Annotated in this window: 61 protein-coding genes, 2 tRNA genes and 1 pseudogene (1 of these 64 cut by a window edge); 35 read left to right on the top strand and 29 right to left on the bottom strand. The window is 39.2% G+C overall.

Annotated elements, in window-relative coordinates; all coding sequences use genetic code 11:
• The 4 genes from ACFO6W_RS24025 to ACFO6W_RS24040 all read right to left on the bottom strand — a co-directional run.
• Nucleotides 1-840, bottom strand: partial view of a GH92 family glycosyl hydrolase gene (locus ACFO6W_RS24025; protein ID WP_380001301.1) — the start only. 1,488 nt of this gene lie to the left of the window's left edge; the window shows 840 of its 2,328 coding nt (coding positions 1-840); it begins with the start codon at nt 838-840; its stop codon lies off the left edge, out of view.
• A 30-nt stretch (nt 841-870) separates the two neighbouring features.
• Nucleotides 871-3,405, bottom strand: a complete 2,535-nt coding sequence (locus tag ACFO6W_RS24030) for a glycoside hydrolase family 38 C-terminal domain-containing protein (RefSeq protein ID WP_380001303.1) — start codon at nt 3,403-3,405, stop codon at nt 871-873.
• A 201-nt stretch (nt 3,406-3,606) separates the two neighbouring features.
• Entirely contained in the window at nt 3,607-5,001 is a 1,395-nt protein-coding gene (locus ACFO6W_RS24035; protein ID WP_380001305.1) for an SGNH/GDSL hydrolase family protein, read from the bottom strand.
• A gap of 209 nt (nt 5,002-5,210) precedes the next feature.
• The gene (locus ACFO6W_RS24040; RefSeq protein WP_380001307.1) at nt 5,211-6,836 is read right to left on the bottom strand and encodes a DUF6377 domain-containing protein; all 1,626 of its coding nucleotides are present in this window, start codon (nt 6,834-6,836) and stop codon (nt 5,211-5,213) included.
• Between the two features lie 889 nt (nt 6,837-7,725).
• Here ACFO6W_RS24040 and ACFO6W_RS24045 point away from each other — a divergent pair.
• From ACFO6W_RS24045 to ACFO6W_RS24105, 13 genes are all read left to right on the top strand, one after another.
• On the top strand, nt 7,726-8,301 hold the full coding sequence (locus ACFO6W_RS24045) for an RNA polymerase sigma factor (RefSeq protein WP_380001309.1): 576 nt from the start codon (nt 7,726-7,728) through the stop codon (nt 8,299-8,301).
• 40 nt (nt 8,302-8,341) lie between these two features.
• The gene (locus tag ACFO6W_RS24050; protein WP_380001311.1) at nt 8,342-9,550 is read left to right on the top strand and encodes a FecR family protein; all 1,209 of its coding nucleotides are present in this window, start codon (nt 8,342-8,344) and stop codon (nt 9,548-9,550) included.
• Nucleotides 9,551-9,708: 158 nt separating this feature from the next.
• Nucleotides 9,709-13,104 (top strand): TonB-dependent receptor, encoded by a 3,396-nt coding sequence (locus tag ACFO6W_RS24055; RefSeq protein WP_380001313.1) that lies wholly within the window; start codon nt 9,709-9,711, stop codon nt 13,102-13,104.
• Nucleotides 13,105-13,123: 19 nt separating this feature from the next.
• Complete coding sequence (locus ACFO6W_RS24060) at nt 13,124-15,058, top strand: RagB/SusD family nutrient uptake outer membrane protein (protein WP_380001315.1); 1,935 nt, start codon at nt 13,124-13,126, stop codon at nt 15,056-15,058.
• A gap of 26 nt (nt 15,059-15,084) precedes the next feature.
• A complete protein-coding gene (locus ACFO6W_RS24065; protein ID WP_380001317.1) occupies nt 15,085-16,191 on the top strand; it encodes a SusE domain-containing protein in 1,107 nt (368 codons plus the stop codon).
• Between the two features lie 413 nt (nt 16,192-16,604).
• Nucleotides 16,605-16,883, top strand: coding sequence for a helix-turn-helix domain-containing protein (locus tag ACFO6W_RS24070; RefSeq protein ID WP_380001319.1), 279 nt, complete (start codon nt 16,605-16,607; stop codon nt 16,881-16,883).
• Nucleotides 16,884-17,198: 315 nt separating this feature from the next.
• On the top strand, nt 17,199-18,371 hold the full coding sequence (locus ACFO6W_RS24075; RefSeq protein WP_380001321.1) for a hypothetical protein: 1,173 nt from the start codon (nt 17,199-17,201) through the stop codon (nt 18,369-18,371).
• Between the two features lie 77 nt (nt 18,372-18,448).
• Nucleotides 18,449-20,860: a TonB-dependent receptor gene (locus ACFO6W_RS24080; RefSeq protein ID WP_380001323.1), complete on the top strand. Its 2,412-nt coding sequence runs from the start codon at nt 18,449-18,451 to the stop codon at nt 20,858-20,860.
• Nucleotides 20,861-20,868: 8 nt separating this feature from the next.
• The gene (locus tag ACFO6W_RS24085; protein WP_380001325.1) at nt 20,869-22,185 is read left to right on the top strand and encodes a hypothetical protein; all 1,317 of its coding nucleotides are present in this window, start codon (nt 20,869-20,871) and stop codon (nt 22,183-22,185) included.
• 67 nt (nt 22,186-22,252) lie between these two features.
• The gene (locus tag ACFO6W_RS24090) at nt 22,253-26,533 is read left to right on the top strand and encodes a cobaltochelatase subunit CobN (protein ID WP_380001327.1); all 4,281 of its coding nucleotides are present in this window, start codon (nt 22,253-22,255) and stop codon (nt 26,531-26,533) included.
• 51 nt (nt 26,534-26,584) lie between these two features.
• A complete protein-coding gene (locus tag ACFO6W_RS24095) occupies nt 26,585-27,280 on the top strand; it encodes a hypothetical protein (RefSeq protein ID WP_380001329.1) in 696 nt (231 codons plus the stop codon).
• 22 nt (nt 27,281-27,302) lie between these two features.
• A complete protein-coding gene (locus tag ACFO6W_RS24100; RefSeq protein ID WP_380001331.1) occupies nt 27,303-27,899 on the top strand; it encodes a MotA/TolQ/ExbB proton channel family protein in 597 nt (198 codons plus the stop codon).
• A gap of 1 nt (nt 27,900) precedes the next feature.
• On the top strand, nt 27,901-28,233 hold the full coding sequence (locus tag ACFO6W_RS24105; RefSeq protein ID WP_380001333.1) for a DUF2149 domain-containing protein: 333 nt from the start codon (nt 27,901-27,903) through the stop codon (nt 28,231-28,233).
• Nucleotides 28,234-28,902: 669 nt separating this feature from the next.
• Here the strand turns inward: ACFO6W_RS24105 and ACFO6W_RS24110 are convergent.
• Together ACFO6W_RS24110 and ACFO6W_RS24115 are read right to left on the bottom strand one after the other, a co-directional pair.
• Nucleotides 28,903-29,580 (bottom strand): response regulator transcription factor, encoded by a 678-nt coding sequence (locus ACFO6W_RS24110; RefSeq protein WP_380001335.1) that lies wholly within the window; start codon nt 29,578-29,580, stop codon nt 28,903-28,905.
• A gap of 4 nt (nt 29,581-29,584) precedes the next feature.
• Nucleotides 29,585-31,039, bottom strand: a complete 1,455-nt coding sequence (locus ACFO6W_RS24115) for a sensor histidine kinase (RefSeq protein WP_380001337.1) — start codon at nt 31,037-31,039, stop codon at nt 29,585-29,587.
• Between the two features lie 119 nt (nt 31,040-31,158).
• Here ACFO6W_RS24115 and ACFO6W_RS24120 point away from each other — a divergent pair, with 119 nt between their 5' ends.
• From ACFO6W_RS24120 to ACFO6W_RS24140, 5 genes are all read left to right on the top strand, one after another.
• Complete coding sequence (locus ACFO6W_RS24120; RefSeq protein WP_380001339.1) at nt 31,159-32,478, top strand: hypothetical protein; 1,320 nt, start codon at nt 31,159-31,161, stop codon at nt 32,476-32,478.
• A gap of 384 nt (nt 32,479-32,862) precedes the next feature.
• The gene (locus ACFO6W_RS24125) at nt 32,863-33,735 is read left to right on the top strand and encodes a helix-turn-helix domain-containing protein (RefSeq protein WP_380001341.1); all 873 of its coding nucleotides are present in this window, start codon (nt 32,863-32,865) and stop codon (nt 33,733-33,735) included.
• A 77-nt stretch (nt 33,736-33,812) separates the two neighbouring features.
• Entirely contained in the window at nt 33,813-34,373 is a 561-nt protein-coding gene (locus ACFO6W_RS24130) for a sugar O-acetyltransferase (protein WP_380001343.1), read from the top strand.
• An 11-nt stretch (nt 34,374-34,384) separates the two neighbouring features.
• Nucleotides 34,385-34,879: a cyclophilin-like fold protein gene (locus ACFO6W_RS24135; RefSeq protein ID WP_380001345.1), complete on the top strand. Its 495-nt coding sequence runs from the start codon at nt 34,385-34,387 to the stop codon at nt 34,877-34,879.
• Between the two features lie 146 nt (nt 34,880-35,025).
• Nucleotides 35,026-35,994, top strand: coding sequence for an alpha/beta hydrolase (locus ACFO6W_RS24140; protein ID WP_380001421.1), 969 nt, complete (start codon nt 35,026-35,028; stop codon nt 35,992-35,994).
• 58 nt (nt 35,995-36,052) lie between these two features.
• On the opposite strand, the gene ACFO6W_RS24145 is transcribed toward ACFO6W_RS24140, so the two are convergent.
• The 17 genes from ACFO6W_RS24145 to ACFO6W_RS24225 form a co-directional block, all read right to left on the bottom strand.
• Nucleotides 36,053-36,952: a helix-turn-helix domain-containing protein gene (locus tag ACFO6W_RS24145; protein WP_380001347.1), complete on the bottom strand. Its 900-nt coding sequence runs from the start codon at nt 36,950-36,952 to the stop codon at nt 36,053-36,055.
• A 189-nt stretch (nt 36,953-37,141) separates the two neighbouring features.
• Nucleotides 37,142-37,468 (bottom strand): helix-turn-helix domain-containing protein, encoded by a 327-nt coding sequence (locus ACFO6W_RS24150; RefSeq protein ID WP_380001349.1) that lies wholly within the window; start codon nt 37,466-37,468, stop codon nt 37,142-37,144.
• 260 nt (nt 37,469-37,728) lie between these two features.
• Nucleotides 37,729-38,559 (bottom strand): RteC domain-containing protein, encoded by an 831-nt coding sequence (locus ACFO6W_RS24155; protein WP_380001351.1) that lies wholly within the window; start codon nt 38,557-38,559, stop codon nt 37,729-37,731.
• 33 nt (nt 38,560-38,592) lie between these two features.
• Entirely contained in the window at nt 38,593-38,910 is a 318-nt protein-coding gene (locus ACFO6W_RS24160) for a helix-turn-helix domain-containing protein (RefSeq protein ID WP_380001353.1), read from the bottom strand.
• A 109-nt stretch (nt 38,911-39,019) separates the two neighbouring features.
• The gene (locus ACFO6W_RS24165; protein ID WP_380001355.1) at nt 39,020-39,388 is read right to left on the bottom strand and encodes a hypothetical protein; all 369 of its coding nucleotides are present in this window, start codon (nt 39,386-39,388) and stop codon (nt 39,020-39,022) included.
• A gap of 2 nt (nt 39,389-39,390) precedes the next feature.
• Nucleotides 39,391-40,320 carry a hypothetical protein gene (locus tag ACFO6W_RS24170; RefSeq protein WP_380001357.1) on the bottom strand — a complete coding sequence of 310 codons (930 nt, stop codon included), beginning with the start codon at nt 40,318-40,320 and terminating at the stop codon, nt 39,391-39,393.
• Nucleotides 40,317-40,814 (bottom strand): GNAT family N-acetyltransferase, encoded by a 498-nt coding sequence (locus tag ACFO6W_RS24175; RefSeq protein WP_380001359.1) that lies wholly within the window; start codon nt 40,812-40,814, stop codon nt 40,317-40,319. The genes ACFO6W_RS24170 and ACFO6W_RS24175 overlap by 4 nt, the downstream gene beginning before the upstream one ends.
• Before the next feature lie 76 nt (nt 40,815-40,890).
• On the bottom strand, nt 40,891-41,427 hold the full coding sequence (locus ACFO6W_RS24180; RefSeq protein WP_380001361.1) for a dihydrofolate reductase family protein: 537 nt from the start codon (nt 41,425-41,427) through the stop codon (nt 40,891-40,893).
• 468 nt (nt 41,428-41,895) lie between these two features.
• Nucleotides 41,896-42,987, bottom strand: coding sequence for a site-specific integrase (locus tag ACFO6W_RS24185; protein WP_380001363.1), 1,092 nt, complete (start codon nt 42,985-42,987; stop codon nt 41,896-41,898).
• A 269-nt stretch (nt 42,988-43,256) separates the two neighbouring features.
• Nucleotides 43,257-43,341: transfer RNA gene (locus tag ACFO6W_RS24190), tRNA-Ser, on the bottom strand.
• Nucleotides 43,342-43,447: 106 nt separating this feature from the next.
• Entirely contained in the window at nt 43,448-44,167 is a 720-nt protein-coding gene (locus tag ACFO6W_RS24195; protein WP_380001365.1) for a LytR/AlgR family response regulator transcription factor, read from the bottom strand.
• Entirely contained in the window at nt 44,164-45,270 is a 1,107-nt protein-coding gene (locus ACFO6W_RS24200; RefSeq protein WP_380001367.1) for a sensor histidine kinase, read from the bottom strand. Before ACFO6W_RS24200 ends, ACFO6W_RS24195 begins: the two co-directional genes overlap by 4 nt.
• Nucleotides 45,271-45,583: 313 nt before the next feature.
• Nucleotides 45,584-46,804: an ABC transporter permease gene (locus ACFO6W_RS24205; RefSeq protein WP_380001369.1), complete on the bottom strand. Its 1,221-nt coding sequence runs from the start codon at nt 46,802-46,804 to the stop codon at nt 45,584-45,586.
• Nucleotides 46,805-46,930: 126 nt separating this feature from the next.
• Nucleotides 46,931-47,683, bottom strand: coding sequence for an ABC transporter ATP-binding protein (locus tag ACFO6W_RS24210; protein ID WP_380001371.1), 753 nt, complete (start codon nt 47,681-47,683; stop codon nt 46,931-46,933).
• Between the two features lie 4 nt (nt 47,684-47,687).
• Nucleotides 47,688-48,905 carry an efflux RND transporter periplasmic adaptor subunit gene (locus tag ACFO6W_RS24215; RefSeq protein WP_380001373.1) on the bottom strand — a complete coding sequence of 406 codons (1,218 nt, stop codon included), beginning with the start codon at nt 48,903-48,905 and terminating at the stop codon, nt 47,688-47,690.
• Nucleotides 48,906-48,986: 81 nt separating this feature from the next.
• Nucleotides 48,987-50,315 (bottom strand): TolC family protein, encoded by a 1,329-nt coding sequence (locus ACFO6W_RS24220; RefSeq protein ID WP_380001375.1) that lies wholly within the window; start codon nt 50,313-50,315, stop codon nt 48,987-48,989.
• A gap of 23 nt (nt 50,316-50,338) precedes the next feature.
• Entirely contained in the window at nt 50,339-50,893 is a 555-nt protein-coding gene (locus ACFO6W_RS24225; RefSeq protein WP_380001377.1) for a hypothetical protein, read from the bottom strand.
• Between the two features lie 267 nt (nt 50,894-51,160).
• Between ACFO6W_RS24225 and ACFO6W_RS24230 the strand changes: the two genes are divergently transcribed.
• The 13 genes from ACFO6W_RS24230 to rodA all read left to right on the top strand — a co-directional run bounded on the left by ACFO6W_RS24230 (nt 51,161) and on the right by rodA (nt 70,493).
• Entirely contained in the window at nt 51,161-53,995 is a 2,835-nt protein-coding gene (locus tag ACFO6W_RS24230; protein ID WP_380001379.1) for a TonB-dependent receptor, read from the top strand.
• Nucleotides 53,996-54,044: 49 nt separating this feature from the next.
• Nucleotides 54,045-55,568 carry a hypothetical protein gene (locus tag ACFO6W_RS24235; RefSeq protein WP_380001381.1) on the top strand — a complete coding sequence of 508 codons (1,524 nt, stop codon included), beginning with the start codon at nt 54,045-54,047 and terminating at the stop codon, nt 55,566-55,568.
• A 271-nt stretch (nt 55,569-55,839) separates the two neighbouring features.
• Nucleotides 55,840-58,797 carry a PEP/pyruvate-binding domain-containing protein gene (locus tag ACFO6W_RS24240; RefSeq protein ID WP_380001383.1) on the top strand — a complete coding sequence of 986 codons (2,958 nt, stop codon included), beginning with the start codon at nt 55,840-55,842 and terminating at the stop codon, nt 58,795-58,797.
• Between the two features lie 19 nt (nt 58,798-58,816).
• Nucleotides 58,817-59,218 carry a septal ring lytic transglycosylase RlpA family protein gene (locus tag ACFO6W_RS24245; RefSeq protein WP_380001385.1) on the top strand — a complete coding sequence of 134 codons (402 nt, stop codon included), beginning with the start codon at nt 58,817-58,819 and terminating at the stop codon, nt 59,216-59,218.
• Nucleotides 59,219-59,461: 243 nt separating this feature from the next.
• Nucleotides 59,462-59,535, top strand: a tRNA-Cys gene (locus ACFO6W_RS24250).
• Nucleotides 59,536-59,700: 165 nt separating this feature from the next.
• On the top strand, nt 59,701-61,611 hold the full coding sequence (gene rho, locus ACFO6W_RS24255; protein ID WP_380001387.1) for a transcription termination factor Rho: 1,911 nt from the start codon (nt 59,701-59,703) through the stop codon (nt 61,609-61,611).
• Between the two features lie 207 nt (nt 61,612-61,818).
• On the top strand, nt 61,819-62,757 hold the full coding sequence (locus ACFO6W_RS24260) for a cation diffusion facilitator family transporter (RefSeq protein ID WP_380001389.1): 939 nt from the start codon (nt 61,819-61,821) through the stop codon (nt 62,755-62,757).
• A 278-nt stretch (nt 62,758-63,035) separates the two neighbouring features.
• Nucleotides 63,036-64,559: a bifunctional phosphoribosylaminoimidazolecarboxamide formyltransferase/IMP cyclohydrolase gene (purH, locus tag ACFO6W_RS24265; RefSeq protein ID WP_380001391.1), complete on the top strand. Its 1,524-nt coding sequence runs from the start codon at nt 63,036-63,038 to the stop codon at nt 64,557-64,559.
• Nucleotides 64,560-64,599: 40 nt separating this feature from the next.
• Entirely contained in the window at nt 64,600-65,625 is a 1,026-nt protein-coding gene (locus ACFO6W_RS24270) for a rod shape-determining protein (protein WP_006798177.1), read from the top strand.
• A 56-nt stretch (nt 65,626-65,681) separates the two neighbouring features.
• Nucleotides 65,682-66,545, top strand: coding sequence for a rod shape-determining protein MreC (gene mreC / locus ACFO6W_RS24275; protein WP_380001393.1), 864 nt, complete (start codon nt 65,682-65,684; stop codon nt 66,543-66,545).
• Nucleotides 66,532-67,059, top strand: coding sequence for a rod shape-determining protein MreD (gene mreD, locus ACFO6W_RS24280; protein ID WP_380001395.1), 528 nt, complete (start codon nt 66,532-66,534; stop codon nt 67,057-67,059). Before mreC ends, mreD begins: the two co-directional genes overlap by 14 nt.
• Entirely contained in the window at nt 67,041-69,008 is a 1,968-nt protein-coding gene (gene mrdA / locus ACFO6W_RS24285) for a penicillin-binding protein 2 (protein WP_380001397.1), read from the top strand. The genes mreD and mrdA overlap by 19 nt, the downstream gene beginning before the upstream one ends.
• A gap of 27 nt (nt 69,009-69,035) precedes the next feature.
• A complete protein-coding gene (rodA, locus tag ACFO6W_RS24290) occupies nt 69,036-70,493 on the top strand; it encodes a rod shape-determining protein RodA (protein ID WP_380001399.1) in 1,458 nt (485 codons plus the stop codon).
• An 8-nt stretch (nt 70,494-70,501) separates the two neighbouring features.
• Here the strand turns inward: rodA and ACFO6W_RS24295 are convergent, their stop codons facing one another.
• From ACFO6W_RS24295 to ACFO6W_RS24305, 3 genes are all read right to left on the bottom strand, one after another.
• Entirely contained in the window at nt 70,502-71,515 is a 1,014-nt protein-coding gene (locus tag ACFO6W_RS24295) for an ABC transporter ATP-binding protein (RefSeq protein WP_380001401.1), read from the bottom strand.
• A 372-nt stretch (nt 71,516-71,887) separates the two neighbouring features.
• The gene (locus tag ACFO6W_RS24300) at nt 71,888-72,919 is read right to left on the bottom strand and encodes an iron chelate uptake ABC transporter family permease subunit (protein ID WP_380001403.1); all 1,032 of its coding nucleotides are present in this window, start codon (nt 72,917-72,919) and stop codon (nt 71,888-71,890) included.
• A gap of 137 nt (nt 72,920-73,056) precedes the next feature.
• Nucleotides 73,057-74,691 carry a C69 family dipeptidase gene (locus ACFO6W_RS24305; RefSeq protein ID WP_380001405.1) on the bottom strand — a complete coding sequence of 545 codons (1,635 nt, stop codon included), beginning with the start codon at nt 74,689-74,691 and terminating at the stop codon, nt 73,057-73,059.
• Nucleotides 74,692-75,256: 565 nt separating this feature from the next.
• Here ACFO6W_RS24305 and ACFO6W_RS24310 point away from each other — a divergent pair.
• Complete coding sequence (locus tag ACFO6W_RS24310) at nt 75,257-75,763, top strand: helix-turn-helix domain-containing protein (protein WP_380001407.1); 507 nt, start codon at nt 75,257-75,259, stop codon at nt 75,761-75,763.
• Nucleotides 75,764-75,996: 233 nt separating this feature from the next.
• Here the strand turns inward: ACFO6W_RS24310 and ACFO6W_RS24315 are convergent, their stop codons facing one another.
• Nucleotides 75,997-76,512: an OsmC family protein gene (locus ACFO6W_RS24315; protein WP_380001409.1), complete on the bottom strand. Its 516-nt coding sequence runs from the start codon at nt 76,510-76,512 to the stop codon at nt 75,997-75,999.
• An 11-nt stretch (nt 76,513-76,523) separates the two neighbouring features.
• A complete protein-coding gene (locus ACFO6W_RS24320) occupies nt 76,524-77,900 on the bottom strand; it encodes a tryptophanase (protein WP_380001411.1) in 1,377 nt (458 codons plus the stop codon).
• A 353-nt stretch (nt 77,901-78,253) separates the two neighbouring features.
• Here ACFO6W_RS24320 and ACFO6W_RS24325 point away from each other — a divergent pair, with 353 nt between their 5' ends.
• The 3 genes from ACFO6W_RS24325 to ACFO6W_RS24335 are packed head-to-tail and all read left to right on the top strand — an operon-like array spanning nt 78,254 to nt 80,282.
• Entirely contained in the window at nt 78,254-79,036 is a 783-nt protein-coding gene (locus ACFO6W_RS24325) for a dihydroorotate dehydrogenase electron transfer subunit (protein ID WP_380001413.1), read from the top strand.
• Nucleotides 79,024-79,935: a dihydroorotate dehydrogenase gene (locus ACFO6W_RS24330; RefSeq protein WP_380001415.1), complete on the top strand. Its 912-nt coding sequence runs from the start codon at nt 79,024-79,026 to the stop codon at nt 79,933-79,935. Before ACFO6W_RS24325 ends, ACFO6W_RS24330 begins: the two co-directional genes overlap by 13 nt.
• Complete coding sequence (locus ACFO6W_RS24335; protein ID WP_380001417.1) at nt 79,932-80,282, top strand: DinB family protein; 351 nt, start codon at nt 79,932-79,934, stop codon at nt 80,280-80,282. The genes ACFO6W_RS24330 and ACFO6W_RS24335 overlap by 4 nt, the downstream gene beginning before the upstream one ends.
• An 87-nt stretch (nt 80,283-80,369) precedes the next feature.
• Here the strand turns inward: ACFO6W_RS24335 and ACFO6W_RS24340 are convergent.
• Nucleotides 80,370-81,434 (bottom strand): annotated as a pseudogene (locus ACFO6W_RS24340) (hypothetical protein); the annotation flags it as partial.

Below are 81,434 nucleotides of genomic sequence, written 5' to 3' on the forward strand. Positions count from 1 at the left end.
ATCTTTGATAATTTTAGCTTCCGATACCCTTTTCAGATAAGGGATGCTTGTAACATCTTTGAGTTTACGTTTCCAATTATCAGGTATATCGGCGCTCCAGAAGCCGTAATTGTTCAACGGACGACTGAATTGCGCATAGAAAAACACAGTATAATCGGTATTGCCTTCTCCATCACCCCATCCGCCGCCATCCGGCGTACACTTCATCCACCCTTGTATAGTGCTGTCATTAACTACTTTTACATATTGGTATGTCGATGTCCCGCCAACTCTTCGAGCCAAGTCTATCTGTATGCGTGATTGTTTATGCTCGGGGAATGTAAATCGTAAGATTCCGCTATGCGGTGCTGCCGTGGCTTCTACCCGGATATTATAGTCGGTCAGGTTTACTGAATAATACCCTGCTTTGGCAATTTCCGTCTTTTTATCGTACAGCGAACGGTATCCGCTTATGCTCCCGTCTTCTTTACCCGCAATTGTCTTCAGGTCTCCTGTAGCAGGCATTACAAGGAAATTACCAAGATCGCCGAACCAGCCCACACCACTCATTTGTGTAAATGCAAAACCTTCGATAGTTTTATGTTCGTAACTGTAGCCCGGCGAATTGTCACCTCCTGTTATTGTATTGGGGTTAACCTGAACCATCCCGTATGGTGTGGCCGCTCCGGGGAAAGTTTTTCCCAGTCCATGGTAGACTCCGGCAGCACCTACGCTGGTACTGGCTCCGATAAACGGATTGACATAATCGGAAGGTGCAGAACTTTTTGTTTCTACTTCCGTGGTGCATCCCGTTATAGTCAGGCAAAGAACCGTTATAAGAGCTGTTGTCATCTTTAGCATAGTATCAATCATTTCAATTATTTTCCTATCTTATCTTTTTATTAATAATGTTTTAATCCCGAAACGGGGTATCGACAGCGATATACTGTTTTTGTGAATTGTATTTTTTGTGATTATATTCCCTCTTAAATCAACTTCTTCCACTGATGATACGGGAAACCCGAACTTCAGTTTCTGTACGGAAGTATTTCCTTCGGCATTGAACAGCCTGATGAGCAGATCGTCGCCATGAGTCTTAAATGCAGTTACCTCATAGCCTGAGTTGCCGGTATCGAAATAGGATTTGTCTTCTGTTGAAGTTTTAGCGAGAAGCGAAGCCACTAAAGGTTCATTCCACTTGTTACTTTCAGTCGACACACGGGATTCTTTCCATTTTCCGGTATGTGGAATGACAGCATATTTCATTTTCAACGGCCCTGTTATTTTATAATCCATACCCCATAATCCGATGCCCGAATACTGGGCGGTCAGGCTTAACGGATAATTTTCTCCGAAAGAATAAGAGGTGGTATGATCTGATAAGAGGGTAAAGCCATATACCTCGTTTTTATCGACAAGGTCTACCCAGTTAAGGATTATATTGTGTTTTATGCTGTCCCATGTATTGAAGAATGTGTTTTTGAGGTTGCTTTCACATACATCGAAAGGAGCATTTTTATACAATTTGGGTGAAGATAAGCCTACAGGGAACATTATATTCAATTTGAACTTGTCGTCTACATATGCCCTCCTGTTATCACGCCAATTATTACCTTGTTTGTATTCACCTATGCCGACATTGCTCTTCCAATCTACCGTCAGGTCGAAATCGATACGTTTCTGTCCACTGTTCAAAGTGATAATCTGCGTGAAAGGGTGAATAGAGATATTCCCTTCTATTTTCACTATGGTTCTGAGGCCGTTGTCTTCCAATACAGTGATTTTTGCCGGAGAGTCAACGGTAGAATAATATTTCCCTTCCTCATAAAAATAGCCTCTCAGTTCGCCGAAGCCGTGTTGGTTGGCAGTGTCGATATATTCTTTGTTTTTCTCTTTTTTGGCAATCAGACTTTTTATTGTTCCTCCCTTTGCAGCATCGATAACGATCTTATACATATCGTTTTCCAGTATATAATCGCCTTCTGAGTTATTTTTACCAGCAGAATATGTTTCTTTATTTGGTTTCTCATCTTGTAAACTGTATGTTGCATAACCGAAAGAAGGCACCTCCGCTCTGAAGGTGAGACAGATAGAATCTCCCTCGTGTCGAAGACTCGAAGGAATTCTTTTTTTCTTCGAATCATATACCGCCAATCCCTGCCTGATGCGGGTAGCGGGCAGGCTTATGGTTACTAACTCCGACCTTTCTGTTGCCAGCGTATTGTATACTTTTACAAAAGACAAGTCACGGGAAGGTGATCCATTTTTGGAACCATATGTTTTGACAGCCTCTTCGATGATATTGTCCGAAATTTTATTTGTATTGTTTGTCCACAGAGTGATCTCCTGCGCCCATGTGCGATTTTTATGCAGACGGTTGTAAGGAACTATCCATGAGTCGTGATGTTGCGCCAGCATCAGGGTACGCCACGCTTCGTCCAGTGATGTTTGCAGCGGGGCATAATTATTCCCGATAGTTGCCATAGCTGCTATCTTCTCAGCCATCACAATCTTATTTTCGGATATACGTACTTCCTGTGCAATCTTCTGAAGCACCTGACTTCCCCACATCAGGTTGACCAGCATATTTTCCTGCGAAAAGTGCAGATTATCGAAGGAACTGCCTACCGACTTGTTTTCTATATATTCTTTCCATGTCACATATACAGAGTTGTTCCTTACCTTGTTGCCGTGACCAAGCCACGGGCCGTTTTTCCATCCTGCATCCTGATAACACATTCCGACAGGATTTTTTATCCCGTAGTCGAAGCATGCCTTGAGATAGGCTTTGGAATTTCCCCATGCTGTGGTTTGCCATGTGGAATTTTCTTCCAACTCTTCGCATGCATAGCGCGGCACTGTAAGGATAGCAGTTCCGTCAGGTCCTATCCAGTTAATCAGCTCACCACCATAGGCTGCCGTATATCCGCCCCAGCAGGTATTCGGACATTTAAGTACGGCATATTTGAAACCGAACGACTTTAGAATCTGTGGCAGACTGCTTGTAAAACAGGGTTCCTCTACCGAATATGTCGTAAAAGTCACATCCGGGAAATGCTGATGTATCTTATTAATACCATATTCGAACTGCCGTATAATACTTTCTCCCGATATGTTGTATAAATAGGGTTGGGCGTAGGTAGGATTCGTAAACTCGATTCTTTTATCCGTTACGATACTTCTGAAATTGTGATACGCAAGCGGTTCTTTTACTTTTACCGTATCCCATGTTTCGGGTTCTATTTCGAGTCCTATGCGCCACTCCGGGTGTTGTGACAGTTTATCTGTCATAAACTGGGTCACCCACATCGGGTAATGCCCATAGACGCCACCATGATAGCCGTCAACAAAGTATGCCTGCTGTTGGGAAGATACTTTTCCGAGTATAGACACAGATATCAGTACAAAAGCAAAAATCCGCTTCATATATCAATTTTGGGTTTATTTTTCGAATACGTTGGTTTAAGAGATTGTCGAAGTCCTTTTACTCCGGGTGGTCTTCATCCTCCGCCTGAATTGAGGTTATACAACTCATTCAAGCCTAAGTGTATTGATTTTATATTACTTACAATTAACTTTCAAATAGATTCCATTCAAAAACAATCTATGAATTTTCAATTCATAGCCTTATTTTACGCGAACAAGAGTTATCTTTCTTTTCACAGGAGTATTTACTTCATAAATAGCCGAAAGAAGCAAATCCATCTCATCCTGCCATGCCTGTCTTACTTCAGGAAACATCGCTTTCGAGTAAAGGTCACGCCTGCCATTAAGCCAGCCATCACTGCCTTTATATTTATCCAATACCTTAATAGCTTCTCTGGTATTCGGATCGGTTATACCTTTGTTGAGAAAAAAGTTGAACTGTACCCATGCATATTCACGAAAACGGCATTCTATTTCCCAGCGTTCTTCATTCAGGAACATAACTCTGAGGGCCTGCTGGTACTGAGGTGTATTGGTAAGCGTGGCAAGGTTGATGCCCTCTGCCAGATCTTTTGCAGGCCATGTTCCTATATTTTCCTCATCTATCATTAGTTTATAATCCCCTTTCAATCCTTTTACTGATAGTATTTCCCTGTTCATTTCATCTATAAACGGAACTGATTTAACCACTTCGGCCTGGCTTTTCTTATATCCCCATCCACGGGCTATTGTATCCATCGGGTAGGGTAATGATTTTGCGAGATAGTCAAACGTGATTCCAGCAGAGTTTTTTTTCAGGTTGGAAATTTCACAGTTCGAAGAAGATATGATATTCATCTTTGAGCCGTCTATATTTATGTCTGCAACTTCCTTACCTGCAAATCCCTGTGCTTTGAGGAACAGATATGCCATTACCATATGCCCGTCATTGTCGGGATGAATGCGGTCGGTCCCGCAAAGGGTAAACTTAGGATTGTGCTGTTGAAATTGTTGATTAATGGCTGTCATAGGCTCGTTAAAGTCGAAAAACTCCCATCCGTTATTTTTTGCAGATTCGCGTTGGAAATCGACTATCCTGAGCATTGCCTTATTCTTGTTCCTGAAAGGATTGTTTCCTTCTATAACAGCAGTTTCGTCGTAAGGAGAGCTGCCCATGAGCACCACCTTTACATTCTCCAAATTCCGGAATCTGGCCTCCATTTGCCTGTAAGCGTCATAAGATTCTTTGACCTTTTCGTCTGCAAATTTTTCGGGTTGATCTCCGTTGTATTCAAAGTAGCCCGAGTCATTCATTCCAAAAGTGGCTATTATTACTGTGGGATTCTTACTGAATACATCACCATCCAGCCGTTTTACCATATCAATGGCCCTGTCGCCTCCGATTCCGGCATTCAATATCTTAATCCTCATTTCTGGGAAATGAGTCATATAATAAAGCCATATATATGAATGATAGTGTCCACCATGAGTAATACTGTTTCCCAGGAATACAGCCCTTTCCCCGTCCTTAAATGGACTGATTTTCTGAGCGTTCGATGTCATGAAAGAACATAGCAGCACGAACAGAATAATGATTGCAACAGATTTGTTTTTCATTTGGTATTGGATTTTACGACTTTTAGTCAGGTTATCTCAAAATACTTACGTTAGTGTACGGCTCCAAAAAGCCATGTACAAATATATTTACAAAAAAAACTCACTCCTGTTCGAAGTAAGCATTTGAGTAAATGATTTTCAATCCAATTATCCAGTAAACCTCTATATGTAAGCTATTTACCTGTTTTATTTATTGGGGTTTTGGTAAATTATATAGAGTTATCTTTAATAGAAAATACCTCAATTTTTTTCACCTCTTCTTCAAAATATTCACTGTCTATTATAGCCTTTCCTTTTACCTTACTTTTATAGTTGTAAATAGTCTGGATGGAATAACGTAAAAATACGGCTATCTGATTGACATCTGTTATACCTAATCTGATGAGAGCAAAAATCCGGAGTTCAGTATTCAATTGTTCTTTTTCCAGTTTGTAACGTTCTTCTTTTTTAAGTAAAGTATTGAACTCCTCCACAAAATTGGGATATATCTTGAAGAATGCCTTATCAAAGGTAATGTAAAGTTCTTCCACGTCTTTTTCCAAACTACGGTTGGAAGCAGTCATATTATACAATTCATCTATTTGACCCGCTTTTATCTTGCGGTTTACATTTTTTCTGTAATCATCCAGCTTGTCAATATATACGCCGCATTGATTCATAAAGTAACCGATGTATTTTTCTTTTATAAGATTAGCTTCATCCAGCTTATGATTGATACTGGCTAACTTCTCATTCATTGCTTTCAGGTTTTTCCTGGCTCTGGAAACTATTTTTACTTGTTTATAAATAAAGAATAAAGCAATGGCCAGCACAATAACAAACAAACTGATGATTACAGCATATGCCTTTAAATTTCTCTTCTGTTGCTCTATTTTGTTCAGGTATGTGTCTTCTATAATAGGCTGTACACGCGCGATCATCGTATTTCTGAAACGGGAATTATAGAAATTTGCATCGTCAAGTGCTGCTCTTATGTAATTATAAGCCCTATTAACATCACCTTTATTATATAGGTTTATTGCTAATGCCAAAAGCGCCTCATTTTCTTTCACAGCAAGTTGAGTATCTGTTATTGCTGCTAAAATAAGGTACATTTCTTCCAGTTCACTATTTTTCAGGTATTTATAAACCAATGCCAGACTCATTGCAGACATAGCGTAGTTGTGTGTCCGAAGTTCCTGTTTGGAAAATATATCGGATAATATCTGCCTGGCTTCATCATATCTGCCTTCGTCCTGAAACTTGAAAGCTTCCTCCTTCACATACATATCTGTACCTTTTCCAAGAAATGACATGACCGTATCCCTGTAATGCATTTTTTCAATCTGATATTTTTTCTCATATTGAGGATCGTCTGTATATTTTATAAGATTTTCATAATATCGTATATATGTCCAGCAATACATGGATTTTAAATGTGTGGGAAGTTCTTTATACTCGATACTATTCAACTCCTCCAAAGCCTGTGTGAATGAGCCGGACAAAGATAGGACGAAGGAGAGCTTCAATTTGCTTTGCGACAAAAATTCTTTATTGTCTAACTTTTCAGCTATTTTTATATTCTTATCTATATATGCAATAGCTGAATCGCAGGCAAAAGATTCATACTCGGCAATAATATCTTCATTTATTCTGAATATTTTATCCAGTGAAAGGCTATTATTTAGTTTTAATTTGAAACTGTCTATTCGTTGTATCTTTTCCTTCATATATGTGGGACGTTCTGAGATAGTCTTATCCAGAACTTTAAGAAGAGAATCAATCTTATTTTTGGAATATATATATCCTGTTGTATTGTATATAATACAAAACAGAATGAGGAGTGTCTTTTTCATTTAGTTATAAGATTCGTATGTTATGGATAAAAGTACATATAAATCTGATATAATAGTCATATGGAAGCATAATATTGCTGTATAACCAAAAGAAATTCCTTCCGGATACAGCTTTTATGCCTAGGAAAGAATTGTTTTAAAACAGTACTTTGTTCAATATAGCAGAGAGGTATGTGAAATTCAAGATTATGTTGTTTTATAAGTATAATAAGATCAAATAGTGGGAATAACGGTGATTAAAAACATCAGGAAGGATTTCATTGAAATATTACAATAAAAATAAATTATCAATAACTTTAAATTCTTATTTTTGCAGGGCAACAATTTCAGATTTAGAGTATCATGGAATAAACGACAGTCAAGAAAAACAGTCATGGCACGAATGTCTGTCGATGGAGAGATTGGCGTAATATAAATCAGGATATCCTTGCCGAACAAATAGGTGTATCACAAGCCATTTTGACCGGTTATGAAAAAGGATATAAACTTGGAACAAAATATCCGGATAAGATTGCGGAACTATACAAACGCCTTCCTATAATCTGAAAAAAGTGGCTATGTTAAAAGAGGTTTTAAAGGGTAGATATAAAAAGGTTATATTAAAAGCTTGGATTTCCTGCTTATATCTGGCGCATATAGTAATCAGTAATAGACCTCCAAAGTTATGTTCTAAAAAGTTTCTCTGCGAATCTTCCTGACCTTTGTCAGTATATTTGCAGTAAAAATCTTGTCTTGTTTAGCTGAGAATACACGGTATCTTATACATATTTGATTCCCATTCGCAGGATACAACAAGATTGGTATAAGATGCAACGGACATATAAAAGGCTAATCGGCTTGACTTACATATACCGTGCAATGCATTGTTATTTAATTATTATCATTTTTAATGAGAGACTCTTTTGATAATTTTGTAGACGATTCTTCATTATGGAAAAGCTTTCAGGCCGGAAATGATGCAGCATTTACGCATATTTATAAAAAATATGTCCAAAGTCTGTTTCATTATGGTATGCAACTTTCATCAGATAGAGAACTTGTAAAAGACTGTATTCAGGATATTTTCATTAATTTATATGATAATAAAGAAAAGATTGGTTTTACCGATAATATAAAATTTTATCTCTTTAGGGTTTTGAAAAATCATTTGATCAACGTACTAAAACGTCATCAAACCCATATAGCATTTCTTGATACTCAGGAAAAACAGGCAGAAACTTATACGGAAGATACGGCCGAGACATTACTGATAGATATTGAAGTAGATCTGTCTGTTAAAGCAACTGTGGATAAAGTGATGTCCCTACTCACAATGAGGCAGCGGGAGATCATATACTACCGTTTTGTGGAGAACATGAGTATTGATGAAATCAGCATTCTTACAGAGATGAATTATCAGTCTGTAGCAAACGTTATACAACGGTCATTAAAAAAAATCAGAAGCTTTTATAAAAAATCAGAATAAAATTGAGTATAAAAATAAGGAGAGTTTGTTTACTTGATAAATGAACAAAAAACGTATGCCTGAAAATACTCATAAATCAGATTATTTAAATTATTCATTTGAAGATTTCCTTCAAGACGATTTCTTTATTTCTTCTATTAAAGAACCATCAGGAGAATCTGAGATTTTTTGGGCAAATTTTCAGAATGAAAAGCCCGATAATATTCAAGAGTATATACTTGCAAAACAATATCTCCAATCTATAGCTGCTCCGGCCGATCCTCTGTCTGATGATGAAATATCGCATATGTGGAATAATATTTCTTCACATAGGAACGGGGATAAGAAACGTAAAAGAGGAAAGCCACTGTTTATTACTATAGGAGTGGCGGCAAGTATAGCCATACTGGCCATCTCATTTCCCTTCCTTACGGATATATTTTCCGGTAAAAATACATCGGATATAATTGCCTACGCGGATAAGAACAAAGTAGAACTGCCCGATAATTCCGAAATACAGCTGATTATTTCTGATAATAAGACTATACTTTTTGATGAAAAAGAAGCGACAATTACTTACGACCAGAATGAGATAAAAACAGAAAAAGGTGTACTTGAGAAAGAAAAGTCTGTAACAATACATCAATTGATTATACCAAAGGGCAAACGCTCCGTACTTACCTTGTCCGATGGCTCCAAACTGTGGGCTAATGCAGGTTCGAGGGTAATATATCCGAGCGAATTCGGTAAAGATAAAAGAGAGATATACGTCGATGGTGAAATATTTGTTGAAGTTGCCAAGGATGCAAGCAAGCCTTTTTTTGTAAGGACTAAAGATATGAGCGTACAAGCCCTGGGTACGAGCTTTAATGTTATGGCTTATGAATCCGATGCATTGAAGAGGGTTGTTTTAGTTTCGGGTATAGTAAAAGTAGAAACTGAAGAATCCAAAGGTACAATATTGAATCCCAACACAATGTTTCAAACTCAGGGAGGCGATGAAAAGATAATTCCGGTAGAAGCTGATAAATATATCTCATGGATAAAAGGACTTTACCTGTTCCGGAATGAAAGACTGGGAGTCGTATTCGAACGGTTGTCACGATATTATGGAATACATATAGAATGTAGTCCGGAAGCTTCAATGATAAGATGTTCAGGGAAACTGGATTTGAAAGATAACATCGAGGAAATAATGAAAGGATTATCTTTCGACGGGAAAATCATTTATTCGCAGGAAGGAAATATATATAAAATAAATAAGAACTAGTGAAAAAGTACCATTTAAAATAAGTATTAACCTTAAATCAGTAAAATGCCTATGTAAAGAAGCTTACAGAAAAAATTGGATGGTAGTACCAGTACCATCCAATAGAGTTTAAATTGTTAAAACTGTACAAAGTCTAACCTTTAAATCATAACAAATGTATGATAAAAAAACGTTCTTTTAGCATAAAAGATGCTAATATTAGAAAAATATTGCGGATTATGAGACTGATTATATGTTTCCTGCTACTGGGAATAAATCTGTCATATGCCGTGGAAAGTTATTCTCAGACAACAAGAATCTCCGTTAATTTAAAGAATACACCCTTAAAAGAAATTTTCTCAGAAATAGAAAAAAACAGTGAATATGTTTTTTTCTATTATGATGAATCTGTGGATTTGAACAAAAGTATGACCATAGATATGAAAGGTCAGACTATCGACAAAGTGCTTAAAGAGCTTTTTAAATCCACTGATTATATTTATACTGTATCCGACAGGCAGGTATTTGTGTCCAGAAAGCCGGCGCCTGCTACTCCCCGGCAAAATCAGAATAAAACTACTGTCAGGGGAAATGTAACGGATATGAAAGGGGAACCTTTGATTGGGGTTTCTATCATTGTTAAGAATAATCCAAGTACAGGCACTGTTACAGATACCGACGGGAATTATTCGATAAACGTACCTGATAAATATACTGTGTTACAGTACAAATACATCGGCTTTCTACCTAAAGAAGAAACCGTAGGTGAGCGTAAAATAATAAATGTAATAATGCAGGAAGATGTCGGGCAGCTTGACGAAGTCGTAGTTGTCGGCTACAGTACACAGAAAAAAGAATCTGTCGTAGGTTCCATCTCTACTATCGAACCCGGAAAGCTTGCAGCCGGAACTACACGCTCGATGAGTAATAACCTTGCAGGACAATTGGCCGGTGTTATTGGCGTGCAACGATCGGGAGAGCCCGGTTATGACAATTCCAACTTCTGGATACGTGGTATCAGTACATTCCAGGGCAATCGCACTCCATTAGTGCTTATTGATGGTATTGAACGTTCATTGAATAATATCGACCCCGAAGAGATCGAATCTTTTTCTGTATTGAAAGATGCGTCTGCCAGTGCTGTATATGGGGTGAGAGGCGCAAATGGAGTGATACTTATCAATACAAAACGGGGGCGTGTGGGTAAACCGACCCTTTCCTTTAAAGTGGAGCAGGCAATCACACAACCGACTAAGATACCTGAATTTGTCGGTGCAGCCGATTACCTCGAAGTAATGAACAGTATACGCCACGAGAGTGGTAAAGAACCGATGTATAGCCAACAGCATATCGATAATATAAGGAATGGGGTAGACCCCGATTTATATCCGAGTGTGGACTGGATGGATGCAATACTTAAAGATTTCGGTACCAATACCAGGGCTTCTATTGATATTAACGGAGGATCGGAGGTATTACGCTATTCTTTTGTAGGAGCCTTTTACCACGAAGGCGGAATTCTTGAAAGAGATAAAAATCAGGGATGGAATTCTTCTCTCAGGCTGAACAGGTACAATATGCGCTCTAATGTAGATATAAATCTGACCCCTACCACTTTGGTAAGGTTCAATGTCGGAGGCTATATGCAGGAACGCACATCTCCGCCGCAGAGTATTGATAATCTTTTTGCAATGGCATACCAGACACCCCCATATCAGCATCCCACACGTTATTCTACAGGCGAGATTCCGCAAGTTCCGCAACGTGTAAATCCGTGGGCATTACTCACTCAAACCGGTTATGAACGTGTGGTACAGAGTAAACTTGAATCTTTATTTGTAGTGGAACAGGATTTGAAAATGTTTCTTCCCGGATTGAAGGTAAAAGGAACATTCTCTTTCGACAATTATTCCGATAATAATGTAAGAAGAGGGAAAAGTCCCGATTATTATAATCCGGCTACAGGGAGGGACCCAGAAACAGGCCGATTACAACTTATAGTTTCTTCATACGGGCAGGAATTCCTGGATCATTCTGTAGGAGCTAATTTTGGAAATAAAAACACTTATCTGGAAGGTACACTTACGTATGACAATACATTCGGAGATCATACTGTAAATGCCCTTTTCATGTATAATCAACGAAATTACGATGACGGGGGCAAGCTTCCGTTCCGTTTTCAGGGAATAGCGGGTCGCATGTCATATACGATGAAGGGACGATATATAGGCGAGTTTAATTTCGGTTATAATGGTTCCGAGAACTTTGCAAAAGGCAAGCGCTATGGATTTTTTCCTTCGGTAGCAGCCGGATGGATCTTATCGGAAGAGCCTTTTATGCAAGGAATAAGAAATACCTTGTCTAAGGTAAAATTCAGAGGATCGTGGGGGCTTGTAGGAAATGACCGTTTCAAGATAGGTGATACAGAATACCGCTTTCCGTATATTTCTACCATAAACAATACAGATGGCTATGTATGGGGATATAACAGGGATGAATTCGGAAGAGCAGGACGCTGGGAAGGAAATATCGCGAATACAGGTTTGAAATGGGAAACTGTGGCAAAGACAAACTTAGGAGTAGAACTGGGCCTGTTCAACGCAATCGAACTGCAAGTGGATTACTTTATGGAAAAACGAAGGGATATTTTTATGCGCCGTACCACGATGCCTGCTTCTGCAGGATTTGTTGACATGCCTTTTGCCAATTTCGGAAAAGTAGACAATAAAGGTGTAGATATGGTGCTGGATGTCAACAAACAAATTAATAAGGATTGGTTTGTGTCGGCAAGGGGTACATTTACATATGCAAAGAATAAGATTATAGAACAGGATGAATCATTAGGTATAATAGGTACAAACCGTTCGTCTACAGGGCTCCCGGTAGGTCAGATATTCGGGCTGGTGGCCGAGAGACTGTTCACTGACGAGGATTTTGCCGATGTGGAAAATGGCATTCTTAAAGATGATATACCGACGCCAACCTTTACTTCGTCCGTTCGTCCGGGAGATATCAAATATGTTGATGTTAACGGTGATAACAGAATTGATGCTCTGGACAGGACAAATCTCGGAGGAACGGTCGATCCTCAGATTGTCTACGGATTTGGAGCCAACCTCAGATATAAGAATATCGATTTCGGCTTTTTCTTCCAGGGAAACGGTCATACTTACCGTATGATAGGACGTGAAGCATATTTTATTCCCGGATCTGGTCTCGGTGGAGTAGGTAACTTCTTTACAAATGCCGGAGACAGGTGGACTATCGAAAATCCAAGACAGGATGTTTTCTATCCGAGATTGTATGAGGGGCTGAACGAAAACAACTATCAGGAGTCTACATGGTGGATGAAGAATATGAAAATGCTGCGCCTGAAAAATATCGAACTCGGCTATAATTTCCCTGTAACAATGGTTCGGAAATTCGGGTCTTCGGGTGCAAGGATATTCTGCCGGGGAACTAATATACTGACTATATCCGACTTCAAGTTATGGGACCCTGAAATCGACTCTGACAGGGGAAGTAAATACCCGCTGGTAAAATCATATTCTATCGGTCTAAATATCAGTTTCTGAAACATCAAAATCGAAAATTATGAAAAAAACAATATATAGATTTTTTTATCTTTCGCTTATCCTCCTCTTAACAGGAGGTATGAGCTCCTGCTCAGACTTTTTGGATAAAGAGCCTGACGACCAGTTGACACTGGAAATGATATTCAAAGACAAGACCAGAACCGAAGACTGGCTGGCCGGTGTATATTCCAATATCCCGGATACATACTGGACATACGCCAGAGGAATGGACCCTCTGGGAGACGATCTGGCTCCATCTACAGGCTGGCTCCAGTTTGGATGGAATATTATCGGGAAGCAACAGGGAAACTGGAATCCTACTTCGGATTGGGTACCGAATTACTTCAATCAGCTTCCGAAAAGGATACGTGCCGCTTATATTTTTATTGATAATGTAAGGGCCAACGAAGCTCAGCTGGTTACTGAACAGGAAGTACAATATATGAAGGCTGAAGCGCGCTTTCTTATAGCATATTATTATTATCTGTTGTTGAACTATTATGGAGCTATACCTTTGCAACTAGGCCTGGTGGATGTAAATGCACCTGCTTCGGAACTGATGATACCTCAGAAACCATTTGATGAAGTCGTTGACTGGATAGATCAGGAACTGGTTGCCGTGTCGAAGATTCTGCCTCCATACTATAATGAATCCAAAAAGTACGGAAGAGCCACTTCTGTTGCGTGCCTGGCAGTAAGAGCGCGGATGCTGTTATTTGCGGCAAGTCCTTTAGTTAACGGAAATCCCGACTATGCCAATTATACAAACAGTGAAGGCACTCCTGTATTTAACTCTACCCCTGATGCGTCTAAATGGGCGAAAGCGGTAAAAGCAAACATGGATCTGATAGAACTGGCTGAGAAAAACGGACATGCTCTGTATTACGAATATCTGAATAATGGTGATATCGATCCATTCCTATCATATCAGAATATGCTGTTCCGTAGATTTAACGAAGGTAACAAAGAGATCTTATTTGCCAGAAATCCGGCGGAAACATGGGAATATGACAGGCATGCACAGCCCCGTGGAACCGGTGGTAATGGTGGTATGGGTGTAACTCAGTCTTTGGTCGATGCTTTCTTTATGAAAAATGGTTTACCGGCTATAACAGGATATAATGCGAACGGCTCTCCGATCATAAACACAGCATCGGGTTATACGGAAACAGGCTTTTCAACGGCAGAAGAAAAGCGGGATACAAAATGGATAGAAGTAAAAGGAAATCGTGATTCGGATTCCAATCCTGTTACATTAGCCGATACATATAATATGTATTGTAACCGTGAGCCACGGTTCTATATATCGGTGCTTTATAATGAATGCTGGTTCAGACGTGAGAACAGGACTACCCGTTTTTATAGTGGAGCATGGGATGGCGGACCTACGCATGATGCACCTCAGAACGGATACCTTGTAAGAAAGAAAGTACATCCTGACCACGACCCGCGAAATAATGTAAACCCGTACCGTCCGGGTATTTTATTCAGACTGGGAGAATTTTATCTTAATTATGCGGAAGCACTGAATGAATCGGAACCGGCTAAAACAACGGAAATCTTATTTTACCTGAATAAGATAAGAGAAAGGGCAGGTATACCAATCTACGGCTCAGGTGAAGGACAAATTGCAGTGCCAAGCGGACAGGATGCAATGCGGGAAGCTATTCGCCGCGAGCGCCGGGTGGAACTCAATTGCGAAAATGGAACCAGATGGGACGATATCAGGAGATGGAAACTAGGGGAGAAGTTACTAAATGGTGATTTCTGGGGAATGAATTTTTCCGGTACGGACAAAAGCGACGATAAGAACAACGATAAAGCTTTCTTTGTGAGAAAAGTCTATCAGAAGCGTGTGTTTACCAAGAAAAATTATTGGGTTCCGATACCACAAGACCAGATAGACAAGAATCCGAATCTGCGTCAATTACCGTTTTGGGATACATCAGAATAATTCTAACCCGTGAAAATGATATAACTATGCAAAAGCAATTATTATATATATCGATATTATTTTTAGCTGCATTTTATTTTGCAGCTTGTAGTGATGATGATAAGGAGAATAATGGGGATGCTTTATCTCTGAAAGCATCGAGTGAGTCTATTGTCTTGGACGAAGCCAAGGGCAATGATGTGGTAGTTTTCTTTACATGGAATAAGGGAAAAGATCCGGGGCAGGAGAATACATTAGTGTATTTTTTCAGGCTTGATATTTGGGGCGCAGATTTCAAAACATCTACCGACCCGATAGAATTTGCTCCTGATGCAGAGTTCAAGGTTGAATATACCAATAAGGAACTGAACGATCTGATTCTGAATAAATGGGGGCAAATACCGGGTTCTGACGTGAAAATACAGGCTAGGGTAGTTGCAAAGGTAATCGGACCTAAGTTTATATATCCCGAAATTTCCATAATGACTCTCGAAGTAAAAAGTTATGTACCGACACCTGAAACCTTGTATCTTACAGGAGATGCCACTCCCGCGGGAACAGATCTCTCGAAGGCTATTAAAATGACAGAGGCGGAAGCCGGTAATGTTTATCAATGGCAGGGTGTCCTGAAGCCGGGGTATTTTAAATTCATATCCATATTGGGAGAGTCTTTGCCTTCACTGAATAAAGGTGCAGGCGATAACACACTGATCAATAGAGCTCTAGAAAGCGAACCCGACAATATGTTTGGAATCAGTACCGAGAGCATCTATAATATAGAGGTGAGAAAGGATAATATGACGCTGAAATGCGAAATGAATGTACCCTATCCGAACCTGTATCTTGTAGGTAATGCGGGTACCGGATGGGGAATCCCGCAAGACCTCCATAAGTTTACAATGAAAGCAGATAACCATAATTTGTTTGAATTGGATATCAATCTTAATCCTGGTGAATTTAAGATACTTAGTGCCGAAAATTATGATAATTACACACTAAGGCCGATGATAGCAGGCGCCCCTGTTACCGATGACAGGATGCAGGCTAATAAAGGAGGAGAGGACCTGAAATGGGTAATAAAGGATGGTGAAGGCGGACATTATAGAATAACACTGGATATATATAAGATGAAGATAAAGTTCGAACAACAATAACTAATCCATCTTTCTGACCATAGCTTGCAGATATGCAGACGGGCCGTATTATAATAATACGGCCTGTTCTTTTATATCCGGGTCGAGAGGTGGATCAGAAGATTCACGGAATCATTAAGAATGAGGTATTAGAATTTTATACAAAAAATAATAAAGTATGCAAATGGGTCAAATTACATAACAAATTTCCTATAAAATCAAATGTAAAATCTAAATGAAGCAATATTACAATTTATTGAAGAACTGGCATATATTAATAGTAGATTTAAAGCCTACCTTTTTTGCTTAATGTGAATAGACCCGGATGCTCTTGAACGTGTGGGGATACCAGTACGTTGATCCAATTGTTTGAGTAAAATATTTATTATTAATTCTTTTTTGGGGGATATAATAACCGATAGCATTAATATACAGTGTTTCAGCAGTTCTTAAAACTTTTATTCAAACATTATAAAGAGGAGCGGTCAATAAAATATTATGCATCGAAGTTATATTTTACCCCCAAACATTTGGCACGTATTGTAAAAGAAGCCAGCGACCGGGCGGCATCCGAATGGATTGATGAAATGGTTATTATGACAACAAAAGCATTACTTAAAAGTTCGAACCGGACAGTAGCCCAGATCCCAGATGAGCTAAATTTTGCAAATTCCTCTTTTTTTCGGTACTTATTTCAAAAAAAACAGGTATGACACCTCTGCAATATCGGGATAATTAAAGGAATATCTAAATCTTCTATGTGTATGTATTATCTTTTTAAGGCAAGATACTCAAAACACTATTTTCTTATAAAAGTTAATAAAATATAATTTAAATAGTGATAATACAATACCGTAACATATGTGACATTTTCTTTATTTTATTTTTACATTAGACTGTTTTATAACTATATAAAGTAATCATAAATCATTAGTTTCTTATTAAAAAACCCTAATTTTTAGGTATTGTTACTCACTCATGCATCGAATACCTTTGCAAAACATTAAATTATATTAATCAATAAACATATGAAAAATATTAAAGTTGTACTGCTTGCTCTATGCAGTATATTATTTTTGAATTCTTGCAGTAGTGATGATGATAATGATAATAATCCGGTAATACCGACCGAAAGTATAAAGTTGGAAGGAAAATGGATTATTAAAGAAATAAACTTCAAGTCGAATGTTAAAGCATGGAAAAACGAAACATTCACTGATGTAATGGATGTTTTCGGCTGGGCTCCTTATATGTTCGAAAGTGCTTCGGGTGTTGAGTTTACGAACGAGGATTACACAGACTCTCAGACACAGAAATCGGGAAAAGTATTTAAGTTAATAACCGGCAGCTCATATGGAGGCTCAGGAAAGGTATATTGGATATGGAATCAGAGTGAAGACGGAAAAGCGTTTGAAGTCGTTCAGTTTAACAGCCAGATGCCTCCCTATGACTTTTCAATGTCCAAAACTTCTTCTTTAGAAGAAACTACTCTCGATGGTAAACGTGTGCTTATTTTCACAACAACATTGATAAGTATCGATCAGGATAGAATGGACGAATCTTCAAACCCGATGACTCGTCCTAAAGTGGCAGCAACAGCAACATTCACGCTAGTGGAGACCAGCGGGGAAATAGATACGGAAGTATCTCCCAATCTGAAATTGAACGGTGCAGCGTTTAAACTGCCGGAACAAATTTATCCTACTGTGGTAACAAAAGCAAATCTGGCAGGCACTGCATGGATGCTGAAAATAGGATCGAAAATATATGATCCGGGATTTGCTACCCAGAATCCGGTATTGGAATTTGCTAAACTTATCACTCTCTATTTCGAAGATGAGAGTGTACTTAAATTCAGATATTCATTTCCAATGGGTATTGTGAGTACAAAGGAAACGACCTGGCAATATGATAATGCAACATACATTGTAAGTTATGCCAAAGGAGAAGGAGCAATGGAAAGCTCTGTGATGAAATTTGTATGGAAAGCTTCATATCAGATAACTGACGATGTGAAATCACTCATACTGGAATTACAAGAAGTGATAAATAATGCCGGGCAGGAAGCTGAAACCAAACTAGATCTAAGTACAGTAAGCGCTGATATTCTGAAAAGAGAATTTACTTCTGTATCTGCTGACGATGTAAGCGATAATAGTACTACTGTAAAAAAGGACAATTATACGATTTTCACTAAATAATGTAGATAGTATCTAAATCAGAGTAGGGAAGGAGTAAACGGAGAAACTCCTTCTTTTACTTTATTTATTTAAACGAGATGAAATATATACTAATCTGTATATTAATAATATCGCTTTGCCCATACCAATCTTATTCTCAAAATAAAAAGTATAGTATTTCCGGGTGTGTATACGTTGACAATACAGTTCGGGAAAATATAGAGATAATAATTGAAGAATTGGATACTCGGGCTTTTACTGATGTTAAGGGTAGATATACAATCAACAATTTACCGTCAGGTACCTATGTTCTGTACGCGCTACATCAGGATGGATATGTTGAAATAAAGTCTGTCGACCTCAAAGCATCTACTGATACATTGGATTTCCATATAAAAACTTCAGCCATAGAGCTCAAAGAAGTAACTATAAGTGCCAGCAGAAAGATTGATGAACTCAGATTGAATCCCATCAAGGCAGAAGTGATCGATGTAACTCACTTTCACGAAAAGGCTACAAATATTCAAAATTTGCTGAATGTAAGCCCGGGCGTGCGTTTGCGTAATACGGGGGCATTAGGAGCAAGTAATGAGGTTATAATAAACGGATTTAGCGGCAGATCTATCAAACTGATGCGGGACGGTATTCCCTTGGATTATCTCGGTTCAAGTTTCGGTATAACCAAAATTCCGGTCAATTCTGTCGAACGTATGGAGGTTTATAAAGGTGTATTACCGACAGAAATAGGGATAGATGCTTTAGGGGGAGCTATAAATCTGGTAAGCCGTAAGTTATACGATTCAGAGATTCAAGTATCATTCGAAAGAGGGTCTTTCAATACGAACATAGCGACTATTAACGGATTCCGGCGGTTGAATAGAAATATATCAGTAGGTTTGTATGCCTTCGGAAATTATTCCGATAACGATTACAAGGTAAAAAATCTGCCTTATTATGAAGAAGAAACAGGACGTAATACATACATAGAAGCCCGTTTATTCCACAATAAATTTAAGCAATATTTTGTAGAAGGGTATGTAAACTTCGACAATCTGTCGTGGGCAGACCTTTTGCAGTTCAGAGTAACCAGCTTTGCCCTGCATCAGGATATGCAAAACGATTTTACCACCCGTGACAGGGCTTTTGGTGCGGTCTATCGTACCGAAAAAGCTATTGCCATACCTTCTGTTACTTACCGGAAATCTTTTATGGACAACAAGTTGAATACTACTCAGTTTCTTGTTTATAGTAAGATCGACAACCTGTTTGTAGATACACTTAAGAATACATATTACGACTGGAAAGGAGAGGCGCATTCTTCCACTTCGGCTTCGGAAATAGGGAGTGTTTATACATCTGCTCCGGGGAAAAACGGGCTTGAGTCCGATTATCAGAATATGATATATCGTGGATTATTGTCTTACCATATCACCCCGTCCCATATACTTACCGCTAATGTAGTTGATAACTATTTCATCAACAAGAAAGATGATGAGGTCAATCCTTTAGAAAAAAAACGCATTACGTATAATCGTCTGATTGTAGGGGTAGGGTATAATGCCGGATTGTTTGACAACAAGTTGAATACGATTGTACAAATGAAGTCCCTGTTCTATCAGACTAAAGGCAAAGAATCGGTATACAGTTCGTCCGAATTGGTAAATGAAGACAGATCCATCTCTAAACAAGGGCTTAGTTTCTCTCTGGCAGTAAAGTATAATATACTGAATAACCTCCTGATACGCGCGTCATATGAAAACACCTACCGGTTACCCGACCAGATGGAAATCTTCGGGGATAATACTTTTATCATTTCCAATCTCGATTTATCACCTGAGAAAAGTAATAATTTCAATTTAGGACTAAAGCTGCATAAGCCGGCAAAATACAATTTTGAAATAAATACTTATTTCAGGAATACAACAGACCTGATAAAACTCAAGGAAATCAACCAATATCAGGGTTTGTTCCTCAATCTGGAGAAAGTAAAAGGGTATGGGATTGAACTCGACGGATATTATACCTTTTTCGATAAGTTCAGACTGACGGGGAATCTTACTTATAACGAGTTCAGATACAATGGCTCGCTCGACGAAAATGCAAATAATGTGCATTTTAAAGATGCCCGTATCAGCAATATGCCTTTCTATTATGGGAATCTGGGTGTAGAATATACTTTCAATAATGTATTGGGTAAGAATAATATACTTCGTACCTACTGGAATTATTCATATGTACATCAATATTATCTGGATTATATAGAGAAACAGTACGAACCTGATGGTTTCTTAGGCCTTTTTGGGAAATCGAAAATTTCCACAGACCGTGTTATCCCTCAACAACAGCTTCACACAGCAGGAACTTCTTTCGATATGAAGACATATAAGGAAAGCAGGTTGACATTGGGATTGGAAGTACGTAATATTTTTGATAAAGACATCTATAATAATTTCAAAATGCAGAATCCCGGACGTAGTTTCTGGGCTAAAGCGGTTTATCTCTTCAAATAGATTCGATTATGAAGACTTTAAAATATTTCTGTTTTATAATTCTCAGCTCTCTTTTTATACAATCGTGCGAAGTTGAGAATCTTGAAAATGACAATACACCCCGTCTGGACTTCACCTCTAATAATTATGTGCTGGCTGTAGAGGAGGCGTCCAACTCGGATATAACACGATTTTTCACATTTGAAATGAATCAGGTGAAGAATAATACTGAGCCATACGAATTATTGTCGGAAGAATCTTTGTTTACAAATTCAGATCCGTCTACCTCAGCCGGACATCAATCTATCGGAAAATATTTCTTTGCTATGGCAAAGGATAAAAAGGGAATGTCGTCCACCCCCGGTATATATCGCTTAAGCCTCAATATGAGTAATCGGGTATTTATAAACGAGAGTCTCAATCTGAGAAAAAATAACTTGTTCCCGTCCCGTAAACTATGTATTGTTGACCGTAACCTCGGGTTTTATTATAACGAAGGCTTGTCCCCGCAGAGCATATACATGTTCAATCCGTACACAATGAATACTACCGGGTCAATCGATCTGAAGGACGCGATAATGAACTTCCGTCCCGATGCTAAATGGCTCGACGAAAGCGGTAATAATATGGTGCGTACGGGTTCATTGGTATTAGACGAAAAAGAAGGAAAGTTATATGTAAGCGTAGTATTTCTGGAAACAGTGGGTTTTAATATTATAGCCGACAATGAAACGAATTTCTATCTGGCCATAATAGATATAGAGACAAAACAGGTGGAGAAAATCATCAATTATCCCAATACCCGTACAGTCGGTTTCTTTGTTTCGGAAAACAATCCTACAACTAAGACCGAGTCGGGTGATATGTATCTCTGTTCGTGGGGATGGAACCAATTTGGTACGCCTACCGAATCTAAAATATTCAGAATAGAAAGAGGAGAAACGGATTTTGACAAGACGTGGGAATTTAACGTAGATAAATATTTTGGAAAGGGACGTATTGCTCAGTCTATTATCAGCTATAACAATAGAATATACCTGCATATATCCACTATCAAATATACATTTTCGGATAGTGATTCGGAAGGGAGTAAGATAGAGATGGAATATTATGAACTAAATCCCCAGGATATGTCTATCCGCAAGTTAGACATTCCGGCATCTAACCCGTCTGCACGGATGAACGTATTCAGTATTGCAGATGATAAACTCTATATATGTGTACCCAACAGCAGTACGGACAAGATCAACGGGATATATTCAATAAACAGAGATGGCACAATAGCTAAAGAAATACTTCTGCAAAACAAGTATAGACCAGTCAGGCTATATAAACTGACTAACTAAAAGCCGTCTTATTGACGGAAGATGCTATAAGAAAAATCACTAAAACCAGTAATAACGAATTATTTCAATGAAATCGAAAAAGAAATACATAATAATTGCCTTATCTGCCCTGTTAGTTATTATATCGGGTTGGATTATCTGGCAGAGAACGGCCTCTCCGACGAGAATAGCTCTTCTCAATTTCCAGCCTTTTCAGGTATCGAATATTTCCTTATCCAATGAGGACAAATTTATAAAGTATAAAATTGTCTCCGTAGACGATCTGGGCAAACTGACTAATTATGATTTTGTCTTAGGTTTTGGAATGGGACTGAAAGTCTCTGAAGAACAAAGAAATCAAATACAATTGGCAGCGGACAAAGGAACACCGGTCTATATGTTTGCTGTTACTAATCCGGAAAATAATATCTGCAATCTGGATAGTACAGACCTCAAACAGATATCCGGATATCTCGAGAATGCAAATAAGCCTAATTACCAGAATATGGCACGCTACATCCGTCAGAATATAGACAAAAAGACCTTTTTTGTCACAGGGGCGCAGCCTGTAATAGAAAGTGTATCCGATGCGTTCTTCCATCTCGATGAAAATATTGCTTTCACAGACGTAAAGGAATATGAATCTTATTTAAAGAAACAAGGTTTTTATAGGGAAGGCTCAGGTAAAGTTGCTATTGTTGCAGGGATACACGATCCTTTCAGTGGAAATAAAGAACATCTGGACAGCCTGATTGTATCCTTGCAAAACTCAGGGCTGAATGTGTATCCTATATCTTCGATGACAAAACGCATCGAATTTCTGGAGCAGATAAACCCGTCAGCTGTTGTTTATTTCCCGCACGGGCGCCTTTTGATGGGACAGGCAGACGCAGCAATTGATTGGTTGAAAGCACATAATATCCCTATATTTACACCGCTCACCATTCTCCAGTTGAAAGAAAACTGGATGAAAGACCCGATGGGGATGTTCGGCGGATTTATGGGGCAAAGTCTGGTTATGCCGGAACTGGACGGCTCAATTTATCCATACTCATTAGTCGCTCAGGAAAAGAACAATGATGGTTTATATGTGTTCAGGACAATACCTGACAGGCTTAAAAGTTTTACGACCATAGTGAATAACCTGATTACACTCAAACACAAAAAGAATGCAGATAAGAAGGTTGCCATATATTATTTTAAAGGAGCAGGACAGGAAACATTAGCTGCCCAGGGGCTGGAAACAGTTCTGTCTCTCTATAATCTATTGAAACGGTTGAAGTCCGAGGGATATAAAGTCGACAATCTTCCTGCAACCGAAAAAGAATTTGAAAAACTCTTGATGACACAAGGCTCTGTTTTGAGCACTTATGCAGAAGGTGCTTTCGATGATTATCTTAAAAACGGCAATCCGGAGCTGATAAAAAAACAAGACTATGAAGCATGGATACATCGATCTTTATCGCCGGAACTGTATAAAGAGGTAACGGATACCTACGGAGAAGCTCCCGGTGCATATATGAGCATGATAAAAAACGATGGAGCGTATCTTGCTGTAGCCCGCATTCAGTTAGGAAATATTGTTTTACTTCCTCAACCAATGGCCGCTTTAGGCGATGATAGCTTTGCCATCGTACATGGGACAAAATCACCTCCGCCACATACCTATATTGGTTCGTATCTATGGACACAATATGGATTTAAAGCAGATGCCTTAATTCACTTTGGAACGCATGGCAGCCTTGAGTTCACACCTCAGAAGCAAGTGGCCTTGAGTAGTAACGACTGGCCCGACCGTTTGATAGGCACTCTCCCTCATTTCTATTACTATACCATAGGGAATATAGGTGAAAGCATGATGGCTAAACGCCGATCTTATGCAACAACGGTCTCTTACCTTACTCCGGCTTTCATGGAAAGCGATACACGCTCGCAATTCAAAGTATTGGAAAACAAAATACGCGAATATTATAAAACAGAGGAGCCTAAACAACCTCAGGCATCCCTTCAGGTAAAAAAGATTGCTGTAGACATGGGAATTCACCGGGACTTGCGTTTAGATAGTATTCTCACAAAACCCTATACTACTGAGGACATAGAGCGTATAGAGAATTATGCGGAAGAAATAGCCAATGAAAAAATGAACGGGCAACTCTATACTTCGGGTATACCGTACACTGCCGAAAAAATAAAATCTACGGTATTGGCGATGAGCGCCGACCCGATAGCTTACAGCCTGGCTGCTTTGGACCGGCAACGGGGAAAGGTATCCGAAAAACAATTGAAAAACAAATCATTTTTCACGCGGTCTTACCTCGATCCTGCAAAAAGTTTGGTGAATCAGGTATTGAATGGAAAAGTTGTGAGTAATGAACTGATCTGTGGTATAGCAAATATAAATCAATCTGATCTGGAGAAATCAAAAGAGATTCTGTCTCCACCCAAACGGGGCATGGCAGCTGCAATGGCTGCGATGAACAGTGATAGTCCGGGATCTCAGTCAAAAGCACCATCTTCGGGAGGCCATCCTTCGTGGATACCAAAAGTTGGGAAACGCCCGGATAGCTCCAAAAGGGAAGAAGGGACTAAGCCTACTAAGGTTGATCCGGCGGCGATGGGAAAACCATCCGCAAAAGGTGGAAAATCTGAAATGTCGAAAGCCCCTGAATATACAAAGGCTCAAAAAGAAGAGGCACGGGCAATCGTTGAAATAGAACGTACTATAAATAATATAGTATATTATAAACAGGCATTGGAAGATAGTCCGGAACAAGAGTTCAAATCTATATTAAATGCTTTAGCTGGTGGTTATATCGCTCCATCTTCGGGAGGAGACGCTGTTGCAAACCCTATGGCGGTACCGACAGGTCACAATCTGTATTCGATAAATGCTGAATCCACACCGTCCGAATTAGCTTGGGACAGGGGTGTGTCTTTAGTAAATACGACACTGGAGCAATATAAAAAACAGCATGGAGAATACCCCCGTAAGGTTAGTTATACATTCTGGAGCAGTGAATTTATAGAAAGTGAAGGAACAACAATAGCTCAGGTATTATATATGCTGGGTGTTGAGCCGGTACGTGATACATACGGCAGGGTTTCCGACCTGCGCCTTATTCCGGTTGAGACACTGGGGCGTCCACGTATAGATGTTGTGGTTCAGACATCCGGACAATTCCGGGATTTGGCGGCATCACGTTTGATACTGATATCGAAAGCTGTGGAAATGGCAGCAACGGCAAAAGATGAAAAATATGAAAACCTTGTACATCAAAGTACGGTTGAGATAGAACGTCAGTTGGTTGAGCAAGGAATATCACCTAAAGATGCCCGTGCAATGTCTACTCAACGGATATTCGGAGGAATAAACGGAATGTACGGAACAGGTATTCAGGAAATGATAACCGGCAGCGACAAATGGGAATCGGAAAAAGAAATAGCCGATACATATATCAATAATATGGGAGCAGCATATGGAAGCGATAAGAATTGGGGAGAGTTTCAGACAGGGCTTCTACGTACAGTACTTCATAACACGGATGTGGTTGTGCAGCCACGGCAGAATAATACATGGGGAGCTTTAAGCCTGGATCATGTATATGAATTTATGGGCGGTATGAATCTGGCTATACGGAATGTTACGGGTAAAGATCCCGATGCATATTTTGCTGATTACCGAAACCGTAATAATGCTAAGATGCAGGATCTGAAAGAGGCCATCGGAGTGGAATCCCGCACTACAGTTTTAAATCCGGCGTATGTGAAAGAAGTAATGAAAGGTGGTGCGGCAAGTGCGTCTCAGATTACAGAAGTAGTAACAAATACTTTTGGCTGGAATGTTGCTAAACCCGATGTTATTGATAACGAACTGTGGGATCAGTTATATGATATGTACGTAAAAGATTCTCAAAATCTGGGAACTAAAGATTTCTTCAAACAGACAAATCCCGAGGCTTTGCAAGAGATCACAGCCATTATGATGGAGACTGCCCGCAAAGGAATGTGGAAGGCTACAGATGCTCAATTGGCGGATATTGCGAGCTTGCATACCGGCCTGGTTAAAGAATTTGGTTCTTCGGGCGCAGGTTTTGCCGGAGGGAATGCCAAGTTGCAGGATTTCATTTCGAAAAAAGTATCGACAGAAGAAGCAAAAGTGTATAATCGGCAGATACAACAAATGAAGACTGCTGCACCTTCATCCGACATCGCACAAAATGGCATGGTATTGAAAAAAGACCAAGTAGGAACGACTATACCGGAAGAGTCAAAAACCTCCCTGAACGGGCTTATTATTGCAGGAGTAGTACTTGTCGTATTTTTTATCCTGTTATTTATACTAAAGAAGAAACGGAAAAGTAATGATTAATCTTAATCGGGTAGGGAGATATATTTCCCTGCCTGATTTGACAATAATTATATGGAGCTTATTATTCAGATATTAATGCTGTTTATTATTATCAACTGCATACTGAAACTCAGTTTCTGGAAGTGGTGGCAGGCTGCTATATTCAGCATTGTTTGTGCAGTTTTCCTCCTTTGGGCGGAACAATATGCTATCTTACAGTCAAAGACTCAGATAAATGATTATTTGATGAACCGCGAGGCCTTACAGGATGCTGCTGTACTGGTTACTATCGAATCTGTAATCTGCTTTGCTTTTTGCTTCGCGGCACTCCGGAATTTATTCGGGAGAAGGATAAAACGATGGTTATTGCCTCTGTACTGGTATCCCAGCCTACTTCTGTTCCCGGTGCTTTTTTATATACTCACTCAGAGTATTTTTAGCCTTTCAGGAACAGATTTTGATACAGTCTCTTATATAATGGCAGGAACGGTATTAGTTATTCTTCCTATGGCTGCTTACGGAATAAGATATATGTTCCCGGAAAAAGAATTAAGACTGGAGGTGCATTTTCTGGTAAGCCTTTTTGTGGCAATTCTGGGACTATTGACGACAGTCAACGGGAATGTCACCTATGCGGTAGCTGAAGAGCCTGTTAACTTCAAAGCATTGGGGTTATCACTGGCCCTTTTTGCCATTGCTTTCCTTATCGGATATGTATGGAACAAAATCCGGTGGCGAATTATGCAAAGAAAACAAATGAAAAAATAATTTATATAAACAGAATCAACCAATGGAAATTATTTCTAAAGTACTCTTCTGGGTCGCAAATAGTTTATTAATACCGGATATCATTATTTTACTCTGTCTATTTGCCAGAGGATTATTACTGGTCGGGAGCTTTTACAATCAATATATGACCAAACGAAAAAACGATAAGGTGCTCAATGATCAGATAAAAAGATTAAACCTTTCATCTGTAGATGAACTTAAATCTTTATTGCCTCAAAATGATAATTCTTTATTCATTAAATATCTGAGAGATCTGCTAACGACTCCTGCCAGTGATGCATATTCCGACTATTTAATCTCTAATTTTGAAAATGAGGCGGAAAAAGATGCATCACTATCAAAACTTTTAGCAAAAATGGGACCTGTGCTTGGACTTATCGGAACCCTTATTGCTATGAGTCCGGCTTTGGTAGGGCTATCTACAGGAGATATCGCAGGAATGGCTTATAATATGCAGGTTGTATTTGCTACAACAGTAGTCGGGCTGGTAGTATCTGCCATCGGATTGGTAACATTGCAGTTCAAACAACGCTGGTACGCCAAAGATGTGAATAACCTGGATTATGTATCACGTGTATTAACTCAAAAAGAAGGATAATATGAGAAGACAACGCCGGGTCAGCAGATTTGCCAAAGAAGAGGATACCGATCCGCTAAGTGTTATCGTAAACCTTTTCGATGTAGCAATGGTATTTGCTGTTGCTCTCATGGTGGCAATGGTCATGCACATGAATATGACGGAAGTATTTACTCAGGAAGATTATACAATAGTAAAAAATCCGGGCAAAGAAAACATGGAAATTATAACCAAAGAAGGAAATAAAATAAATAAATATACTCCTTCGAAGGAACAGTCGTCCGGCTCTAAGGGACGTAAGGTAGGAATAGCCTACGAGCTGGAAAATGGAGAAATAATTTATGTTCCGGAATAATTACCTTGTTCTCTTTCGAAAAGGGACAGGGGCTAAAGGGCCACCTAGAAAGGTTATTAACGCACTTAGTTATTGCTTGAGTAACGGAAGTACAACTATAGAGGATAAAATCAATATAGATGGCTATTAAAGAGAGATGATTTTATTGAAAAAATCTAGATATGTTCTTTTTACTATCCTTTTCGCACTTTTTTCGGTCATCCTAATAATTTCATCATGAGAATTGACAAATAGCCAATCATGTAAATCAAGTGTTTTAGTGCTTTAAAATACCCTAAAAAGTAATATGCTTCATTCGTTCCCTTTTTTATTATATAACTCTGCCAAATGTGGAGGCAAAAGTCAATATCACGTATTGTCGGGAGAAAGGCATACCTATTACAGGATAACCTATAATGTCCCGTCCTAAAATAGGTTGACACAAAAAACTTATTTATGGATAAAGAATTGAATTCAAGTTATGTAAAGCGTAGTCTAAAAGATTATAGTATGTCTTTCAAACTAGAGGTGGTCAGGGAAGTAGAAACAGGAGAGCTTTCTGCTACAGCGGCCACAAATTACCTGCAGCTGTTGTGGGGCAATTAAGGTAACGTGCACGGCAATCGTAGTTGCAAACACGAAAGTATTCAAGGATATTGAACCGGAAGGATTTTATCCGTTTACTTTAAGTTATGATATTCTGAGTACATATCCTCTTTTATTTAATGAAATAATGGATATGGAACTATCTGCTTCCAGTATTTTTCTCAAATAAGTAATCTGGACATTTAGTGATAATGAATTGGAATTATTACTACATCCCCAAATATTTTCAAGAATATAATCCCTGTCTACAACAGAGTTAAGATGCCGGACCAATATTTTAAGTATATCTGATTGTCTCGCAGATATATTTTGAGAAACACCTGAAAAATTAATATTACAAAGAGAATAATTAAAGGCCGTATTTCCGACTTGATATATTTCTTCCTCACAGTTTGATAATCCATCAAACCGTTCTCTTATCTTAGCTATCAATTCTTCCGGATAAAACGGTTTGGGTATATAGTCATTCCCTTTCAGTCCGAAACCTTTCAGGCGGTCTGACTTTTCCGTCCGGTCCGTCAGAAAGAAGATAATAACTTTTTTGTCGCATTTCCGTATTTTATGAGCAAGTTCAAAACCATCCATTTCAGGCATATTAATATCTAATAATACCAAATCAGGTTTAAGTGATGCAAATAATCCCCAAGCCACCTTCCCATTATTGGCATAAGTTATTTCATATGATTCTTCCTCCAAGAACCGCTTTAGAAACATGGAATTCTTTAAATCATCATCCACCAATAATATTTTTCGTACTCTCATTTTATTATTTTTTGGGTATCTCAATGATAAATTTACTACCGCTTGCCAATGTGCTTTCTAAAGATATTTTTCCTTTGTGGGCAATAACCAATAGTTTAACGTAACTTAGTCCCAATCCTATTCCGGGAATGTTTTTGTTTATAATGTTTGAACTCCGGAAAAACTTATCAAAAACGAAAGGACATTCAGCCAGTGAAATTCCAAAACCATTATCTGAAACTTCTATTATATACTTATTATCTATTGAATGGCCGTCAATCAGAATAGATGTTTCTCCTTCCGAATACTTAACAGCGTTTTCCAATAAATTGCATATAATATTAATTACATGCATTCTATCCGCTGTGATTTCAACATTATCATTGTCAAAACAGGCTGTGATGGTAATTTGTCTATCAACAGGAAGATTTTGTTTTTCAATACATTCTTCTATTAGTCTTTTTATGTTGAAGGTTGATAAATTCAGAGGTATTTCTTCCATATCTCCATACGTTAAATCCCTTAATTTAGAGAAGTAAGAAGACAGATTATCCAACTCGTTTTGCGAACTGTGAATAATATCGTCTTTCATCGTTTTATCCTGCATCATTTTATCATTTTTCATGAAAGAGATACACATTTTCAATGTAGCAACCGGTCTTTTTAACTCGTGAATCATTGTCTTGATAAAATCTTTTCTCAATTCATCAATCCGTTGCTGCTTAATAATTGTCCGTATCTGATATATCAGGCAAAATGCGAGTAATAAAGAAATGAGTATTGAACATAAGAGAGATTTGAGCATCTTTCCAAGTATCGGCGATCCCCCCAATTTATAGGTTATTCGAACCTGCTCTTTCTGCAAAATATTAAAGGGATAAGTAACTTCCATTGTTGGATTCCATATTGAGGTATGGCTTATCTTATGTGGATTCCAGACCATTGAATCTGTAACTTCAGTCTTTATAGATAGAGCTTTGATTCCTTGCGTCAAGAGCAAGGAATCAAAACGCTCTGTATTAAAAGGACATAGTTTGTTTATATGAAATCGTTCCAACGCATCATAGACATCATATTCACGATTAGGGATTTTAATATCAAATCTGTATTTCTCAATGTCTTTACTTACCTCAGATAGAGAATCTATTTGCTGTAATGACATAGAATTATAATGTTCAATCTCTCTTGTATCAATAATATATGTATCAAAAACCCACTCCAATTCGGGATTAAATGTTGAGACATTATTTTGTGTAGCCTCCATTTTCCACCAGGTCATTATCTTAAATCCCTCATCATGTAGTTCTTTTCTTAAATTCCTATCCATCTGACCTACATGAATGGTTTTTTCAAATAACTCTCCTTCATATTGCACCAAAGTATAGGTATACTGATTAAACAACCAATAACCTTGTATCACCACCAATGCCGCCAATGCGATGATTGTCAGCCAGTAGATTATTTTAATTCGTGTTTCCATTCTCTCCGTTATTTAGGTCAAAATTATGAAAATTACTTGTATTGGATAGTGATTATCAGGCAAAACCCTGACAGCGTAATAAATTAATAATAATTCGGTAATGCTTCAATAATAATTATATGAAAATAGGAGAATACCGGTATGTATTTTTGCGAATAAGAAATTTAAAACAAAGAAATATGAAGAATTTGAATGTACTGCTTACTGTATTATTTCTGCAATTATTGGCTTATAACGCTTATGGGCAGCAATCCTCTTGCGGAGAAACAATGGAAGAAAGCTTACAACAAACAGCCGAAATACTGAATAGGCCGGAGTCGAAAGAATTATGGGGTATTTCGCTGAATGCACCCGTTATAATCATCGACCACTTCAACAATAAGATGTTTTTTACGGCCATTGAAAATGGCGTGATGCAAACCGTCAAAGAAGAGCAATGGGATAACAAAGTCCCCTTAGCCAATAGTTTCTTTGAATATGATGGTAAAAAATATATTACCATTATTCATGCAACCCTAATGAATACTCCATGCGAACAGCGGGTAAATTTATTAACTCACGAAATATTCCATTTACATCAAAACAGCTTGGGTATAGAGAATCAATTATCTGCAAACTATCATATGGATGAAGCAGAGGGTAGGGCATTACTTCAAATTGAGATGGGAAATCTTCAAAGGGCATTGGATGGTGACGCTCAAAGCCTATATGATGCGTTATATATTCGGGCCTATCGTCAAAGCCTATATCCAAATAACAATGAGGATTTATATGAATTAAATGAAGGATTGGCAGAATATACCGGAGTGAAGCTATCTACTACCAATATGCGGGAATATGTCAAAAGCCGCTTAAACTATGATATTTCAAAAGGGTATGCGAATGCGTTCGGTTACTTTACAGGCTCCGCTTATGCTGATATATTGGATGAGTTATACCCTGAATGGAAACGTGATAAGGATTTAGGCTATGGTATGATTTATTTGATAAAAAAGACAAGTCCGCAACATGCTTTTGTAATTGATGATGTTTATCTGGAAAAACTACTTGACAAATATAATTATGACAAGATTTTATCTGAAGAAAAAGAGGAACTAAAATCCTTTGGAGATATTGCTCAATTTGAAGAATTACTTAAACCTGGCACAAGAAAATTATTGATTACAAATAGCAAAATTAATTTCACCTATAATCCTCATGACCGGGTAATTACAATAGGTGATGCTGTATTATTACGAAATATGACACTTACAGGGGAATGGGGGCAAATCAACGTTAAAAAAGGCATTGTTCGCCTAAATAATTGGTCTGCATTCTATCTTCTTCCCCCGAAAAGGATAGCAGAAAACATTGTTGAAGGAGACGATTATAAGATTCAAATAAATCAAGGATGGAAAGCTATTGAAAAAGGTGGAATTTACACAATGGTAAAAGAATAAACCAAAGGCTTGTTGCCACCTGCCGATATGGGCAAAGTAAGAGCAGAGTGTAATAAACATCCTGCCTTCGTCACTTATTCAATCATTTGCGTAAATTTGAATAACGTTGGATAATTTTAAGTTTTACCTAAAAACAACCTCAACCCCGATGACAAAACACCCATTATGGGGATAATCAAAGCTAAAGCCGAATGGTACAGCATAGGAACTTTTACTTATCCATACCTTTGAAAAGATAACAGAGCTGGCAACAGAGTATAAGGAATCGTGAGACAATCCGATACTGCCGACTTATAGAATGTGTGATACGACGAATAGGATTCATCTCCCTTTCGAAAAAAACGGAAAATGAATTAATAGATTTGAATTTCTTATCTTTGTATTATGAAGAAAGAACGTTCAATATCCGAATTTAATACTGAACTCAAGCTAAAAGGGTTCAAGGCATTTCAAATTGAAGACGACAGTAATGCCACGCGCACTTACAGTCGTAAAGAATTCTATAAGATTTGTCTTACTACCGGTAAAAGCATCATTCACTATGCCGACAGGAGCTTTGAGCAGGAAGGTACAATTCTGTTTTTTGGCAATCCACATATTCCTTATTCATGGGAAACAATATCAAGAACATATATTGGTTATACTTGTCTTTTCTCTGAAGACTTTTTAAAACAATCCGATCGTTCGGAGAGCTTGCTTCAATCACCATTCTTTAAAATTGACGGAACACCTGTTTTAGAAATATCCGAAGAACAAAGATTGTTCCTCAATACTCTTTTTCAAAAAATGATTGAAGAGCAGGAAAACGATTATACCTTTAAAGATGAACTTATCCGAAACTATATCAGCCTGATTATTCATGAAGCATTGAAATTGCAACCCTCAGAACATTATCATCAGGCAAAAAAAGCAACCGCAAGAATTACCTCCGTATTTCTTGAACTGTTAGAAAGACAATTCCCCATCGAAACCTCCGACCATCCTTTGCAACTGAAAACGGCACAGAATTACGCACGCTATCTCAATGTTCACACCAATTACCTGAATCGGGCAGTGAAGGAAATTACAGGAAAATCAACAACTTCACATATCACCGAACGCATTATTGCCGAAGCAAAAGCCCTCTTGCTGCATACGGATTGGAATATTGCGGAAATCGCTTATGCTCTCGGTTTTGAATATCCTACCTACTTCAACAACTTCTTTAAAAAGCAAACAGGCACTAATCCGAAGTCACTCCGCGAATCAATGGTTTGAATTTCTTAATTATTGGTTTGAATATCGTTAACAGGTAAAGCCGATAAATCCTGAACTTTGTATCAAAAAATACAGAGATGGATAAAGTAGATATTTTTGAACGGCTTAGAGACGGAGAAACTATCTTGTCCGACGATCCTCAGCGATATAAAATGCGAGAAGCTTCATACCGTACTAAAATGTTGCTGACGCAAATGAACAATTCTGCTGATCCGGCAGAAATAAGGAATCTGTTAAGCCTAATTACAGACAGCGGAATTCACGAAAGCGTTGCCGTATTTACCCCTTTGTATATCAATTACGGAAAGCATACCACAATAGGTAAAAATGTATTTATCAATTTCAACTGCACTTTGCTGGACTTGGGCGGCATCACCATCGAAGACAACGTACTGATAGGTCCCAACGTCAGCATATTATCCGAAGGGCATCCCGTTGGGCCGGAAGAACGGCATTCACTCAAACCCAAATCCATTCATATCAAGAATAACGCTTGGATTGGCGCAGGAGCAACCATTCTGCAAGGGGTAATAATCGGAGAAAACGCTATTGTAGCCGCAGGAGCAGTTGTATCTAAAGATGTTCCCGATAATGTGATTGTCGGCGGTATTCCTGCTAAAATCATCAATACAATTTAAACAGAACAATTATGAAAAAGCTTATAATAATAATTTCCTCTTTGATGGTAATAACAGGACTTTCAGCCTGTGATACCGATGAGATAAGAAGTCCCGAACCACTTCAGCAACCGGAGAACACGGGCAACGATAATGAAAACGAAAATCCGCAAGAGAATATGAAAATGAAAATAACGATAGGCTCAACCGCATTTACCGCTACCCTTGAAAGTAATGCAACGGCGACCGCTTTCAAGAAACTGTTACCCATAACAATCACAATGTCCGAGTTAAACAATAATGAAAAGTATTATAGCCTGCCAAACAGCTTACCCACCAATCCTATTAATCCGAAAACGATACAAAACGGCGATTTAATGCTGTACGGCTCGCAAACATTGGTATTGTTCTACAAAAGTTTTTCTACATCGTACAGCTATACCCGATTGGGAAAAGTAGATGATACAACAGGCTTAGCCTCCGCATCAGGTTCGGAAAATATCACCGTAATTTTTGAAATGGAATAAAAAAAGAATCATATATAACAGATAAATAGTTACAGAAAATGAAGAAAATAATACTCATGGCTTTGCTCGTAATAGGAACAATCACAGCAGAAGCAACAAACGGAACAACCGTATTAACCGAAAATAATCAAGCAAACGATAAAAATATGAAAAAGTCAAAATTAATACCTGAATGGGACAAAGTATTTCCCAAAAGCGATAAAGTCGATCATCGCAAAGTAACCTTCCGCAACCGCTACGGTATCACCCTTGCTGCCGATATGTATATACCTAAAAATCCAACCGGAAAATTGGCAGCTATTGCCGTGAGTGGACCTTTCGGCGCAGTAAAAGAACAATCATCGGGACTCTATGCACAGACAATGGCCGAACGTGGTTTCCTGACTATTGCTTTTGACCCCTCATATACAGGTGATAGTGGCGGTGAACCCCGCTATGTAGCTTCACCCGACATTAATACGGAGGATTTCAGTGCTGCCGTCGATTTCCTTTCCACACGTGATGATGTAGACCCTGAACGGATCGGAATCATCGGTATTTGTGGCTGGAGTGGTCTGGCTATCAACGCAGCCGCTATGGACACCCGGATTAAAGCAACTGCCACATCTACCATGTATGATATGAGCCGTGTAAATGCCAATGGTTATTTTGATTCTATGGATGCGGACGCACGTTATAAACTCCGTGAGCAACTGAATACCCAGCGCACAATCGACTCAAAAAACGGCACATATACACTTGCCGGAGGCGTTATTGATCCGTTACCGGACGATGCTCCTTGGTTCGTGAAAGATTACCACAGTTACTACAAAACTGAACGAGGCTATCACGAGCGTTCACTCAATTCGAATGGTGGTTGGAATATAACATCGTCTCTTTCGTTTATCAATATGCCGCAACTTGCCTATGCCGACGAAATCCGCAATGCAGTACTCATTATTCACGGTGAAAAAGCACATTCCCGCTATTTCAGTGAAGATGCTTTCAAAAAGTTAAAAGGCGATAATAAGGAACTGATGATTATTCCCAATGCTACTCATGTGGATTTATATGACCGTATGGATATTATACCATTTGACAAACTGGAATCTTTCTTTAAGGAATATTTGAAATAGAGTGGATATAAACATACGATATATAACGAGAGAATTTTTACGGATTCTCTCGTTTTTATTAATTCATCAACCGATAATCACTTGGCGAACTACCCACAATCTTCTTAAACATCCGGCTGAAATGATGCGGATATTTAAACCCTAATTCATAAGCAATTTCATTTACCGACTTATCCGGGTGGTACAGTTTATCCTTTGCCTTTTCAATAACCTTTATCTGGATATACTCCTGAGCCGATTTACCTGTTTCTTTTTTGATTAAATCCCCGAAATAATTGGCTGACAAATGAAGTTCATCTGCAAAATACTGCACCGAAGGTAAACCGATTGTTTGCGGTTTATCCGATTCAAAGTAACCGTTAAGCAGTTCCTCGAACCGGGACAATACATCTTTATTTATATTTTCACGGGTAATGAATTGGCGGTCATAAAAGCGCAGGCAATGATTAAGAAAAACCTCAATATTCGCCGTAATGATGGCTTTACTGTGTTTATCAACAGAATGACTCAATTCGTCTTTTATTTCCTGAAAACAATTTATGATAATCTGCCGTTCACGTTCCGACATATGCAACGATTCATTCGATTCGTAAGAGAAAAACGAATAATCATTCATTTTCTGTCCGAGCAGTGTACCCCGAAGCAAATCGGGATGAAAACACAACCCCCAGCCCTGCATTTTGAAAGTTTCGCCCGTATCATCTTTTCCGGCCACTTGTCCCGGAGCAATAAACACAAGCGTTCCTTCCTGATAGTCGTATGTATGGCGGCCATAAATCAAATCGCCGCATTTTACATCTTTCAGGAAAATAAAATAGAAACCATATCTTTTACGGATATGATGAAATTCTTTTGTGACTGTGGAAAAGTCGATAGAACTTACCAAAGGGTGCAGCGTTTCTATTCCCAGAAAGGTGTTATAATCGTGTATCGTATCAAAATTCAATATTTCGCTCATAATTTCTGATTTTATGTATAACAAATATATAAAAAGCCGAAAGCGATCAAATTTATTTGAATTGCTGAGGCGCATCCTATATTCTGTAAAAATAAGGCTTCTTGTTTGAAATCTACCATTCCACGCTGTAAATCAGTAATTCACGACAGTACAGGGTTCTAAACATCAAATAATCAAAAAAATGAAAAATTAACCGGATGGTTCAAGTTCTGTTTCACTGTTATTGTCGCCATCAGTAAAATGGTCGCGTATGAATTTTTCTACGTTTTTTTCCGTATAAAATATTTTATGGTGGATGGTTATATAGGTCAGTTCTCCCGCAGAGCGGTAGCGTTGCAGTGTCCGTTTACTTACATTCAGCAGTTGGCACAAGTCCTGATTATCCAAAAGCCGTTCGCCGTTCAATACATTATGCCGTCCGCTCATTATATCCATGAATTTATCCAATCGGTCGAAACGTCCCATGAATTGCTCTAACCATTCTTGCATGAAATCTCTTATATTATCATCTTCCATTATGCTTCGTATCTTATTGATTCACTGCAAAGTTCGGGGGATTTCTGATAGTCGCTAACGAGGTTGGTATGACTTTTTTTGAAAGTTTTTCCCAAATTATTTATTTACAGTGCATTACAAACGCATTTTTCTCTGAAAAGCGACAAGAAAAAAATCGGAAAAGGTCGGTATAATGTGGTTTATAAGCCAAAACACCCGATTTTGACCTAAATTAGCATCAAAATCGGGTGTTTTACAGAAAATACCGACATCGGTATTAGCTACTTTCTTCCCATACGCCGCAATAGAGCGTTTTTTAGTTTATCAAGAAATGGTGTCGGGCTATTTCGTATTTTCAGGTCATCGAAACTTCGCGACAGGTTGCGGTCTAACTGAATGTTGAATACATTTTGAATATAGTCGAATAGTTGTGTGAGTGGTACTTTCCCGAATGTTCCTGCACTATCCCATGAGAAAATTTGTTCCTGCAATTCCGCTTTACTTCCCAGCCATGTTATTTTGCTGGCAGGAAAACCGTTGGTGAAAATTTTAATCCCATTGTCTGTTAGTAGCTCTATTTCATCCATTAAATAAGCGGAAAGCATATCATTCGCTAAAATTTTTGCGACCTTAAAATCGCAGTTGGTGGAAAAATTCTGGTCAAATTCGTGGCGAAATGTTTCCAAATATTGTTCTGCATTTGTTTGACCGCGCAGAAAATAGAGTGAATCCAAATGAGATGAACTTGAACGGTAGTAACGTATAAAATCGAGCCGCTTGCAGTTATACCTGTTTATATCATTTAGTATTTCACTTAGGTATTCCCTTTGTTTGTCACTACCGGTAGGGCGGTTCATTTCAATGTTGTAAACCTTTCGATAGTATATCAAACGGGAACAAAATCTGGGCTTTGCATCTTTAAAAAAGAATATTTCTTCTTCCTCGTCTTTGAATTTGTATGACAGAATAAATGCTTTCAGTTGATTGAATGCTTCGGTAAGGATATAGGAAGCCTCCAAAGACTTTGTAATCATGCTGATTTCCGAGCGTTCTATTTGCTCAATCTTTGCATCTATTTCTTTTTTAGACGGGAAGTAAATTGAAGCATACACTTGTTTTACCTTTTAACTCAAATATTTTTATCTCTATAATTCTGACGGGTTTTTATGTGTCAAATCTTTGGCTTCTTTCACAAAATGAGAAAAATCGGTATAGCCTAATTCCTCATACAAATCATAACCACTTTTAGAACGATAACTTCTTAATGCAACCTTAAAACGTAAGGCTCTAAAGCACTGCTTGGGAGATATCCCTAAAACTTCTCTAAAATATCTGTTAAGTGTGGCAGTTGAAACGCCAACCTGTTTACTTACTACATTCGCTTTATATTCACAATTATTATTAATATAATAAATTGCTTTTGATACGATTTTAAGTTTATGGTCTGCATCAAAGTTTTTCAAGCAATCTAAAATAAATTCTTCCGCAAAACGGACACGTTCATCAAAGGATTTTTTTAGTTTTAATTGATCTATAACCTCCTGCTTAATGTATTTTTGCAGGGGTAAATGGCTATCGACAAGTAACTGAATCTCGCCAGCGAAATAAGAGTAAAACTCCAGGCTTAAATTTTATAGCAAACTCATGCGTTCCGGGAGCATATATTATAGCGATTGCTTCCGTTAAACTGCCAGAAATTCTGTTGCCTGTTGTTTCAATTATACCATATTCACGGTGTACTTTAAATGTTTGGCTACTATCAGATAGAAAAATTGAAACTGATATATTAGCATTAGGCAAAGCCACAAGTGAAAGCGGAGTTATAGAGTTGTTAGGAGTACATATTTCAAAATAATACTCTACAACATCCTTTAATTCAAAGCAGGGATATTTAATCGCTACTTTTTCCTCATCTTCAAATATGACTTTACCCTTTACCATGTTTATTTAGTCAAATGATATAATACCTGAATGCCAAGACCAAATGTCATCATTCGCTCCTTTTTGTTAGTTAGAAGCTGTTGCGTCCAGTCAAGTAGCCCACCGTCAGCAATTTCAATAGTATTGCCGCCAATCACTATTTGCTGTTTTATCCTGAAACCTTGATAATAGTTATTATCATGTTGTGGCTTAACAGCCGCAACTTCAAGACTACTTTTTTCCCGGACATACGATATTGTTTCCGTTATAAGCGGGCTTTGACAGTCATAGCCTTTGCACGGAATAATCTCATAATATATTTTATCCACTCCGAAACTTTTACATATTTCATACGATGTAGTCAGATGTTTTAATAGTTCTTCTTTTTCAAAAGTGAAACTACCAGTATCTCTACCGCATGAAATCAAAGCAAGAACAATAAAATGAGGCGTGAAATTAGGATTATCAAAAACTTGTGTCCTTATTACCCGTGAAATGTTACTGTAATTGTAGGTTTTGTTATCTAATTCTCCTTTTTTCTTTAATGCCGCATAATGTAATGCTATTGCGTTAGTTGGGTCGGCCTGTACTTCCGTATTTCTCAAAGCGGTAAGGACTTTCTTTTGATCTACCGTTGCTATAACACTACTTGTCCCAAGCTGTGCAACAGGGGAAAGTTCTACGGGTTTAAATCCTTTGCTTGCTATTAATTTATAAGTCCGCAATTCATTTTCTTTGTAGTCCAAAACATCTTCTAACGGGGCGGGTTTAACAAGTTTGTTGCTCTCGTATTTCTGTAATAAAGACGAGGGTGTTTCCTGCTGAACACGCCTGTTAAAAACATCCAGTAAAACCGTGTTTAACTCTGACCCACTTAATTCGTCGGCAAGTATTTTGTCTATATCCTGCAAATCCAATTTGCTGATAATATGAGCGCCTATGTCTTTTTTCATTGCTTCCTAATACTATATAAATGTTCGTCAAATATTTTGCCTTCTTTCATTATCGAGGACTTAATAATGGCCTCTTTTTCAAAGCCTACTTTTTCCAAAACTTTCATTGAGCCTATATTGTACTCGCAAATATTCGCATAAACCCGCAACAAATTAAGTTCCTCAAAGGCAAATTTTAAGCATTGCCTTACTACATCGGTCGCATATCCTCTGCCCCAATAAGGCTCTCCAATCCAATATCCTATTTCTGCATTAATACGATATACATCATTTTGCGGAATCAGGCTGCAACAGCCGACGAACGTATCATTGTCATATATACCAAAAACGTGTCCTAATACGCCATTTGCGGCTAATTCAAGATAAGTAACAGCATCTTCAACCGTATAAGGATATGGAAAAGCATCCCGTAGATTTACAGCGATTGCATGATTATTTGCTAATTTTTGTATTTCTTCGGGTGTAGCTGTGTTTACATTCCTTAACTGTATCATTTTAATATATTTATATTTTCTGCAAAGTTACCTCAACCTGATAAATGAATCGGTGTAAAAATGAATCAAATTAACATCAACAAGTCTTATTTATTATATAATCCACCTTTAGAACACCTGAATTGTAGGCCGTGCTTCCTATATATTTCCATGTAGACTCTATGTGATTACTTGGAAATAAAGGGATACCTTTCCCTAAAATTATAGGAAAATAACATATCTGTATTTCATCAATTAATTTAGCAGTAAGTAGTGCCGAAGTCAATTCACCACCTCCGACTAACCAAATGTCTTTCCCTTCCTGATTACGTAGTTCGGAAATCGTCTCAATAATATTTTCTGTGATGAAATGCATATTTTCCTTTGCTTCCCATTTGTGGTGGGAAATAACATAAGCTATTTGTTCTGAATACGGCCAAATTACATCCATATTCAATATTTCTCGATAAGTACGTCCGCCCATAATAACGGTATCGATCGATGCTAATAGCTCTTTGTAGCCATAATCTGTCTTTTCGGAATTTGGAAATCCAGTAAGCCATTCTAATCCGCCATCCGGCTCTGCAATACGTTGATCGAGCGATGCAGCAATGTAAAGGATAATCTTTTTCATGTTTCAAAAATTTAATTGTTCATACCATTGCTCGCTGTACCTCAAAAAAGAAGCGTGGACACGCATTGTTCCATTGCGAGGCACTGGTATGCCCTTAGAAGAAACAAGCAGCCCACGCTATACGTTTGTATAGCATGAACATGCGCTTTGTCTCTTCTAATTGAAAGTTACCAGTTTTCGCAATGAGACGTTCAGCGAACGTTATGTTATATCTAAACGGAAATTCATCCGTTAAAATTCTAAATTCTGATGCAAAGATAGTGATTCCAGTCAAATTATTGCTGGAATTGATCCTGAACTATTTGTGGTTACAGATTTTTAATAGGAAAGTTTTGACAAATAAGATACAATATATCCGGTAGTTTTCGTACCTTTGTATCCATTAAGTCGCTCTTAATGTATTGTTGAAAACGAAGCTAATCAGCGAATAATGATAGCTGGTTTCTAAATCGTTACCTATCGGCAACGTCAACTTTGTAACACACTGAAATACACTTGATTAAGGGACTCTCTGTATCTTGCTATATGGAAGCTCAATTCTTTATCAATTCCGCATAAAGAACCGATTTCCTTCAAATACGCATTTACCTTTTGATTACTTGGAACCGGAAGTACACGATCATCCGATAATGCTCCCTCATATTTATCCAGTATCCTTTGAGGAATATCAAGTAAAGGAATAGTAAAAGACACTCCTGTTTTCTCTCTTTTTCCTATTAGCCAGAGTTTGTCATCAAATGATATACGAATATTTTCTTTTCGCAAATTTTTCACATCGATGTAAGCCAATCCGCAAAAACAGGAGAAAATAAAAATGTCCCGAATCTGATCCAGGCGCTTTATCGTTATCTTCTTGTTGATGATAGATTCTATTTCGTTTTGTGTTAAATAACCTCGGTCGACTTTCTTAATCCGGATCTTATAATTTATAAATGGGTCACTCTTTAACCAGCCATTATTCTTGGCTATAATAACAATCCGTTTGAAAAACTGCATAAATTTGGCTGTTGTATTCGGATTACAACCAGCTGTGGTCAAGAGGTAAACTTCAAAATCAGTTATAAAAATAAAGTCGATTTCTTTTAAGGCAACATCCGATCGATTGTATTTTTCTTTGATGAAAGAAGTTAGATGTTTTCTGGTAACTTCGTACTTTTGGTAAGTAGCCTTACTTTTATTTATGCCGATCAGTTTCTCAACATCTTCATTATGCTTCCTAAAAAGATCAAGCAGCATCTGTTGTTGGATCTCAACACCAAAGAAGATGTTTTTAATACGTTCAGGACTGACAGAAACTTCTCTTTCAAGTAGTTCTCTGTAAATCTTAGTCATCGTTGCTTTGATACTATCAAGCACTGAGTTTGAGTTAATGACTTCCTGTGTTTTCCCGACAAGCTTACTTGCCGTTACATTCCATAATTTAGGATCAACATCAACCTTTGTTCCAAACTGGATCGATTTTCCATTCACGGTAATTCGTCCCATAACCGGCATCTTACCGTTTGCCTTTAATCCATTCTTTTTTCCATAAAAAAGGATACTGAATGTGGTCTTTTTCATAACTCAAAATTTAATTTAAAAAATACATTCAACAATCAAATAATGAGATAAATACAGACTTCCAAAAATGGACTTCAAACTGCCCAAATCAGACAAATCGTAACCTGTTTTGATTTTCTGACAATAGGTTACGAATAGGTTACGCAGCTATGTCAAAAAATGGCTTTTTTATGGCTTCTATATGAAATGGGGATAAACGAAAAAGTCCCACAAATCACTGATTTGTAGGACTTTCCTTGCTTTTGACTTCTTTTGTCTTAGCCTTTCCGCGGAGAGAGAGGGATTCGAACCCCCGGAACCTCGCAGTTCAACGGTTTTCAAGACCGCCGCAATCGACCACTCTGCCATCTCTCCAGTGTTTATCCTAACACTGTGCTTTTCCTAAAAAGCGATGCAAAGATATGTACTTTTTTCTAATTCCAAAATAAATATCAGCCTTTTTTGCGATAAATCTGCATCATTAAAAGAAATGCTTGTTGAGGAAATCCATGAATTTTACCTTATATGATTCGGACACAGGAATATATTCCTTTCCGAACACAACACAGTTTCTTTCTATCGTTTTTATCTTATCCAGATTAACAATGAAAGAGCGATGCACCCGCATAAACTGCTTTTCGGGAAGCTTCTCCTCCAGTGATTGCATACTCATCAACGAACTAACCGGCTCCTTCTGATTTTCCAGATGGAACTTTACATAATCCTTCTGATTTTCTATATAGAGAATATCATCAAATTCTATTTTTTCCATCCTGTAGCCCGATTTCACGAATATACTCGTCGCAGTGGATGTAGAACTATCATTTGACGAAGCGGCTGTCAACTTAAACCATTCCAATGCTTTATTCGCTGCCTGAAGAAACTCTGTATAATTAATTGGTTTCAATAGATAGTCCAGTGCATTTAGCCGGAAACCGTCCACAGCATACTGGTCATACGCAGTTGTAAATATAATCTTTGTAGTAGGAGGGAGGGTCTTGGAAAATTCCAGTCCTGTTATCTGAGGCATGTTTATATCCAAAAACAATACATCCACATTCCCATTGCTTATGGTATCCATAGCAGACAAAGCATTGTTGAAAGTCCCGGTCAATTCTAAAAAAGGAGTTTTAACAACGTATGTCTTCAACAAATCTATTGCTAGAGGCTCATCGTCTATTATTACACATCTCAGTTTCATAACACATTATTTTCTTTTCCAAAATCGATCCTTAATAAAGTAAAGAAACTATTTGTCCGTCTCTCTGCGATAAATTCATGCCTGTTAGGATATAAAAGATCGAGCCTTTTGGACAGGTTAGTTAAACCAATACCGGAATTATGCTCTTCCATATTCATTTTTTCTTCTCTTTCCACAAGGCTGTTCTCCACCGTGCAAAGCACTCCTTTTCCCGGATCTACCAAAATACTAACATCGATAAAACTTTCTTCACCATTATTTATCCCATGTTTAAAAGCATTCTCTATCAGGGTGATAAACATTAATGACGCAATCATATCATGGCTGCTTTTGCCGTCTATCAGCACATTCAGTTTCACGTTAGCACTAAGACGGAGCTTCATTAAATCAATATAATTCTGAGTAAACGTCAATTCCTTATCCAAAGGAACAAATTTCTCATCATTATCGTACATCACATATCGTAAAAGATTACTGAGCCTATGGACGGCATCCTGTGCCCTGTTCTGATCGATGGCGATCAGTGAATATATATTATTCAGTGTATTAAAAAGAAAGTGAGGATTAAGCTGGCTTCTCAAGTTACGCAAATCGGCCTCTAACTGAACACTTTTCGACTTCTCAAAATTAATAGAATCCCGATACCAGCGAATAGTTGTTTTTATTGCCACAGCGAGCCCTATCACAAAAATAATGGATACATAATCGAATACGAAACGCATCAGAATTGGTGGTCCACCATGTTTGCCTTCCGGGAATCGGCCCATATGGAGAGGTCTCTTCTGCATGCCTTGTTCCATACTCTCTATTACCTGCGGATCAGGTCGCATGGATTCTGATATAAAAGTCTGAAGAATTACCAGAACGATTATAAGTGCTATATTTGTAATAACGTAAAGAGCGAACTTCCTAGTGAACAAGTACTTTTCTATCAAATAAGAATAGTTTGCATAAAACAATATGGCAAATATCCCCATGCGGATAACATAATTATAATAAGGTTTATAATCGAATGTCCCTTCACGCGAAATCAAATACATCGGAACCAGCAATGCAATCGTCCATATAATGATGTGTGGAAATATTTTTATAAAGTTTTTCATGTTTATATCATTTTAAAATACAATAAGTTAACTTTAGACACCTTAAGATCGAATTCACATTTGTTAACCGTTTTTCGTTAAAAAGTAACAAACGTAACGTTTTTTTCAGTTATCAGTGAACAGTCATCAGTTAACAACTTTATATCTCGTATCTCATATAACTTTCAACTTACTGCTTGTTAAAAAGTAACAAAGGTAACACATTATTCATATTTTGTTACTGTTACTTTTTCCGAAAACCAATAACGAAATCAAATATCTCTGTACTTATAGCACAAACGTATAGATAAACAATTCTAGAGATAATTCACCCTTATTCATATCTCAGAGCTTCGATCGGATCAAGGTATGATGCTTTTTTTGCAGGATACCAGCCGAAGAAAATTCCCGTTGCAGTACACACAATGAAAGACAATACAATAGTATATACCTGGATGCTGATAGGCCATGCCAGCAGATAATTTACCATAAAAGCACTGCTGACGCCGAGTATCACACCGATAACCCCTCCTGTTACGCTCAGCAGGATAGCTTCGATCAGGAACTGCATCAATATATCCACACCTTTGGCTCCGATAGACATACGCAGCCCGATTTCACGGGTACGTTCAGTTACAGATACATACATGATATTCATAATGCCTATACCACCGACCAACAGCGATATACCGGCAATGCATGCCAGAAGGATTGTCATCATATCCGTTGTGGAACTCATCATGGAAATCAGCTCTTTCTGTGAACGTACATTGAAATCAACTTCATCATTCGCACCTATTTTATGACGCTGCCGTAAAATGTTTTCTATACTTGTTATAGCATTCTCTGTCACATCCTCTGTTACGGCAGAGGCCGATATGGACTGAATGTAAGTAATGGCCAGAATACGCTTCTGAACTGTCGTATAAGGGGCGATTATCAGGTCGTCCTGATCCATCCCCATCGTATTATCACCTTTGGAGGTAAGTACACCTATTACCTTAAAAGGTATTTTGTTGAAACGGATCGTCTGCCCAACAGGGTCTTCACCGTTTGTAAACAAATTATCTACAACAGTCTGTCCTATTACGCAAACTTTTGCAGAAGTCTTAACATCTCCTTCACTAAACATTTCGCCCTGGGCAATAGTATATTTGCGGATATCGAGATAGGACGGGTTTACACCATAAATGGAAGTAGGAGAGTTGTTAGCCCCGTAAATCACCTGTCCCGAAGACTGTACTTCGGGCGATGCTGCCGAAATATATTCGGCCTGTTCCACAATAGCCTCATAATCTTCGAGTTTCAGTGTCTGCATACTCGATGCGCTCTGTCGTACTCCGCCAAACTGACCTGTTCCGGGACGGATATTTATCATATTCGAACCCATCGTGGATATCTGATCCTGTATACTCTTCTTCGAGCCTTGTCCTATTGCAAGCATGGTAATAACGGCCGCTACACCGATTATAATACCAAGCATGGTAAGGAATCCCCTGAACTTATTACCGCTCAGCGCCCGGAGAGCTATTCTGAATAGATTTACTAGATTCATAACTTTAATATGCCAATTTTTAATATACTAATGTGCCAATATTTTTTAACGAAAAGTGAAGGACGAAAAACGAAAAATATTTTTCACTTTCAAATTGGCACATTGGCGTATTATCTCATTATTTCATTAATTATCTTCTTTCGGCAGTTTTGCTAAAAACTCCTTTGCCAACTGAATATTTTCATTATACTTATCCTCCTTGATACTACCATCGCGAATAACAATATTGCGACTGCTGAATGCCGAGATTTCAGGATTGTGTGTTACAAATATGATTGTACGTCCCTCTTCGTCATGCATACGTTGCAGTACGGAAAGAATTTCGAAAGATGTACGGGTATCGAGGTTTCCGGTAGCTTCATCAGCCAGTATTATTACGGGTTCATTTACCAGTGCCCGGGCAATAGCCACACGTTGCATCTGACCTCCCGACATCTGATTGGACTTATGGTTCAGCCTGTCACCCAATCCGACTTCTTCCAAGGCCTTTATAGCACGCTGGTGGCGTTCCTTTGCCGAAACATCGGGGTTGTACATAAGGGGTAATTCCACATTTTCCACAGCTGTAGTCTTCGCCAGCAGATTATAAGACTGGAATATAAATCCTATCTTACGGTTGCGTAGTGTAGCCCTGTCATTCTTTCCCATTTTGCGGACAGAAATACCGTCAAGGTAATATTCTCCCTCTGTGGGTGTATCCAGACAACCCAATATATTTAACAAGGTAGATTTTCCGGAACCGCTGGTACCCATGATGGTCACAAATTCGCCCTCCTGTATGCTGAAGCTGATGCCCCGCAAGGCATGAACCGTTTCATCGCCTACAACATAGTCGCGTTTCAGATTTTCTACTCTTATAATTTCCTTATTCTGATTCATTACATTATCTCCTTCTGTTGCCGCCCGGACGCTGAGGCATAAACGGGCTCGATTCGCCATTTACTTTTTCAGGCTCGGACATACTGCTATTTGTCTCTTGCGAAATACCTGTAACAACTACTTCTCCCTGATTAAGTCCTTCCTTTACAGATACATGTACGCCATCAGTAGTTCCTACTGTTACCTGTTTTGGTGAAAGTGTATTTCCCGATTTTACCCAAACTACTTTCTTTGTTTTATCCTTCAGATCGAACTGCAGAGGCTGCCCCAACGTCAGGTCTTTAAAATTCTTCATTATATCGGGCTCAGGATTGAAGCGCAAAGCCTTAGATGGTACTACCAACACGTCTTGTTCTTCCTGTGTATAGATATTGACACTGGCTGTAAGTCCCGGTTTCAGTTTCAATTCGGGATTCGGAGCGTCTATAACGACTTCATATGTAACAACATTCGATGTTGTTGTAGCTTCGAGCCTTACCTGTACCACTTTTCCTTCAAATTCATCATCAGGGAAAGCATCCACTGTAAATGTTACACGTTGTCCTTCTTTCACACCGCCTATATCAGCCTCGTCCACATTGGCGATCACCCGCATCTTTGTCAGGTCGTTAGCTATGGTAAACAGGGTAGGGGTGCTGAACGAAGCGGCTACGGTTTGCCCTTCTTCTACCGCGCGGGATATAACTACGCCGTCGATAGTAGATGTGATGGTTGCATATCCCAGATTGGTTTGTGCTTTCAGTACAGCGGCCTTCGATGAAGTTACAGCCAACTGTGCCGTCTGATATGCCGATTCGGCATTTTCCCAGTCTACCTTGCTTATAGCTTGCTTTTCCCACAGACCTTTCTGACGGTCGTAATTTTGTTTTTGTAATGTAAGCTCAACCTGTCTTGTCTGTAGATTGGCATTCGCGTTTTCCAGTTCCGACACAAGCAGCCTCTTATCCAGCTCGGCCAGTACTTGTCCGGCTTTTACTTCTGAATTAAAATCCACATATATTTTGGATATGACACCCGATACCTGTGTACCTACTTCCACAAGTGTGATCGGTTCTATAGTACCTGTCGCGGTAACAGCGATCGAGATATCACCTTTTTCTACCTTTGCTGTGTCCAGTATAATCGCAGAACCTTTTGTTGACGGCAGAAGGAAGAATATCCCTGTAGCCACAATTGCTATTACGACTGCAATAATCAGGTATTTTTTCAATTTCTTGTTCATAATTAGTTACGAGTTACGAGTAAACGAGTTACAAGTTGTTTATAATCTGTAAAGAGTTAATTGTCAACTATTAATTAATAATTATAATGCGATTTCCTGTCCCTGATAAAAATTAAGTAATTTGAGACTTACCAACGCCGTATATTTAGCTTGCAGCAAATCCTGCAAAGCATTGGCATAATTATTTTTTTCGGTCGTCAGTTCAACTGTATTGCGCATTCCCAGCGCATATTGTTCCTGCACCAGTTCATAGCTCAATTTGGCCGAATTAAGTTTGTCTTTTGCCGCATTGTATTTACTTTGTCCAGATACCGCATCCTGATACAGGTTTTCTATTGTCGACAGCAATGTCTTTTGTGTATCGATAAGATCCAGTTCAGCCATTTGAATATTCAAATCGGCTTTCTTTACATTCGACCGGTTCTGTTTATTATCAAATATAGGGATGCTGACCGTCAGTCCCACACTCTGATTGAAATTACGCCCTATCTGTGTCGCAAATGAGGGACTGCTGTTGAATATATTTCCTGTACCGATACTTCCCGATACGGATACTGTCGGTAAATAGCCCGCTTTGGCAGACGATTTGTTGAGTTCTGCCAGTTTTATATTTGTTTTGCCGCTGGCAATTTCCGGCATAATATTCAAAGCCCTCTGATAAACTTCATATTTTGAAGGGATAAAAGATAATATGTCCTGATCGGCAATCCGTGGAAAATCGATATCCATTTCTTCGTCATAATCAAGCTCCAGCAGTTGTTTTAATTGCAGCTTATAAACCTCAAACGAATTCTGAGCCTGCACCAGATTATATTTATCGGCACTGTATTGCGCTTCCACCTGCGCATATTCGCTCCGGGTTATACTACCGGCATCAAGAAATATTTTAGTCTGTTCCAATTGAGCGGAATCTGAAGCGACTATATTTTCATTGTTTTTTATCGATTCCCTGCTGTATAGTATTTGCAGGTAGGCCTGAGTTATAGCTATTTCAATATTGTTCCGGGTATTCTGGGTATTCAGGTTCTGCATCTCTTTCTGCAATTGAGCCTGCTTTATATCATTCCTGTTTTTTCCACCGTTGTACACAGTCCAGTTCGCATTCAGGGTATATTGCCCGTTGAATAGACCTTCGTACCTGTAATCCCCGTTTCCGTCCGGCGACTGGGAATTGGTATATCGCTGTGAGACACTTCCGCTGAGGGAAGGGAACAATGCGGCCTTGGATTGCGAAATATCCACATCGTAAGTTTCTGCTGTAATGTCCGATTTTTTCACCTGAATATTTTCCTGCCGTGCATAATCGATGCAATCCCGCAAAGTCCATTTCTTTTGTGAAAAAGCAATGGCTGGTATAAGAACACCAACCATTACCAAACCAAACAATCTTCTAATATTATACGTGTTCATAAAATATCTGATTCATGAAATTATCAAAACATATCCTCATCCGGCATATCCGGACGGCCTCCGCCATCATCGGGTCTTTGTGCAGGCGGCTGTTGCCTGTTGCCCCTTTCGGGTCTGCCTTGCCCTCTGAACTCTATATTCTTCTTACTAGCGGAGAATATATCATATTGCTCTTCAGATAGGATAGAACGATACTTCTTGTCATATCTTTCTTCTTTCTTTTTTATCTTTTCGTCTATTTTAGCCATCTTCCCGAAAAGTTTCTGTCTTTCTTTTTCCGCCATTCCCGGATTTTCGGAATCTATTTTCAATTGCTGCTTTTCCTGCATCAACTTGGAAATATCCTTACGTTCATTGGTTATTTCCTTTCCCAGTTTTTCGCGTTGTTCCAGTGTTAGGCCCGGGATTTCGGGCATCCCCATTATCATAAAACTATCCTGGTTTTGTCCCTGACCGTTCATCATAGGCGGACGGCCTCCCCCTCGGCCACCCTGAGGCCTGCCACCACTCATTGGCGGTTGTGCAGCCAAAGCGGAGCATATAAGAATGAATGTTGCTGTTAGAATTGACCTTTTCATAATTCTTATTTTTATTTCTATCTCAAAATTAGGAGGAGGAAGGGTGACAAACAAAGCTAATCGACAGACAGGCAGATTCCATAGAAGTATAAGCGTTTTCGCATGATAAAAGGGAAGTATTCGCTGTTAAGAATATTACGAAATACTTAACCGTAAAGAAATAATTTCTTTGTCCAACCTTATTTTTTATGTAGCGTTTCTGTAACAAAAATACAAGTGCTTTGTATTGTAAAATTCAAAGAAAATATATACAAGGAAATTAGGAATATGTTTAAACAACGTAACTATTTATTAAAAGCTTTTTTTGCGGTATTTATATTACTATCAGCAAACACTCTGTCGGCACAGACAATAATAAAGGGATCGGTAAAAGATGCAAAAACACAGGAAACTTTACCCGGAGTAGCCATATCTGTAAAAAACTCCACAATAGGAGTTATAACAAATGAAAACGGTGACTACGAACTCAATGTTGGCCCCGGGAAATATACCATAGTAACATCTTATTTATCCTATCAGCCAATGGAAATCACAGATGTGGAAGTGAAGAGAGGCGAACCTACTATAGTAAACATTCCCATGAAAGAATCGGAGCATGCCCTGGGTGAAGTATATGTAGTAGCAATAGGCCGTATAAACTCGGAAGTATCTCTCCTGAGTTCAATAAAGAAATCCAATGCGGTTGTAAACGGAGTGTCCTCACAGCAAATATCGAAAAGTCAGGACAGAGATGCATCGGAAGTAATAAGACGTGTCCCCGGAATTTCTATCATGGACGATAAGTTTGTAGTAGCCAGAGGATTATCCCAAAGATATAATAATGTGTGGGTAAATAACAGTACAATACCCAGTTCGGAAGCGGACACACGTGCTTTCTCATTCGATATCATCCCCAGTTCACAGATAGAAAACATAATGATTGTAAAATCACCGCAACCGGAACTGCCCGCCGATTTCTCGGGAGGTTTTATCAAGGTGGAGACTAAAGGAATTCCCAGTGAAAATTCAATACAGATAAATTATGGTCTCGGCATCAATACTCAGACTCAGTTTAAGGATTTCAAATACAGCAAAGGCAGCGGAACCGATTTTCTTGGTTTTGACGACGGAATGAGAAGTTTGTCAAGTGCCTTTAATTCAGGACGAATCGACAATGCTAATGCAGAGCAAGTAAATAACCTGGCAAAGAACGGATTCAATAACGATTGGTCTGTAAAGACAAAAAATCCATTACCCGACCAACGTTTAGGTTTCGTTATCAACCGTAAATATACCGGACAGGATAATAGTATGTGGGGGCTTATCGCGGCATTGAACTATAGCAATACAAGCAAGACATATACAGATATGGAAAACTCCAGATACGGCGTATATGATTCCGATAATGACAAACCATATTTTACATTTAAATACAAGGACAATCAGTATAATAATGACGCAAGGGTAGGGGCTTTGGCTAATCTTATATATATGCCGAACGACAAGCATCGTTTCGAATTCAGGAATATAGTAAATCAGATAGGGAAGAACAGATATACCGACCGCGAAGGATATCAGAACACAAGTGGATTTTACGGGCAGCGCAAAGCCGAATATATCTACAGTAGCCGCCTGGCCTATTCGGGACAATTAGCCGGAAAACATACCCTAACCGATAAAGACAATCTGGACTGGGTCACAGGTTTTTCCTACAGCAACAAGAACCAGCCGGACAGGCGTATTATCAACTGGGAAGAAAACGGATATTCCGGAGATGCCCATTACAAAGAATACCAAATAGACCAGAACGATATAACCCGGGACTATAATAAACTGAATGAATATAGCTATACTTTATCGACAAATTATACACATGATTTTTCGTTCGACAATGGCTTCAAACCTTCTGTAAAAGCTGGAGTATACGGCGAATACAGAGACAGGAATTACAATACACGGTTTTTTAAATACCGCTGGATACCTGAAAACCTGCCCGATGATTTCGGTTACAGAGATGCCATTTCAGGAATACTGATTCCGGAAAATTATGGCGCAGATAAATTATACGCTTATGACGATACCGACAGGCTTAACGATTATTCGGGTACGAATACACAGGCAGCAGGATATGTAGGTTTCAACATCCCGTTCAGCAAGTTCAATATTTACACCGGTGCCCGTCTGGAGCACAATAAGATGTCGCTGAAAAGCTATACAACCATCTCCGGGGACAAATCGAAGACAACAGATTATTCATATACAGATATATTCCCGTCGTTGAATGCTTCATATAATCTTACAGACGACCATCTGGTACGCGTGGCTTACGGACGCTCTACCAACAGGCAGGAATTCAGGGAAATATCATCTTCTTCATATTATGATTTCGACCTGTTCAGTTTCGTATCGGGTAATCCGGATCTGAAACCCGCTTATATCGACAATTTTGATATCAGATACGAGTTTTATCCTTCGTCTTCGGAAATATTCTCCGTAGCCCTGTTCTACAAACGTTTTAAAGACCCTATCGAATGGACTTACCTTGACGGGGGAGGAACCTATATCTATACATTCAAAAATGCGGATAATGCAGATAATTACGGTATAGAAGTAGATATAAAAAAGAAACTGGACTTTATGGGACTGAAAGATTTTTCCCTGACATTCAATGGCTCATTGATAAAAAGTAAAGTGAAATTTAAAGAAAACTCGGGAGCAAATTACGACCGTCCGATGCAGGGACAATCCCCCTACCTGATAAATGCGGGTATATTCTATCAGAATGAAGTCCTCGGACTGAACGCAACAGTGCTCTATAATATTATAGGTAAACGTATTGTGGGAATCGGCCGTATATCCACCTCTTCAGGCACTTCTATCAACAATGATATACCTGATATGTATGAAATGCCCCGCAATGTACTCGACCTGACCGTGACTAAAAAACTGGGTAAACATTTCGAGCTGAATGCCGGAATAAAGGATATCCTGGCTGCAAAAGCAAAGTATGCACAGTTTCCAAAATTTGTAGACAAGGATGGTAATACTCAGGAGAGAGAGCAAATAACGAAGGAATATAAAACCGGACAAAATATTTCATTAACAGCCAGATACTCATTCTAATTATACATATAGTTATCAAACAGTAAAACATTTATTAATAATATTGATTATGAAAACTTTAAGTTTATTTAAAAGCGCATTTTTTATTGCATGTATAGCGTTATTTCCGGCATGCTCGGATAGTAATGATGACACGGGCGGAAATGGCGGAGAAGAGACCGAACAAATCCTGTTTAATAACGGAACAGAAATCGGTAACGGAGAACAAAGTTTCGTTATAAAAGAAAGCCATACCATTAAGAAAGGAACTTACGTACTCAAAGGCTGGGTATATATCGAAGACGGAGCCACTCTTACAATAGAGCCGGGGACAGTCATAAAAGGTGATAAAGAGACTAAAGCTGCTCTGATAGCCAGAAAAGGAGGTAAGTTAATAGCTAAAGGAACAGCCTCCGAACCGATTGTATTTACATCAAATCAGGCAAAAGGAAGCCGTAAACCGGGTGACTGGGGAGGTATTATCCTATGCGGTAGGGCTAAAAACAACATTGATATTGTTGCCGGAATGCCGATAGAAGGAGGTCCTGTAGCTCCTCATGGTGGTAACAATGACGATGATAACTCAGGTATCGTCAGTTACGTGAGAATAGAATATGCCGGTTTTCCGTTTGCCACCGATCAGGAAATAAACGGTCTCACAATGGGATCGGTAGGTCGCGGTACACAGATAGACCATGTACAGGTGTCTTATAGTAACGACGATTCTTTTGAGTGGTTTGGCGGAACAGTAAATGCAAAATACCTTGTGGCATACCACGGATGGGATGACGATTTCGATACCGACAATGGATATTCAGGTAAATTACAGTTCCTTCTGGGAATAAGAAATCCTAAAATTGCCGACCAGTCATTATCAAATGGTTTCGAATCTGATAACAACGCCAACGGTACAACTGACGAACCATATACTAAAGCTGTATTCAGTAATGTTACTCTGATAGGCCCTATGGGACAGGCTACGGATTTCGCTAATACCACACAGTATATTGCAGGTGACGGACTGAATCCTAACAATGGATCGAGATTTGGCATATTTCAGGCAGCAATACAAATTCGCCGCAATTCACGCCTGAATCTCTTTAATTCTGTTGCTACAGGATATCCGGTAGGTCTATTACTGGACAACCAGAAAGGTACTACTCAAAAATGGGCTACAGACGGCATACTTAAATTACAAAACAATGTATTTGCCGGAATGGGAATCACAGGTTCCGATATCAACAAGCAGGCTAATGGATGGACAGACCAGTTATCTACAGACGGCACGAATGTTACCGATGCTACAAAGGCTTCATTCTCCAGTACATTCTTCAACCTGACTGCCAACAATAACAGAGCTCTGACAAATATATCAGACCTGAAGCTAAGACAACCTAACAGTAAAGAAGCTAATCCTAACTATGGGCCTGTTGCAGGAAGCCCGGTTCTTGGCTTAGGCGCATTTACAGATGCCACGCTGAACGATCCGTTCTTTACTAAAGTAAATTATTCGGGAGCTTTCGCCAGCGACTCTGATAATGACAACTGGCTGAAAGGATGGACAAATTTTGACCCTCAAAACACTACTTATTGATATTATTTCATTTTTCATAGAAAGGGACGGTTATACTTTGTAACCGTCCCTTTTTTATATTTGATATGGAGTAAAAAAAGACTTATTTCGTCTAGAATATTGAAAGATATAGATTAAAAGAATAAGAGAAGCTGAGCATATTTTATATCCGGCTTCTTTTTTTGCATTATATTTGTTGCTTATATATCATCCTGATAAACGAAAGTATGCCGGAAAATATTTTACTAAAGACAGACTGGCAACTCGTAATTAATAACTGTAACTGTTTTCTATGAAACGAATACCAGATATCAAAGATTTCCGTATCAAAGACACTTCATTCGCAAACCTGATGAATAAACGAATCTACAATGTTTTGCTGATAGCGACCAAGTATGATTCATTTATTCTGGAAGACGATGGGCGTATCGATGAACAGATATTCAATGAATATACATCCCTTAACCTGAACTATCCACCCCGTTTTACACAAGTAGTTACTGAAGAAGAGGCTCTGACCGAACTTATTGAGAATCACTACGAACTTATTATCCAGATGCCGAATATGGATGAAACCGATATGTTTGCCACGGCAAAACATATAAAAGAACATTTTAATGATATACCGTTTGTTGTTCTTACCCCGTTTTCCAGAGAAGTGACCAAGAGGCTGTCGCAGGAAGACCTGTCCGGCGTAGATTATGTGTTTAGCTGGCTCGGCAATCCCGATCTACTACTGGCCATCATAAAACTGATAGAAGACGCGATGAATGCCGAACATGATACGGAAAGTGTAGGTGTACAGATTATCCTTCTTATCGAAGATTCGGTACGGTTTTACTCATCGGCACTGCCAACCTTGTTCAAAATAGTTATGGAAGAGTCGAAAGAATTTTCGAAAGAAGCCCTGAACGAACACCAGCAAATGCTGCGTATGCGCGGCCGGCCGAAAATCATGCTTGCCCGTACTTATGAAGAAGCTGTCGGGATATATACCGAATATAAAGATAATATACTTGGCATTGTGACCGATATGAGTTACATGCACGAAGGCACAAAGGATAAGCTTGCAGGCTATAACTTTGCCAAATGGGTAAAGACCAGAGACCGCTTCAAACCAATCGTTTTCACTTCATCCGAAATATCCAACAAATTATATGCCGACGAATTAGGATGCAGTTTTATCGATAAAAATTCGAAAAGCTTTCCCCGCGATTTAAGAAAACAGGTTGTAAATAATTTTGGTTTCGGCGACTTTATAATTATAAATCCGGATACAGAAGAAGAAATATTCCGCATCCGTAACCTGAAGGACTTACAGAAGAACATATTTAATATACCTACCGATTCACTGGTATATCATATGTCTCACAATCACTTTTCACGCTTCTTCTACTCCCGTGCACTGTTCCCGCTGGCAGAAGGACTCAAGAAAATAGATATTTCGGACTTCGACAATGTAGAAGATGCCCGCCAGATTATCTATGATATGATAATAAAATACAGGCGTATCAAGAATTCGGGAATTGTGGCCGTATTTGATAAAGACAGGTTCGATGAGTTCTCCAATTTTGTGCGAATGGGTGATGGTTCTATAGGGGGGAAAGGGCGTAGCATCGCATTCATGGACAATATTGTAAAAGAACACACGGAACTGAACAATGATGAGAATATTGCAGTGAGAATCCCCCGTACAGTGGTTATGTCCACCGACCTTTTTGACGAATTTATGGAAATAAACGACTTATACCCCATAGCTTTATCGGACAGGCCGGATGATGAGATCCTCCGTTATTTCCTCAAAGCAGGGTTGCCCGACCGCCTGATTGAAGACTTCATGGCATTTCTGGATGTAGTAAAAGCACCGGTAGCCGTACGCTCATCAAGTTTATTGGAAGACTCCCATTATCAACCCTTTGCAGGTGTGTATTCCACATACATGATACCATTACTGCCCGATAAATACGAAATGCTGGGTCTTTTAGGAAAAGCAATTAAAGCCGTTTATGCATCCGTATTTTACAGAGACAGCAAAACATATATGGTAGCCACACAAAACCTGATTGATCAGGAAAAAATGGCAATTGTATTACAGGAAGCTGTAGGAAGCCGTTATGGAGACCATTTCTATCCTACATTATCGGGGGTTGCCCGCTCGCTTAATTTTTATCCTGTAGGCAATGAAAAACCGGAAGAAGGCATTGCAAATATTGTATTGGGGCTGGGCAAATATATTGTCGAAGGCGGAGTCAGCCTACGCTTTTCACCTGCCCATCCGCATAATATAATACAATTAAGTTCTGTAGATTTCGCATTAAGGGATACACAACGCTTCTTCTATGCGCTGGATATGAAAGATACAGAAAAGGAGTTTTCTACGAACGATGGCTTTAACCTGTTGAAACTGAATCTGAAAGATGCCGAGAAAGACGGCTCTATCAAATATATATCATCTACATACGATCCTGTAGACCAGGTAATCTATGATGGTTACTATGAAGGAGGACGTAAAATCTTATCGTTTGTTAATATATTGCAACACAATGTTTTTCCTTTGGCTGAAATACTGAAACAAACGCTGAGAATAGGCCAGGAAGAAATGGGGCGGGCTGTGGAAATAGAATTTGCCGCCGACCTGAAAGACAAAGGGGAAGGTACTTTCTACCTTTTGCAGATACGTCCTATTGTACAGAACCGCGAATTGCAAAGTGAGGACCTGTCGCAAATAAAGCCCGAACAGGAAATACTCCATTCTACCAGCGCCCTCGGACATGGTGTAACCAGCGATGTTTACGACATAGTTTATGTGAAAACCAAAAGTTTCAGTGCAGCCAATAACCAATTGATTGCCATAGAGATAGATGCTATAAATAAAGAATTTCTGGATAATGATAAGAACTATGTGCTCATTGGCCCGGGAAGATGGGGGAGCAGCGATCCCTGGCTGGGAATACCGGTACGTTGGCCACAGATAAGTAACGCACGTGTCCTGGTAGAGATTGCACTGGATAACTATAAGATAGAACCAAGTCAGGGTACGCACTTTTTTCAAAACCTGACATCCTTTGGAGTCGGCTATTTTTCCATCAATCCGTTTTTACAAAATGACGGACTGTTTGATGAAGAATACCTGAACAGTCAACCGGCCGTATATGAAACAGGATATCTGCGCCATGTCCGTTTTTCTAATCCTGTTACAATAAAAATAAACGGAAAGAAAAAAATCGGTGTTGTGTTAAAACCGGAGTAACTAAGTAATTATTAACCTTATGAAGAAAACGGTATTCGGACTCTTTTTGCTTTTTGTCGTTTTAGTGGCTAATGCCCAGCATACAGGAAAGGCAACATTCTACGGAACAAAGTTCAATAACAGAAAAACTGCCAGTGGAGAGATATACAGAAAGGATAGCATGGTATGCGCCCATAAGACATATCCTTTTGGAACGATGCTAACGGTGAAAAACCTTCATAACGACAGGGAAGTTGTTGTACGGGTAATAGACAGGGGGCCTTTCAGAAAAAAATTCATCATAGATTTATCTTATGCCGCTGCTAAAAAACTGGATATATTAAGCCGGGGCGTTGCTAACGTGATGGTATCAGAATATAAAAATAATTTGCCCTTACCTTTTACAATTTATATGTTCGATACGTTAAAGCTTCAAAAATAATGAGAGAATCTGAATTATTTTTATTAGATTTGAAATTAACAACTAAATTGCAGTGAACATTTGAATAAAATCAGTATTTGCATATCATCCTAACTAGTAAGTAAATACGAGATCTGATAATAATTGATAATCTTTTGCGTTCTATATTATAACCGGAGAGAGCCTTGGTTTCGGGATAAAAAAATTTATAAAAACTTGCCTGTTGAATAAATTGTTATATCTTTGCATTCGCTAACCGAAAATGGTTCCTTGGCCGAGTGGTTAGGCACCGGTCTGCAAAACCGTTGACGGCGGTTCGAATCCGCCAGGAACCTCCAAAAGAGCAAACTTTTTGGCATTATGATAATTAATCATTTTGGGTTATTATCTTCTAAAAATAAGATCCATAATAATATTATAATAGTATTTAAACTACCAAAAGATCATTCCTTAATTATTTTTTGAAATACATACAAAATCAATATAATTTAATATAGATATACATGCGTATATATAACATTCTTGAGCTCAACGAAAAGCTCACAATAGAACTAAGAACTATCGCTAAAGAACTTGGAATCAGGCGCCCCGATGCTTATAAGAAGGATGAGCTCATCTATAAAATATTAGATGAACAAGCTATCATGGAAGCTAAAAATAAAAATTCGGAGAGCTACCAAAGTGAAGATAGAATAGAACAACAGCAGAAAAAATCGCAAGCTGCTGCAAAAGGAAAACAAAAAGCCCAGAACCAAGCAAAAAAACAGGATCAGCCCCCTAAACCTCAAAGCACACCACCTGCTCCGGGAAAGGAAAAAATGGCAGCAGTTCAGCCACCGAAAAAAGAGGAGGCTCCGAAGCCAAAACCTCAGGAAGAGATAAAAAAAGAAGTCAAACCGGAACCGGTAAAAGCACCTGTAGTAGACAAAAAAGATATCCCGGCACCTGTCGCAGCTACAGAAAAAGCTCCGCAAAAAGAAATTATTGTTAAAAAAAACAATAATGCAGAACCTAAGGAAAAGGAGAATAAACCCGAAGCTGAAGTTAAACCACAACAACCGGCAGCAAAACCGACTCAACTGGTTTTCCGTTCAAACAAAGTGAGAGAAGAAGAACCACAGGAGCCTATCCCGGGATTACCTTTGCTTTCCCCTTTAGAAGTGGATTCGGAAGTAGCCCCTGTTGAAATCGTAGTACCGGAAACTCCTGCAAAACCCACCGGAAAGCAGAACCAACAACATAACAATAATAATCAGAAGCAAAATAACCAACAACAAGACAACAAGCAATTCGATTTCGAAGGTATCCTAAATGCTATAGGCGTACTCGAAATCATGCAAGAAGGCTATGGCTTTTTGCGTTCATCTGATTACAACTACATGTCATCACCTGATGACGTATATATTTCCCAGTCGCAAATCCGTTTGTTCGGGTTAAAAACCGGAGATATCGTAGAAGGACCTATCCGCCCGCCAAAAGAATCGGAAAAATTCTTTCCACTGGTAAAAGTTGACAGAATCAACGGGCGCACTCCGGACGAGGTTCGTGACCGTGTTCCGTTCGATCACCTGAAACCACTTTTCCCGGATGAAAAATTCAAGTTGACAAAAGGGCGCAACGATAACTTATCGTGTCGTGTCGTGGATTTATTTTCACCGATAGGAAAAGGGCAGCGCGGGCTTATTGTTGCCCAGCCAAAAACAGGTAAAACCACATTATTGAAAGATATAGCGAATGCCATTGCCGACAACCATCCGGAAGTATACATGATAGTGCTTCTTATTGATGAACGTCCGGAAGAGGTAACAGATATGGAACGCAGTGTAAACGCCGAAGTAATTGCTTCTACATTCGACGAACCGGCAGATCGCCACGTGAAAATTGCCGAAATAGTGCTCAATAAGGCTAAACGTATGGTAGAATGCGGTCATGACGTTGTTATCCTGCTCGACTCCATTACCCGCCTGGCGCGTGCATATAATACAGTACAACCGGCATCGGGTAAAGTACTGACAGGAGGTGTGGATGCTAACGCCCTGCATAAACCGAAACGCTTCTTCGGTGCTGCCCGTAATATAGAAAATGGGGGTTCACTCACTATCATAGCTACAGCACTTACCGAAACAGGTTCCAAGATGGATGATGTTATCTTCGAAGAATTCAAAGGTACAGGTAATATGGAACTTCAACTCGACCGTAAACTGTCCAACAAACGTATCTTCCCTGCTGTGGATATCATTGCATCCAGTACACGTCGCGACGACCTGCTGCTTAGCAACGATACACTCAGCCGTATGTGGGTATTGCGCAATTTCTTATCGGATATGAATTCGGTAGAAGCAATGCAATTCCTCGAAAATAGATTGAGAAAGACAGTAAACAATGAAGAATTCCTCATTTCAATGAACGACTGACAGAAGATATTTATAACATTAAATACTGAAAGCAAGGGAAAAAGGTTTAACTTTACCCTTGCTTTTTCTTTTATAAATAAACAAAGGGCAATTTTATCTATATGTCAGATAACTAAAACAAGTTATCATTACCGGATGTTTACATAGATAGGCCGTAGAAAGGAATGTTCATACCTATTTTTTATCACTTTTTAATTAAACGGTTTTATGAAGCACAACCATAGCCACGATGACCACGATCACGGGCATTCACACGGAGGACACAGTCACAGTCACAATGCAAACAAAAAAGCATTGACCATCAGTTTTATCCTGATTACCGGATTTATGTTTATCGAATTTATCGGAGGCTATATGACAAACAGCCTGGCATTAATCTCCGATGCAGGACACATGTTAAGTGATGCCGTGGCACTCGGACTAAGCCTAAGCGCACTGATCTTCGGTGCGAGAGCTGCCACTCCGTCCAAAACATATGGCTATAAACGTTTCGAAATTCTTGCTGCATTATTAAACGGGATCGTATTGGTCTTATTAGCTGTTTTTATATGTAAAGAGGCGATAGAACGTCTGTCGTCCCCACCTCATGTAATAGGTAAAGGAATGATGATAATATCCACGATAGGGCTGGTTATCAATATTATTGTAGCATGGATACTGCATTCGCAGGGTTCTCCTGAAGAAAACCTGAATGTACGCAGCGCGTTTCTTCATGTTATAGGCGATTTACTCGGTTCGGTCGGAGCTATTATCGCCGCAGTGCTTATTATGCTGTTCGGCTGGTATATAGCCGATCCTATAGCCAGTATGATTGTTTCATTACTAGTACTTTACAGCGGTTGGAACGTACTCAGGGAATCAGTGAACATATTGATGGAAGCCAAGCCTTCCGGTATTGATTCTCAAGAGGTGATAAAGGTTCTGAAATCGCTAGATGGGGTAGAGGGCGTCCATGATCTGCATATATGGATGATTACCTCCGATTTCTCCGTAATGACTGTACATCTGAAAGTAAGCCCTGGAGCCGATCGGGACCTTATCTTGGAAAATGCAAAACGGTCGATCGGCAAGCAGTTTGGCATCAGGCATGTAACAATACAGACCGAAGGCCGTGAATTGTGCCTGTGCGAAGAATCCTGCAATTGACCGCTATTCTGATGCCAATACTGTCATATTGTCAAAAGACATTTTGAGGCTATCGTAATCTTGGCTGATATATGTTTCGTTTGTTTCGTTTCAGACCATACCGGCAGATACCATCATTCAGATAGATTTCCATATACAAAAATATGTAAATATTAATGCGATTTTATACTATTTTTTTCTGACTGACATATTCCTGAAAAATTATATTAAAAACGGCCTGTAATAACAATAGTTTTTATAACTTTGTTCCCCTGAAAAAGTCGGATAATTAACACATCATGTCTTCAGAGAAAAAAATAAAAACAGCGTTAGTTTCAGTTTATCATAAGGATGGATTGGATGAGATCTTAAAGAAATTAGATAGTTTAGGTGTTCGTTTCATTTCTACAGGGGGAACGAAGAGTTTCATTGAATCGTTAGGCTTGCCATGCGATGCCGTGGAAGATACAACAGGTTATCCCTCTATCTTGGGCGGACGGGTAAAAACATTACATCCGAAAATCTTTGGTGGCATCCTGTGCCGCAGGGAACTGCCCGAAGATATGAAGCAGATAAAAGCATACGATATACATGAAATAGACCTGGTTATCGTAGATTTGTATCCTTTCGAAGACACAGTCGCTTCAGGTGCCGGAGAACAAGATATTATAGAAAAAATAGATATAGGCGGCATTTCTCTTATACGTGCTGCAGCAAAGAACTTCAAAGATGTAATTATCATTGCATCAAAGCAACAATACCAGCCGTTGATTAACCTGCTGGAAGAAAAGTCGGGAAAATCGGATATCGCAGACCGTAAATTCTTTGCTAAAGAAGCCTTCTCGGTATCTTCATCTTATGATACAGCCATATTTAATTATATGGATAATAATGAAGGAACAGCATTCCGTTATGCCGAAGACGACGCCATGCATCTTCGCTATGGAGAAAACCCGCATCAGAAAGGTACATTCTATGGTGATTTCAATGCTATGTTCGATCAATTGCACGGCCGTGAAATATCATATAACAATTTGCTGGATATAGAATCTGCAGTAAGCCTTATCAGCGAATTCGACGAAACAACCGTCGCAATATTGAAGCATAATAATGCCTGTGGTATAGCGTCGCGCGCTTCCGTAGCTGAAGCATGGAAAGATGCTTTGGCCGGAGATCCTGTCTCGGCCTTTGGCGGTATCATTGTCAGCAACCGGAAAATCGATAAATCGGCAGCAGAGGAGATCAACAATATCTTCTTTGAAATAGTAATTGCGCCCGAATATGATAAGGATGCACTTGAAATTTTGGAACAAAAGAAAAATCGTATTATCTTAGTGCAAAAACAAGAACTGACGGAAAGTAAACAATTCCGCTCTCTGTTGAACGGAGTATTGGTACAAGATAAAGATTTAAGCATACAGACGGCTGACGATTTAAAATTGGTAACAAACAGGCCACTCCAGGGTACAGAACTTGAGGATCTGTTGTTCGCCAATAAACTGGTGAAACATACAAAATCGAATGCTATCATTTTGGTTAAAAACAAACAATTGTGTGCCGGAGGTACCGGCCAGACTTCGCGTGTCGATGCATTGAAGCAGGCGATAGAAAAAGCCGATTCTTTTGGCTTTAATCTCGATGGTTCTGTTATGGCTTCGGATGCCTTCTTCCCGTTTCCCGACTGTGTGGAAATAGCCGGCAATGCAGGTGTCACAGCTGTGGTGCAACCCGGAGGGTCGGTGAAAGACAATTTATCCGTCGAATATTGCAACGAACACAATATTTCAATGGTAATGACTGGTATCCGCCACTTTAAACATTAATAATTAACTGGTTAGTAAGCAAAAATAAACAAGCTCGAATATGGGATTATTCTCTTTCACGCAAGAAATAGCGATGGATCTTGGCACGGCCAATACTATCATAATACATAATGGCAGAATTGTTGTAGACCAGCCCTCAGTAATAGCCCTGGAACGTAAAACAGGAAAAGTAATTGCTGTAGGGGAACAGGCCAGACAGATGCATGGTAAGACCCATGAAGATATCCGTACTGTAAGACCATTGAAAGATGGTGTGATTGCAGACTTTACGGCTGCCGAACAAATGATTCGCGGATTGATAAAGATGTTTAATAATAAAAGTCGTCTTTTCTCTCCGTCATTGCGCATTGTCATTTGTATCCCTTCGGGAAGTACCGAGGTGGAAACCCGTGCTATCCGCGACTCGGCAGAGCATGCCGGAGGTCGCGATGTGTATATGATTTATGAGCCGATGGCTGCGGCTTTAGGTATCGGTATCGACGTAGAAGCTCCGGAAGGAAACATGATAGTAGATATAGGCGGTGGTACAACAGAAATCGCAGTTATCTCCCTGGGTGGTATCGTTTCTAATAAATCGATAAAAATCGCAGGGGATGACCTGACTGAAGATATCCAGGAATATATGGGACGTCAACACAATATTAAAGTAGGAGAACGTACAGCGGAAAACATAAAAATAGCCGTTGGCGCTGCTTTGACCGAATTACCGGACGAAGAAGTTCCGGAAGATTTTATCGTACACGGACCAAACCGGATGACATCATTACCGATGGATATTCCTGTATCGTATCAGGAAATGGCTCATTGCCTCGATAAATCTTTATCCAAAATGGATTCGGCTATCTTGAGCGCATTAGAACAAACTCCTCCGGAATTATATGCCGATATTGTTCGCAATGGTATTTACCTGACAGGAGGCGGTGCCTTGTTAAGAGGACTTAGCAAGCGCTTCTCTGACCGGATCGGAATACAATTTTATGTTGCCGAAGATCCGCTTCATGCTGTGGCTAAAGGTACAGGAATTGCCTTGAAAAACATCGAGAAATTCAATTTCCTGATGCGATAAGATATTTAGGATTAACATCTTATACCTAATTGATTTTAAATAGATAAGAACGGATTATGCGCAGCCTGATAAACTTTTTATTAAAAAATAGTTCATGGTTTGTTTTCATTATTCTTGAAATAATCTGTTTCTCTTTCGTTTTTAGCGGAAATTCATACCAAAAAAGTATATACTTAAACTCTTCCAATGAAATAACGGGAAGGGTTTATGCTATATCAGGGAGCATCTCCTCTTATTTTGGGTTAAGAACAGAGAATCAGCAACTTTTGCAGAAAAGTGCTGAATTGCAAGCCGAAATAAACGAACTGAAAGACTATATATTTGCAATAGAAGCCGATTCGTTGAAAACAGAAGCTTTCTTGCGCGATTCGTTAGGGCAAAGGGTTGAGCCGCATTTTGTTATTGCCCGGATAGAGAAGAACAGTATCTCTCTTGTTGATAACTACATAATTATCAATAAAGGTAAAAAAGATGGTGTGCGGCCCGATATGGGCGTTGTTTCTCAACAAGGAATAGTCGGTGTTGTCATTGATGCCAGTGCTAATTACGGTATAGTACAGCCCGTGTTGAATCCGCATAGCCGCTTTAGCTGTAAAATTTTGAACTCGAATGCTGCCGGAATCCTTATCTGGGAAGGGGGAGACCCACGTTACGCAATGCTTACCGAATATCCTAAATATGAGAATGTACAGATAGGAGATACGATTGTAACAACCGGCTTCTCGGACTTCTTTCCCGAAGGTATAATGGTTGGCACAATAGAAGGATACAAGAGTGAGACAGATGATAATTTCAATAGCTTGAAGGTAAAATTATCCACGGACTTTGGCTCTCTCAAAAATGTACTTCTTATTAACAATACTAATGAGGAAATAAAAGAACTGGAGAATAAGATTAAAACCAAGAATGTTAAAAAGTAGTGTCATAAAATATGCTTTGATGTTTGTACTGCTTGTATTATTACAGGTTTTGGTACTTAACAGGATTTCTTTTCTAAGTTATGCTGTACCTTTTGCATATATCTACTTTGTACTGAAGTTGCCTGTAGGGTTCAGTAGAAACCTGTCTACCTTATTAGGATTCATACTCGGGTTCATTATCGATATTTTTTGTAATACACCCGGGATGAATGCAGCAGCTACTACTCTTATCGGATTTCTTTGCCGTCCTGTGCAGGGACTGTTTTTTATGATAGACGACTATGACGAACAGACGCCCGGACTAAGGCTGCTGGGAACAGCATATATGAAATTTGCATTCTTTTTGACTCTTATACATCATATAGGACTAATCTCCATAGAGTCATTTTCTTATTTCAATATAAAACTTGTTATAATAAGGATATTACTATCAACAGTACTCACAACTATCCTTATTTTTGCATTTGAAGGATTTTCGTTAAAGCAAAAGAGTTCATGGCAAAAATCAACTTAGACCTCACTAAACGAAAATATGTTTTAGGCGGGATAGCCTGCAGCATAGTGCTTATATATATAATCCAATTGTTCAATCTGCAGATAGTCAATAGTGAATATAAAAGTTCTGCCGATGGGAATGCATTCTTCAACAGAACTTTATACCCTTCGCGTGGAAAGATATCCGACAGAAACGATAAGCTCTTAGTATACAATCAGCCTACTTACGACCTTGTATACATACCCCGGGAAGTACAACCTTTCGATACCCTTGATTTATGTAAGACTCTAGGTATTACGCGTGAACAATTCGATAAACGTTTGACTGATATAAAAGACAGGAGATTGAATCCCGGATACTCCTCATATACCCAGCAGACTTTTATGACCCAACTCACCACGCAGGAAAGCGGCATCCTTCAGGAGAAATTATACAAGTTCTCAGGCTTTTTTATACAAAAGAGAACACTGAGGCAATATAACTATCCTAACGCAGGCTTACTATTCGGCTATGTAGCTGAAGTAAGCAAAACTCAGATGGAAAACGACAACTACTATGTAAGAGGGGATTATGGAGGAAAATCCGGAATAGAATCATCTTACGAAAAATATCTGAGAGGAGAAAAAGGCATTGAGATACTGCTGCGGGATGCCCACGGCCGCATACAGGGTAAATACGAAAACGGAAAGAATGACATCGCACCAATTTCGGGGAAAGACTTAACATTGTCTATTGACATAGAGTTGCAGGCATACGGTGAGTATCTGATGCAAAACAAGGTAGGCAGTATTGTAATGATCGAACCATCAACCGGTGAAGTCTTATGCATGGTTACATCTCCTTCCTACGATCCGTCTATGTTGCTTGGCGGACGTAATTTCAAAAAGAACTATGTCGAACTGGAGAATAATCCGTTGAAGCCCTTGTTGAACAGACCTATACAAGGTATGTATCCTCCGGGCTCAACATTCAAGACCACGCAGGGATTAGTATTTCTGCAAGAAGATATTATCACAGAGAACACGATGTACTCCTGTGCCGGAGGATATCCGCCATTAGGTGGCAGGCCAAAATGCCATCCTCATGGTTCACCGCTGGCTTTAATTCCGGCTATTGCAACATCCTGTAATTCATATTTCTGTTATGGATTATCTGCTATGCTCAGCAACAGAAAGAAGTACAAAAGCACACCGGAAGCCTTTGAAGTATGGAAAGACCATATGGTAGATATGGGATTCGGCTATCGCCTGGGGGTAGACCTCCCTTCAGAAAAGAGAGGGTTTATACCTAACAGCAATTTCTACGACAGAGCTTATAGGAATAGTTGGAATGCTTCCACTATCATATCTATAGCAATCGGGCAAGGAGAAGTCACTGCTACTCCGTTGCAGGTTGCAAATCTGGCCGCAACGATCGCAAACAGAGGTAATTACATCGTACCTCATGTAGTGAAGAATATACAGGACACTCCGCTCGACAGTATCTATACTCATAAACGGGAAACCGGAATAAAGAAGGAACACTATCAATCTATAGTGGAAGGTATGGCCCGTGCAGTAACAGGAGGTACATGCCGTGGAGCAAACCTGTTGCCGGACATTGAAGTCTGCGGTAAGACAGGTACTGCCGAGAACCCCCATGGGAAAGACCATTCTATATTCATGGGATTTGCACCTAAGGATAACCCCAAAGTAGCTATATTTGTGATTGTTGAAAATGCAGGATTCGGAGCAACATTCGGAGTTCCCGTAGGAAGGTTGATGATGCAAAAGTATCTGAGAGGGGAAGTGCCTGCCAGCGATAAGTATATCGAGGAGCGGGTTGCGAATACAACCATATTGCCACAAACATTCTTTAACTGGAACCGGACTAACAAACGGACCATGGAATTTTCAGAACCTGCAGTTGTAAGCAATGATGTAGAGAAAGATGAAGTGAAACCGTTCACACTGGAAAGTGATAATTGATAATCATATAAGGGTCATATACTTGAGATGTATCAGAGAGAAGATGAAAACATAAAGAAGAGCCTCGATTGGTTTACCATAGCCTTGTATATGATATTGATACTGGGCGGGTGGTTCAGCATATATGGAGCCAGCTATCAGTACGAGCATGCCACCAGTATGTTCGACTTATCCGGACGGGCCGGTATGCAGCTGATATGGATGGGAACATCTGTTATTCTCGGCTTCATCATCCTGAAACTGGATAGCAATCTCTATGATATACTCGCATATTATATATATGCTGCTTTCATACTCCTCTTGCTGGCAACGGTCTTTTTAGCAACAGATATCAGGGGCTCGCGGTCGTGGCTCAAGATAACCAATTCGATACAAATCCAACCCGCCGAATTCGCCAAGTTCGCTGTAGCACTGGCTTTGGCCAGATTTCTCAATTCTTACAACTTTAAGTTACTTACGGCGCAGAACCTGTCTATAATAGCTGTGATGATTTTAGTGCCTATGGCATTGATTATGCTACAAAAGGAAACAGGATCGGCTCTCGTATATACAGTCTTTATACTAATGCTGTATAGAGAGGGGTTGCCGGGGATTATTCTCTTTCTGGGCTTATCCGCAGTTGTGCTCTTTGTTGTAGGGCTCAAATATTCGGAGACAGATATAGGTATCATTTCAACAGGAGAGTTTATATCCATTATATTGGTTATCCTTGTCAGCGCCATACTTGTTATCAGTTACCGTAAGGATGGTATAACCGCGCGAAATATATTTCTCGGAGCAGTGGTTATATTCGGCATCGCATACCTACTCACGTTAATCGATGTACCTATCGATTTTGGCATAGTAGCTCTTGTGGCTCTGGCTATTTTAGTCGGTTATTTGCTGTATCTAGCCAAAAAGCATTGGTCGAAAGTCTATATGCTTACAGCTGTATTCGCATTGGGCAGCCTATTATTTGTTAGTTCGGTCGACTACCTGTTTACCGACATAATGCAGCCTCACCAGCAGATGCGTATCAAAGTTACGCTAGGCATGGAAGAGGACCTGATGGGTGCAGGATACAATGTCAATCAGTCAAAGATCGCGATCGGTTCGGGAGGTATTTTGGGTAAAGGATACCTGAACGGCACACAGACCAAACTCAAATATGTCCCTGAACAAGATACCGACTTCATTTTCTGTACAGTAGGAGAAGAACAAGGTTTCGTCGGTTCTGTACTTGTCTTACTCTTATTCTTGGCCCTGATTACCAGATTGATATATCTGGCTGAAAGACAAAAGAATATATTTGGCCGTGTTTATGGCTATTGCGTAGCCTGCATCTTCCTTTTCCATCTGGCAATCAATATCGGAATGGTTATAGGACTAACTCCCGTAATTGGTATTCCCCTGCCATTCTTCAGCTATGGAGGCTCTTCCCTGTGGGGATTTACTATCCTTTTATTCATCTTCCTGCGCATTGATATGGCAAGGAAAAGACGATAGATAAAGTACTATATACCGGACAGATAATCTGACAGTTGTTCATAATTAGCTAACTTATCTACAATTTCATCTTTTTTTACTATCCGGATAGAAACAGCAGATTCTACTATTACCGAGAACAAGGTATCCTTCTCTTCTTCAACCACTCCAAAGCCATGTCTTTCCAGCATATTTTTGGTCCAGTGATATAAATATCCCTCTGCCTGCAAATATACCTTTCTGCGGCTTTCCCTGTTCGGTAAAAAATTCCCTGAATTCTTATCAAAAAGAATATTATCGCCCTTAAAGAAGTTGTCCATTGTACCGGATAATACAATATCTTCTGTTACTCCGCCAGTCAATCCTTTTTCCCGCGACAATAGCCATAAACGGTCGGCGAGGAGCAAAGCCAGATCTATATCGTGTGTAGAGAGCAATATTGTTTTACCCTGATTCATAGTCAGGTTGTGAAGGAGATTCATTACTTCTATGCGGCTCTCGATATCAAGAAATGCGGTAGGCTCATCCAATAATACAACCGGACATTGTTGCGCCAACGCTTTGGCTATCATGACCTTTTGCCGTTCTCCATCCGACAGTTCAGCGACATATACCTCCGCTTTATGTACGATGCAGACATCCTCCATTGCCTTTTGCACTATTTCTTTATCTTCTTTTGCCAGTTGCCCGAAAAATCCGGTGTATGGGTAACGTCCCAATTCAACTAATTCCCTGACTAACAATCCTCCCACCGAAGTCTTATCGGTCAGCACCAAGCCCAATAGCCGGGAGAATTCCTTTTCTGAATATAAGTTTACATCCTTATTTTCATAATGCACTTTGCCCCGCAAACTTGGTTGTGAAGCACTGATGGTCCGCAATAAAGTGGATTTACCTGCTCCATTAGCGCCGATCAGGCACACAAGTTCTCCCTGATACAAGTCGAAGGACAAATCTTCGTACAAAGCTGTCTTGTCCCTATGCTTTGTTTTTGCATAGCCTATACTTATATTTCTTGCAGATATTATCGCTTTTCTATTCATATTTGGTTATATACTCCCTGTAAAACAATGTTACATATTTTAACTATATATAGTTAAAAAGTAACAGAAGTAACAGGAAAACTAATATCTCAATTAGTAGATTTGCCGCTGTGCCAATTAACAATCGCCGAAGCGAAGGCGAGGCAATGGTGCGAGACGACAAAACTTGTAACATTAAAAAAAGTAACAAAAGTAATAATCATTTAAATTCTTTCTATTTCAATTTTAACAATATATCGCTAAAAACATGTATTAAATTAACCTATATTAATCCTATATAGTTAAAAGGTAACAAAGTATACAACTTTTCTCTGTTTTTAGTAATATTACTTTTTACTCATTACTTTCTGCATTTTACTTTATATAGATAAATCAATTGAAATATTGTATCTTTTTCTGGTTCAAAATCACATATATAATAACCGGGGCTCCGAATATAGGAGTTATCGCATTTAGGGGCAATGAACCCGAAGCACCCGGAAGCACACTTATCAGGTTGCATATAAGAGCCATTACCGAACCTATCAGAATAGTAAAAGGTAACAGCGACTTATGATTGGATGTTCCCAGCAGCAAACGGGCGATGTGCGGAACTGCCAAACCGATAAATGCAATAGGCCCGCAAAAAGCACAGGTTATTGCCGTCAAAAGGCCCGCGCATAATAGCAAAAGGAAACGGATCAATTTTATATTCACACCCAGATTGGTAGCATACCGTTCTCCTAAGAGCAGAGCATTCAACGGTTTAATCAATAAAACGGACAATAACAGGCCGGCACTTACCACTATGCAATAAAATGGTAGCTGCTCGGTGGATACGCCCGAAAAATCTCCCATGCCCCAAATCATAAACGAATAAGCGTCTTCGCTCGTGCTCCAGAATTTAAGGATGGAAATTATGGAAGATGTGAGATAACCAACCATAATACCGATTATCAGCAACATAACATTGTTGCGAATAACAGATGCAAAACCCATAATAATGGCAAGAATGAGAGCTGCCCCGAGAAACGCACCGAATACGATACTCATCGAATAGGAAAAATCGAAACCACCCACTGAACCTATCGTATTCCCTATCAGTAAAATAACAAGAGCCACACCCAGATTTGCCCCCGAACTTATACCCAAGATCCCGGCATCGGCCAAAGGATTACGAAAAGCTGTCTGCAACAGCAATCCCGATACGGCTATGCCCCCTCCGGTAAATAGTGCCGTGATGGCCTGTGGTAACCGCGACTGTAATACGATATATTCCCAAGCCTGCTTCTCAACTTCATTTCCTGCCAATATATCGAAGATAGCGTGAGCCGGAATGGATACAGAGCCCAGAAACAGATTTGCGGTAAACAAAACGGGAATACTTATTGTAAACAGGAGGCTATATATGAGACTTTTAGACATTAATTTTCTTAAGTTCTTTTGCCATTCCGAACGGAGTGAAGAATCGGGTGTAAATTTACGGAATTCTTCACTCCGTTCAGATATAACGTTCGACAGAACGAAGCAGAGCCTATGGCAAAATTTTCTATTTATTATGTTTAATACAATACTTTATATTTATCTCCGGTTTCTTTCACCACCTGCCGGTAAAATTCTTTCGGGTAACCTACGCGTTGCGGTGAAGACGGTTTTCCGTGTTCGTTACGGATAAACTCTCCGTCTTTTTCCTTGCGTACTACGCCGTCCATATATTTAATAACAAGGAACTCGCCCAGCTTCTTCCATTTGTCAAATGCATACTGTGCTTGTTCTCCACTATATTTAGTAAGGAACTGAACAGCTTGTGCCGGCGATTTTTCATATAATGCAATAGCTTCTTTCTCAGTTTTGTCCTGTTCGGCAAAGAATTTACTTTCCAGTTCCTTTTGTACCTTTTCCAGATCCGGATGCATATAGCTATATTTATTATACACCATGTTCGATACCCAGTTCTGAATCCAGAAACTGGATGTCCATGAAAAAGTATATAAATCTCCGTTCCCTTCACGGTAACATTCCGGAATTTCGGTAATAGAACAATACATCGGGGTGAAAACTGTCTGGTCGGCATCGTCTGTACCAAACCAAAGAATACCGCCTATTGGATCAGGCAACCAGGAGCGCATTTGCGATGTAAATACAAATCCGGTTTGCTGGGTAGCCACAGGACGCTCATTACAATACTGGACCGAATCCGATTCCCAGGTCAGAGGAGCCCAGCGATATGGAGATTTGAACGGACCTGCGCCTATATCATTGCTCCAGTCCAGTTCGGTACCTTCATAATGGTCGCGCATCATTTCCTGTATATCGGCTATTGATAACTTTCTGTCGGGTTTAATGTATAGGGGCATTGGTTCTTGCGTCTTACCTTGGGCATAAGTCACAAATTTTGCCATATCTTTATTATAGCGGTTGAAGAAAGTCCATACACGGGCTTCACAGAAACGTTGTCCGCCAAAATCAAGTGGATTATAAGCCTTCGCGAAGCTAAAATCAGCATCCTTACCTGTATAATAGCCTTTTTCCTTAGCAAAAGAAATTACGTCTTTCGAATAGATGCAATTCTCCGGGTCGTTGAGCGGAAATTGTTGTATACGGGCCTGATTGGCATGAGCGGATATACAATCGTCAGGAATACGTACAGCTACCCAAACAGCGCCTTTGTTTCCTTTACCTTTACCTATCATCTCCAGTACCCAGATTTCGTTGGGGTCGCCGATAGAAAAAGATTCACCACCGCTATAATAGCCATATTCGGTTACCAGTTCTGTCATCACTTTTATCGCTTCCCGCGCATTCTTTGCTCTTTGCAGAGTTATATATATAAGGCTGCCGTAATCCATTATTCCATCCGGATCGGCCAGTTCTTCACGTCCGCCGAACGTTGTTTCACCGATAGTCACCTGATGCTCATTCATATTTCCCACCACATTATAGTTCTGGGCGGCCTGGGCTATCTCACCCATATATCTTCCGGTATCCCATTCATACACTTTCAGCATATCACCTTTAGCCCATTTTTTGGCAGGCCAATGGTAGAGTTCACCGAATAAAGCGTAAGAATCGGCAGAATAACTGATAATAGTTGAGCCGTCGAGAGACGCTTTTTTGCCGACTAAAAAATTTGTGCAGGCAAATACGTGAATCTGGGAGACTAAACAAAAGAAAGTAAATAAAAATATCTTCTTCATAGTTCTAATTTTTTTTAATGGTGTAAAGATAAACTTTATTATTTATATATAAGGAAGGCATATGAATAAATATACAAAAGTATTGCAACTGAAATTTACATAAGTATACAAGTTATAATATTCAAGAATATGTTGTGCAATATCCAAATGTAAATAGCTAAAATTGTATTGAAACATATCGACTCTTATACATTTGTAATTCTGGCTGAAATACACAGATGTATATAGTTAAAATAATATATTAAAATAATAATAATACATTATATTCCAGTATATTAATATAAATATTTGAAGCTATAATTTAATATAAAAATTAATAGAGTAGGGGATATAATGGTATTTAGGGGTTATATACGTCTATTTGTTATAATATATATCTAATTATTAGTATTTTAATTAAAATATGTAAAGTAATACTTATTCAATATATCAATATAAATACATTTGTATTCAGACTTGTTGTAAACAAAGTCAACAAACGTAAATAACAAATGTAAATAAGTAAAATTTCCTTTTGTAAAAAATATTATTTACATTTGTTACATCATTATATACATTACTATATATGAAAGATCGTATAAGATTAATAATGGAGCGTGAACATCTTACTCCATCAGCGTTTGCCGACAGGTTACAGCTTGGCCGGGCTGTTATATCACATATACTTAATGGACGTAACAATCCCAGCCTGGATGTGGTTACACGTATTTTATCCAGGGTCAATTATATCAATCCCGACTGGTTACTTACCGGAAATGGCGATATGATAAAAACTGATGGAGGAAAAACTTCAACTATGCATCAAGTATCTACTCCTTCATCCTATAATTACCATCCGGGTCAAAATCAACCGGATTTATTCTCTCAGGATTCTGTATCTCCGCCCATTCCCCGACCGGAAACAGAATATCGCAAGGAAAATATAGTTGATCAGGTTCAGAATGTACCTGAAAAAACTATGAATCAACCTGTTATGTATCAAAAAACTACTGAGCGAAAAATCAGTAAAATAATCATTTATTACTCGGATAATACATTTGAGACATTCAACGCCGATAATTCACCCTTATAATAAAAAATAAGAGGGTGTGTCAAAAGTAATTTTTACTTTCATTTTCTCATGTTGAACGGAGTGAAACATCTCGTGTCTGGAGGTTCGGGATTCTTCATTGCATTCAGAAACAACGTTCGGCAGAGCGAAGCGGAGCCAATGACAAAGAGGGTAATAATTCGATAGTGCAATTTGGCTTTTGACACACCCTCTTATTTTTTATGATAGGTACAGATTGGAAGTTCGTGTCAGGGTTAATCTATTATTTCGTATTCTACCGGAGTTGGATTATCCACATTATCTATGGCTGCCCCGATTTTCAATACATCATTTATAAACAATTTCTTTTCTTCTTTTGTCATATCCGACTCGAACCGGATTTTGAGGTTCAGTCCTGAAAATCCTGCGCGGTTGGCATCGTTTATACCTAATGCTTTTGAAAAATCAATGCTGCCTTCGACTTGCACAAATATATCTTGTATGGTTAAGTTACGCTGCAATGCCAAAAGCTGCATGGTAGAAACCACACAGCTCCCATAGGCTATGGAAAGCATCTCCGGAGGAGTTGGTCCCAAATCATCTGCGCCGAATGCTTTAGGTTGATCTACAATTATCGTATGATCACGCACCTTACATTCCAATGTACGGTTTCTTAATTCCGAAATTTGTGTTTTTACCCTATAAATAGCCGGATTATTTATACTGTCATTCTGAGCATAAAAGTTTACAGCTAACAGAATGAATAGGACGAGATTTATTATTTTTTTCATATAAATATCTTTTACTTGATTTTTTTTAGTTTTACCGTAAAATGCCGTAACAGATCGGCCTCCCATACTATTTCCACACCCTTAGTGATAGATTCGCGGCGGTCGAATATATTTTTCAATGCCGCGGCTACCACATTCATATGATTATCGGTATATACACGCCTGGGAATAGCCAGCCGCAATAAATCCAATCCGTCGAAACGGTTTTCGCGTGTTACAGGATCACGGTCAGCCAGTATATACCCTATCTCGCATCCGCGTATACCTGCTTCCAGGTATAGTTCCACTGTCAGGGTTTGCGCCGGAAACTGCTCCTTGGGCACGTGTGCCAGCACTTTAGCGGCATCAACGAATATCGCATGCCCTCCAGCTGGACGTTGATATGGTATGCCGTACTCGTCAAGTTTCTTACCCAGATATTCTACCTGTTTGATACGGCTCTCCAGATTGTCGAATTCGGTGTTCTCGTCAAGGCCTATAGCCAGCGCATTCATATCGCGGCCATTCATGCCACCATAGGTTATAAAGCCCTCGTAGGCAATTCCTTTTACCTTGGCCATATCATACCACGATTTCAGCCGGGTAGCAATAAATCCGCCCATGTTTACAATTGCGTCTTTCTTGGCGCTCATTGTCATTGCATCGGCATTTGTAAACATTTCTAAACATATCTCTTTGATTGACTTATCCTTATATCCATCTTCACGCATCTTTATGAAATAGGCATTCTCGGCAAAACGAGCCGAGTCGAACAACACTTTTTTGCTATACTTATCGGCCAAAGCGTGTACTTCCTTGAGATTCTGCATAGATACAGGTTGCCCGCCCGCCGTATTATTCGTTATGGTAACGATAATAAACGGGATGCGATCACCATATTTGATCAGGGCATTTTCCAGTTTCTTCACATCCACATTTCCTTTAAACGGGATTTCGAGCTGTGTGTCCTTTGCTTCATCGATTGTACAATCGAGCGCAACGGCCTTCCGGGACTCTATATGCCCTTTTGTAGTATCGAAATGGGAATTACCCGGGCACACATCGCCTTCATTTACCAGGCAAGAGAATAATACGTTTTCGGCAGCACGTCCCTGATGGGTCGGCAATACATATTCAAATCCTGTGATAAGGGTCACCATATCCTTCATATTGTAATAAGACGTTGCTCCGGCATAACTTTCATCCCCGAGCATCATACCGGCCCACTGACGGTCGCTCATGGCTCCTGTACCCGAATCGGTAATAAGATCTATATAAACCTGTTCGGATTTCAGTTGAAACATATTGTATCCGGCTTCTTTAAGCCATTGCTCACGTTCTTCTCTCGTACTTTTCCGGACCGTCTCAATCATCTTTATTTTCCATGATTCTGCAAATGGTAGTTCCATATATATATTTTAAGTTACAAATTATGAATTAGAGAATGTATATACTTCAATTGTATATATAACTCATCGACTAAAACCTGTTTGTTTTAGAAAATGATAAATAAATAAATGTTGGAGTAAATTTATAACGTAAAATGGTCTCTATCCTTAATATTAAGGAATATGGGGCTGAATAATGTGTTTTTGAAACTTAAAGCCATAGTGTACTATTGTTTCAGGTTTTAAATGATACAATAAAGATACAATTATTTTTCAAAAAATTATTCTTCCCTCGCAATTTCCTAGTACGCCCAAACTTTACTAACTTTGTACCCGAATAGAAACAGATATTTATCTCTAAAAAACCAAGGTAAATGAAAAAAATGCTGGATTTAGTTGTTACCGAAAACAACCAACTAAACCAAAGTTATTGCCTCATCAAACTTACCACCACAGACCATTCCCCTTTACCGGAGATGTTTCCCGGACAATTTGTCGAAGTAAGAGTAGATGGTTCTTCATCTACTTATTTGCGCCGGCCAATTTCCGTAAACTTTGTGGATAAAGCAAAAAATGAGCTGTGGCTGCTTGTACAGGCAATTGGCGACGGAACACGTAAAATGTGCGAATATAATAAAGGTGATATCGTAAACCTTTTACTTCCGCTAGGTAATTCATTCTCTGTCCCTACCGCGAAAGAAGGACAGGAATTATTACTAATCGGCGGCGGTGTGGGAACAGCTCCTATGCTATATCTTGGTGCATCCCTGAAAGAAAAAGGATTCAGTCCTAAATTTCTCTTAGGGGCAAGATCGAAGAACGATTTACTCCAATTGGATGACTTTGCCCGCTATGGAGAAGTGTTTTGCACGACTGAAGATGGCAGCTATGGAGAAACGGGATATGTTACCAATCATTCAGTGTTAAAAAACACCCGTTTTACCTCCATTTATACCTGTGGGCCAAAGCCTATGATGGTAGCTGTGGCAAGGTATGCAAACGATCATGAAATCAACTGCGAAGTATCTCTCGAAAACATGATGGCATGCGGATTTGGCGTATGTTTGTGCTGTGTGGAAAAGACCAGCGAAGGGAATATATGTGCATGCACAGATGGACCCGTATTTAATATAGAAAAGTTAACATGGATAAACTAGCTGTAAACATAGGTAAACTACATTTGAAGAACCCGGTTATGACCGCATCGGGTACTTTCGGTTATGGAAAAGAGTATTTGGACTTCATAGACCTATCGCGAATAGGTGGTATTTTTGTAAAAGGAACCACCATTCGACCTCGACAGGGAAATGATTATCCTCGTATGGCAGAGACTCCTTCCGGCATGTTAAATGCTGTGGGACTGCAAAATAAAGGCGTTGACTACTTCGTATCGAGTATCTACCCCGAGATAAAAGACTTCAATACAAATGTAATAGTCAATGTATCGGGTTCCACCATCGAAGATTATGTAGAATGTACCGAGAAACTGGTCGATTTGGACAAAATTCCAGCTATTGAGCTAAATATTTCCTGTCCGAATGTAAAAGAAGGCGGTATGGCTTTCGGGGTATGTGCCGATTCGGCTGCCGATGTTACAAGGGCTGTCCGCAGAGTTTGGGACAAAACACTGATAGTAAAATTATCCCCCAATGTGACCGATGTCACTGAAATAGCCCGTGCTGTAGAAGCTGAAGGAGCTGACTCTGTTTCTCTGATAAATACACTATTGGGTATGGCCATCGATATAAACAAAAGACGCCCTGTACTATCTACCGTAACGGGAGGCCTTTCCGGTCCATGTGTGAAGCCTGTTGCCCTGCGGATGGTATGGCAAACATATAATGCTGTAAAAATCCCGGTTATCGGTATGGGAGGAATCTCCTGCTGGCAAGATGCCATTGAGTTTATTCTGGCGGGATCGTCGGCAATTCAGATAGGTACGCACAACTTTATTGATCCTGCGATCTCGGTAAAGGTAGTGGATGGTATAAAAGAATATCTGGACAGGAACAATATCGGTTCGGTACGGGAATTAATAGGGGCTTTGGAGGTATGAATGAATTTGAAACAAACAATACAGAGCTGTTGCGGCTGATTGATGAATGGGAACCCAAGTTACAATCCTTACCGGAAGACGTAATCTCCAGTCGAAAAACGACTCAGGGCTGGACTATAAGAGAGACATTGGGACATCTTGCCGATTCGGCTTCAAATAATATCCATCGTATTATTCATCTGCAATACCAAGCCAATCCGCTGATTTTCCCCGACTATGCCAATATGGGAAATAACGACAAGTGGGTTGCCATTCAGAATTATCAGACCGAGGATTGGCATGATCTGATCCAGCTATGGAAATACATGAATTTCCATTCATTATTATCCATATTATCCGCCATGTAAATTCTGAAAAACTGGAAAATGAATGGATTACGGCTTTAGGGGATAAAGTATCCCTAAAAACGATGATCCTGGACTATCTACCCCATTTCAGACTGCATCTGAGTGAAATAGAGGAAGTGATTTAATACACCTCTTACACTTCTTCCGGAAAAAATCGCGGAAAATATAAAGGCACAATATGATAATGCTTATAATTGACACACAATAACTTATACGCTGGATAATTGTACCGTTGTACCAGACTTTCACATGTCCTTGTTTATCCACCGGAATTTGTACCAATCCTTTGGAGCTTTCACTCACAGGAAGCCTTTTGCCGTCCATTTCCGCCGCGTATCCCTTGTAATACACCAGGGGAAGTTCCAGGCTGTCAGGAATATACACATCTACATCAAGACTCGTTATTCCTTTATTTTTGCTAAATCCGGATATAGATGTCGCGGCATTTTTACTTTTCACGGTATCGCCCCTTGACCAGATATAATCAAAGCCAGGCAGCTTTGTGGGAAAATATTCTCCTCCCGCAACGCGCCAATATACAAGCAACGAATCTTTCTTCGAGTACTGCTGCAACTGTTCCCGCAATGGCGTATCTTTGCCTATTGTATATTTATAACCTCTCCTTTCGCTATACGAATAAGCATCATTATCGATAATTGTGTATATGAATACAAAGGTTACAAACACAACAATGCTTCCTATCAGCTGCTTTCTTGTTGTTCTAAGTATCTGCGACAAATAATACCCCGAGGCTATAGCAAAGAAAAGGCTGGAAAAGCCGAACAACCTCCACGGGAACTGGATAAAATCCAGCAGGCGGAAAGGAAAAACATCCCACGGGAATACATTTAAGTTTGGTGTAATATAGATCAGGCCTATGATTACACCAATATCGGCATATTTCAATTGCCCGGATTTATTACGGACAAAGAAACGTAATAAAACAGGCATAATAAGCAATATACCTATTGGCGGGAAAAAGTGCCAGGTATGTAAATTTGCGTAAATATCTTTCGGATAGGAAATTACACTTCGCAATACATAGGAAAAATTAAACGTCATATCTGTTATTCCTACAATACGGCGGCTTTTATCCTCAAAGTAAAATGTATCGGACGCCATCTGCTCCAGCATGGGAAACAGGTAATAACT

The sequence above is a fragment of the Dysgonomonas termitidis genome (genome assembly GCF_042654545.1).
GTDB classification, from domain to species: domain Bacteria; phylum Bacteroidota; class Bacteroidia; order Bacteroidales; family Dysgonomonadaceae; genus Dysgonomonas; species Dysgonomonas termitidis.

What these genes read in the sequence shown, in the direction of transcription:
- ACFO6W_RS24110 (WP_380001335.1), bottom strand. Translation starts at nt 29,580, where the DNA reads ATGAGAGTACGAAAAATATTATTGGTGGATGATGATTTAAAGAATTCC.
- ACFO6W_RS24115 (WP_380001337.1), bottom strand. Translation starts at nt 31,039, where the DNA reads ATGGAAACACGAATTAAAATAATCTACTGGCTGACAATCATCGCATTG.
- ACFO6W_RS24305 (WP_380001405.1), bottom strand. Translation starts at nt 74,691, where the DNA reads ATGAAGAAGATATTTTTATTTACTTTCTTTTGTTTAGTCTCCCAGATT.
- mrdA (WP_380001397.1), top strand. Translation starts at nt 67,041, where the DNA reads ATGGCAAAAATCAACTTAGACCTCACTAAACGAAAATATGTTTTAGGC.
- ACFO6W_RS24060 (WP_380001315.1), top strand. Translation starts at nt 13,124, where the DNA reads ATGAAAAAAACAATATATAGATTTTTTTATCTTTCGCTTATCCTCCTC.
- purH (WP_380001391.1), top strand. Translation starts at nt 63,036, where the DNA reads ATGTCTTCAGAGAAAAAAATAAAAACAGCGTTAGTTTCAGTTTATCAT.
- ACFO6W_RS24330 (WP_380001415.1), top strand. Translation starts at nt 79,024, where the DNA reads ATGGATAAACTAGCTGTAAACATAGGTAAACTACATTTGAAGAACCCG.
- ACFO6W_RS24120 (WP_380001339.1), top strand. Translation starts at nt 31,159, where the DNA reads ATGAAAATAGGAGAATACCGGTATGTATTTTTGCGAATAAGAAATTTA.
- ACFO6W_RS24205 (WP_380001369.1), bottom strand. Translation starts at nt 46,804, where the DNA reads ATGAATCTAGTAAATCTATTCAGAATAGCTCTCCGGGCGCTGAGCGGT.
- ACFO6W_RS24180 (WP_380001361.1), bottom strand. Translation starts at nt 41,427, where the DNA reads ATGAAAAAGATTATCCTTTACATTGCTGCATCGCTCGATCAACGTATT.
- ACFO6W_RS24045 (WP_380001309.1), top strand. Translation starts at nt 7,726, where the DNA reads ATGAGAGACTCTTTTGATAATTTTGTAGACGATTCTTCATTATGGAAA.
- ACFO6W_RS24240 (WP_380001383.1), top strand. Translation starts at nt 55,840, where the DNA reads ATGAAACGAATACCAGATATCAAAGATTTCCGTATCAAAGACACTTCA.
- ACFO6W_RS24310 (WP_380001407.1), top strand. Translation starts at nt 75,257, where the DNA reads ATGAAAGATCGTATAAGATTAATAATGGAGCGTGAACATCTTACTCCA.
- ACFO6W_RS24300 (WP_380001403.1), bottom strand. Translation starts at nt 72,919, where the DNA reads ATGTCTAAAAGTCTCATATATAGCCTCCTGTTTACAATAAGTATTCCC.
- ACFO6W_RS24325 (WP_380001413.1), top strand. Translation starts at nt 78,254, where the DNA reads ATGAAAAAAATGCTGGATTTAGTTGTTACCGAAAACAACCAACTAAAC.
- ACFO6W_RS24270 (WP_006798177.1), top strand. Translation starts at nt 64,600, where the DNA reads ATGGGATTATTCTCTTTCACGCAAGAAATAGCGATGGATCTTGGCACG.
- ACFO6W_RS24245 (WP_380001385.1), top strand. Translation starts at nt 58,817, where the DNA reads ATGAAGAAAACGGTATTCGGACTCTTTTTGCTTTTTGTCGTTTTAGTG.
- ACFO6W_RS24225 (WP_380001377.1), bottom strand. Translation starts at nt 50,893, where the DNA reads ATGAAAAGGTCAATTCTAACAGCAACATTCATTCTTATATGCTCCGCT.
- ACFO6W_RS24170 (WP_380001357.1), bottom strand. Translation starts at nt 40,320, where the DNA reads ATGAAAAAAGACATAGGCGCTCATATTATCAGCAAATTGGATTTGCAG.
- ACFO6W_RS24220 (WP_380001375.1), bottom strand. Translation starts at nt 50,315, where the DNA reads ATGAACACGTATAATATTAGAAGATTGTTTGGTTTGGTAATGGTTGGT.
- ACFO6W_RS24095 (WP_380001329.1), top strand. Translation starts at nt 26,585, where the DNA reads ATGGAGCTTATTATTCAGATATTAATGCTGTTTATTATTATCAACTGC.
- ACFO6W_RS24125 (WP_380001341.1), top strand. Translation starts at nt 32,863, where the DNA reads ATGAAGAAAGAACGTTCAATATCCGAATTTAATACTGAACTCAAGCTA.
- ACFO6W_RS24210 (WP_380001371.1), bottom strand. Translation starts at nt 47,683, where the DNA reads ATGAATCAGAATAAGGAAATTATAAGAGTAGAAAATCTGAAACGCGAC.
- ACFO6W_RS24165 (WP_380001355.1), bottom strand. Translation starts at nt 39,388, where the DNA reads ATGGTAAAGGGTAAAGTCATATTTGAAGATGAGGAAAAAGTAGCGATT.
- ACFO6W_RS24230 (WP_380001379.1), top strand. Translation starts at nt 51,161, where the DNA reads ATGTTTAAACAACGTAACTATTTATTAAAAGCTTTTTTTGCGGTATTT.
- ACFO6W_RS24105 (WP_380001333.1), top strand. Translation starts at nt 27,901, where the DNA reads ATGAGAAGACAACGCCGGGTCAGCAGATTTGCCAAAGAAGAGGATACC.
- ACFO6W_RS24195 (WP_380001365.1), bottom strand. Translation starts at nt 44,167, where the DNA reads ATGAAACTGAGATGTGTAATAATAGACGATGAGCCTCTAGCAATAGAT.
- ACFO6W_RS24100 (WP_380001331.1), top strand. Translation starts at nt 27,303, where the DNA reads ATGGAAATTATTTCTAAAGTACTCTTCTGGGTCGCAAATAGTTTATTA.
- ACFO6W_RS24055 (WP_380001313.1), top strand. Translation starts at nt 9,709, where the DNA reads ATGATAAAAAAACGTTCTTTTAGCATAAAAGATGCTAATATTAGAAAA.
- ACFO6W_RS24315 (WP_380001409.1), bottom strand. Translation starts at nt 76,512, where the DNA reads ATGAAAAAAATAATAAATCTCGTCCTATTCATTCTGTTAGCTGTAAAC.
- ACFO6W_RS24130 (WP_380001343.1), top strand. Translation starts at nt 33,813, where the DNA reads ATGGATAAAGTAGATATTTTTGAACGGCTTAGAGACGGAGAAACTATC.
- mreC (WP_380001393.1), top strand. Translation starts at nt 65,682, where the DNA reads ATGCGCAGCCTGATAAACTTTTTATTAAAAAATAGTTCATGGTTTGTT.
- ACFO6W_RS24135 (WP_380001345.1), top strand. Translation starts at nt 34,385, where the DNA reads ATGAAAAAGCTTATAATAATAATTTCCTCTTTGATGGTAATAACAGGA.
- ACFO6W_RS24140 (WP_380001421.1), top strand. Translation starts at nt 35,026, where the DNA reads ATGAAAAAGTCAAAATTAATACCTGAATGGGACAAAGTATTTCCCAAA.
- ACFO6W_RS24050 (WP_380001311.1), top strand. Translation starts at nt 8,342, where the DNA reads ATGAACAAAAAACGTATGCCTGAAAATACTCATAAATCAGATTATTTA.
- ACFO6W_RS24260 (WP_380001389.1), top strand. Translation starts at nt 61,819, where the DNA reads ATGAAGCACAACCATAGCCACGATGACCACGATCACGGGCATTCACAC.
- ACFO6W_RS24295 (WP_380001401.1), bottom strand. Translation starts at nt 71,515, where the DNA reads ATGAATAGAAAAGCGATAATATCTGCAAGAAATATAAGTATAGGCTAT.
- ACFO6W_RS24145 (WP_380001347.1), bottom strand. Translation starts at nt 36,952, where the DNA reads ATGAGCGAAATATTGAATTTTGATACGATACACGATTATAACACCTTT.
- ACFO6W_RS24080 (WP_380001323.1), top strand. Translation starts at nt 18,449, where the DNA reads ATGAAATATATACTAATCTGTATATTAATAATATCGCTTTGCCCATAC.
- ACFO6W_RS24215 (WP_380001373.1), bottom strand. Translation starts at nt 48,905, where the DNA reads ATGAACAAGAAATTGAAAAAATACCTGATTATTGCAGTCGTAATAGCA.
- ACFO6W_RS24030 (WP_380001303.1), bottom strand. Translation starts at nt 3,405, where the DNA reads ATGAAGCGGATTTTTGCTTTTGTACTGATATCTGTGTCTATACTCGGA.
- ACFO6W_RS24200 (WP_380001367.1), bottom strand. Translation starts at nt 45,270, where the DNA reads ATGAAAAACTTTATAAAAATATTTCCACACATCATTATATGGACGATT.
- ACFO6W_RS24065 (WP_380001317.1), top strand. Translation starts at nt 15,085, where the DNA reads ATGCAAAAGCAATTATTATATATATCGATATTATTTTTAGCTGCATTT.
- ACFO6W_RS24090 (WP_380001327.1), top strand. Translation starts at nt 22,253, where the DNA reads ATGAAATCGAAAAAGAAATACATAATAATTGCCTTATCTGCCCTGTTA.
- ACFO6W_RS24235 (WP_380001381.1), top strand. Translation starts at nt 54,045, where the DNA reads ATGAAAACTTTAAGTTTATTTAAAAGCGCATTTTTTATTGCATGTATA.
- ACFO6W_RS24335 (WP_380001417.1), top strand. Translation starts at nt 79,932, where the DNA reads ATGAATGAATTTGAAACAAACAATACAGAGCTGTTGCGGCTGATTGAT.
- ACFO6W_RS24175 (WP_380001359.1), bottom strand. Translation starts at nt 40,814, where the DNA reads ATGATACAGTTAAGGAATGTAAACACAGCTACACCCGAAGAAATACAA.
- ACFO6W_RS24185 (WP_380001363.1), bottom strand. Translation starts at nt 42,987, where the DNA reads ATGAAAAAGACCACATTCAGTATCCTTTTTTATGGAAAAAAGAATGGA.
- rodA (WP_380001399.1), top strand. Translation starts at nt 69,036, where the DNA reads ATGTATCAGAGAGAAGATGAAAACATAAAGAAGAGCCTCGATTGGTTT.
- ACFO6W_RS24075 (WP_380001321.1), top strand. Translation starts at nt 17,199, where the DNA reads ATGAAAAATATTAAAGTTGTACTGCTTGCTCTATGCAGTATATTATTT.
- ACFO6W_RS24085 (WP_380001325.1), top strand. Translation starts at nt 20,869, where the DNA reads ATGAAGACTTTAAAATATTTCTGTTTTATAATTCTCAGCTCTCTTTTT.
- ACFO6W_RS24040 (WP_380001307.1), bottom strand. Translation starts at nt 6,836, where the DNA reads ATGAAAAAGACACTCCTCATTCTGTTTTGTATTATATACAATACAACA.
- ACFO6W_RS24150 (WP_380001349.1), bottom strand. Translation starts at nt 37,468, where the DNA reads ATGGAAGATGATAATATAAGAGATTTCATGCAAGAATGGTTAGAGCAA.
- ACFO6W_RS24035 (WP_380001305.1), bottom strand. Translation starts at nt 5,001, where the DNA reads ATGAAAAACAAATCTGTTGCAATCATTATTCTGTTCGTGCTGCTATGT.
- rho (WP_380001387.1), top strand. Translation starts at nt 59,701, where the DNA reads ATGCGTATATATAACATTCTTGAGCTCAACGAAAAGCTCACAATAGAA.
- ACFO6W_RS24320 (WP_380001411.1), bottom strand. Translation starts at nt 77,900, where the DNA reads ATGGAACTACCATTTGCAGAATCATGGAAAATAAAGATGATTGAGACG.
- mreD (WP_380001395.1), top strand. Translation starts at nt 66,532, where the DNA reads ATGTTAAAAAGTAGTGTCATAAAATATGCTTTGATGTTTGTACTGCTT.